A 106,473-nucleotide genomic window follows, 5' to 3' on the forward strand; every position below is an offset into this window, starting at 1 on the left:
CTCGGTAGCGCTTGCCACCCCGCTTCACGTCGTTAGCTGTAATCAGCTGAGCCTCAAATTATATACCGCTTTTTACACAGCACGAAAATTTGTTTAACTTGACTGCTTCGAAATCCGGCAACCGTCTTTTGAACAAGCCGCTTTGTCATCTGCAGAGCCTCAAATCATAGCACCGTCGCTCGCACTTTGCGAATCATCCACTACGAAAATTTTTATCTCCTCGCAGGATTTTTTGGACTGACAACGCCCCGACTGCTAGTCATGACTGCGCCACCCTTGATGTGCGCCATCTTCTCGCCGAGACTGAAAAAAAGGAAGGTCAATTGAAAATACATGCCTGCTTGCTCTACTGATCTCAGGAAATCGCGTGGTTACCCCCATGACGGGATAATCACTCTCTATATGGCACTCATTACTCTTTTAGACGCCCAACTCGCTTTTGGGCATGTCGCTCTGCTGAATCATGCAGATTTCTCTCTTGAAACCAACCAACGCATTGGCTTGATTGGTCGCAATGGCACGGGCAAGTCATCGTTGCTCAAAATCCTTGCGGGGCTGGAAAAACCCGATGACGGCACCTTGCAATTGCAGCAGAACCTGCGCATTGCCTATGTTCCGCAGGAACCCAGCCTGGACCCCCATGCGACGGTCTTCATTGCTGCCAGCGCAGGTCTGGCGCGCACTAAGCATGTAGTTGAGATGTATCTTGCAGCTGACGAGCATACAGATCTTGACGCACTGCAATCCGAAATCGAAGCGCTAGATGGCTGGACATGGGAGCAGCGAGTTGAAGAAACCCTGCACCGGTTGCATTTAGACAAAGACGCCATCGTGGGCTCGCTTTCAGGTGGCACCAAGAAGCGCGTGGCGCTGGCCCAAGCCTTGGTGGCCAAGCCCGATGTGCTGTTGCTCGACGAGCCAACCAACCACTTGGACCTTGACTCGATTGCCTGGCTAGAGGAACTGCTGGTCAATTTCAATGGCAGCATCATCACCATCACCCATGACCGGGCATTTCTGGACCAAGTGGCGAATGTCATTGTTGAACTGGATCGCGGCAAACTGCGCAGCTACCCCGGCAATTTTGCTCAGTACCTGATCCAGAAAGACGATCAGATGGCGCAGGAAGCCGTCATATTTGCCAAGGCGGACAAACTGCTGGCGCAAGAGGAAGTGTGGATACGCAAAGGGGTCGAGGCACGCCGTACACGCAGTACCGCCCGCATCGTGCGGCTTGACGCGTTGCGGGAAAACCGCGCAGCCCGGCGCGATGCGGTTGGCCGCGTCAACCTGGACGTGTCAAGCGGCGACAAAAGCGGCAAGATCGTGGCCGAACTCACCGACGTGTCTAAAAGCTTTGGCCATCCGGGTGCAGAAAAGATCATCGTCAACAAATTCAGCGGCACGCTATTGCGCGGCGACAAGGTCGGCCTGCTCGGCCCGAATGGCGCGGGCAAGACCACGTTACTCAAGCTCATCCTGGGAGAACTGCAGCCGGATGTAACCACCCCGCCCGGCAAGATCCGCCAAGGCGCAAATCTGCAGGTGGCCTATTTTGACCAGATGCGCGATGCGCTGGACCTGGACGCCACACTGGAAGACTTCATCAGCCCAGGCAGCGAATGGGTCGAGATCAATGGCCAGAAAAAGCACGTCAAGAGCTACCTGACGGACTTTTTGTTCTCGCCTTCGCGCGCCAACTCGCCAGTGCGCACGCTGTCAGGAGGCGAGCGTAACCGCCTGCTGCTGGCGCGCCTGTTTGCGCGGCCCGCCAACGTGCTGGTGCTCGACGAGCCGACCAACGACTTGGACATCGACACGCTGGAACTGCTGGAAGACCTGCTGCAAAACTACGAAGGCACGGTCTTTCTGGTCAGCCATGACAGGCGCTTCCTCGACAACGTGGTGACCAGCACCATCGCCTACGAAGGCACGCCTGAGAACCCGGGTTTCTGGCGCGAATACGAAGGCGGCGTGACCGACTGGATCACCCAGTCGAAACGCGCGGCGCAAATCACCGGCAGCAATAAACCGGCACCCACAGCCTCCAGCGCCAAAAGCAAGGAGAAAAACAGTTCCGAGCTGAATAAGGATGAGCGCGAGCAGCTATCAAAAAAGAAACTAAGCTACAAGGAGCAGCGTGAGCTCGACGGCTTGCCGGCGTTGATCCAGCAACTCGAGTCGCAGCAAAAGGCGATCGAGCAGGAGCTCTATGACGGCACGCTTTACACCAGCAATGCCAAGAGGGCAGCCGAACTCACGGCGCGCAACAGCAAAATCGAGGAAGAGCTCATGGACGCTCTGCAACGCTGGGAAGCCTTATCGTCCTGAGAACTTTTCAACGTGGCTGGCCACCTTGCGATCTTTATGCGGGCGGTGGTATCGCACCGATGTGGCCGACGCTGACATCAGGCTCGTTAACTGCAAAAAGTAGCGGCAGAAATGTGCCCTGCTGGGTGTTTGAACGGACCGGCCTTACGCTAAAGTGGCCAGCATCATGCAAACCACTGTTGCGCTCGGCCTCAGCCCTTTTACCGTTTTTCAGGCAAGCCGGCGTGGCGACATTCGTCAATGGCTGGCCCTGGTACTTTTCAGCGTCTGCATGACTGGATGCGCCTCGCTGCCAGGGCAGGTGGAACGCCCAGTGTCAACGGCGCTGGCCAACCCGATGGAAACCCGGCTGGGCCAGCTGGTGCAGGCGCGCGCCGCCCGCGCAAGCACACGCAACGACTCCGGCTTCGCACTTGTCGGCAATGCCGAACTGGCCTTCACCAGCCGGATGACGCTGATCAAGGCAGCGCAAAAAACGCTGGATATCCAGTACTACGCCATCTTTGCCGACGACACCACCGAACGCATGTTTGAGGCCCTGCGCGAAGCGGCCGGGCGCGGTGTTCGCATCCGTATCCTGCTGGACGACTTCAACACCTCAGGCAAGAATGCGCAGGTGCTGAAGATGGCGTTTGAAAAGAACATTGAGCTGCGCCTGTTCAACCCGCTACCCGGCGGGCGCGGATCGATGCTGTTGCGGATTCTGAGCAACCTCAAGGATGTGGCGCGCATGCAGCGACGCATGCACAACAAGATTTTTGTCGCAGACAACGCCGTCGCCATTACGGGCGGGCGCAATCTGGGCGAAACCTATTTTGGTCAGGGCGAAGGCACCAATTTCGTTGACATCGATGTGCTGGCGGCAGGCCGTATCGCGCGCGACCTGTCGCGCAGCTTTGACCAGTACTGGAACAATACGCTGGCCTATCCGGTGCAGTCGTTGATGAGCGAGGAAGAAATCAAGGTGCTCAAGCCCAGTCCCGTGGCAGCCGGCCCGGGCGTAGTTACCAGCACCACGCAGCCAGCGGCAGACGCGGCTGGGGAATCGCCCGTCAAGCCTCTGGCCAGAGCCACCGAGGCCCCCAGCGCTTTGCCCGACTCGACCGACCTGAGTTTATTGACCTGGACCTGGGCACCATCGGTGCTGCTGGTCGACCACCCGTCAAAGATTGCCGCCGATGCCGACGACGTGGCAGAGGCGCAGGAAACGGCGGTCGATGGCCTGCTGCAACTCATGTCGCAGGCCAAAACCGACCTGCTGATCGTCTCGCCCTACTTTGTTCCGGGCCAACTCATGATGCGCCAGTTTGCCGAGATGCGCCGCCGCGGCGTGCGGGTCCGAGTGCTGACCAATTCCCTGGCGTCCAACGATGCGCCTGCCGCCCATGCAGGCTATGCCCGCTACCGGGAAGCGCTGCTGGCCATAGGCGTTGAGCTCTATGAAATGCGCGCCGAACAGGAAGGAACGGTCAAAAGCTTCGGTTCGGGCGTTGGTTCTACCGGGGGGTCGAAAAGCGGCTCACGCGCAAGCTTGCATGCCAAGGTGGTGGTGATGGACGGCCGGCTGCTGGTGGTGGGTTCGATGAACCTGGACTTACGCTCGAAACTACAAAACAGCGAAGTCGCCATCGTCATCCGAAACCGCCTGCTGTCACAGGAAACCACGAGAATGATCGAGCCCGCACTGGCCAACGGTGCCTACCGTGTGTCGCTGGTGGGCGGGAAACTGATGTGGCGCGCGCCGCAGGGCTCAGGGCTTAAGGATTCGACGATTGAGCCCGATGCCAGCCTGACCCTGAAGCTGCTGCTCAAACTGTTCGGACCGCTGGCACCGGACGAGATGCTGTAATTTGGTTCAGGCTGTGCCTGGCCCATGTCGAGTTGAGGCAGCGCTGCATCTTCGCGCGTCACCCAACCTACTTGACGCGCACCCGGAACTTCAGTTCGAAATATGAGTTGCCGGCGGCGCTCGCAGCGGCCATGACCCCTTTGGGGTTCAAGCGTATGCAGTTGACAGTCGAGTCGTAGTTCAGTGTCGGCGTTGGCGTGACGAAGTTTGCGCAGTTGTCTTTTGAGAAACTGACATCATCACTCGTGCTGGCCAGCGAGTCAAAGGTCCAGGTCAACGTGCTGGTGCCCTGGACAAAAGCGATCGGACCGGAGTTGGCAACACCCAGATCACCTAAAAACAATTCAGTGTTGGCGGGTATCGGGTCGGTGATGACAGTAGCGCCGGTGTCTACCGTGCCGGTACCTGTATTGGTTACCCGCAGCGTGTAAAGAACCTCGGCTCCGGGAATATTTTTCGGATTGGTGGTGTTGTTGAACGGGTCTCTGAATACAGACACGGTTTTCATGAAGACCAAGCGGGGGCTGCATTCGCTCCCGGAACTCACACCCGGGATTTGTCCGCTGTTCAGCGTCGCGTTCGTACCGCTGTTTCCTGCAGTCGCACCAAAGTTGTCGGTGTTGACAACAGTGGTCCCTGCCGCACCTCCGTCGAAATTAATCGACGCTGAAACCGTAGCAGAAGTAACGACAAAACCGCCGCTACCGCCGCCGCCCGGCCCGTGCGCGGGTGCCGCAGAGCTGCCCGCGTTGGTGCCGCCCGCGTTGGTGCCGCCATTACCGCCCTTGACCTGAACGCTGAGCAAGCCAGCGCTGACGGCATTTACGTACACGAGTACCGATCCGCCTGCGCCGCCACCGCCAGAGCCGTCGTTTCGTGCGCTGTTGTTGGCATTGGCGCCATTGGCGCTGATCGTGCCGTTACCAGTGATGCTGCCAGCGCGAATCATCACCAGGCCGCCCCCTGCCGCGCCGCTGGAAGCGAAACCGGCTCCGATGTCGCCGGTGCCGTTGTTGTTGGTGCCCGAGCCTCCGCCGCCGCCCAGGAACAACCGTCCCGGGTTTAAAGAAGGGGCGTAATCAAAGCCACCAAAGCCGCCGGTAGGAGACGCGCTGCGCCAACCATTGCCGCCCTTGCCACCGCCACCTGCATTCGAACCGCCACCGCCTCCTGTGTTCTCTTTGTTGTCAACAGGGTTGCCGTCGGTGCCACCGCCCCCTGCATTGCCTGGCGCGCCCCGTGCGTGGCTGCCATTGGGGTAGCCTTCACTACCGGTGTTCAAAAGCACGCCCAGGTTATTGACATAACGTGGTGTTCCGGCAATACCTTCGCCTTTGGAGCCATTGTTGTCATTGGCAGCGTTGGTGCGGTAATCGGTATTGGCGCCAGGGCCTCCCGTCAGCTCCCGTGCGGCGCCGCCGCGAAATCCAAGGCCATTGACGCTCACCGTCGCGCCGCCAAGCGTCAACTGCCCGGCCACATCGAACACCAAAACGCCGCCCGTGCTGCCATTCCAGGCCATCGCGGTTAGCCCTGAACCGAGGGTCGCGGTGGTGTACTGCGGGACACGCACGACCTGAAAACGGCGCTGCCCTTGCGTACTGCTGGCAGCCGCATCGGTATAAGTGTTGAGCAAGCCAGCGCCGCTGCCGCCCACAACAGTCACTGTTCCACCGCCAATGGCTGCGGCGTTGGTGGCGCGTACATATTCATACAGCCCGGCACTGTTCAATGCAGTCGAGCCGGAGCCCCGATTAAGACCGTTGCCGCTGCCATAAGTGTTGTCATTGCTGCGATCTATCGCGGCATCTTGCACCTGGATCACCAGCAGCAAGTCACCCACGGCTATGGCGGCGCCCGAGCCAATCGAGGAGCCCAGGACAATGCTGGTGGCACCAGCACTGGCACTGGCCGTTCCTGGCCAATAGCGATTGATCACGCCGTTGAGCGTACCGCCGGCACCGTCTTTTCCAGGTGTGGCGCAATTGAGGGCCGCCGCTGAAAAAGACAGCATCGCCACCAGCAAGCCGGCAAGCAACCTCAGCCACGAAGCCGCCAGCAAACGCATTGCGCTGTAGCTGCTGACAGCAGCCTGGGGAATTTTTATAGTAGACATGGCAGGGCGCATGGATTCAACGGTCAGGGCTGGCGAGCCAGTTGTACCTTGTTCCGGTCATTGAGGTTGATGGAGTCCTGGTCAAACTTGACGCGCAGATTCAGGTAAAGGCCACGGGCGCGGTATTGGGCGCCAGCAAAATCGGCATCAAGAAAGCCGCGCTGGTTGTAGCCCACGCTCAGCCAGGCATTGTCAGCCAGCTTGAAGCCCAGCGAAACGCCCAGCTGGTAGTCGCGTGTGCCCGCCTGCCAGGAGTGCAGCATGCCACCATGCAGGCCGATGTCCCAGTGCTCGTCCAGGTCTTGCCGCGCCTCGATGCCGACCAAATCAGTGAACCCCTTGTAGGCAGTGCTGTCGATGCTGTCGCGCACATACTTGAGGCCGTACTGCAAGGCAATCTGCGTTTGGCGGTTCGGCATCCAGTTGACGTTCAGGTTGTTGATGAGCTTGCGGGTCAGCAAACGGCCTGCCAGGTCCTGGCTGGATTCATGGATGTACTGGAGCCGGTCGAGCCAGATCCACTCACTGTTCAGGGGCCGGTGCGCATAACTCAAACGGGTGTCCACCCGGGTGGTGTCGACGGTGCCTTTGCCCCGGTTGTAGATCAGGCCGGCGGCCAGGGTGCGGCCCTCGTCCAGGTTGCGCTGCGCGCCCAGCAGCAGGTTGACCTTGGTGTCCATATCGCTGCCGCGCCATTCGAGCCGGGCATTGCTGCTCCAGTCGCGTGTTTTGTAGGCGCCGCCGACAAGCAAGGCAGTGTAGTCACCCGTGACCAGGCTGTTCGTGACACCGGGCGTGGTATTTGACGTGGCACCGGAAAAACCGCTGGTGCCAAGGGTGCCGGACGCCAGCGGCTGCGCCGCATTGAACGGGCTGACGGCTGAGCCGCGCAGCGTTTGCGAGCGGTCCACGCCAAAATCGGCAGCCCATTGCTCGCTGATTTGCACCTTCTGCACCAGCCCGAGGTTACCGTACATACGGCCACCGTCAAGTCCGGCCTGGTTGCCCAGTGACGTGACCACCTCGCCGCCGGTCCAGGGCTGGGTGCGCAGGCCCACACGCGTCGTGTCGGCCTTGAGTTCCCCGCTGCGCGCCAGTTCATGCTGGGCAAACAGGGTCGTTTGCGGGTTGAGCTTGTAATCGAAGCCCAGGATCAGCCGGTTCGGGAAGCTGACGCTTGCGCCATCGGCACGGCTGCCCAGGTCCAGCTCGTTGCTGGCGCGCAGGAGCAGCTGCTTGTCCAGCAATTCGTAGCCTATGCCGGTGATGAGCTGGCGCACGCTGGCGTCTTTGCCCTTGCCGTCGGTTTCACTGGCTGCGCGCAGGCCAGCGCTGGTGGTGAATCCTTCGTTTTTCCATTGGCCGCGCGCCTCCAGCACCTCTCGCTGGGCGGTGGTGACCAGGTTCGTCTGGCGGTAAGTCTCGGCCTGGAGCTGCACCGAGTCCGACAGCTGGAGCCGTGCGTCGGCGCCCATCTTGCGCGTTCCGGCTTCGGAGCCGGCCTGCTGGCCCAGGCCGAAACCGGCGTCTTGCTGGCGCGCATAGGCGCGCGCAGCGGTGTTGCCCTCGATGTGGCTTAGCTCGACCAGATAGGCACTGCCGTTTTCCTTGCCCAGCACCGAATTGCGCTGGCTGGTGGCAATTTCGGCGCGCAGCTTGGTGGTGTCGCCAAAACGCACGGTGCTGTCGGCAGCCGTCAGCGTCGCTTCCCGGCCGACGTTGCCTTCATGGATGCGGCTGAAGCCCACCTCGCTTTTCTGGCCCAGGTTGTCGCCAACCTTCATGGCAACGCGGCCGCCGTAGGTCAGTTTGGCGTCGGCCTGGCCGCCGGACTCGTATTCGGCCACGATGAACACCGGGTTGAAGTCGGCATCGCGCGAGGCAATCGGCTCACGAAAGAACAGCGTGCCCAGCGCATGGTCGATCTGGTAGTCGAGGTAGCGGGTGAACGTTCGGCTGCTGATGATGATTTCGGGCCGGAAGCGGTCACGCACCTCAATGCGCACCTTGTCGGAATTCACCACGATGTCGCGGCTGGCCAGGCGGTACAGGCCGGAGGTGCCGTCGCCCTGGATTTCGTCCTTGCGAAAGCTTTGCGCGGTCATGCTGGCAAAGGCGTTGTAGCCGAATCGCTCGCCTTTGAATTCTGACTTGAAGCCGTTCAGGGTACGGCTGTAGCGGCCCAGTTCGGTCCCCGACAAGCCGGTGTCGTGGTCACCGAACAGTGCATAGAACTGCGCTTTTTCAATTTTCAGGTAGAGCTTGCGCGCGCTGGCAGCGTCAAACTGCGGCTGGGTTGCGTCGGCATACAGCGTGTAGAACCGGTTCGGGTCAACCGCCTGGTTCAAGGCCTGGCTGAACGGCTGATTCAGTGCCATGCTGCCGGCGGCATTCTTTTCCTTGGCGCTGTCGTAGGCCAGGGTCATCAGGTATTCGCCCTTGATCTGGCCCTTGGCATAAAAGGCCACGCGGTTCCGGTCGAACAGCTGTTCGCTGGCGCCGGCCGCCTTCAGGCTGTCCATGTTGCCGCTCAGCGTCTTGAAGCCCTTGGTTCCTTCGGCAAAGCCGACCAGCACCCATTCGCGCAGTTCCGGCGTGAGCCAGGTCCGGACCTCTTGCGTGCGGTTGTTGCCGAAGTCGAAGTTGAGCACCACCTCGCCGGCCTGCGTGGTGGGTTGCAGCGAAATCAGCGCGACGCCGTCGGCGCTGATTTCGTAGCGTGCCTTGCCGCCAAGGTTGCCGGTCAAGGGCTCGCGCTGCATCGCGTCGGCCTGGTCTTGCGACAGATAGGGCGCTGCGATCTGGAACACCCCGCCGGCGCCGCGCCGTACCGGCTGGCCATCCTTGTCCAGCATGCGCACCGCAATGACCGCCGGTGTACGGCCATCGGCGACCAGTTGCGAGCGCTTGAGATCCAACACTGCAGAGACCGGGCCTGAAGCGTAGTGGATGGTACGGCTTTCGTGCAGAACGGTCTGGCCTTGCGGGTCGCGCACGGTCAACTCCATCAGGTTGGCGCCATCGCGCAGGTCCACGGCGCTCCAGTTGGACAGTACCAACGTGCCGGCCGGGTTCATCACGTTACCTTCGTAACGCAGGGGATTGACCAGCGCGCCGTTGATCTTCAACTCCACTTGATGCCGGGGCGCGTGCTTGACCGCCACCTTGATGACCGGCAGCGCCGGGACGAAGCCAGTCTGCGGATGCAGCCATTCGGTTCCGGGCGTGGCCGCAGCAATCCATTGGTCGTCGTAAGGCAACTTCTCGACCAGTTGCAATCCTGAAACAGCACCGCTGGCTTTGGATACCGGGGCAGGCCCTTTGGGCGCTGGGCCTACCGCAAGCTGCGCCGGCAAGGCCATCGGCGCACACTGTGCAGCCTGTGTCGCTGGCGCCTTGAGTTGCAGGGGCAACAGGCTTTGCGCCGGTTGATCGATGGGCTGGACCTGCACCAGCAAACCCAGGTTTCCCACAGGCGCTGACTCCAGTTCAAATTTCAGCAGCCGTTGCCAATTCCCGGTCTGCGCGCCCAGCCGCGCCACCAAGAACCCATCGGCCAGTTCGGCTTGCGCAAAAGGATTGGCGTCGAGCATGACGCTGCCTTGCACCACCTTGACGCCATCAGGCAGCATCACCGTGGCACTGAGCGCCTGGTTGGGAACGGGTGCGGCAAGGCGCAGGCTCACCACTTTGCCTTGGACCTGCAACTGCTCGTTCATGCAACTTGCGACCCGCTTGAGCCGGAAATCGGCGCGCCACAAGGTGCCGCCACGCAGGTTGACGAACTGCGAAAAATTACGGCCTCCGGTGCGACTGTTCTGTTCACAGGCTTGCAGCTCGAAACCTTTGGGCAGACTGGTTTCGTCTAGTTGCACCACCTGGGTGCCGGGACGCAGGTTGTAGGCATGCCAGCGGCCTTCCTGATCGGTCACGATATAGGTGCCATCCTGCAGCAGGACACGCACCCCCTTGAGCCCCAGGGGCGCGCTGGCTGCATCGCCCTTTTCTTCGCTCGGCCCGTCCTGCTTGCTGTCGCAGGTCCCAACCTGCGTGACGCGGCCCACCAGGATGGCGCGGCTGCGGTTGAGGTCTTCGCTCACCAGCACACGGGCCCGGGCGATGTTGGAGCTTGCGCCGCCAATCGCCTGCGCGGTGTTTTCGGCCTGACCGGCCCGAGCGCCCGCGTTGACGGCCGCCACATAACGCAGGCTCAGACTGGCGTTGCCGGGCAGCGTGCCGAGGCGAAATTCCAGGTCGCGTCCGTCGGCGCTGATGATGGGGTCTGCCAGCACGGCTTTGTCCAGCCGGGCCGAACCGGTCTGGTAGCGAAAGCCCAGGGGCAGCCGGTCGGCAATCCGCAGTGCGGCCACGGGATTTTTGTCGCCATTGCTGACGGTGACGGTGTAGGGAACAAATTCACCGATGGCGACGACAGCCTTGCCGGCATTTTTGGAAATTTGCACACCTGCCAGGGGACCCGGATCGAGCGGCACGTCGATTTCAATCGGTGGACCGGGGAGCACCTGGAAGACTTCTCCGCGTGAGCCGGTGACGATGAAGAAAGGCGCGCCGGGCAAAGTCTGCAACGCCGGAGTTGCTGCCAGAGAGGCAAAAACGTAGTTGGCTGGTGGCGTGACTGCCAGGCGGTAGCTGCCAGACGCAATGCGCGGGAACTGGTAGCGCCCCGGGCCAATGGCATACACCGTGCCACCACTGTCGGTCACGCTGGCGCCCGTGGTGACGGTGGACGGATAAAAGCTGGTGCCGTCGTTGCCCAGCACCGCAGCAGGCTGGCCGGTCGCCATGCTGATCAGCGTGATCTGCACGCCACTGACCGGCAGGCCTGTGGAGGCATCGAACACCACACCGAGCGGGTCCACCAAAGCGTCTGCCGTGATGGCCACGCTGTTGGCAGACTGGTCCATGTAGGTGGCCAGCAATTTGTAATTGCTGCCGACATTGAGGACACAGTTACCCGACCGGGCCGCGCCAGATGATGAGGCAATGGCGCCGATGAACACGCCAGTGGACGGACCGGTTTCGGTGAGCCGCAGTGATTCGGTGTCAACGCCGTTGCTGGACACGGTGACCACGACGGTTTCCGCCACCAGCGGGTCCAGGTTCCTGCCGTAGTCCGTGACGCGAACGAACACCGGGTCGCCGCTGGCATACAGGCTGGCTGGAGCCAGCAACAGCTCTCCCGGCACCGTCAGCGCAGGGCTACCCGGCAGCCTGGGCGCTGGCAAAGGCTTGAATCCGGCACCCGCGTTGCACTGCGCGACCGACACGTTTTGGGAAGCCGCACCGCCAGCCGGAATACCCGCCACGCTGGACACATACTGCAAAAATCCGATGGTCGCGGGTGTGCTGGCCATGGTGTTCACAGTCACCGAGCCGCTCACCGTGATCGGCGTGCCTGAAATACCGTAGCTGGCGCTGGCCGTGTTGGTGATGGGCGTGCTGGGCGGCGTGGCGGCCAGTACGGTGCAGGCGGTCAGACTGGCCAGGGCGGCCACGCCGTTGGCCAGAAGTCGGCGCGCAATCGAAGCACGCGCACTGAAACTAAAAGCATGACTGGCCTTTGCATGGGCACCTGGCGTACCCATGCAAAGGCCCGCGAAAGCGGACCCAGGCGAGAAAATGGCAGCCTTCGCAGCGCGTCGAGCCGCGCTGCGGGGCTGCAACACCCCGTTAAAAAGCATGCGTAAAGGCGCGAAGATCAGTTGATCTGCACGTTGAAAATCAGCGCGATGGACTCGCCCGTTTTCAATTCACCGGCGGTATAGCCGGTCTCGACAGGCAGTACCGTGCCCAAAGTGGCGGTGATCACGCTTCCGGCAAGGTCCACACCGTCGGCGGAACTTGTCGTGGTGTAGCTCTTGGGGAAACCCGTGCGGGTCCCCGCAGCCGTTCTGGTGACTTGAAAGCCTGATCCCGCTGCCGATGTAGGCGTTCCGGTCGTCAAAGAACAGGTGGTTGCGGGCGCAATGGTTCCCGTGCCCTGGACCAGATTGGGGTCGATGGTGACCGTCGAAACCAGCGTGTCGGTGATGGTGTTCAAAGTCGCCGAAGAAGCCCCCGAATTGGTGATGGTGATGGTGTAACGAACCAGTGCGCCTGGAATGTTCTTTTGATTTGCGCTGCCGTTGAACGGATCGCACAGTGGCGTCGCCGTCTTGGCAACGGTCAGGGTGGCTGTCACGACCTTGTAGGCATCACGCGCCGTGGCCTTGGCATCGCGCGCCGGGCTGGCGCCGACAAATTCCAGTTCGGTGGTGGCCGCATCGGCGAACACAATATCCACGCCTACCGTATTGGCGCCGGTAGTTTGCACCACTGCAGTGGCCGTGCCTGTTGTGGTGGTCGTGGCGGTCAGGCTCACATTGGCTTGCCGGCCATTGGTCGCGGTGGTCGGAATGTCTGCGACGATGTAAACCGTTTGTGTCGCGTCTGGCGCCAGCGTCAATATTGCCGTCGCCGTGTCTTCCAACGGCTGATAGCCGGGTGTTGTACCGCTTTCAACAAAGACGCGCAGGTTGGACACATCAATGGTGTCAGCGCTGCCGGCAATGGTGGCACCGGTCGTGTTGGCGCCAGCGAAGGTATAACCTTGCACCGTATTGCCCAGGTTGGTCAGGACAAATGTGGTCACCTGGTTGGTGTCACCGGGCACGACGCTGGCAACCAGACTGCCCGACTCGACCAGGCTGAGGTTGACCTTGTTGTCCACCTTGAACGTGGTGGGGGTGCCTGCGCCCACGGTATTGCCGCCTGCCGATGAACCAATGGCGGGCTGGGCCGTCGTGCCGACGGTGTAATTGAGCGTGGCCAGGTTGTTGATGTCGGTGCCTGACAAGATGCCCGCTGCATGGGCAGCGCCGCCGCCCAAAACGCCCGCCAACGCAAGGGTCAGGGCGGCTCCGGATTTAGCCCAGGGATTGCTGAAAAGTGAGTTCATGTTTTTTCTTGATAAATGGTGAAGCTTGAAAATAGGAATGTGCTGTGCTGTGCTGTGCTGTGCTGTGCTGTGGTGCGGTGGTGAGATTCAGTCCCTTCCTGAAGACAGGTCGAGTAGCCCCCGTCGCCCGCGGCTGCGCGGCGATCTGAACGTTGTCGGTGCTTCAATAAATTTTTTCGGATGGATGTGATGGCACTGCGGCAGGGTGCTGGAGCGGGCCCGTTCTGAGCAGGCATCCACTTTTCCATCATCAAACAGGCATCTTGCACAGACTGAGTCTGCGCAAGATGCTATTGATTAAGTAGCAAAAATACTAGGTTTCTTGCATGCCGTGATGGCCAGTCAAACAGGACCCGCCCAGGCATCAGTTCACGACGACGCGAAAACCCACCTCGTCGTGCTTGCCTGGCGCAAGCTCGCCACGGACGGTCCAGCGGATATGGGTGATTTCGGAAAGTGCAGCCGCGCGTTCCTTGCCGTCTGCGCCCTTGACCTTGAGCTTGTCAGCCGACGCCCAACTTTTGCCACCATCTGCCGAGTAACCGATGTCCATGTTCTCTCCGTACGCGCTGGCAGCCACCAACGTGGTGTTGGCGGGAATGGGGTTGTTGATGACGATATTGCCGGCCGGTTTGGCGCTGATGTTCCTGAACGTCGAGGTATAGAAGATCACCGTGCCAGGAATGGCCTTTTGCACCGGGCCGCGCTTTTTCTCGACCTTGCCGTCAGCGGCCTGGACCTCAACTTCAACCTCGGCGATGTTCTTTAGCTCGATGCTGCCCGCTGCAGGGCGGGCTTGTGCATAGGACTGGGGGGCGGCGATGGCGGCCAGGCTTAAAAAGAGCAGATTGATCAGGGTTTTTCGCATGGTGTTGCTTCAGGATTGAGGAGGTTAGTTAACGGTGACTTTGAATTCGATGACGTGCTGGGCGGGCACCGGGGTGTTGCCGAACAGCACGCTGACCGTGCCGGCCGCAAAACTGGCGTTGTCGGTGTCGGCGGCGTCGCTGCGCGCAGCGCCATCGACGGTGATGCTGCCGGGCAGGTAGGTGGTGCTGGCAGGCAGGGGATCGGCAAAAGAGAATTTCTCGGCAATGCCGGCGCCCGTCAGACTCAGCACGATGTGATAAGTCAGCACCGAGCCGGGCATGACCAGGGTGCCGCCGAGCGTATCGCGCACGGCCGCCACAGTTTTGATGAGATTGAGGGATATGCCCGAGACGATGTAGCTGCCCTGGGCGCTTGCCTGACCACGGCTGCCGCCGACCACCGCATCCACGCCGCGCTGACCCAGCCCTGCCAGCGTGGTACCGGGCGGAGCGCCCGGCGCACCGGCCGTGGCAGAGCTGGCAGCAAGGCGGACATGGCCCAACGCACCCGTGGCCAAAGCCGCCGGAATGCTGCTAAAAACGTAAACGGCCTGACTGGAATCAGCGGCCAGCATCGGGTCGTTGGTGCCCGGCAGGTACAGGATGTCGGCATTCGGTCCGCTGGCCTGAAAGCCAGCCTGCACGCCGCTTTCAAGGTAGATGGCGCCGGAGGCAGCATTCCCGGGATCGAACTGGTCCCCTGCGATCCCGTTGTTGCGCAACAGCCGGAAGGTTTCGGTGCCGTTGCCGGTATTGGTCAGCACAAAGCTCAGGGCCTTGCCGGAATCCGGGGAATTCACCCCCGCCGGGGTGCTGTCCTGCCAGGTCAGCACCAGATTGATCACTTCAGCCACGACAACCACCGGAGCGGCTCCTGTGATGGGCGCTGCAGGCCGACCTTCAACCGAGTAACTCAGCGTGGCCGAATTGGCTATTGGCGTGCCGGCCGCAGAACCAGCAGCAAGAGCAGCAGGGGCAGCGAGCCAAGCCATGGCAGCCATCAAGCACACCAAAATCTTGTTGCAACAACCCAAACCGGCACCTGAATTTATTTGCGTTTCAAGAGCGGAATGAGCCAGGACAACCTGACCAAAAGCCAGGCTGGCAACTAAAAATACAAAAAGCCAGAAGGAGTTTCATCGGGGTGGCATTCAGTCTTGACACATCAGACACAGCCCACTGAGATCAAACGCACCAAGCTGAATTTCAAATTGTTACTGGATTTTTTCAAAACAAAATTTATGTAACTTTATGTATAGTTATTTTAAAAAATCATCGAGAAACCGGCTCGTACCAAAAGAAATAAAGAAATTTGGATAAATTCCATGAAAATTCCCGAATTGACACTAAAAAACGATGCAAAATCGTTATTTTTCTAAAATTTTTACTTCTCGTTACCCTGAAATAATACCTGAATTTTCTACTAAATGTAACAAAACGAGTTATGACACGCAGAAAGGCGACGTGCTTCAGGGCGCCAACTGTGTCAAAACCTGTTGGCCATCTTTCTGGTCCGGGCACCGGGAAGGCATGGACAAGGGGCGTGACGTGTCAGCACGCAGCGCTTCAAACCGTGGGAATTCCTCGCGGGTGAAAATCAATGCGCGAGGGGATCAATCGGGCCGGACGTGCGCGAGGCCTGGCGCTGAATCGGCAGCATTGGCTGACAAACACCGTTCGGGCTGCTTGGCCCAAATTGGCGGGCGCAGTTCAGCGCATGCGGTCCCGCAGCCGCACAAACACGTTCCAGAACGCGGCATCCTGGGTGGTCGCGAAATTGATCCGCATCAGCGTGCCGGGCTTGCGCACCGCATGAAACAACGAACCGGGCGCGATCAGGTAGTCCTCGTCCAGCAGGCACTGGGCCAGCGCATCGGTGTCCACACCGGCTTCAACCCAGCCGAACAGGCCTGCGGGCTCGGCCGCAAAGGTGCAGCCATGGGCCAGCGCCAGCTTGACACTTCGTCCGCGTGCCTGGTCGAGCCGGCTTCGGATGCGTTCGGCGTGGCGGCGCAGCTGCCCCTGGTCAATGCACCAGGCCAAGGCCTTCTCCAGCAGCGCGGGTGTCGTCAGGGTGGCGAGCAGCTTGGTGTTGAGCAGACGCTCGACCAGGTCGGGCGGCGCGGCCATGAAGCCCACGCGCCAGCCGGGCGCCAGGATCTTGGAAAAGCCGCTGACGTAGATCGTGCGCTGCAGGCTGTCGAGCGCGCACAGCCGCGTGGCATGGTCGGGCGCCAGGTGGCTGTAGGTGTCGTCCTCGGCAATGTGGAAGTTGTGCTGGCTGGCCAGTTGCAGCAGGCGGTGGGCGCTGCCCGGCGCCAGGCAATGGCCGGTCGGGTTGTGGAACACGCTGACGCTGACAAACAGCTTGGGGGCATGCAGTTGGCAATACTGCGCCATCACGGCCAGGTCGGGTCCATCGGCCCGGCGCGGCACCGGCAAAATCCGCATGCCCAGGGCATCAAGCCGGGCAAACTCCACCGCCCAGCCGGGCTCCTCGACCATCACGCAGTCGCCGGCGCGCAGCAGGGTGCGGCTGATGATGTCCAGCGCATGGGTGGCGCCGACAGTGGTGATGATCTGTCCGGGCTCGGCCGGAATGTTGAGCACGCCCAGCCGCTGCGACAGCGCACGGCGCAGGCCGCTGTCGCCCATGGGCTCGCCGTAGTGAAGCGACAGGTCGCGCAGCGCACTGGCGCTGGTGACTTTTCGCACCGCTGCTGGCAGAAAGCTGGTGTCCAGCCATTCCGCCGGAAAAACGCCCATGCCTGGTTGCGGCTTGTGGCTGACCGAATGAAACATGCCGCGAATCAAGGCGGCGGCATCGACCGGCGCATGCGCTGAATCCGCTATATTTTTAATAGCAATGTGTGCATATCCATCCTGCGCAAACGGCATATTTGATGCCGAATCCCGGACAAAAAACCCCCGATTCTTGCGCGCGACCACCAGCCCTTGGGCCTGCAGCTGGTCATAGGCAGCCACCACGGTGGACACGCTGACGCCCTGCTGCTCGGCGCACAGGCGCACCGACGGCAGGCGCGCGCCCGGCGACAGCAAACGGGTGCGGATGCGTTCGGCGAACCGTGCGCAGAGCTGCTCGGCGAGGGACTGGGATGCGGTTTTCATCAACATGGCAGGGCCTTTTCTGGCAGGGCGCGCTGCCGTGTACTGTCAAAACGGGCAATACAGTTTTTTGATTTGTCGCTCAAACTGTATTGGCAGTGTGCTGCTGCAAACTATAAAGTCATCGCCATGAACTGGCAAGAATTTACCGCGCTGCTCGTCCTGGCCACGGCCATGAGTTTCACGCCTGGCCCCAACACCACGCTGTCCACCGCGCTCGCGGCCAACCATGGCTTGCGTCGCGCCATGCCTTTTGTGTGTGCCGTGCCGGTCGGCTGGGGCGTGTTGCTGGGCATCTGCGCGCTGGGGCTGGGTGCGCTGGTGCTGGCGGTGCCGCTGCTGGGCTGGGCCATCAAGCTCGTCGGCGTGGCCTACCTGCTGTGGCTGGCGTCAAAAATAGCGCGCTCGCGCCAGCTGAGCCCGGCCGATGCAGCACGGCTCAACGTCACCTTCTGGCAGGGTGCAGCGCTGCAGCTGGTCAACATCAAGGCCTGGATGCTGGCGCTGGCGATCGTCAGCGGCTGGGTTGCCGGGCGCGCCGACCCCGCCATGCGCATGGCCGTGGTGGTGCCGGTGATGCTTGCCTTTGCCTTTGCCAGCAACCTGACCTATGCGTTGGCAGGCTTGCTGCTGCGTGAATGGCTGGCCGGCCCCGAGGGGTCAGGTCACCGGCTGGTCATGTTCAACCGCGTCATGGCTGCCGTGCTGGTAGTCACCGCAATCTGGATGCTATTTTTATGAACCCGCCGCAGGATGATGCTCAGATTAACAGAGGGCTATGGCTTGGCTTGTTGGGCATCGCGATCTTTTCAGTCACGCTGCCCATGACCAAACTGGCAGTGGGGTCGATCGATGCGCCACAGCTGTCACCCTGGTTCACCACCTTTGGCCGGGCGGCCGTGGCGGGCGTGCTGTCGCTGTTTTATCTGGGTTTTGGCTTTTGGCGCGGCCACCGGCAAAAGCCCCAGGGCCGGCAATGGCGTCTGCTGGGCTTCACGGCGGTTTGCGTGGTGGTGGGGTTTCCGCTGTTTTTGTCGCTGGCCCTGCAATATGTTCCCAGCACGCATGGCGCGGTGGTCACCGGGCTGCTGCCATTGGCCACGGCAGGCATGGCGGCGCTGTGGTTCCGTCAGCGCCCGAGCCTGGCCTTCTGGGCCTGCGCTGTGACAGGAACACTGCTGGTACTGCTGTTCATGGCGCTGCACTCGGGCGATGGCAGCGGCCACGTTGCGATTCAGCTGGCCGATGTGTTCTTGCTGCTGGCCATGCTGAGCGCGGCACTGGGTTACATCGGCGGCGCGCGGCTGACGCCTTCGCTGGGCGCGGAACGGGTGATTTGCTGGGTGCTGGTGATCTCGCTGCCGGTTTCGCTGCCGCTGGCCTTCATCCACGCGCCAGCCGCCAGCCAGACCATCGGCTGGACGAGCTGGGCCGCTTTTGCCTATTTGGCGGTGTTTTCGATGTGGATCGGTTTTTTTGCCTGGTACCGCGGCCTGGCGCTGGGCGGCGTGGTGCGCGTCAGCCAGGTGCAGCTGGTGCAGCCCTTTTTGTCGATGCTGTTTGCCGTGCCGCTGCTGGGCGAACAGCTGGATGCGGCGACGCTGGGCTTTGGCCTGGGCGTGATGGCGACGGTGTTCATCGGCAAAAAAATGCCGGTGAACGGGACGCCATCCAAACCGCTGGCCAACAAAGGCTGATCCGGACTGCCGCCTATCTGTCTCACAATCAGGCCATCAACAGGAGATCGAAATGAAATGGACACAGGCGCGGCGCGCCGAAAAAATGAACCCCTCGGTGATCCGCGAGATCCTGAAGGTCACCGAAAAGCCCGGCATCATCAGTTTTGCCGGCGGCCTGCCCTCGCCCAAGACCTTTCCGGTCAACGCCTTCAGTGCCGCCTGCGAAAAGGTGCTGCGCGAAGACGGCCATGCGGCGCTGCAGTACGCCGCCAGCGAAGGCTTTGCGCCGCTGCGCGAGATGGTGGCGGCGATGCTGCCATGGAACGTCGATCCGGCGCTGGTGCTGATCACCACCGGCTCGCAGCAAGGGCTGGACCTGGTTGCCAAGGTACTGATTGACGAGGGCAGCCGCGTGCTGGTCGAAACGCCGACCTACCTCGGCGCGCTGCAGGCCTTCACGCCGATGGAGCCCGAGATCGTCAGCGTCGCCAGTGACGATGGCGGCGTGGACATGGCCGACCTGGCGGCCAAAGCCGAAGGCGCACGCTTTTTCTATGTGCTGCCCAATTTCCAGAACCCGACCGGCCGCACCATGCCCGAAGCGCGCCGCGCTGCGCTGAGCGCCGAGGCCGCCCGCCTCGGCCTGCCGCTGGTCGAGGACAACCCCTACGGCGACCTGTGGTTCGACACGCCGCCGCCGCTGCCGCTGTCCGCGCGCAACCCGGAAGGCTGCATTTACCTGGGATCGTTCTCCAAGGTGCTGGCGCCGGGACTGCGGCTGGGCTTCATGGTGGCGCCCGCGTCGATTTTTCCAAAACTGCTGCAGGCCAAGCAGGCGGCCGACCTGCACAGCCCCGGCTTCAACCAGCGCGTGGTGGCCGAGGTGATGAAAGACGGTTTCCTCGACCGCCACGTCCCCACCATCCGCGCCCTTTACAAATCGCAGCGCGACGCCATGCTGGCCGCCATGCAGCGCGAAATGCCCGCGGGTGTGGAATGGAATACGCCGGCTGGCGGCATGTTCCTGTGGGCGCGATTGCCCGAAGGCATGCAGGCAATCGAGTTGCTGCCCAAGGCGGTTGAGCGCAATGTGGCCTTTGTATCCGGCTGGGCTTTTTATGCCGGCCAGGCCGACGCCCGCACGCTGCGCCTGTCCTTCGTGACCGCGAGCGTGGCGCAGATCAACACTGGAATTGCCGCGCTGGCCGCCGCCATTCGGGACATGCGCGCCGGCTCCCGTGCTCAAGCGGCCGGCAGCATTCCGCCGCTTGAAGCACTTCCCCTCGCCTGAAACGCTGGCCGTCAACCCGGCAGGAAAGAAACCCATGACGCCTCGTCCGTTCCGGCAAGTTGACGTTTTCACGTCCGTGCCCTACCTGGGAAACCCGCTGGCAGTCGTGCTTGATGGCAGCGGGCTCGATGACGCAGCGATGCAGCGCTTTGCCCGCTGGACGCACCTGTCGGAAACCACTTTTTTGCTGCCATCCACCCAGGCAGCGGCCGATTACCGGGTGCGTATCTTCACGCCCGGTGGCGAGTTGCCCTTTGCCGGCCATCCGACGCTGGGCAGCTGCCACGCCTGGCTGCAGGCCGGCGGACAGCCAAAAGACAGCGGCATGATCGTGCAGGAATGCCAGGTGGGCCTGATCAACATCCGGCGTGAAACCACAACGCAGCGACTGGCCTTTGCCGCACCGCCGCTGCATCGCTCGGCGCCCGGTGCAGACCTGCTGGCACAGGTGGTCCAGGCACTCGGGCTGCAAGCCGGGCAGGTGCTTGCGGCACAACTGCTGGACAACGGACCGGTGTGGCTGGGCCTGCTGCTGGGCAGCGTGGAGTCCGTGCTGCAACTGGCACCCGACCATCTTGCGCTTGAAAAGCTCGGGGTGAAAGTCGGCATTGCAGGCATATATCCGCCCGAGGAAGTGCCTTTGCTGATCGGCCGGGCCAACCGGGAGGCGCGCGCGTTCGACATTGACGTCAGGAAAAAGCCCGGTATTTCGGCTGCGCCTGGTCTGGAAGTGCGCGCTTTCGCCGCCGCCATCGGCATTGCCGAAGACCCCGTGACCGGCAGCTTGAATGCCAGCCTGGCGCAGTGGCTGATGGCCGAGGACCACATGCCCGCACGCTACCTAGCGTCGCAAGGCGTTTGCCTGGGACATGCCGGCCAGGTCCATGTCGAGCGCGATGCCCAAGGCCAGGTTTGGGTCGGCGGCGAGTCGGTGACCTGCATTGAAGGCCAAGTCATGCTTGGCACCAGCCTGAGCTGACAACACCTCCGGTCAGGCCGGCGGCGGCCCTTGGGTAACCAGAATCGGCGCCGGCGTGTCTCTTGCCCCTGTACGCATCAAGGTGGCGGCCCCATGGCCGGGCTGTCAGCCTAGAATCCCGGAAAGCAACAAGTGCGCAATCAAGCCTTTGCCCCACTCACCGGAAGGTCCTTTGAACAAAACTTTCCCCGGCCAACGATGGATTCCCAGGATGAACCCGCAAACTTTGACGAGCCCCCTTCTGCCCGGAAATGAACCGCACGCCGAGTTATCGCTGCTTGAGGACGGCGCGCGGTATGCCTTGCTGCAGCGCCTGGCGCCGGTACTTCAGCACCAGATCATGGGTAACTTCCAGTCGATGGACATGATTGCCGTCATGATGGACCGGCGGCTTCAGTCGGCCAGTCCCGACCTGGACAGCATGCGCCAGGACTGCGCCTTGCTGGGCAGCGTGTCGGAGTCTGCCATCAAGTCAGTCATCAACCTGCTGACGTGGGTTCGTCCAAAACCCTCGGCCACCCAGCGCTTTGATGCGGGCGTGGAGGAATGCGCCACGCTGCTGCTCAACGAGTTCAAGCTCAAGGGTTTCATCATCGCCAATGAGGTGTCGCAGGTCGCTGCGGAACTCTCCAGCCGGGTGCTTCGCAGCGTCGTCAGCGCAGCGCTTGTCTGCCTGAGCGATGAGTCAACCGCGCCGGCCACGCTCACGCTGCGCGCCCAGGCGTTCCCTGACCGCATCGACCTGTCGATTGACCTGAGCGCCCAAGAATCGCAGCAGGCAAGAATTCTTCATGCCCAGGGCTACCGGCTGTTGAACTGGCGGGACTTGGAACTGCTGGCGGCCTCCGAATCCGTCGGGCTCGCGCGCAGCGACAGCGGTGTGCGGCTGGCGTTCAACCTGCCCTCTGAAAATCAGGGCTTGTCAGGCGATCCCGTCGCCGCTTGCTGAGTCAGCCCTGCTTGCAAACCGCGTGGTCCACCTTTGCTGGTCCTGTTTGAATGGTAAATTTCAATTTTAAATTGATAAATTTAATTACTTAAAGTAGAGTGAGCGATACACAAAGTATTGACATTTCGTAAATTTCATATTTAACCCGACACTTTTGTAATAAATTGGCCTCTGCACCCCACAGTGACAGGTGCACAGCGCCATTTCCAGAAAAAACATGTCGCGCCTTTCGCTTAAAGGAAAACAATGGCTCTACGAGTGTTTCTGGTTGAAGACAGTGCCGCCCAGTGCGCCTACGTGACGCAAATCCTGACAGCGGAAGCGAAGGTGGTGATTGTCGGCGTGGCCGCCACGGAACCCCTGGCGGTCGAATGGCTTGACCGCCATCCCGACCAGTGGGACATTGCCCTGGTCGACCTTTACCTGAGCGAAGGAACCGGTGTCGGCGTGATCAGGCATTGCCAGAACCGGCGCCCCGGGCAGAGCATTCTCGTGATGACCAACCATGCGCGCAATGACCACCTGCTGCATCATTGCGAACGGCTTGGCGTGGATGCCGTTTACCACAAGGCGACCGAGCTTGAGAGCCTGGTCGCTTACTGCAAGTCGATGGCCGCCAGAATGCCCCAGTGCGCAGCCTAGGAGCCTGGGCGGCAGAAAGGACGTGCGCTGCAAAGCGGGCGTGCCGGTCCATTTTTCACCAACTTTTAGTCCCGTCGCAGGCTATTGGCCTGCAAATTCGGCAAAACTTTTCTCGGCGGGGCCCCTTTTCGGCATGCACACCTTGTGACGCCCAGGCACCTGGTGCTGCCGTCCCCCGGGTGACAAGGGCGGATCGGCCTCCTGGTCAAAATTCCTGCCATGGGAACACTTTATTTGGTACGCCACGGCCAGGCTTCATTTGGTGCGGATGACTATGACGTGCTGAGCCCGTTGGGCCACCAGCAAAGCCTGCGCCTGGGCGAGTATTTCAAAGACAAGGGTGTGCGTTTTGACGCCGCCCTGACCGGCACCCTGAACCGCCAGGTTCAGACATTTGCCGGCATCTGCGAAGGCATGGGGCTTGCGTTTGAAACCAGCCACGCGTCATCCGCCGGTACGGACAGCGCAGCCGGCGTGGCGCCTGGCATGAAGGCAGCGCCATTGGCGCATCTTTTCTGGCCCGGCCTGAATGAATTCGACAGCGCCGCCGTGATTGCCGCAATTCATCCCTTCCCGCTGGACAAACCCGACACACCGGAGCTGTACAAGCACCACTTTCGCCTGCTGAAAGACGGTCTGGCGCAGTGGATGGCCGGCGTGGTCAGCCCCCGGGGCATGCCCAGCTACCACGAGTTTGTCGCCGGCATCACCGGGGCACTGGACCACGTTCGCTCCCACCATCAAGGCCATGTGCTGCTGGTCTCCAGCGGCGGGCCGATTGCCACGGCCGTCGGCCAGGTGCTGGGCACCAGCCCGGAAACGACGATTGAGCTGAACCTGGGCATCCGCAACTGCTCGGTCACCGAATTTTCCTTTACGCCCAAACGCCACCGGCTGGTGACCTTCAACACACTGCCGCACCTGGATGCGCCCGAGCATGCGGACTGGGTGACTTTCGCCTGACGGGGCGGATTTGTGCTGAAAACTATTAAATTGATAGCTGCTGGCGCCCGACTCTATTGCGCCAGCCACCATTTTCATCATAAACCGAGGCACTGCGCATCAAAAAATCGGCATCAGGTAAATCACGCCCATGCCGGCCAGCCCCTGCAGCGTCACGTAATGCCAGAGCAGGGCGGTGTTGTCCAGCGTTGCGCGTGCGTCGGGCTGCAGTTTGCCGCTCCAGCTCCGCGCGCAGGCATACAGGCCCATCACCACCAGCACCGCGACATGAAAAGCCTGCCAGGCCAGCAGCGCGGCTACGGTGGCGCTCCAGGCGTTGACGACCGGCTGCAGCCCGGCCAGGCGATGGCCCCAGCCGTCCAGGACGATGGCGGCCAGCAGGCACAGCAGGGCCAGCAGCAGCAGCGACCAGACACCGGCCTGGCGCGCCCGGTCCAGCATCTTGCGCGCCCCGGCCAGCGCGGCCGAGCCGGCCAGCAGCAGCGCCGCTGCCGCAACGGGCCAGGGCCACTGCGGCAGGCGGGCACCATCAGGCGGACACACCTCGGCTGCCATCGACACATGCACATGGGCAAACACCAGTGACGCAAACACCGTCGCATCCACGCACAGCAGGATGACCATGGCCCACCACGAATGCGAGGCGCTGCCGCGCGCGCCCACCGGCAAGAAGACGCCATCGGCCACCTCGGCCCTGGCGCTGTGCGGCGGATTGTCGGACTGCCACAGCCAGATGACGATGGCGGCAATGGCCGCGATGCCGCAGGCAAAAGCCAGCGCGGTCAGCTCGACCGTCAGCAGCAGGAAAAACCCTGCTGTTCCGGCCGCTGCCACAAACGGCCACCAGCTGTCGCCGGGCAGCACCAAGAGGTGCTGCGGAACGGCATGACGCCAGCTGGTGACCAGCGTTTCGCGCCCGCCCGAATGGGTGCCGGGCAAAAAGTAGCGGCCCGCCTCCACATCGCCGGGCAGCGACGGCTGGTCCCAGAGCGGCTCGCGCGCGGTAATCTGCGGGATGCTGCGCACGCCGTAGTCGCCCTGCGGCAGCCATTCCAGCGTCGGGGCGCGCCAAGGATTGCCGTGCTCTTTTTTCTGCTTGAACACGACCCGCGCCGCATCGGCAAAAAACAGCAGCACGCCCAGCGCCAGGACCAACGCCCCCACGCTGGACAACAGGTTCAGCGTGTTCCAGCCCATGTCGCCTGCATAGGTGTAAACGCGGCGCGGCATGCCCAGCAGGCCGCTGATGTGCATCGGGAAAAACGCCAGGTTGAAACCGCCGAACATCAACCCAAAGACCCAGCGCGCCAGCCGCTCCGACAGCCGGTGGCCATTGAGCAGCGGCATCCAGTAATACAGGCCCGCGAACACCGGAAACACCATGCCACCGATCAGCACATAGTGCAGGTGGGCGACGATGAAATAGGTGTCATGCACCTGCCAGTTGAACGGCAGCACCGCCACCATCACGCCGGTCAGGCCGCCCAGCACAAAGATAAAGTGAAAACCCAGCAGGAACAAGGTGGGCGACTGCAGGCGCACCCGGCCCTTGAGGAAGGTAGCGATCCACGCAAACACCTGCACCGCGCTGGGAATGGCGACGGCAAAACTGGCCGCCGAGGCCAGGCGCATGGCGTTGCTGCCCAGCCCGGCGGTGAACATGTGGTGCATCCACAGCGCAAAGCTGAGGGCGCCCACGGCCACCAGCGCCACGACGATGGCGCGATGACCCAGCAGCGGCGTTCCGGCCATGGCCGGCACCATCATGGAGACCATGCCGGCGGCTGGCAAGAAGATGATGTAGACCTCGGGGTGGCCAAAAAACCAGAACAGGTGCTGCCACAACAGCGGGTCGCCGCCGCGCGCTGCAATGAAGAACGGCCAGTCAAAAGCCCGTTCCAGCTCCAGCAGCAGCGTGCCGGCAATGATGGCCGGAAACGCAAACACGATCATGAAGGCGGTCACCAGCATGGCCCAGGCATACACCGGCATGCGTCCCAGCGTCATGCCCGGCGCGCGGGTCATCAAGATACCGATGATCAGCTCGATGGCCCCGGCAATCGCCGAGATTTCGATGAAACCGATGCCCAGCAGCCAGAAGTCGGCGCCCACCCCGGGCGAATGCTCCTTGCTGGAAAGCGGCGGGTACATGAACCAGCCGCTGTCGGGCGACACGCCAAAAAAAATCGTGCAAAAAAAGGCCAGGCCGCCGATGGCGTAGGCCCAGAACGCATAGGCCGAGAGGCGCGGAAACGGCAAATCGCGCGCGCCCAGCATGCCGGGCAGCAGGTACACGGCAATCGCCTCGACCACCGGCACGGCAAACAAAAACATCATCACCGTGCCATGCATGGTGAACACCTGGTTGTAGGTCTGCGCGCTCATCAACTGGCTGTCGGGCAATGCCAGCTGGGCGCGGATCATCAGCCCCAGCACCCCGGCCAGCACAAAAAACAGCAGCGAGATGGCGATGTAAAAAATGCCGACATGGCTGTTGTTGACAGCGGAAAAATAGCGCCAGCCGGTCGGCGCCTTCCAGGCGCGCTCCAGCGCCGTCAGTTCACCGGGCGGGCGCGGCAGGCCGGAGGGCAGTTTTTGGGCGTCCATCGTCATTGCAATTGCTCCAGCCAGGCGGCCAGCGCCTGCAGCGTGGCCGCGTCCATGTCGGACGACGACGGCATGCGCGCACCGGGCTTGACGGCCTGGGTATGGGCCACCCACTGCGCCATGGCGCCTTCCTGGTTGCGCAGCGTGCCCGCGCCCAGGTAGAGCCGGCTGCCGACATGGGTGAGGTCGGGCCCCAGCCGCCCTTCCCCGGCAACGCCGCGCACCGTGTGGCAGGCATTGCAGCGCTGCGCCACAAAAGCCTGCCGCCCAAGCGCCAGCAGCGGCGCATCAGGTCCGGCTGGCGCGGCGGCAGGCCGGGCCTGGGCCGCCAGCCAGGCGTCGAATTCGGCCGGCGGCCTGGCCACCACATGCAGGGCCATGCGCGCATGCTGCTCGCCGCAGAATTCGGCGCACTGACCGCGGTACACGCCGGCTTCGCTGGCCTCCACCAGCAGGTGGTTGACGCGCCCCGGCACCATGTCCACCTTGCCGGCCAGCGCCGGCACCCAGAAGCTGTGGATCACGTCCGGGCTGTTCAGGCCCAGCCACACCGGCCGGCCGAGGGGCAGGTGCAGTTCGTTGGCCAGCGTGATGTCCTGGCCGCTGGCCGGATCGCGGTAACGCACCTCCCACCACCACATGTGGGCGGTGATGCCGACGATCAGCGCCCCGGGTGGCGGCTGCACCAGCCAGCCGGGCGTGCGCCAGTGGCTGTAGACAAAAAGGGTGGCCAGCACGGCCAGCGGAAACACCACCCCGCCGCCCAGTATCCAGCGCATCGGCTGCACCGGCCGGGCACTGCGGCGCGCCACGGCCCAGGCCAGCAGCCCCATCACGCCGGCAAAGATGATGGCCGCCCCGACAAACAGCATCCAGCTCACGCTGGCGATGCCGGCGGCGGCGGGACCGGCGGGCGACAGCACCGATTGCAGCGGCGCCAGTGACGGCGCCGTCAAGGCATTCATTCCAGGCCTCCCAGATATGCCGCCATGTCGCGCGCATCCACCAGCGACACGCCCATGCCGGGCATGGCGGTATCGGGCACGAGCGCCGACGGCGCCACGATCCAGCGGGCCAGGGTGTCCGGCTGGTTGGGAAGGTGGCCGGCAATGTAGCTGCGCCTGCCGAAAGCCTGCAGCGTGGGCCCCTGTTCACCGCGCGCCGCCGCCACGCCGGGAATCGCATGGCAGCTGCCGCACTGGTACTGCGCCAGCAGGCGCTGGCCGCGCAGGGGGTCGGCTGCCGGGAATTCGCTGGCGGGCGAACGGCTCGCTGACGGTCCGGCATCGCAGCCGGCACCGCCCAGCCCGATCAGCAAGCCTATCGTCATCATCACAAACCGCCCGGCTGCGGAAGACCGCGCCGGTCGCCCTGTGCGGGAAGTTGCAGGCTGCAAGGAAGTGCGCATTGCTTGATTCTTGTGTACGCGGGCGCAATTTCATGTCAGAGAACACCGCCAGCTGCCGGCACAGCCGCCGCATGGCGGCAAAATAACTGCGCATGAAACCGCTTCCCGCCCTGGCTTTGGCCGCTGCCGTGCTGGCCGCGCTGACGGCCTGTGCGGGCGCGCTGGTGGTGTACGGCGGTCTTTACAACGTCGCGGCCACCACGCAACATGTCCAGCCGGTGTATTCACTGCTGGAAACCGCCATGAAGCAGTCGGTGCGCCTGCGCGCGCGCAACATTGAAGCACCCGACCTGCAGGACCCTGAACGCATCCAGCGCGGCGCGGCGCTGTTTCATGGCAAATGCGTGCAATGCCACGGCGCGCCGGGTGTGGCGCAGAACGACATCGGCAAAAGCATGCAGCCCCTGCCCGGCCCGCTGGTGGACGCCCTGCAACGCTGGCGTCCGCGTGAAATTTACTGGATCACGCGCCACGGCATCAAGATGAGCGGCATGCCGGCCTGGGAGTTCAGGCTGGAGGATGCGCAATTGTGGGATGTGGTCGCCTTTGTCCAGCGCCTGCCCGAACTGACGCCGCAAGCCTATGCCAGGGCGGTTCAAGCAGCGCCACTGCCCGCCAGTCTGTCCATGGGCCGGGCAGATGGAGTCAACCGGCCAAGCCATGCGGAGCGCGGCCGCCTGGCGCTGGTCCACCATGCCTGCAGCGCCTGCCACACCATACCCGGCATCACCGGCTCATCGCCCAATGTCGGGCCGCCGCTCGCGGGACTGGCCAGCCGCAGCCTGATTGCCGGCAAGCTGGCCAACACGCCGGACAACCTGGTGGCCTGGCTGCGCCACCCCCAAGCCATCAAGCCGCTGACGGCCATGCCCGACATGGGCGTGAACGAGGCCGATGCGCGGGACATGGCAGCCTATCTGGCCACCCTGCATTAGGCCGGAGCGTAACTGTCCAAGCGCCGGACCACGCTACTAAAAGCATAGCTGAATACGCATATCCATCATGCGCCGTAAACGTTTTTGGCCATGAATCAGCGCTGTACAGCCGAGGCTTCTAGCGGGCTGGCGTTCCGGCCACACGCCAGACCGCATTGCCCACATCATCGGCCACCAGCAGCGCGCCGCGCTTGTCCATTGCCACGCCGACCGGCCGGCCGTAGGCATCACCCTCGGGGCTTAAAAAGCCGGTCAGCACATCCACTGGCAAACCTGTGGGCCGGCCACTGGCGAAGGGCACGAACACCACCTTGTAGCCGCTCAGCGGCTTGCGGTTCCACGACCCATGCTCGCCGACGAACACGCCGCTGGCCAGCGAAGCCGGCAAGGCGCTGCCTTCGGAAAACGCCATGCCCAGCGGCGCGACATGCGAGCCCAGCGCGTAATCGGGCGCAATGGCCTGGGCCACCATGTCGGGCCGGGGCGGCTTCATGCGCACATCGACGTTCTGGCCGTAGTAGCTGTAGGGCCAGCCATAGAAGGCGCCGTCCTTCACTGAGGTGAGGTAGTCCGGGACCAGGTCACTGCCGATTTCATCGCGCTCGTTCACCACCGTCCAGAGCGCGCCGGTTTCGGGCGCCCAGCCCATGCCGTTCGGGTTGCGCAGGCCGGATGCGAAGACCCGGTGGCTGCCGGTTTTCGGCTCCACTTCCCAGATGGCGGCGCGGCCTTCCTCGGCCTCCATGCCGCGTTCCCCGACGTTGCTGTTCGAGCCGACGGTGACATACAGCTTGCTGCCGTCCGGGCTGGCGATGACGTTTTTCGTCCAGTGGTGGTTGATGGGGCCGCCGGGCAAGTCCAGCACCTTGACCGGCGCTTCGCTGATGCTGGTCTGGCCGGTCTGGTACGTGACCTTCACCACCGCATCGGCATTGGCGATGTACAGGTCGCTGCCAACCAGCGCCATGCCAAAGGGCGAATTCAGGTTCTGCATAAAAATCGTCCGGGTTTCAGCCTTGCCGTCACCGTCCAGGTCACGCAGCAGCGTGATGCGGTTGGCCGACGGCACGCCGGCGCCGGCCTTGGCCATCACCTTTTTCATGACCCAGCCCTTGATGCCCTTGCCGTCTTCGGGCTTGGGCGGCGCATTGCTTTCGGCGACCAGCACGTCGCCGTTGGGCAGGACATGGACCCAGCGCGGGTGGTCCAGCCCGGTGGCCAGCGGCGTCACGCTCAGGCCGGCCATGGCGGTTGGCATGGCGCCGTCGGGCCAGCCGGTGGCGGGTGCAATCTTGACAGTCGGAATCAGGCTGCTTTTGGGCAAGGGCAGGACCGGCGTGGCACCCATGCCGTCAGTTGGGTCTAGCGAAGCCATGTCTCCGCAGGCAGTCAGGCCACCCAGCAAGGCAAAGCCTGCAACGGCGGCGACGCAAGGCCTGAATGCAAAGGTGCACAAGGGCGTTGATGACATAAAAAATCTCCTGAAAACCGTTGTTCGGATACTGCTCGGACGCAGCGCAACCCCTCAATCACTCTGCCCGCAGCCTGCGACAGCTACCGTCAGTGGCACGCGCAGGATTTTGTCAGCCATGCACCTGTCAGCATGTCAAATGCATCAGCCCGGCAGCAAAGGCAAATCGGCCTTTTTCAGCGTACGCAGCACAAAGCTCGACTGGCTGTGGCGTATGCCCTTGATCTTGTAGAGCCGCTCGCGCAGCAGGCGTTCGTAATCCTTCGTGTCTTTCACCGCGATGCGCAGCAGGTAGTCGTATTCGCCGGAGACCAGCCAGGCCTCAATCACTTCGGGAATCGCCGCCAGGGTTTCGCCAAACTTTTCCAGCGTGTTGTCGGAATGGCTGTCAAGCGTGACCTGCACCAGCACGGTTTCGCCCAGCCCCAGCGCCTGCGCATTGAGCCGCACGGTGTAGCCCTCGATGACGCCGGCGTCCTCCATTTTCTTGATGCGGCCCCAGCATGGCGACGGGCTCAGCCCCACCGCCTGGCCGATGTCCTGCAGGCTGGTGCGCGAGTCAGCCTGCAAAACCTGAAGAATTTTTCGGTCTAAAGTATCCATTCAGGTAATTTAGCTGAAATTATCAGAATGACAGAATATTTATCCGTATTTATAAATTACAGCAGCAAATCAGGTAAATCCTTCGGCAGTGGGTGGCGGATACTTGTTTCACACCGCAGCCCGCTTACCGGCCAGGCCTGCGGTACAAACCCCCAAGCGACTTACCCGTTGCCTGGGGGTTTGCCTTTTGCGGCGGTCCCGGTCAGTTCGCCGTCGCGTCGCGCAGCGTATCGGGCGGCAACTGGTCGATCTCAAGCAGCAGTTGCGCCAGGCTACGGCCCATGGCGGACAGCAGCGCCTGGCCTTTTTCAGCCGTGGCTGCCAGCGCATTGCCGACCGCGCCGTGCGGGTTGTAGTCCTGCATCTGCCAGCCCAGCTTGGCGCTGCGGCCGTCACCCAGAATGCTGAAGCGCTCGGAGCGGTCCTGCGAAGTGGAATGGAAATTCTGCGCTTTCCCCATATCGACCTGCCCGGGCTGGAGCGCCAGCATCATCGAGGTTTCGATCTCGCCGGCATGGATGCCAAAGCGGTGCTCATGCGCACTGAACTGCGCCGCCACCGAGTCGCCGCGTTCATCGACCAGCGGCAGGTTGAAGGAATTCACGCTGTACACCAGCATGTCCAGCCGCGTGCGCAGGTCGCGCGCCACCACATCGAGCAGCCCGACATTGCCGCCGTGCGAATTGAGCAGCACCAGTTTCCTGACACCGGTGGCGGCCACTGACTCGGCCACCTCGGTCCACAGCCGGATGACGGTTTCGGCCTTCAGCGTGAGCGTGCCGGCAAAGCGCGTGTGCTCGGGGCTGAAACCAATCGACTGCGTCGGTAAAAACAGCACCGGCAGGCTGGCGGACAAATGCGTCAGCGCACTGGCGACCACGCCCTCGACCAGCGTGGCGTCGACATTGAGCGGCAGGTGCGGGCCGTGCTGCTCGATGGCAGCCACCGGCAGCACGGCGATGCAGCGGTCCAGGTCAAGGCGCGAAAAATCGGTCGTTTTCAGGTCGGCCCAGTAGCGCGGCAGATCAGCAAAGGGGGGCATTGCAGTGTTCATGGCTGCATTTTCAGCGACGCCGGCACCTTCGGTGCAAGGCAAGGCCGAAATAGCCGGACTCGCTGGAATAGGCAGATGCGGTGCTTTTTGACCGGTGTCATCGGGCCCGCGTTCAAAACGCCCGATCAGGCCGCCGCAGCCGCTTTCTGGATGGCGTCGCGGTGCGTTTGCTGGCTGACATGCCGGCTCTGCCGCTCGGACCGGGGCTTGGCAGCGCCCGCCGGCAAGGTGCTGCGTTCGGCAGCCAACAAGTCGGCCAGGCATTGCGGTCGGCCGCGCGCACCGCTGGCGCGGTAGTCCAGCAGCAGCGCCGCCTGCACCTCCCCAACGGCCAGCGCGCGAACGACGGTGAGATGTTCAAACAGCACATCCACCAGCTTTTCCAGCGCAAATTCATGCGTCTTGGCGGTGGTGCGCCAGAGCCAGTCGCTGAAGGCCAGAAAATGCCCGAATGCCGAGCCCGCCGAATCCGTATCATCGCGCAGCAGCAAACGCAGCGCCGCAGAAAAGCGGCCCGAATTGGCGACCATTTCCCAGTAGCGCGCAAAGCGCTGGATGCGCTGCATCGTCGCAAAGTCAATCGTCGAGGTTTGCAAAATGGTATAGGGCGTCTGCGGGTCGTAAGCCATTGCAAAGTCCGCCGTGTGGCGGGTGATCGGCGTGCCGCGCAGGCGCTTCAAGATGCCGAACTGGATTTCGTGCGGCGCCAGTTCATGCAGCCGGTCAAAGCCATCGGCAAAGCTCTGCAGCGTTTCGCCCGGCAGGCCGAAAATCAAATCCGCATGCACATGCGCCTGGCTTTCGCCCACCAGCCAGCGCAGGTTGTCGGCGGTCTTGGCGTTGTCCTGTTTGCGCGAAATGCGCTGCTGAACCTCGGGGTTGAAGCTTTGAATGCCGACTTCAAACTGCAGCGAGCCGGCCGGAAACTGCATGATCAGCGCCTTCAGCCGGTCCGGCAGGCTGTCGGGAACGACTTCAAAATGCACGAACAAATCGGGCGCCATCCGGTCCAGGAAGAACTGCAAAATCCGAACCGAAAAATCGACCTTCAAGTTGAAGGTACGGTCCACGAACTTGAAGTTGCGCGCGCCGCGCTGAAACAGCGTGTCCATCTCGGCCATGAAGCGGTCCAGTTCAAACGCCCAGGCCGTCTTGTCGAGCGAACTCAGGCAAAACTCGCACTTGAACGGACAGCCGCGCGAGGCTTCGACATACAGCAGGCGCTTGGCCAGGTCTTCTGCCGTGTACTCGCTGTAGGGCAAGGCCAGTTCTTCCAGCGCCGGCTGCTCGCCGATCACGACTTTCATCAACGGCTTCGGGCCCTCCAGCAGCGCGCGGCACAGCTTGGGAAAACTCACGTCGCCCCAGCCGGTCACCACATGGTCGGCCAGCCGGCAAATTTCCTGCTCGCCGGTTTCAAAACTGACCTCCGGCCCGCCCAGCACGATCTTGATGTCGGGCCGCAGGGTTTTGAGCAGGCGCACGACCTGCGTGGTTTCAACCACGTTCCAGATGTAGATGCCCAGTCCAATGATTTGGGGATTGAGTGCCAGCAGGCTTTCCACGATCTGCACCGGCCGCTGCGCAATGGTGAATTCGCGCACTTGCGTGCGGGCGCGCAGGCCCGCGCCGCCATGCCGGTCCATGTTGGCCGCCAGGCAGCGCAGGCCGAGCGAGGCGTGGATGTACTTGGCGTTGAGCGTGGTCAGGACGATGGCGGGCGAGTCGGCGGCTTGAGGGGAAGGCATGGCAGCATTATCGAGTTTAGGAGCGGGAACGGCTTTTACGGAGCGCTTCACCAGCATCAAAACTGGTGACGTATTCCATTGCGAGCGCGGCTTGACGTGTGTCAAGGGTGGCCGGTGCAGCGGAAGGTTGTCTGACAGTGTCGCAGTCTGTTAGACCACGAGAACAGCGTGATGTGGGATTTATAACGGTGTTGCAGTGCGCGTTCTGCTCGTTTACGCGTTAACTTTCCCAGGAGCGCATATGAACTCATCCCCTACTCAGCCGACAGACGCAAAGCCTGTTGATGCAGACCTTGTCGAGCAGGCAGCTCCCGGGCATGGCGTTCCGTCCCAAGACCCGAATCTTGCGGCGCAGATTGCCCTCAGCCCTGAAGAAGCCGAACGGGAGTCAAAGTCTACCCTGGTAGGCGGCGGCCTGGTGGCCGGTTCGGCAGCGGGTGCAGCCGTTGGGGCAGTGGTTGCAGGGCCGGTCGGTGTATTGGTCGGTGGCATGGTGGGCGCTGTTGCCGGTGCGATGGGCGGCGCTGGGGTTGGCTCCATGGGCGGTGCTGGCGCTGGTGAAATGGAAGAGTCAGAAGAAAGCACAACCAACGCCGAAGACGCGATAAAAGACGCTGAAAACACCCATCACAACATCCGCCCACGCTGATGCACCTGCGGATTTAGAAGCCTGTCGAACATCAGCATGCCCTGCAATTCTTCATTGCGTCGGGTTTGCCATAGACGCTAACCGGATGGGCTGACACAGCCAACGCCTGCTTTTAACCCCTGAGAATCTATAAAAGTGCTAACATTGTGCTTATTTTTAGGAGAAATTCATGCAGGTTTCTATCCGTAAAATGGGCAACTCCCAGGGTATCTTGATTCCCAAGCCTATCTTGAAGCAACTCGGCCTGGTCGATGCGGCCGACTTGCAAGTGAACAATGGCGTGATTGAGATTCGCCCGCCCCAGTGCAGCCCGCGTGAAGGCTGGGCACAAGACAGCCAGCGCCTGGCGGCAACGGACGACGATGCGCTGGTGTGGCCCGCGCTGGGCAACGAAGGGGATGCGGAGCTGGTGTGGTGAGCCGTCCGGCGGTGGCGACAGGAGAGGTCTGGCTGGCCAATCTCGATCCCACGTTGGGCAGTGAAATTCAAAAAACGCGGCCTTGCGTGGTGATCTCGCCGCCTGAGATGCACGACTACCTGCGCACCGTGATCGTCGCGCCCATGACCACCGGCTCGCAGCCTGCCGCCTTTCGGATTGATTTGACGTTTCGTGGCAAATCGGGGCTGGTGCTGCTCGACCAGGTGCGCACGCTGGACAAGGTGCGGCTGGTCAAGCGCCTGGGCGTGGTACATCCGGAAACGCTGCAAAAACTGCTGATGACGCTGCAGGCGGTGTTTTCGCCGGGTTGAGACGGCGCAGGGTAGTTTTTTAAGTCGAATTGGCTTTTAGCGCATGCTGTGTATGCGCAAGCAGCTATTTTATTAATAGCGAGTTGGTCCGATTTTCAAACAAATAGTGCAGCCGAAACTCAAGCTTGATGCACCCGCATCCTCCGGGTCAACGCCTCAATCGGTGGCGACCCCCGTCACGCGGGCGAGTGGTCCTTCAGCCAGTCCTTGAGCGCCGCGTCAATGCGCGTCTGCCAGCCCTGGCCCGTGGCGCGAAAGGCTGCCGACACCTCGGGCGACAGCCGGATGGTCGTGGGCACCTTGACCGCGTCCTGGGTGCTGCCCACGGGATGGCCACGGCGCACCGCCTTGGCGTGCGGCGCGGGGGACGCCGGCCTGTCGTCAATCAAAGGCGTGGCGTTGCGAAAGAACGTCTCGTCCGGTTCGGGGGCATCGTCGGGGTCAACCCAGGCTTTCGGCGTGTTTGGCAATTTCGCGTTCATTCGCTTACCTCATGGAAATAATGCGGCGATCCGCGCCGTGCAGTGTCCAGACCCGCACCACAAAGCGCGCGTCCAGCAGGCCAAACGTGATCCATCGCGTCTTGTCATAGATTAAGGTTTTTTTCTTTCTTCTCTCAGCCCGCCCGCGCCACCAGCCGCACCCCCAGCGCGCGGCACACCCGGCTGATGGTGTCAAAGCGCGGGCTGGCATTGGGGCGCAGCGCCTTGTACAGCGCCTCCCGGCTCAGGCCCGACGCCTTGGCAATCTCCGTCATGCCGCGCGCACGGGCGGCAACGCCCAAGGCGTGCGACAGCGCCGAGACATCGCCTTCTTCAATGACCAGCGTCAGGTAGGTGGCAATGTCCTGTTCGGTCTTGAGCATTTCCGCCAGATCGAACTCGGGCAGATCAGCGGCGTTAATTTTTCGGGTCATCTTCAGGCTCCTTCAACAGGGTTTTGGACAGGTCAATGGCTGAGTCAATGTCTGATGGCTGGCTGGATTTGTCGCCTCCGCCCAGCATCACGATCAACACGCCGTTCTGCAAGACGTAGTACATGCGCCAGCCAGGGCCAAAGAACTCGCGCATCTCAAACACGCCGTCGCCTACAGGCTTGACATCGCCCAGCAATCCGCGCTGCGCCTTGTCCAGCCGCATACCCAGCCGAATGCGGGTCATGGCATCTTTGATGCCGCCCAGCCAGCCGGTGAACTCGGGCATTTGTTTGACGGTGTACAGGGGCAGATAGTAATCGAACGGCTACAAATTTGTCAATTCCAGTCCGGTTTGGCCTGCCGCAGCATGCCTGGCGCTTTCTGTTCCCGCGCCTGTGGCCGGAAGCTGAGGCTGACGCCGCCGACAGATGGTGAATGCCAGGCAATTGGACTGCAGCGGATCGCCGCATGCAGGCGGCCTCTAGCAGATACCCGTTTGGCCAGCCCCTATCATCGGCAAACCATGCCAGACCGTCCCTTGAATTTCCCGCACCACGCAGCCATGCAGCGCCTGCAACCCGCCGCATGAGCCGGGGCCCAATCCGCAACGCCACCGGCGACGCCTTCTTTGCCTGGGACGGCGACGTGCTGGTGGTCAACATCCTGGGCAAGCCCAGCGCCGGCAAGGACGCGATCGGCAAGCCCAAGGGCACGCAGCTCAAGGTCAGCGTGACCGCCACGCCCAGGGGCGGCAAGGCGACCGACCACATGCTGCACTTTCTGGCGCCGCTGTTCGGCGTGGCGGTGGCCGACATCGAGGTGGTGTTCGGCCGGGAAAACGTCAACAAGCAGTTGCGCATCCGGGCGCCGACAAAGCTGCCGGCGGTGTTTGCCCAGCCGCTGGCATAGCCGGGCACGCCACGAGGCAACGGGGCGGCTGACGCACAATCAGACCTGCCGGGCCTGTCGGGCCTGTCGGGCGTGCACCCGGAACTAATGACGACGCCGCCTCTCAGACCCTCACCATGAATTTTAACCGTTTCCTCTCCGCTATTTTTTTAATAGCTGCTTGCGCAATACCAGCAGGCGCAAATGCCCAATATGGCTTGATAAAACCGGCACCGGGCGGCCCGGTGGTCAGCACCGAACAGGTGCGCGCCGAACTGCTGGCCTGGGCCCCCGAGGGCGTTGAAGCCGGCAAGCCGGTCTGGCTGGGCCTGAAGCTGGCGCACCAGCCCGAGTGGCACACCTACTGGAAAAATTCCGGCGACTCGGGCCTGCCGACGATGCTCGAATGGCAACTGCCGGCGGGCATCACGGCGGGCGAGATCGCCTGGCCGACGCCGAAAAAAATCCCCATCGGCACGCTGGTGAACTACGGCTACGAGCACACCGTGCTGCTGCCCGTGCCGCTGACCGTCGTGCCCGGCTTCAATGCGCCGCAGCTCGACGTGAAGCTCAAAGCCAGCTGGCTGGTCTGCCGCAAGGAATGCATTCCGCAAGAGGGCGAATTCACGCTGACCCTGCCGACCAGGGGCTCGACAGCGGCCAGCGGCACGCTGTTCCAGGCGGCGTTTGTCGCCACGCCCCAACCGCTGCCCACAGGCATCAGCCAGATCGAAGTCAGCGGCAAGGCGCTGAAGGTCTCGCTGGCCGGCCTGCCCGCTTCGATGCAAGGGCAAACGCTGGCGCTGCTTCCGGAAACCGGCGGCGTGATCGAGCCGGCCGGTGATTGGGAACAGGCCTGGCAGGGCGCGCTCTGGACGGCGCAACTCCCGCTCTCTAACCAGCGCACCGAAAGCCCGCTGAACCTGCCGCTGGTCGTGGCCTACAAGGACGCGGCGTACCGCATCGAGGCCCCGGTGACCGGCGAATGGCCTGCGGTGGCGGCCCCGGTGGGGTTGTCGCCGGCCCTGCAGGCGGCGCTCAGGGCCAATGCGGCAGCCCCGGCTGCGGCGCCTGGCGCATCGGCCAAGGTTTTGCCCGGCCTGCTGGCGGCCTTGCTGGGCGCGCTGCTCGGCGGGTTGATCCTGAACCTGATGCCCTGCGTGTTTCCGGTGCTGGCCATCAAGGTGGTCGGCTTTGTAAACGAAAAAAACCAGTCCCGGCGCTTGGGCTCGGGACTGGCCTACACCGCCGGCGTGGTCCTGTCATTCCTGGCGCTGGGCGCGCTGCTGCTGGGCCTGCGGGCGGCAGGCGAGCAGTTGGGCTGGGGCTTTCAACTGCAAAGCCCGGCGGTGGTCGCGGGTCTGGCGGCGCTGTTCACCTTGCTGGGACTGAACCTGGCGGGCCTGTTTGACTTTGGCAGCATGTTGCCCAGCCGCGTCGTCAACCTGCAGGCGAAAAACCCCAGCGTGAATGCCTTCCTGTCGGGCGTGCTGGCCACGGCCATTGCCTCGCCCTGCACCGCGCCGTTCATGGGCGCGTCGCTGGGGTATGCCGTCGGCCTGCCGGCGGCGCAGGCGCTGGCGGTATTTGGCGCGATTGGCGTCGGCATGGCACTGCCCTATCTGGCGGCCAGTGCGGTGCCCGCCGTGGCGCGGCTGCTGCCCCGCCCTGGCGCGTGGATGGTGACGTTCAAGCAGCTGATGGCGTTTCCGATGTTTGCCACGGTGGCCTGGCTGGTCTGGGTGCTGGGCCAGCAAAGCGGCATCGACGGCGCGGGTGCGCTGCTGGCGCTGCTGGTGCTGCTGGCGCTGGCGGTCTGGTCGTTCAGCCTGCGCGGCGGGGCACGCCGCGGCATCGCTGCGTTTTCAGTCGCGCTGGGCGCGGTCGGCCTCTGGGCCATCGGCCCGAACATCGTCAAGCCGGTCAGCACGCCTGTGGCCGCCGCTTCGGCGCGCTGGCAGGACTGGCAGCCGGGCCGCGTCGAGCAGCTGACGGCGCAGGGCCAGAGCGTGTTTGTCGATTTCACGGCCGCCTGGTGCGTGACCTGCCAGTACAACAAGCAAACCACGCTGGGCAATGCCGAGGTGCTGGCCGACATGGACGCCAAAAATGTCGCCTTGCTGCGCGCCGACTGGACGCGTCGGGACCCCGCCGTGACGAAGGCGCTGGCCGAACTGGGCCGCAGTGGCGTGCCGGTTTACGTGTTTTACAAGCCCGGCCGCGCGCCGGTGGTATTGTCCGAAATCTTGTCCGTGAGCGATGTGAGGGCCGAGCTGGCCAGGCTGTGATGAATTCCTGCCTGACCCGCCCTTCCCTCGAAAGCCCTGCTCTCCACAGCCACCAGGAGCCCTACCATGAAGTCCCATGCCACCCCCGAACGGATTGCCCGCTTCCTCAACGACTGCCGCACCATTGCCGTCGTCGGCCTGTCGCCCAAGCCGCACCGGGCCAGCTTTGACGTGTCGCGCTACATGCAGGCCGCCGGCTACCGCATCATTCCGGTCAACCCGAACGCCACCGAAGTGCTGGGCGAAAAGGCCTATGCCACGCTGCAGGAGGCGGCGCAGCACGAAAAAATTGACCTGGTGAACTGCTTTCGCAACAGCGAAGACATTCCGCCGATCGTTGATGAGGCCATCGCCATCGGTGCCCGCGCGGTGTGGATGCAGCTCGGCGTGGCGCATGCCCAGGCCGCCGCCACGGCCGAAGCCGCCGGCCTGCTGGTGGTGCAGGACCATTGCCTCAAGATCGACCACCGGGTGCTGCTGTCCAGCGGCCTGCTTGACCCCCGGGCGCGGCCTGAAAGGCCGTTGCCCTGAACCCGGATGACCGGGCGCGCAGGGGCGCGCCGCGCCGCGCTGCGCGTTTCCTGGCCTGGCTGCCGGCCACGCTGATGGTGTCGCTGGCGGGCTGCGCCGGTCCGGCGCCCACCGAGCGCGGCGAGACGCTGGTGGCGCCCATGCGGCCGACGGAACTGGCCCAATCAGACGTGAACCGCATGGCGACGCTGGCCATGCGCGACAACCTGGACAGCCTGCTGCGCATTGCCGACAAGCTGTACCGGCGCAACCCGGCCGAATGGCGAAAAACCGGCGTGGCCAGCCGCGACGCCGCCCTGGCGCAGCTTCGCCTGTCGCTGGAAAGCCCGGTGCCGTGGCCCGAACTGCAGGGCAAGCGCGACATTGCCGCGCTGTCGCTGGCGCTGCACCCTGACTTCGCCGGCGACCGGGTCGCCGCCTTCGTGGCGGCCAGCGCCGACATGCTGGTAACGGCGCATGGCGGCAGAACCCGCGTGTACCTGGTGGACAGCCTGGACAACCAGCATGTCTACAACGCGGCGCGCAACGTCGAGATTGCGGTCTGGCTGCTGTCGAGCCGGCGCAATGCCGCAGGCCAGCCGCTGCTGCTGGCCGACGACATCTCCGGCCTGGAGCGCAACCTGAGCTTCGAGCGCGAATTCGGCAAGATCATTGGCCGGCTCGACCTGCTGGCCGAGGTGGCGACCGAGAAATACCGCCGCGCCGTGATCAGCTATGTGCAGAACTTTGTCGGCGGGACATTTTTGCAGTTTTTGCCGGTGCGCTGAGCCTGCCCGGCTGCGGTACGCCACGCGGCTGGCTGACAATAAGGGCTTTGTCGCCCGTTTTTTTCCTGATTGATTCGAGACACCCATGCCCCAAAACCACCTGCCCAAGGTCAAGAGCCAGTACGAAGCCATGCCCTATCCGCCCTGCAATCCGCAGGACGAGCACCAGCGCCTGGCGATGACGTGGCTGGAAGACCTGCCGATGATCAACCACTACTGCTTTGCCGGAAAACAGTCCTTCAGCCAGGGCTTCAGGGCGCTGGTGGCCGGCGGTGGCACCGGCGACGCAACGATCTTCCTGGCCGAGCAGCTGCGCGGCACGGATGCCGAGATCGTGCACCTCGACATGAGCCACGCCAGCATCGTGCTGGCGCAGGAGCGGGCAAAAATTCGCGGCCTGACCAACATCACCTGGTGCCATTACTCGCTGCTGAGCCTGCCGGCGCTGGGCCTGGGCAAGTTCGACTACATCAACTGCAGCGGTGTGCTGCACCACCTGGCCGATCCCGACCTGGGCTTGCGGGTGCTGCTGAGTGCGCTCAAACCGGGCGGCGCCATCGGCTTGATGGTCTACGGCAGCACCGGCCGCACGGGCGTCTACCAGATGCAGGCGCTGATGCGCATGGTCAACCGCAATGGCACTGGCCAGGAAGCCGACGACCCGCGCAAGATTGCCAACACCCGCGACCTGCTCGGCAGCCTGCCAGCCAGCAACTGGTTCAAGGCCAGCGAATCGCTGTTCAACGACCACAAGGCCGGCGACGCCGGCATCTACGACCTGTTGCTGCATTCACAGGACCGCGCCTACAGCGTGGGCGAACTGTTTGACTGGCTAAACGTGCAGCACGGCAGGCACCTGAGCTTCAGCGATGTGCAGCGCGGCCGCTCGCCTTACCTGCCGCACATGGTGCTGGGCAGCAAGCCGCCCGCCATGGCCGCCGAACTGCGCCGCCTGCCCCGGCGCCAGCAGTACGAGATGGCCGAGCTGATGATCGGCAACCTCATCACCCATTCGCTTTACCTGACGCAGGATGCGGCCTGCACCGCACCCTACGGCGATGCAGCCTACGTTCCGTTTTTCTACCATGAGCCGCTGACCGGCGAGGTCGCGGCGCAGGTCTTTGGCAGCAACAAGGGCCAGCCCTTCAGGCTCACGCACCAGCATTCAGGCGTCTCGGTCACCGTCAACCCCGGCAAGTACGGTGCAAAAATCCTGCGGCTCATCGACGGGCGGAAAAGCTTCGGCGAGATGTTTGACCAGTTTCGCGCCGGCTGGCAGGGCCAGGCGGCCGCACCCGACAATGCGGGTCTGTTTGCCGACTTTGCCGAGTCCTATGACACGCTCAACGCGCTGGAGCGGCTGCTGCTCAGGCATCCTGACGCTACCGCAAGCGTTTAAGCATCCTGGCGCAATGACAGCGGGCGCCTACAGCTATCGATAAGATAGCAAAACGAATCAGGCGGCCAGCAGCGGTTTGGCGAGCTTGCCATGCTCCAGCAGGAAGATCAGCTCCTTCACAACGCCGTACATCACCGCCCGGTCCCGCGTCGGGTGGTCGGCCAAATGAACCGTGGTGCTGCCGATGCGCGCCAGGCCGCCCGGCCCCGGCCCGTGCTCGTAGCTGACGCCAATGCCGTGCTCGGTCATCAGCGGGCCGCAGGCGCGCCAGTCGCGCGTCCACTGCGGCAGGGCCTGGTTGCCCGCCCAGAGCGTGCCGGCGCTTTCGTAGCATTCCTCGATATGCTGGTGGCCGAGCAGCTGCGCCAGATGGCGTTCCCTGGCAATGCAGCTGCGAAAATAGTCCTGGTCACTGATGTGCATGACGGTTCCTTTCCCGGTCGAATTCGCGTTCCCATGAGAACGATGGCCCCATGGTAAATCCGATGTGACCGGGCGGCCAGCACAATCCATTCCCCACACCTGAGACAATCCCTTGATGTTTGCACCCCTTCAAAACGACACCTTTCTGCGTGCCTGCCTGCGTCAGGCGACTCCCCACACCCCCGTCTGGCTGATGCGCCAGGCCGGCCGCTACCTGCCCGAATACAAGGCCACGCGCGCCCAGGCCGGCAGCTTCATGGGGCTGGCGACCAACACCGACTACGCCACCGAAGTCACGCTGCAGCCGCTGGAGCGCTTTGCGCTGGACGCCGCCATTTTGTTCAGCGACATCCTGACCGTGCCCGACGCGATGGGCCTGGGGCTGTCGTTCCAGCTCGGCGAAGGCCCGAAGTTCGCCACGCCGGTGCGCGACGAAGCCGCCGTCAACAAGCTTGAAGTGCCCGACATGAACAAGCTGCGCTATGTATTCGACGCGGTCACGTCGATCCGCAAGGCGCTCAATGGCCGCGTGCCGCTGATCGGCTTTTCGGGCAGCCCCTGGACGCTGGCCTGCTACATGGTCGAGGGTGCCGGATCAAGTGACTACCGGCTGGTCAAGACCATGCTGTACCAGCGCCCCGACCTGTTGCACAAGATGCTGGCGATCAACGCCGACGCGGTGGCGCTGTACCTGAACGCGCAGATCGAAGCCGGCGCGCAGGCGGTGATGATTTTCGACAGCTGGGGCGGCGTGCTGGCCGATGCGGCCTTTCACACCTTCAGCCTGGCCTACACCGCGCGCGTGCTGAGCCAGCTCAAGCGCGAGCACAACGGCGTCATCATTCCGCGCCTGGTGTTCACCAAGGGCGGCGGCCAGTGGCTGGAGGCCATGAAGCAGCTCGACTGCGAAGTGCTGGGCCTGGACTGGACCGTGAACCTGGCCAGAGCGCGGGCGCTGGTCGGCGAAAACGGCCCGAACGCCAAGGCGCTGCAGGGCAACCTCGACCCGAACGTGCTGTTTGCCAACCCGGCGCAGATCGAGGCCGAAGTGGCTGCCGTGCTGGGCAGCTTCGGCGCGCCGCACACCGACCTGACCCAGACCGGACCGACCCAGATTTTCAACCTGGGCCACGGCATCAGCCAGTTCACGCCGCCGGAAAACGTCGACGTGCTGGTTCACGCGGTGCATGCGCAATCGCGCAGGCTGCGCGCCAGCAAGGCCTGAAAACCTTCCGGCCACTTGCGGATGGGCTGAAAACTGGCATCCTCAACGCCCTTTACCACAAAAAAATAGCCTCGTTCGACAGACTTATGCACAAATCCTGTGGTACAGCTTTTTAAGGTCCAGCTTCGGTCAGGCTTTGTACTATCAAACCCATAGCAGACGTAAGTTGTTGATTTATATGGAAACTTTAAATTGCCTTTTTGCCGGGCAGTTTAAGGAAAGCCTTGATTTACAAGGCTCTGCGGCCGCTTGCAACAAGCTATCAACAAAGTTATCCACAGAAAATCTGGACAACTCCAAAACAGTGAAAAATCAAGGACTTAGCGACTGCCGTGGTCGGGCTGTTGCCGCCGGGCGCCCTTCAGGATACCGGCTATGAGCCACTGGCTGCTGATAGTCGTGGCCACGCCGGCGCACAGCGCCATCGCCGGGCCGCTGACCTACCGCAGCGCCGTTCCGCTTGCCGCAGGCACGCTGGTGCGCGTTCCCTTTGGCCGGCGCGAGGTGCTGGGCGTGGTATGGGACGCGCTGCCAGACTGCGGCGACATGGCAGAGAAAAGCATCCGCGACATTGCCGGCGCGCTCGATGGGCTTGACCCGCTGCCGGCCACCTGGCGCCAGCTGGTGACTTTCACCGCCGGCTATTACCAGCGCTCACTCGGCGAGGTGGCACTGGCGGCCCTGCCGCCGCAATTGCGCGACCTCACGGGCCTGCAACTGGCACGCCGGCTCAAGCGGCCGGCAAGCACCACCGAGGGCACGCCCGACATTACCAAATTAATAGCACTCAGCATCCAGCAGGCATGCGCAATAGCCCAATTTGATGCAGAAACCAGTGAAAAGCAGCGGCCCGCCTTGCTGTTTGGCGCCACCGGCAGCGGCAAGACCGAGGTCTACCTGCGCGCCGCCGCCAAGGTGCTGGCAGAACACCCCGAGGCGCAGGTGCTGGTGATGGTGCCCGAGATCAACCTCACGCCGCAGCTGCAGGCCCGGTTTGAAGCGCGCTTTGCCCACCTGGGCCGCGCGCGCGTCGTGCCGATGCACAGCGGCCTCACGCCGGCCCAGCGGCTCAAGGGCTGGCTGGCCGCGCATTCGGGCCAGGCGCGGCTGGTGCTGGGCACGCGCATGGCGGTGTTTGCCTCGATGCCGAACCTGCGCCTGATCGTCGTCGACGAAGAACACGACCCCAGCTACAAGCAGCAAGAAGGCGCGCGCTACTCGGCGCGCGACCTGGCGGTGTACCGCGCCCGGCTGGAAACTACGGCGGCATGCGAAACGACCCGCGTGGAGGCCAAGATTTGCCGGGTGTTGCTAGGCTCGGCTACGCCTTCGCTGGAAAGCTGGCAGGGGACGATCACCGGCCGTTACCAGCGCCTGGACATGGAAGAACGAATTGGCGCCCCCACGCTCCCCACTGCGGGTGGTTCGCTGCCCCCCGAAGGGGCCGCTGCGCCTGCAGCCCGGCAAAGCCGGTTCTGCGGCCCTGGCTTGAACAGTCCTGATACGGGCATGGCTGTAGTCCCCGCCACGCAAATACTGGCTGCGGCGGGTCAGTTGCCCACGGTCCGGCGCGTGGACATGAACCATCAGCCCCGGCACTGCGTCATCGCGCCGCCGCTGCTGGCGGCCATTGGGCAGCGCGTGGCGCGTGGCGAGCAGTCGATGATTTTCTTGAACCGGCGCGGCTATGCGCCGGTGCTGGCCTGCCTGGACTGCGACTGGAAAAGCGACTGTCCGCACTGCAGTGCCTACCGCGTGTTCCACAAGATCGACCGCACGCTGCGCTGCCACCACTGCGGCTTCACCGAGCGCGTGCCGCGCGCCTGCCCGAGCTGCGGCAACGTGGACATCGCGCCGGTCGGACGCGGCACCGAACGGCTGGAAGAACACCTGGCCGAATTGCTGGCGGATGTGCGGCGGCCCGACGGTGAGCCGGTGCGCATTGCCCGCATCGACGCCGACAGCACGCGGCTCAAGGGCTCGCTTGAATCGCAACTGGCCCGCGTGCATGCCGGCGAGGTCGATGTGCTGGTCGGCACGCAGATGATTGCCAAGGGCCACGACTTCCGGCACATCACGCTGGTGGCGGCCGTCAATCCCGACGGCGCGCTGTTTTCCAGCGACTTTCGCGCGCCCGAGCGCTTGTTCAGCCTGTTGATGCAGGCGGCGGGCCGCGCCGGCCGCGATGCCCGCCACAGTGCCGCCAGCGAGATGTGGGTGCAGACCTTTCACCCCGACCACCCGCTGTTTGAAGCCCTGAAGCGCCACGACTATCCAGCCTTTGCCAACCGGGAACTGGCCGAACGGCAGGCCGCCGGTCTGGCGCCTTTCGGCTTTTCAGCGCTCATCCGGGCCGATGCCAAGACCCAGGACGTTGCCCAGGGCTTCCTGAACGCTGCCGCCCATGCCGCCCAGCTGCAGCAGTTGCCCGGCCATGAACACGTCACGCCCTACCCGGCCGTGCCCATGACCATCCAGCGCGTCGCCGATGTCGAGCGCGCCCAGATGCTGGTCGAAAGCCCGTCGCGCAAGGCGCTGCAGGGTTTTCTGGCCGCCTGGCAACCGGTGCTGTTCGAAACGCGCCGGCAAGCCGACTTCAAAAGCCTGGTGCGCTGGGCGATTGATGTCGATCCGCTGGCGATTTGAGGCAAGCCCACTGCGCTTGGCAGCCCGGATGCCTGCGCGGCGCTAGTCGCTGGTCTGCCGATACAGCCCGGTTTTGACGGCACTGTCCAGGAACTGCTTTTCATAGTGGCGGTTGCGACGCCCGGCCTTGGCCTCTGCGCGCTTGCCGTTGCGCTTGTCAACCACGATTTCCGACAGCCGGCTCAAGTCTTCGGCCACCTTGAAGTCGTTGGGCGAGTTTCTTCGGGTCATGCCAATGCACGCGTCCAGGTCAGACCCTGCGCGCCAGCGTCACGGCCAGCGCAGAGCCCCGGCCGACCGCCGTGCACCAGCCGGCCAGAAATGCGCCCGGGGGATGCGCGAGATGCGCCTGGGCTTCGATGCGGTGGGCCGCTTCATCGCGCTGACAGTCGACCAGGACCTGCCGCAGGGCGGCCTGCCCGGCCTGCGCCGTGAGAGCCTCGATTTGATGCGCGTAGTGCTGCACGACAAATGTCTCCACGGCGGCAACGGTGGCAAATACCGCCCGGCGCCCAAAGACCGCTGGCAGGGCGCCCGTGGCAAAACCGGCCACGCGCCAGGCCACCAGCAACCAGCTGCGGCGCAGCGGCGGCAACAGGGCTGACATTGTCTGCAGGTGCTGCAACTCGGTGTCCAGGTGCTGCCTGGCAAACTTGCGCACGGTTTCATCGCGCGTCACGCAAAGCATGCCCCGGTAGATCCAGACGGCGCCGGTTTCGCCAGCATGGTCGGAGCGCAGGTCGGCCACCAGGCCAGCCGGCAGATGCGAGGTGTCGCATGCCCGTGCCAGCCGCTGGATACCGGGCCGAACCCGGAGGAATCCACGGTACAGCCGCTCAAGCACCGGCGTGGCGCCGGGCAGCATGGCCAGACGCGCCAGCCAGCGCCACCCCGGCATCACCCGCCAAAGCGCCACAAACGCGGCCGCCCCGCTCAACAGCGACCCGTCCTCCCGGCGCACATGAAAGCGCGCCAGGTAACGGGCACGGTCCTCAAGCGTGAGCGGGACCGATGCCTTGCTGACGTCCAGCCAGGCCACCGGCTGCGCTGGTTTGAGCGCCTGGTAGACGCCGACCTCGCGCCGGCACAGGGGGCAAGCGCCGTCGAACAGCACCGTGAGCGCCTCGCAAGACATCTGGGCGCCATTGGTCGTAGTGGACAAGGTCATGCCGTGCCCAGGCTTTTGACCAGAATCCAGACCAGCACGGCCAGTTGCAGCATATTGAGCGCTACGCTCAGAGTGTGCAGCTGTTTGAAAAGCTGGACTTGTTGGTTGTCGCGCGCCCGGTTCACCAGCGGCGTCAGCCAGAAACGGCTCAGGAAAAAGACCAGCGCCACCGCCACCAGGCTGGCCTGCACCAGCGCCACGCCCGCCAGCGCCGCAGCGCCTGCCGTGCTCAAGCCGAGAAACAAATAGTATTTAGGGAAAAACGAGCGCACATAGGCGCTTGCCCATTCCTGGGGCAGCACGACAAAAATGGTGGGTGCCACGGCCACGGTGAAAAACAGCATGATACCTACATTGGCGGCGACGATCAGGTCGCTGAGGTGCGTCAGCATGGGCCGGGTCCTTTGAAAAAAGAGCAATCAATGCGGGGTTGAACCGGACCAACCGGCTGGGTGCCAGCGGGTGACCGGGGTGGCCAGGATTTCGCGGCACCTGGTCCTCATCGTCATCAAGACTCACATGCCATTGCCATGCCTGCCCGCAAGGTATCCTGCGGTCCAGGTCAAGCCTGTTTTCTGGCATCGGGACGCCCCCTCAGGCAGCGCTCTTGCGCAGCACCGAATCACAGGCATGCAGCTGGAACACAGAGTTCGGCCCGCGCGGGAAGACCGGCGACGGCAGCGGCCGGAGACCAAAGCGCGGCTTGGCTGCGGGAAGCGCAAGGTCGCTACAGGCTGCGGCGCTCACCAGGTCATGTAGGTTTTCCGAATTGAACGCTCTCTTGCAGGCCTCGTGGAAGTCAACGGCAAAATCGTCGCACGCAGACCCGCTGCGCGTCTTGGGCGGAGAAGCCTCGAAAAACTTCACCACATCCAGGACGGTGAATTTTTTCAGGTCACCCTCCACCTGGTAACCGCCTCCGGGCCCCTTGAAGGAGCAGACGAGGTGGTGCTCGCGCAGCACCCGCAAAATGCTTTCCAGTCCGGCAAGCGACACGCTCAGGGCCTGTGCCACTTCCCGGGCAGGAATCGGCTGGCGAGCGCCTTTGGCAGCGATATAGACCAGTGATTCAACGGCAACCCGCGTTCTTTTGGGAATCAACATGATTGACCTTCCGGTTTTGAGTAGATATTAATGCGTAGCTTAACGCTAAAACTACACAATTAAAACAAATTCAACGAAAAAAAGTCGAAACAAATCGAATTTTTAAGTTATAAACAGTGAAATCTACGCAAATAGCCATGCAAAAAACTACTCAAAATGACCCTGTGTTGACCAACACCCCTTTTCGCATCGGTGCGCTGGCAAAAATGACGGGGATTCCTGTCTCCACCCTTCGCATCTGGGAAGTCAGGCACCACGCCTTTTCCCCGTCAAAAACCACGGGAAAGCACCGGCTCTACAGCCAGGAGGATGTGCACAAGGCCGGTTTGCTCAAGGAGCTCAGCCGGCAGGGGCATGCCATCAGCACGATTGCACTCCTGGAGGCGGCGGCACTGGAAAGGCTGCAGCAGCCACAAAAGGTGCTGTCCAGACCGCCTGAAGCGCCAAAGCAGCCAGCCGGCACGGTGTCACTGGCGGTGATTGGCGCCGGAATTGCCGACCGTGTGGCGTCGGGAAAGTTCATCCGGCAGTTCCTGGGCAGCAGCCTGCGGGTGACCGACAGTTTTGCTGATTTGGCGCAGGCGGACGCCGCCGGTTTTCGGGAACCGCCCCAGATCCTGCTGGTCAAGGTCAACACCCTGCACGACAGCATCCGCAAACAAATCCAGGCACTGGCATTGAAGCAGGGCGTGGCGCATACGGTGGTGGTTTATGGCTTTGCCCAGGAAGCAGTGGTGCAAGCCATGCGGATGGCCGGCACCCTGGTGCGGCGCGGGCCGGTCTCGGACTACGAGTTGTCCGACCTGATCAGTTCGGTGCTGCTGGTCGACACGGCCAAAAGCCTGGGCGGAATTCACGCCGACTCACTGATTCCACCGCGCAAATATTCTGACGACACGCTGTCGCGGGTGGCAGGCATTTCAAGCAACATGCTGTGCGAATGCCCCAGGCATGTCGCCGAACTGATCGCGCAGTTGGCAAGCTTTGAACAATACAGCCAGGAGTGCCTGAACAAAAACGAGGAAGATGCGCACCTGCATGCCCACCTGCATGCCATTTCAGGCTCGGCACGCGCGCTTTTCGAGCGTGCGCTGGAAATGGTGGCCCAGCACGAAAATATCCCCCTGATGGCCGACTTCGAACCGACTGGCGGGCGGATCGGTTAGATCGCCAGGCGTACAGGACGATGCATCGCCCCCCTCGAGGCCCACGCGGCCAGCAGGCTGGGCAATGTCGCAGGGCAGTGGCACACGGACCCCGTCACGGCAGCGCCTCTCGCGTGCGTCCCAGCGTAAAAAAGAACGCCGCCCCTTCGTTTGGCGTGCTTTCGGCCCACACGCGGCCTCCGTGGCGTTCAATGATGCGCTTGACAGTGGCCAGACCGATGCCGGTTCCCGAGAATTCCTCGGGCGAATGCAGGCGCTCGAAGGTGCCGAACAGCTTGGGGGCAAAAGCCATGTCGAATCCCGCGCCGTTGTCCCTGACAAAAAAGACGGTGTTGCCGTCGAAATCCGGCTCGCCGCCAACCTGAATGCGCGCCAGTGGCTCCCGGGACGTGAACTTCCAGGCATTGCCCAGCAGGTTTTGAAAAACAACCGACAGCAGGCGGGCGTCGCCCTGCGCACTCAGGCCGTCCTGGATCTGCAGCACTGCCTGGCGCCCCGGCTCCTGCGCATGGTGGTTGCGCCCAATGCGCCGGGCGATGTCCGAAAGATCGACAGGCTTTGATTCGATCTGTTTGCGCGAGACATCGGCCAGGGTCAGCAGGCCTTCAATCAGATCGCCCATGTGCTTGACGCCCACCCCGATGCGCTCCAGGTAATGCTGGCCTTTCGCGCTCACCTGGCCGCCATCGACTTTCACCACCAGCTGGCTGAAGGCATGGATGCTGCTCAAGGGCGTGCGCAGGTCATGCGAGACCGAATAGGCAAAGGACTCCAGTTCCCGGTTCGCCCGCTCCAGCTCGAAGGTACGCAGCAGCACCCGCGCCTCGAGTCCGTTGTTCAGGCTGAGGATTTCCTGCTGCTGCTGCCTGCGCTCGGTGATGTCACGCCCGACCGCCACCCAATGGGTGAACTTGCCGGATTTGCCGGCGATGGGCGCGATGTCGGTTTCCAGCCAGCGTTCGCTGGCGTCCTTGGCGTAGATCACAATTTCCGCGCGCACCGCTTCCCGCCCGGCCATGGCGGCGCAAATCCGGTCCAGCTCGGAGCGCTGGGTGTTCGGCCCGCACAGCAGCCGTGAGGTCTGGCCCAGCACGTCCTCGCGGCTGTAGCCGGTCTGGCGCTCAAAGGCCTCATTCACAAAAACAATGCGCCGGCCGCCTTCATCCAGCGCGACGGCTTCGGTGATGATGACGATGTCGTTCAGGCGTGACACCGCCGTCTGCAGCAGCTGCAGTTGCGACTGTTCTGCGCGCTGCCGGGTGATGTCCTGAAAGTAAATCGCCAGCCCGTCTTGCGTGGGGTAGACATGAAAATGAATGCACAGGTTCAACGGCGGGTAAAAGGCTTCAAAGCGCGTCGTGCGCTGCTCCCGCAGGGCCAGGCGGCATTCGCGCTCCATGCGGGTGCCCCGGGTCTCGGGAAACTCCTGCCACAGGGTTTTTCCCAGAACCTCTTCGCGCCGGCGCTGAAGCATGCGCTCGGCCTGGCCGTTGAAAAAGGTGATCTTCCAGTCCTGGTCGATCAGGCAAAAGCCGTCGGTGATGCTTTCCAGCGTGGCGGTGAGCTGCGCCTCCAGGGAAAGCGCGCGCGCCTCGGCCTCCTTTTGCTGCGAAATGTCCTGGAACGCACCCTGGATGCGAACGATTTTTCCGCTGGCATCGCGCACCGCTTCACCCATCGAACGCACCCAGATTCGCCGCCCCGTCGCCGTGCACTTGGGCAGCACAAATTCATAGGGAACGCCGTTTTCGGCACAATTTTGCACATGGCTGGTCACCAGCGGCTGATGCTCGGGGGAAAAGTAGCCGATGCCCTCGTCCAGCGTGGGCGTGTAGCCCGGTGCGACATCGTGGATCAGGCAATTCTCGTCCGACCAGGTCAGCGTGCGCTCCGGAAGGTCGATCGTCCATCCGCCCAGGCGCGCCACCCTGCCGGCAATCCGGCTCATGTAGAGATTTTTGTCCAGCAGCTCGGTACGTTGCCTGAGTTCGTCAATATCGGTCAGTGTGCCCACCCAGCCGACGGGACGGCCGGCTGCGTCGCGCTGTGGAACCGCGCGGCCGAGCATCCAGCGGTAGACGCCGTCAACGCGGCGCAGCCGGCACTCCACCTCGCAGGCTTCGTGGCTGGCGCGCGCCTGGGTCCATAGCGCGGTGACCTGCGCGCAATCATCGGGATGGATGGACCGACTCCAGCCGTGGACCAGGCTGTCTTGCAGGGAAGCGCCGGAATAGTCCAGCCAGCGCTGGTTGAAGTAGGTGTGCAGGCCATCGGGTTGCATCGTCCAGACGATCTGGGGCATGGCATCTGCCAGCAGGCGAAACGCTGCGTCGCCTGGATGTGAAGCATCCCGCACAGGCCGATCACCGGCGGGCTCCCGGGCCGGGCCTGACAGAGGAGTCAGTTCGCTGCCTGCAATGCTCACGCGGTTTCCTTGGTTGCGTTGTCGCGAAATCTCCGGATGTGCCGGCATGGCTTGCATGGCCTGCGGGCGTGCATCGGACCTGGCATGCAGTATTGTGGCCCATCGCGCAACGCGCACACCCCTTTGCCTCAAACGTGCACGAACCCGGAAAAAGCATCCCGGATTCTGGCAAGCCCCTTGGCTGGCCAGACCGGGCGCAGGCGGGTAAATTACGCGTTTGGCCACCAAAGGGAGACCGTCATGCCCAGCCCCCTCGACGCGCGTCATGCCTGTACGCCAGGCAAGCGCCGAACATTGCTCGTCACTGGCGCAGCCGTTCTGGCCGCGACGATGGCGCCGATTGGCTTCGGACAGGCGCAGGCCCGCCCGCTCCAGCCGACGCCCAGCCAGACCGAAGGGCCGTTCTACCCGGTGGCCCTGCCCGCCGACAGCGACTTTGACCTGCTGCGCAACGGCAACGCCCCCTACCCGCGCGGCCAGCCGGCCTGGGTGGAAGGCACGGTGCGGGACACGGCGGGCAGGCCGGTGTCGGGCGCGGTGGTGGAAATCTGGCAGTGCGACCAGGCGGGCCACTACCACCACCCCGGCGACGGTGGCCGGGCCGACCCGGCGTTCCAGGGCTTTGGCCGCGTGACCGTGGGCCGCGACGGGGGCTACCGCTTTCGCACGCTGCGGCCGGCGCCGTACAGCGGGCGCACACCACACATCCATGTCAAGGTGCGGCTGGAGCGCCGGGAACTGCTGACCACCCAGCTTTACGTGGCAGGTGATCCGGGCAATGAACGTGACTTTCTGTGGCGGCAGTTGAACGCGCAAGGCCGTGCCGCGTTGACCGTGCCGTTCGCGCCGGATACGGACAGTCTGCGGGCGCGCTTTGCGATCATCGTGCAGGCCTGAAGCCGCGCCCCATCGCCGGCCCATCCTGCGGGCCACCCGGCTGGACGGGTGCCGTGCGCTAAGCTGCCCGCCATGGATTCACTCACCCAAATCGCCCTCGGCTCGGCCTTGAGCGTGGCCGTCATGGGCCGTCGCACCGCCGTCTGGAAGGCCGCACTCTGGGGCGCCGTGGCCGGCACCCTGCCCGACCTGGACGCCTTCATCGACCATGGCAACGCCATCTTGAACATGACGCGCCACCGCGCCGAAAGCCATTCGCTGCTGTTTCTCACCCTCGCGGCGCCGCTGCTGGCCTGGGGGGTCAGCCGGCTGCACGGCGAGCCAGCGCTGTTGCGGCGCTGGTGGCTGGCGCTGTGGCTGGCCTTGTTCACGCATCCGCTGCTCGATACCCTGACGGTGTATGGCACGCAGTTGCTCCAGCCCTTCAGCGACTACCCGTTTGCGGTGGGCAGCATCTTCATCATCGACCCGCTCTACACCGTACCGCTGCTTGTCGGCGTGGTGGCGGCGCTGCGCCTGAAAAGCCGGCGCGGCGTGCGCTGGAATGCGGCCGGCCTGGTGCTGAGCACGCTGTACCTGGGCTGGAGCGTCGGGGCGCAGCAGCAGGCGACGCAGATAGCGCGCGCCTCGCTTCAGGCCGAAGGCATCGCCACCAGCGGGCTGCTGGTCACACCCGCGCCGTTCAACACGCTGCTCTGGCGGCTGGTGGCGACCACGCCCACGCAGTATTTCGAAGGCCATTATTCGCTGCTGGACGACTCCCCGCGCATCCGCTGGCGTGCGCACGATCGGGGCGCAGCGCTCATGGACCGGCACGGCCAGGCACCGTCGGTCGCCCGCATCGCGGACTTCAGCCAAGGGTTTTACCGTCTTTCGGAATCCAGCGGCCGCTTGTTTGTGACGGACCTGCGCATGGGGCAGGAACCGGCCTACACCTTCAACTTCAACCTGGGCAAGCCTGCTGATCTGGCAGCGGGCGGCACAGCGCCGACGCTGGAAAGCCAGCGGCCGGACCTGGCCACGGCGCTGCCCTGGCTGTGGCGCCGCATGTGGGGCAAGGCGCCGGCGCCACACTTGCAGCGGGGGGTTGCAGCCAGCCAGCCCCTTCCCGGCCAGCCGGCCCCGAGTGTTGTAAATGCCTTGAGGTGAAAAAAGCAAAGATGTGTTTGAATGAAGTTCACGCAGCTCAACCACAAGGAGTGCTCGATGGAATCCATTCAAGTCGTTCCCCAGGCGCTTACCTTCACACTACCCGTGGCCAAGGTGCGCAGCGTCTACCAGATCGCCGATGTCGAACGCAAGCTGGGCAAGCTGCAGAGCAGCGAATCCCGCGAACACGACAGCCTGCGCGCTACCTATGAGCGCATGCTGGAGCGCGGCCCGGAGCGCTTCCAGATGAAGCCCAGCGGCATTCCTGAAATGGCGCCACTGTATGACGCGCTGCCCAACTTCACCGACGTGCTCGACGACGTGCGGCGCCATGTCGCCCTGAGCCATGACAGCAGCGACGGCCTGGAGGTCACGCCGATGCTGCTGCTGGGCCAGCCGGGCATCGGCAAGACGCATTTCGCCCGGCAGGTGGCCGACCTGATCGGCACCGGCATGAACCTGGTGTCGATGGGTTCGCTCACTGCCGGCTGGCTGCTGTCGGGCTCCGCGTCGCAGTGGAAGGGCGCCAAGCCGGGCAAGGTGTTCGAGTCGCTGGTCGATGGCCGCTATGCCAACCCGGTCATCGTGATCGACGAGATCGACAAGGCCGCCAGCGACGCGCAGTACGACCCGCTTGGCTCGCTGTACAGCCTGCTGGAACACGACACGGCTTCGTCCTTCGTCGACGAGTTCGCCGAAGTGCCGATCGACGCCAGCCAGGTGCTGTGGATCACCACCGCCAACGACGAGCGCGGCATTCCCAAACCGATTTTGAACCGCATGAATGTGTTCGAGATCCAGCCGCTCACGCCGGCCCAGGCGCGGCACATCGCGCTGCGCCTGTACTTGGCAATCCGTGCCGGCCACGACTGGGGCTCGCGCTTTGATGACGCGCCATCCGACGACCTGCTCGACATGCTGTCCGGCCTGGTTCCCCGGGAAATGCGCCGGGCGCTGATGGCCGCTTTCGGCAATGCGCGGCTGGCCTGCCGGGGCCAGTTGCAGGTCGATGACCTGCCACGCAGCGCAGCCGGCAAGTCCCGGATCGGCTTCATGCAGTAGCGCAGCCAGGGTAGCGCCTCAGCCCCGGCGAATCGCTCAGGCGTTTCCTGGCAGCGCCGGCGCCATCTGCTTGCGCCGGTATTCGCCCTGGCGCTCCAGCATCCAGCCGGGGTATTCGGCCGCCAGCGCGCTGGCGTCGCCTATCTGGCGCAACTCGTCCGGGCTGAGCACGACGCCGGTGGCGGCGAGGTTGTCGGCCAGCTGCTCGGGCCGCTTGGCGCCGACAATGACGCTGGTGACCTGCGGCTGGTGCAGCAGCCAGGCCAGCGCCACTCTGGCCACCGACACGCCCTTGGCTTCGGCGATCGGGCGCATGGCGTCGATGCAGTCCCAGGCCTTGTCCTTGTTGACCGGCGGAAAGTCGAAGGCGATGCGGCGGCTGCCTTCCTCGGCCTGGCCCTGCGAATCGCGGCTGTACTTGCCGCTTAAAAAGCCGCCAGCCAGCGGGCTCCAGACCATCAGCCCGACGCCTTCGCTTTTGAGCATCGGGACGAGTTCGCGCTCCAGGTCGCGCCCGGCCACGCTGTAGTAGGCCTGCAGCGATTCAAAGCGTGCCAGCCCCAGGCGTTCGGACATGCCCAGCGCCTTCATGATCTGCCAGGCGGCCCAGTTGGACACGCCGATGTAGCGCACATGGCCGTGCCGCACCAGCTGGTCCAGGGCGCGCAGGGTTTCATCCATCGGCGTCGCGGGGTCGAAACCGTGGACCTGGTAGAGGTCGATGTGGTCGAGCTGCAGGCGCTTGAGGCTGGCCTTGACGCCGTCGAGGATGTGGCTGCGGGTGAGACCCCGGCCATTCGGTCCTTCGCCGGTCTGGCCAAACACCTTGGTCGCCACGACCACCTGTTCACGCGGAATCTTGAGGTTTTTCAGCGCCTGGCCGGTGATTTCTTCGGATACGCCTTCCGAATACACATCGGCGGTGTCGATGAAATTGATGCCGGCATCGACTGCCTGGCCGATCAGTGCTTCAGCGTCGTTTTGTTGCAGCGCGCCGATCTGACGCCACATGCCGTCGGCGCCGCCAAACGTCATGGTGCCCAGGCACAGCTCGGATACGAAAAGGCCGGTGCGGCCAAGAGGGTGGTAACGCATGTCGTTGAAACTCCGGTACGTTGGATGGCCGGGCGCCCGGCCCGGTACAGGCCTGCCAGCATAAGCGCCCCCGGCCGATGCCGCAGGCGCCGGGAAAAGGCTGACCAGGGGCTGTGGCTTTGCCTCGCCAGCGGCCCCAACCGGATCACGACAATTTTTTTAATGAAAAATGACCTTTGCGCATGATTGTATTGCGTTTGCAGCTATCAATTCATGAGTAAAACGTCAACCTGCGTCGCCACCCTCCCCCAAGGCTCAAGCCGCCTGCTGGCCGATTTCGAAATGGGCCATCATCTCCAGCGCCCTGACCATGGCCGAATGGTCCCAGGCCTTGCCGCCGTGGGCGACGCAGGAATTGAACAGCTCCTGCGCCATGGCGGTGTTGGGCAAGGCCACCCCGAGCGCGCGGGCGCTGGACAGCGCCAGGTTCAGATCCTTCTGGTGCAGCGCGATGCGAAAGCCCGGCGCGAAGGTGCGCCTGACCATGCGCTCGCCATGCACTTCGAGGATTTTCGACGCGGCAAACCCGCCCATCAGCGCCTGGCGCACCCGCGCCGGGTCGGCCCCGGCCTTGGCCGCAAACAGCAATGCCTCGGCCACGGCCTCGATGTTCAGCGCGACGATGATCTGGTTGGCGACCTTGGCGGTCTGGCCGTCGCCATTGCCGCCGACCAGCGTGATGTTCTTGCCCATCAGCGCGAACAGCGGCTTGACGCGCTCGAAGGTTGCCTCCGGGCCGCCGACCATGATCGACAGCGTGGCATTTTTGGCGCCGACCTCGCCGCCGGACACCGGCGCATCCAGGTAGTCGCAGCCCAGCGCGTTGATTTTTTGGGCAAACGCCTTGGTGGCGATCGGCGAGATCGAGCTCATGTCGATCACCACCTTGCCGGCGCTCAGCCCGGCGGCAATGCCTTTGTCGGAAAACAGCGCCGCCTCCACATCCGGTGTGTCAGGCACCATCAGGATCATGAAATCGGCCCGCTCGGCCACGCCGCGCGCGCTCACGCACTGGGTGGCGCTGCTGCCGGCAATCGCAGCAGGCATCTTGCCGCGCGTGTGGACGAACAGCTGGTGGCCGGCCTTGATGAGCTGACCGGCCATGGGCGCGCCCATGACGCCCAGGCCGACGAAACCGATGTTCAGGGGTTGTGAAGTCATGAGGTGTTCTCCTTGTTGTGGTGAGGGATCAATCCGCAAGCCGCTGCCGCCAGCCCAGGCCGGCTTCGGTCGTGGTGGCGGGCTTGTATTCGCAGCCGATCCAGCCGCCGTAGCCGATGCGGTCCAGGTGCGCGAACAGGAAGGCGTAGTTGATCTCGCCGGTGCCCGGCTCGTGGCGGCCCGGGTTGTCGGCCTGCTGGACATGGCCGATGCGCGGCAAGTACTTCTGCAGCGTCGCGGCCAGCTCGCCCTCCATGCGCTGGGCATGGTAGAGGTCGTACTGCACGAAAGCGTTGTCGGCGCCCACCACGTCCAGGATCGCCACCGCCTGCGCCGTGCGGTTCAGGTAGAAGCCCGGGATGTCGAAGGTGTTGATGGGCTCGATCAACAAGCGCAAACCGGCCTTCTTCAGCTCGGCAGCGGCAAAGCGCAGGTTGTCGACGAAGGTCTGGCGCAGCACTTCATCGGACACGCCGGCTGGGGCCTTGCCGGCCAGGCAGTTGAGCTGCTGCACGCCCAATGCGTGGGCGTAAACAATGGCTTTAGCCACGCCTTCGCGGAATTCCGACACCCGCTCAGGCAGGCAGGCGATGCCGCGCTCGCCGGCATCCCAGTCGCCGGCCGGCAGGTTGTGCAGCACCAGCGTCAAATGATTGGCGTCCAGGCGCTGGCGGATTTCTTCGGCCGGCCAGGCATACGGAAACAAAAATTCCACGGCTTTGAAGCCTGCTTTGGCGGCTTTGTCAAAGCGTTCCAGAAACGGCACTTCCGTGAAGAGCATGGTGAGGTTGGCAGCGAAACGCGGCATGTCAATGTCCTTGGGGTTATTGGTTTACGGGGTGGCACCGCGACTATTCAAGCAAGCCGGCCAGCGCCAGGCCCTTGAGCCCTTCGGGATGGCGGCAGTCGATGTCCTCGAACTCGTTGACCTTGTCGATCTCCACGCCCATGGCGATGTTGGTGACTTTTTCCAGGATGATCTCGACCACCACCGGCACCCGGTGCTCGGCCGCCATGACCCGCGCCTGGCGCAGCGCCGCCTCGATGTCGGCCGGGTCCTTGACGCGCAGCGCCTTGCAGCCCAGCCCTTCGACCACGGCCACATGGTCCACGCCATAGCTGCGCAGCTTGTCGTCCGAGTCCGGCACATTGATGTTGTCAAACGCCAGCTGCACGCAAAAGTCCATGTCAAAGCCGCGCTGGCTCTGGCGAATCAAGCCCAGGTAGGCGTTGTTGACCAGCACATGCACATAGGGCAGCTTGAACTGCGCGCCGACGGCGAGCTCTTCCAGCAAAAACTGAAAGTCGTAGTCGCCGGTGATGGCCACCACCGTGCGGGTCGGGTCGGCCGCCACCACGCCGAGCGCTGCCGGCATCGACCAGCCCAGCGGGCCGGCCTGGCCGCAGTTGATCCACTGGCGCGGGCCGTAGATGTTCAGGAACTGGCCCGCCGCAATCTGGCTCAGGCCGATGTTGCTCACATACACCGTGTCACGCGGAAACACCTTGTTCATTTCCTCGTAGACGCGCTGCGGCTTGATCGGAATGTTGTCGTAATGCGTCTTGCGGTGCATCAGGCGCTTGCGCTCGGCGCAGCGGCCGGCCCAGTCGGCGCGGCTGGGCAGGTTGCCGGCCGCCTGGCGCTCCCGGGCGATATCGACGAACAGCTGCAGGGCCGCTTTGGCGTCCGACACAATGCCCAGGTCGGGTGTGAAGACGCGGCCGATCTGCGTCGGCTCGATGTCCACATGCACGAAGGTGCGGCCCTTGCAGTACACCTCGGTCGAGCCGGTGTGGCGATTCGCCCAGCGGTTGCCGATGCCCAGCACAAAGTCGCTGGCCAGCAGGGTCGCATTGCCGTAGCGGTGGCTGGTCTGCAGGCCGACCATGCCGGCCATCAGCGGATGGTCGTCGGGAATCGTGCCCCAACCCATCAGCGTCGGGATCACCGGCACGCCGGTCAGCTCGGCAAACTCGACCAGCAAGTCAGACGCATCGGCATTGATGATGCCGCCGCCAGCGACGATCAGCGGCCGCTCGGCCTGGGCCAGCATATCCAGCGCCTTCTCGATCTGCTTGCGCGAGGCAAACGGCTTGTACACCGGCAGCGGCTCGTAGGTGTCGATGTCGAACTCGATTTCGGTCATTTGCACATCGAAGGGCAAGTCGAGCAGCACCGGGCCGGGCCGGCCCGAGCGCATCAGGTGAAAGGCCTGCTGAAAGGCGCGCGGCAGCTGGCCGGGTTCGCGCACGAGGTAAGACCATTTGGTCAGCGGCTTGGAAATGCTTTCAATGTCGACCGCCTGGAAGTCTTCCTTGTACAGCCGGGCGCGCGGCGCCTGGCCGGTGATGCACAGGATCGGGCTGCTGTCGGCGCTGGCCGAGTACAGGCCGGTGACCATGTCGGTGCCGCCGGGGCCGGAGGTGCCGATGCACACGCCGATGTTGCCCGCCTTGGCGCGGGTATAGCCCTCGGCCATGTGCGAGGCGCCCTCGACATGGCGCGCCAGGATGTGGGCGATCGACTGGCGCTCGCGCATCGCCGCATACAGCGGATTGATGGCCGCGCCCGGCACGCCGAAGGCCTGCGTCACGCCTTCTTTTTCCATCACCAGAACGGCGGCCATTGCGGCCTTCATTTTTGCCATTGCTTGTCTCCTTGTGTAAATGTGAATGGCTCCATCATTCGCCCGATGCACCGGCTTGAGAACCCTGTTCAGCCGATAAGACCTATTCCGTGGCGGCATAAAGAAAGCAGGCCAGCGCGCCGGGCGATTAAAGTCAGGCCCATGGACAGAGTCACCGGCATAGCGCTTTTCATTCGCGTCGTTGAAACCGGCAGCTTCAGCAAGGCTGCCCAGGAAACCGGCATCACCCAACCCACCGCCACCAAGGCGGTGGCCGCGATGGAGCAGCGCCTGGGCGCACGGCTGCTGCACCGCTCGACCCGCGGCGTGACGCTGACCGAGGTGGGCGCGCTCTACTATGAAAAATGCAAGCTGATCGCCCGCGAGATTGAGGAGGCCGACAACCTGGCCACGCTGCAGCAAAGCAAGGTCGGCGGCAACCTGCGCATCAGCACTTCAGTAGCGTTCGGGCGGCGCGTGGTGGTGCCGCTGGTGCTGCGCTACATGCAGCAGCACCCGGACATCACGCTGGACCTGAGCTTTGACGACCGCTACGTGAACCTGGTCGAGCAAGGCGTTGACCTGGCCATCCGCATGGGGCCGATGGCCGACTCGACGCTGGGCGCGCGCTACCTGGGCACCAACCCGTGGCTGATGGTCGCGGCGCCGTCATATCTGCAGGCGCGCGGCACGCCGGGCAGCGCGGCCGATTTGGCGGCGCATGCTTGCCTGGTGTACAGCAGCGTGCAGGGCGACGACCGCTGGAGCCTGGTCAGCCCGGCGGGCCAGAAGCAGTCGGTGCCGGTCAGGGGGCCGCTGCGCTCGAACAACCTGTCGGCGGTGCTGGCGGCCGCGCGCGCGGGCATGGGGCTGGCGGTGCTGCCCTGGTACGTCGCGCGCGAGTCGCTGGCCGATGGCGCCGTCGTGCCGGTGCTGGCCGACCACGGACTGCCCGGGCAGGAAGTGCATGCCGTGTTTCCCTCGCCCAGGCTGGTGCCGCTGAAGGTCACCAGCTTCAGCGGCTTTTTGCAGCAGGCGCTGGCGGGCGACTGGTGGCGTCAGGCGATGTGAAACCCACCGCCTGCGATCCCGCAGGCACAGGATTTCCTGGAGTGCATAGGTTCCAGCCGGCAAACCACTTTTTCAGCATCAAATACGCTGCTTGCGCATATCCAGCATGCGACAGCAGCTATTGATTAAGTAGCAAAAAGCTTTTCCAAACTCAATGCGCCTCGGCCAGTTTGGCCGCCTCGATGGAACGGCCCACGTCGGCCTTGGCGCCGTTGAAGAACAGGTTGAGCAGCACCGCCGACACGGCGGTCAGCAAGATGCCCGATTCGAGCAGCGGGTGCAGGCTGTGCGCCATCTGCTGCATCCAGCGCGGCGCCACCAGCGGGACCAGGCCGAAGCCGATGGCCAGCGCGACGATGTAGAGGTTGTTGCGGTTGCCCTTGTAATCCACCGTGGACAGGATGCGGATGCCGGTGGCCGCGACCATGCCAAACATCACCAGCCCGGCGCCGCCCAGCACGAAGATCGGAATCGACTCGACGAAGGCCGCCATCTTGGGCAGCATGCCCAGGATGACCATGATGACGCCGCCCGCCACGCAGACCCAGCGGCTCTTCACGCCGGTCACGCCGACCAGGCCGACGTTTTGCGAAAAACTGGTGTAGGGAAAGGTGTTGAAGATGCCGCCGATCAGCGTGCCCAGGCCGTCGGTGCGCAGGCCGGCCGACATCTCGGCCTGGCTGACCTTCTTGCCCGTCAGGTCCGACAGCGCCAGGAACATGCCGACCGACTCGATCATCACCACGACCATCACCAGCGTCATGGTCAGGATCATCACGAGGTCAAACGTCGGCGGGCCAAAGGCAAACGGCGTCACCACATCGAACCAGTGCGCCTTGCCGACCTTGTCGAAGTTCATCTTGCCCAGCGAGAGGGCCAGCACGCAGCCGGCGGCCATGCCCAGCAGCACCGAAATGTTGGCCACGAAGCCGCGCATGTACTTGACCAGCAGCAAGATGACCCCCAGCACGAAGGCGGCAATCGCCAGGTTGTCGAGCGCGCCATAGGCCAGGTTGTCAAGCATCGGGATCGGCCCGGGCAGCTTGAGCGCCGGCGCCGCTGCGCCCGCTGGCGCCGAGGCGGCAGCCGTGGCGGCCGCCGCCTTGGCGCTGTCCACCATGGCCACCAGTTGGGGCACATCGACCGTTTGCGCCAGTTGCGCCGGCCCGCCCACGGCCCAGCCCACGCCGACCCGCATCAGGCTGATGCCGATGATGGCAATGATGGTGCCGGTGACCACCGGCGGAAAAAAGCGCAGCAGCCGGCTGACCATGGGCGCGATCAGCATCGACAGCACGCCCGCCCCGATGATGGCGCCAAAGATGGCGCGCGCGCCCTCGACGCCGGGCATGGCATTGGCAAAGGCCACCATCGGCCCGACGGCGGCAAACGTCACGCCCATCATCACCGGCAGCCGGATGCCGAAGTAGCGGCCACAGCCGAGCGACTGGATCAGCGTGACGATGCCGCAGGCAAACAGGTCGGCCGAGATCAAGAGGGCAACCTGGTCGGGCGAGAGCTTCAGCGCGCGGCCGACGATCAGCGGCACGGCGATGGCGCCGGCATACATCACCATCACATGCTGCAGGCCCAGCGCGGTGAGTTTTCCGATGGGCAGCTTTTCATCTACCGGATGCACGGTGTCAGGGGTCATGCTTGTCTCCTTGGGGGTCGTTTTGGGGTAGGCTGGAAAAAAGCCCGTTCACACCACGGGCCGGGGGCGGTGTCCGCCTGGAATGCGGTGCCGGATGCGGTGGTGCGCCAGCCGGTCTAGTTGACCGGGGCGCCAGCCTCGAACCAGTGCTTGAGCACGGCGCGTTCGTCGTCGGTGATCTGCGTGGCATTGTTCATGGGCATGATCTTCAGCACGACCGCCTGCTGGTACAGCGCCTGGGCATGCTGCTTGACCAATTCGGGGGTGTGCAGGGCCACGCCCTTGCTTTGCAGCTGCGCGTTGTGGCACAGGACGCAGCGCTGGTCGATGACGGTCTTGACTTCAGCAAAATTGACCGGCTTGCCCGCCGCCGCAACGGCAGCGGCCGATGGCGGCGGCGGCGCCATCCACACCACCAGCGCGACCAGCATGGCCGCGCCCAGACCGGCATATTCCCAGGGCGCGCGCCTGCCCTGAACCCCGGCCTTGTGCCGGGCCACGAAGCTGTGGCGGATCAAGGCGCCGGCCAGCATCAGGGCCACCAGCACCAGCCAGTTGCCCTTGGCCGAATACAGCCAGCCGTAATGGTTGGACAGCATGGCAATCAGCACCGGCAGCGTGAAATAGGTGTTGTGCACGCTGCGCTGCTTGGCGCGCCAGCCATGGACCGGGTCGACCGGCAGGCCGGCCTTGAGCTGGGCCACCACCTTGCGCTGGCCGGGAATGATCCAGACAAACACGTTGGCGCTCATGGTGGTGGCCAGCATGGCGCCCACCAGCAAGAAGGCCGCCCGGCCGGCGAACAGCTGGCAAGCCAGCCAGGCGGCAAACACCACGAAGACCAGCAGGCAGCTGCCGACGATCAGCTCGCCGTTCTTGCGCCGGCCAAAGGTGCGGCAGATGGTGTCGTACACCACCCAGCCCGCCACCAGGAAGCCCAGCGCAGCGCCAATGGCCGCACCGGCCGACCAGTCATACACACTTTTATCGACCAGGAAAGTGGCCGCATTGAACAGGTAGAGCACCGTGAACAGCGCAAAGCCGGTCAGCCAGGTGGAGTAGCTTTCCCAGTAGAACCAGTGCAGGTTCTCGGGCATCTGCCTGGGCGCGACCAGGTACTTTTGCGGGTGGTAGAAGCCCCCGCCGTGCACCGCCCAGAGTTCACCGTCCACGCCTTTTTTGACCAGTTCCGGGTCTTCGGGTGGGGTCAGGCTGCTGTCCAGGAAGACGAAATAGAACGACGAGCCGATCCACGCAATCGCCGTGATGACATGGGCCCAGCGCAGCAGCAGGTTGGCCCAGTCGAGAAGGTATGCGGTATCCATTTGCGCGCTCACAGTCAAGGAATGCACAGCCGCCATGCGCTGCGCTTTCCCCTTACCACTGCGGGCTCTCTAAGGAGTGGACATCGCAACCGGGTAGACCAGCCCCCAAAGGGCCAGCGGACGCGGGCTCCGCGGCGACGTGGAATTAATGTATACAGTTTTCAAGACGCGAATTCACAGGGTTTTCCCGGCATCGTGTAAAAAATTCTACATTGCCGCTAATCATGCAAGAACCCGGCCAACCAGCCGACGCTCAGGAGCCCCGGTAGGTCGCGTAGGTCCAGGGCGTCACCAGCAAGGGCACGTGGTAATGGCCCTGCGCGTCGGCGATGCCAAAATCAATCGGCACGACATCGACAAAGGCCGGCTCGGGCAGCACGACGCCACGGGCACGGAAGTAGGCCGCAACGTCGAATAGCAGCCGATAACGCCCGGCAGCCATGGCGCTGGCGTCCAGCAGCGGCCCGCCCGCGTTGCGGCCATCGGCATTCAGGGTGAGGGTTTTGAGGGTCTCGAAGCTTTCGCCTTTGACGCGCTGCAGTGTCACCGTCATGCCGGCAGCAGGGCAACCGTTCATGGTGTCAAGCACATGGGTACTGAGATGGCCCATAAAAATTCTCCTTTTTTTAAAACACAACGAAACTGACACGCTTCCCGAACATCAGGGCCGTGGAAGTGATAAAAACTTGTTTCACTGAAATAAATTGTATACACTTTGAAAACACCAACGAACAGCCAAGCACACACATTTATGAAACGTCTTCACCATCTTCAGGTCGTCGGGGCCAAGGAACAGGCGGCGCGGCCCGGCTCGACGCAACGCATTGTGGAGTCGATCACGGCCGCCATCGTGGAGCGCCGGTTGATGCCCGGCACCAAGCTCACCGAACAAAAGATCGCTGACATTTTTGACGTCTCGCGCACCATCGTGCGCCAGGCCTTGAATCAGCTCAGCCGGGAGCACCTGGTCGTTCTTGAGCCGGCACGGGGCGCGTCCGTCGCCATGCCCAGTATTGAGGAGGCCCGCCAGGTGTTTGAAGTCCGCGCCATGGTCGAATCCGCGATGGTGCGCCAGCTCTGCGCGCAAATCACCGATGCGCACATCGTGCAACTGCGCGCCCACCTGCGTGACGAGAAGGACGCCATCCACCGCACCGATGTGCCGGGCCGCACACGGTTGCTGGCCGACTTTCACGTGCTGCTCGCGCGCCTGCTGGGCAATGAGGTGCTGGCCCGGTTGCTGGCCGATCTGCTCAGCCGCTCGTCGCTGATTTCGCTGATGTACCAGTCAGCCCATTCCGCCGTGCACTCCCAGGACGAGCACCTGCACATCGTGGACGCGCTCGAAAAGCGCGATGCCCGCACGGCGATCCGGCTGATGGAGCACCACATAGCCAATGTCGAACGCAACCTGCGGCTCAACCCCAATTCCACGGACCTTGCCGATGCGCTTCGGCCTCTTTGATGGACCCTCACATGAATGTTGACACCCCTATTCATCGCGCCTACCCGCGTGATCTGAAAGGCTATGGCCGCAACCCGCCGCATGCCGCCTGGCCCGGCCGCGCCCGCATTGCGGTGCAGTTCGTGCTGAACTATGAGGAAGGCGGCGAGAACTCGGTGCTGCACGGCGACGCCGGCAGCGAGCAGTTTTTGTCCGAGATGGCCAGCCCGCCGGCCTACCCCGAGCGCCACCTGAGCATGGAAGGCATCTACGAATACGGCGCGCGCGCCGGCGTGTGGCGCTTGCTGCGCGAGTTTGAAAAGCGCGGCCTGCCCCTGACCGTGTTTGGCGTCGGCATGGCGCTGGAGCGCTGCCCCGAGGTGACGGCGGCTTTTTGCGAACTCGGCCATGAAATCGCCTGCCACGGCTGGCGCTGGATCAATTACCAGGGCATTGACGAAGCAACCGAGCGCGAACACATGGCGCGCGGCATGGCGGCCATTGAGCGCCTGACCGGCCAGCGCCCGCTGGGCTGGTACACCGGGCGCGACAGCCCGCGCACGCGCCGGCTGGTGGCCGACGATGGCGGCTTTGAATACGACAGCGACTACTACGGCGATGACCTGCCCTTTTGGCTGAATGTCGAAAAAACCGACGGCTCACTGGCGCCGCAGCTCGTCGTGCCCTACACGCTGGACACCAACGACATGCGCTTTGCGCTGCCGCAGGGTTTTTCGCAGGGCGATGATTTCTTCACCTACCTGCGCGACAGCTTTGACGTGCTGTATGCCGAAGGCGACGAGCGGCCCGCCATGCTGAGCATCGGCATGCACTGCCGCATCCTGGGCCGCCCGGGCCGGATGCGCGCGCTGCAGCGCTTTCTCGACCACATCGAACAACACGACCGCGTCTGGGTGACGCGGCGCATCGACATCGCGCGCCACTGGAAACAGGCGCATCCCTTCAACCCTGACACGGCCTTTGTCTGGCCCGCCCAATGATCACCTTGACCCAACTCAACGCCGCCTCGCAGGCCGAATTTGTCCAACTGCTCGACGGCACTTACGAGCACTCGCCCTGGATCGCAGAGCAAGCCTGGGCCGAGCGCCCTTTTCTCAGCCTGGAGCCGCTCAAGCTGGCGCTGGTCCAGGTGGTGCGGCATGCCGCACGCGCGTCCCAGCTTGCATTGGTTCGCGCCCACCCCGACTTGGCCGGCAAGGCCATGGTCAGCCAAACGCTGACGGCCGAGTCGACGAACGAGCAGGGCAAGGCCGGCCTGACCGACTGCACGCCGGAAGAATTCGCGCAAATCCAGCAGCTCAATGCCGACTACAACGCCCGGTTCGGCTTTCCCTTCATCCTGGCGGTGCGTGGTCCGCGCGGCCTGGGCCTGCCCAAGGCCGAGATCATCGCGACCTTGGCGCGCCGGCTGGACAACCCCCCCGAGTTCGAGCTCGCCGAGTGCCTGCGCAACATCCACCGCATCGCCGAAATCCGCCTGAACGACAAGTTCGGCCACTCGCCAGACATTGGCAACCTGGTGTGGGACTGGCACGAGCGCCTGAGCACCCACAGCGACCCCGGCTACGCCGAGCGCGGCGAGCTGACCGTGACCTACCTGACCGATGCGCACCGCGCCTGCGCCCAGCGCCTGGCCAAGGGGATGCGCGAGGACTGCGGCTTTGACGACGTGTTGATCGATGCGGTTGGCAACGTGGTCGGCGTCTACCACGGCAGCGACCCCAAGGCCCGGCGGCTGCTGACCGGCTCGCACTACGACACGGTGCGCAATGGCGGCAAGTACGACGGTCGCCTGGGCATTTTTGTGCCGATGGCCTGCGTGCGCGAGTTGCACCGCCAGGGGCGCCGCCTGCCGTTCGGCATCGAGGTCGTCGGTTTTGCCGAAGAGGAAGGCCAGCGCTACAAGGCGGTGTTTCTGGGCTCGGGCGCACTGACCGGCCACTTTGACATGCGCTGGCTGGAGCAAAAAGACGCCGATGGCATCACCATGCGCGAAGCGATGGCGCATGCCGGCCTGTGCGTTGACGACATTGCCAGGCTGCAGCGCGATCCGGCCGATTACCTCGGCTTTGTCGAGGTGCACATCGAGCAGGGCCCCGTCCTGAACGAAATCGACCTGCCCCTGGGCATCGTCACCTCGATCAACGGCAGCGTGCGCTATCTTGGCGAGGTCATCGGCATGGCCAGCCACGCCGGCACCACGCCCATGGACCGCCGCCGCGATGCGGCCACCGCCACCGCCGAGCTGGCGCTGTATGTCGAAAAGCGTGGCGCCAGCGTGGCGCACCTGGTGGCGACCATCGGCATGCTCGAGGTGCCCAATGGCTCGATCAACGTCGTGCCGGGCCGCTGCAAATTCAGCCTGGACATCCGCGCGACCACCAATGAAGTGCGCGACGCCTGCGCTGCCGACGTTCGCCACGAACTGCAAGCCATTTGCCAGCGTCGCGGCCTGCACTACAAGCTGGAAGAAACCATGCGCGCCGCCGCCGCGCCCAGCGCGCCCGAATGGCAGCAGCGCTGGGAGCGCGCCGTCGAGACGCTGGGCCTGCCGGTGTTCCGCATGCCCAGCGGCGCCGGCCACGACGCCATGAAGCTGCACGAAATCATGCCGCAGGCGATGCTGTTTGTGCGCGGCCTGAATGCCGGCATCAGCCACAACCCGCTGGAATCCATCACCAACGACGACACCGAGCTGTGCGTGCGTGCCTTCCAAGCCCTGCTAGACCAACTTGCCACGGAACAACCATGACCAACAACCACCACGACCCCGCGCTTGACGCCTGGGTCGATGCGCACTTTGACGAAGAAGTCCAGTTCCTGCAAGCGCTGGTGCGCGTGCCCACCGACACGCCGCCCGGCAACAACGCGCCGCACGCCGAGCGCACCGCCGAGCTGCTTCAGGGTTTCGGATTTGAAGTGGAAAAGCATCCGGTGCCGGCCCAGGAAGTCAAGGACTACGGCATGGAGTCGATCACCAACCTGGTGGTTCGGCGCCACTACGGCGAAGGCCGCACCATCGCGCTGAATGCCCATGGCGACGTGGTGCCGCCGGGCGACGGCTGGACGCACGACCCCTACGGCGCCGAGGTCGTTGATGGAAAGCTTTACGGCCGCGCCTCGGCCGTCAGCAAGTCCGACTTTGCCTCCTACACCTTTGCTGTTCGCGCCCTGGAAGCGCTCGGCCTGCCACTGAAGGGTGGTATCGAACTGCTGTTCACCTACGACGAGGAATTTGGCGGCGAACTCGGCCCCGGCTGGCTGCTGCGCCACAAGCTGACCCAGCCCGACTTCCTGATTGCCGCCGGCTTTGCCTACGAGGTCATCACGGCCCACAACGGCTGCCTGCAAATGGAAGTGACCGTGCACGGCAAGATGGCGCATGCGGCCATTCCCCACACTGGCATCGACGCGCTGCAAGGCGCCAACGCCATCCTCACGGCGCTGTACCAGCAAAACCAGCTTTACCAATCCATCACCTCGCAGGTCGAAGGCATCACGCATCCCTACCTCAATGTGGGCCGCATCGAAGGCGGCACCAACACCAATGTCGTGCCCGGCAAGGTCGTGTTCAAGCTGGACCGCCGCATGATTCCCGAGGAGAACCCGGCCGAGGTCGAGGCCACGGTGCGCCGCGTCATTGCCGAGGCGGCCGCCACCCTGCCCGGCCTCACGGTCGAGATCAAGCGCCTGCTGATGGCCCAGGCGTGGAAGCCGGACAACCGCAATGCGGAGTTGGTGCAGGCCTTGCAAAAGCATGGCGAGCAGGTGTCGGGCGAGCCGGTTCCCACGTCGGGCACGCCGCTGTACACCGATGTGCGGCTGTTTGGCGCGGCCGGCATTCCCGCCGCCATCTACGGCGCCGGCCCGCGCACCGTGTTTGAAAGCAATGCCAAGCGCGCCGACGAGCATTTGGTGCTGCAAGACCTGCGCCGCGCCACCAAGGTGGTCGCGCGCACGCTGCTGGAGTTGCTGCAGTAAGCCGGCTCACACCAGCAAGGTCACCGCCGCCGAAAAACTGAAGAACGCCAGCACCGTTGACAGCAAAATGATGCGCGCAATGCGCCCGTTGTCCGCGCCAAAGCGTTCGGCCAGCATGGACACATTGCTGGCGCTGGGCAGGGCCGCCACCAGCACCAGCACGGTCAGGCCAAAGCGCTCCAGCGGCAGGCCCAGTGCGATGGCGCCCATTCCCACGCCGCCGACCAGCAACGGGTGAAGCACCAGCTTTATAAGCACCACAGGCACATAGCGCACGGCAGGTATGCGTAGTTTGCTATTTATTTGGGAGCGCGCCAGGACCGCGCCAATCGTAAACAGCGCCACCGGCGAGGCGGCATCGGCGAGCAGGCCGACGGTTCCCATGATCGGCCCGGGCAGCGCAAGGCCCATGGCGGAAGCCAGCGCGCCCAGGGCAATCGCCCACGGCAAGGGATTGACCACCACGCCCCTGAGCGCCAGCTTGGCGGCCCGTGCCGCGCCAAGCTCGTCAGCGCCATCGAGCCGCGACAGCGCGATGCACAGCGACGACGTGACCAGCATGTCGATGACGATGGTGACAATCGTCGGCCCGGCAGCCTGTGCGCCCAGCAGCGCCACCAGCAGCGGCACGCCCATGAAGCCGGTATTGGGGAAAGCGGCGACCAGCGCGCCGAACGCGGCATCGTTCCAGCCGATCGGTCCTTTGCGCGTCAGCGCGATCGTCAGCCCCACCATCAGCAGCGCGCACAGCAGATAGACCGCACCCAGGCTGAAATCCAGCAGCTGCGCAATCGGCGTGCTGGCGCCAAAACGGTACAACATGCACGGCAGCGCGAAATACAGCACAAAGCTGTTGAGCCCCGGAATGGCGGCTTGCGGCAACAGCGCCCGCCGGGTGGCGACATAGCCGCACAGCACCAGCGCAAAGAAGGGAAAGGTGACGGCAAGGATGTTGAGCACAGCGCGTATTGTCTCCGGCCGTGCCGGCATTCAGGCGACTGGCTATGATGGCCGCTGCTTCGGGCTTGTTTGCCCGCCTTGTCTCCGGTCTTTATTCCCGTGCGCTTGTTTGCACCCTCCAGATTCCTTGCCCGCATGTCTTCAGCCCCCCCCGCATCGCCCATCGCCCACGGCTTGAACCTGGCCCAGCAGGAAGCCGTCAACTACCTGCACGGCCCCTGCCTGGTGCTGGCCGGCGCCGGATCGGGCAAAACGCGGGTCATCACGCACAAGATCGGCCGGCTGATCCAGACCGGCATGCGGCCCGAGCAGATTGCCGCCATCACCTTCACCAACAAGGCCGCCGCCGAAATGCGCGAGCGCGCCAAGAGCCTGATCGGCAAGCCGGCCAAGGGCGTGCTGATCTGCACCTTTCACGCGCTGGGCGTGCGCATGCTGCGGCAAGACGGCGCCGCGCTGGGGTTGAAACCGCAGTTTTCCATCCTCGACAGCGACGACGTGACCAGCATCCTGAAAGACGCGGGCGGCAGCACCGACGTGGCCACGGCGCGCCAGTGGCAGTGGACCATCAGCGCCTGGAAAAGCCAGGGGCTGAACGCCGCGCAGGCCGAAGCGCAGGCCAGCGGCGACGAGGAACGGCTGGTGGCGCGGGTCATGGCCAACTACGAAGAGCGGCTGAGCGCCTACCAGAGCGTCGATTTCGACGACCTGATCGGCCTGCCGCTGAAACTGCTGCAAGAGCATGAGGCGGTGCGAAGCAAGTGGCAGGCGGCGCTCGGCCATGTGCTGGTCGATGAGTACCAGGACACCAACGCCACCCAGTACGAGGTGCTCAAACTGCTGGTCGGCGCGCGCGGCCGCTTCACGGCAGTGGGCGACGACGACCAGTCGATCTACGGCTGGCGCGGCGCGACGCTGGACAACCTGAAAAAACTGCCGCAGGACTTTCCGACGCTGAAAGTCGTCAAGCTGGAGCAGAACTACCGCTCGACCAGCGCGATATTGCGCGCCGCCAACAACGTCATCGGCCCGAACCCCAAGCTGTTCCCCAAAACCCTTTTCAGCGAACTGGGGGAAGGCGAGCCGGTGCGGGTCGTCGATTGCGACAGCGAAGAGCACGAGGCCGAGCGCGTGGTGGCGCGCATCCAGAGCCTGCGCGCCGAAGGCAGCCTGCAGACCGAAGGCCAGCAATACCGCGAATGGAAAGACTTTTGCGTGCTCTACCGCGCCAACCACATGGCCAAGCCGTTTGAAAAAGCCTTTCGCAAGGCGAACATTCCGTACAAGGTGTCGGGCGGGCAAAGCTTTTTTGACCGCGCCGAAATCAAGGACCTGTGCAGCTGGATGGTGCTGATGGTCAACAACGACAACAACGCGGCCTTCATCCGCGCCATCAAGACGCCCAAGCGCGGTATTGGCCACACCACGCTGGGCGCGCTCAACACCTTTGGCGAGACCTACAAGCTCAGCCTGTTCGAGTCGCTGTTCAGCCATTCGCTGGACTCGGTGTTGCCGGCCAAGGCAGTCGGTTCGCTGCAGGAGTTCGGCCGCTACCTGAACGACCTCGAATACCGCGCCAAACGCACCGTGGGCGCCGAGGACGCGCGGGTTTTCCTGACCGACTGGCTGAAGGAAATCGACTACGAAAAGCACCTCTACGACGGCGAGGACAGCGAAAAGGTGGCAGCGGCGCGTTGGAGCAATGTGATGGATTTTTGCGACTGGATGGCGCAGCGCTGCGGCGGGCAGATTGACGACGCATCCGGTGCCACGGTCGAAAAACCCACCAAGACCATGCTGGAGGTGGTGCAGACGATTGCCCTGCTCTCGACCATCAGCGAACGTGAAGGCGACCAGAACGTCGTGACGCTGTCAACACTGCACGCCTCCAAGGGGCTGGAGTGGCCGCATGTGGTGCTGGCCGGCGTCAACGAAGGCCTGCTGCCCTTCAAGCTCGATGACGACGACGGCATCAACACCGACAGCATCGCCCTGCGGCTGCAGGAAGAGCGCCGGCTGATGTATGTCGGCATCACCCGCGCCCAGCGCACGCTGGCGGTGAACTGGCTGCGCAAACGCAAGAAAGGCCGCGACTTGATAGCCGGCGTTCCCAGCCGCTTCATTGCCGAAATGGCGCTGGACAAGGCAACCATCAAGGAAGACCCGCGCGAAAAGCTCAAGGCCCTGCGCGCCGAATTCGCCAAGAAAGCCGCCGACGGTGTGGCAGCAGCAGCGGCCGCCAAGGCGGCTTACGACGCCCGGTAAACGGAAATAACAGGCAGACGCACCGGGGATGCCTGCGATTTTCAAACCGCGCGGCTGGCCAGCGGCGACGGGTTGGCAGCGGTCATGGCCGCGCGCGTTCAGCCGGGGCGACAACCGGAACTACGGTTTGGGCTAACATGATCCGCCCGTGATTTACAGCACCTGCAGCCAAACGGCGTCTTTTCCTATCGCCTGTCATTGCAAAACCGACCAGGGCATCCCCAGATTCATGCACTCCAGACTCTTCCGATTTGCTATTTTTTTAATAGCTACCAATACCCTTTCAGCATGCGCCAGCGCCCAAAACAGGTCTAAAACCGAATGCCCATCGGCGCTCGGCATGAAAGCCGAGCAGTTGCATGGCCGCTGGGCCGTCCGTTTCACCGATCCACCGGCCGGACTGCCCGAGCGGGCCACCATGCGGCTCCAGCGCCATGCCGAATTCTCGGAAAGCCTGGCCGGCACGGTCAGCCGCGACCTGGGACAGGCTGCCGGCACGCCGACCATGGCCGGGCACTCAGCCGAGGCTGCGCTGGCCGGCGACCTTGACGAAGGCATGCTGCTGCTCGACGAGTCGTCCGACAGGATCAGCATCACCGGCACCTGGAACGGTGAAATGCAACCAGGCTCGTGCGGCCGGGTCTACCAGGGCCGCTGGAAAGATACCAGCGCAAGCGCCGCACCCGATGCCGCTGATGTTCCCTTCACACTGACACGACTCCCCTCACCCTGAACTTGACCCCCAGGTTTTATTCAAATGCCGGCCCACTGAACCCCATGACCCTCCAACTTTCTCCCCTGAGCCAGCTTGTGCTGGCCTGCGGCTTGCTGGCAGGCAGCCTGACGCAAGCACAGACTGCCCTACCGGCCGTCAACATGCCGGCCAACCGGCCGGCCAGTCTGGGCTGGCAAGTCTGCCAGGCCATCAAAAACGACGCCCGCGCACAGCTGGCCTGTTACCAGCAATGGGCCGATGCGCAGTTGCCGCCGAATACGCCACCAGCGGCCCTGACCACCGCACCGGCCAATCTGGCGACCGGAACGCAAGCCACCGAAATCCTGCTGCTGCCGTCGCTCAATACCGAAGCGCCTGACGGCAAGCCCATCGGCTGCCGCAACACCCAGTATTCCGAGTTGTCCAGGTTCTGGGAACTGCAGCGCGGCACCGATTGCGACACTTTTGCGATTCGTGGCTACCGGCCGATTTCGGTGGCGTTTGTCATGTCTGGCGGCGTGACGCCCCCAGAGACCGGCTTTTCAGCACCCCCGGCCTACCGCCACGCCGAAACCAAGATCCAGCTGTCGGTGCGCACCAAGGTGGCCAAGGGACTGCTCAAAAGCGGCGAAGCCGACGAGGATGACCAGGATTCGCTCTGGTTTGGCTACACCCAGCAAAGCTACTGGCAACTGTTCAGCGCCAATATCTCGCGGCCATTTCGAACCACCGATCACGAGCCGGAGCTGGTCTATATTTACCCGCACCAGATCGCGCTGCCCGGCGGCTGGAATTACCGGCTCTCGGGCCTGGGGCTGGTGCACCAGTCCAACGGCCAGTCCGATCCGCTGTCGCGCAGCTGGAACCGCACCTACCTGATGGGCGCGGCGGAAAAGGAACTGGGTCCTGACTCCAGCCTCCGCCTGCAGGGCCGCATCTGGGACCGTATGCGCGAATCGTCAGGTGACGACAACAACCCGGGCATTGAAAACTACGTTGGACGCGCCGAACTCACCGGCAGCTGGCAGATCAACAAGGCCAACACCGTGGGCGTCACGCTGCGCCACTCGTTGCGCAGCCAAGCGCGCGGGTCAACCCGTGTGGACTGGTTGATGGCCCCCACGGCATCGCCGAACTACACCGGCCTGCGCTACCACATGCAGCTGTTCAGCGGTTACGGTGACAGCTTGCTGGACTACAACAAACGGCGCAATGTTCTGAGCGTGGGACTGAGCCTGGTTGACTGGTAAAACAAGGGCTGATGGCTCCATCACTGCTATGTTATTTATAGCTGTATATCCAATACTGGATGGCGTGCACGGCTTTTTTATCACAAAGAGCTCCTTGATCTGATGAACCGGCGCGCCCGGCGGCAGCGCAGGCGGCACTGGCGGGCGCCAGGCAGCGTGCATTAAGCTCGGAAGATGATTTCACTCTCTTCAGGGCGGCCAACCGGTTTGCAGCGATCCCTTCATGGTTGAAGCAAACGCCTTTGCACTGGGCGCCCTCCTCATCGGCCTGCTGCTGATTGCCATGACGATGAGCAGTTCCTACCTCTCCCGCTTACCTTTGAACGCGGCCATGCTCTACCTGGGCGTTGGTGTGGCGGTCAGCCCCATGGGGCTGGGATTGCTCCGGCTGGATGCACTGGAAAACAAGGTACTGCTGGAGCGCTTGACCGAAATCGCCGTACTCATCTCCTTGTTCACCGCGGGCATGAAGCTCGAACTGCCCCTGCGCGACCGGCGCTGGCGAATTCCGGTGCAACTCGCCACCGTTTCCATGGTCGTGACCGTGGTGGTCGTGACGGCACTGGGCGTGTATGGACTCGGTCTGTCGCTGGGTGCTGCGGTACTGCTGGGCGCCATCCTGGCGCCGACCGATCCGGTACTGGCTTCGGATGTCCAGGTCTCCAATCCCGGTGACCGTGACCGCCTGCGCTTCGGCTTGACCGGAGAAGGCGGACTGAACGACGGCACGGCGTTTCCCTTTGTGATGCTGGGCCTGGGATTGCTGGGCGTACATGAACTGGGCGAAGCCGGGTGGCGCTGGTGGACGGTGGACGTGATTTGGGCGATAGCGGGCGGCCTGGGGCTGGGCTACCTGCTGGGAACGCTGGTGGGCCGCGCCATCATCTACTTGCGCATGCGCCACCGGGAAGCCTTGCGGTCTGACGAATTTATCGCGCTTGGCCTGATTGCACTGACATATGGCGCTGCACTGCTTTGCCACACCTACGGTTTTCTGGCGGTATTTGCCGCCGGACTGGCATTGCGTCGTATCGACGAAGGCTCGTCGCTTGCGCAGGTCGCGCAAGCCGAAACGCAGGACTCCGACTTCGAATTGACCCCTGAAGAGCAGGCGGCCGCAGGGGCCGAAGCGCCTGCCAACATGATGAATGCCGTGCAGCGCTTTAACAGCCAACTGGAAAGTTTTGTCGAAGTCGCGATTGTGCTGGCCGTTGGCGTGTTGCTGGCGACGGTTGAATTTGAACGCGCTGTGCTGTGGTTTGTGCCCGTGCTGTTCCTGCTGGTGCGGCCGCTGGCGGTGTACGCCGGATTGATCGGCACACATGTCAGTGGATCACAACGCAATTTAATGAGCTGGTTTGGCATACGCGGCATTGGCTCGCTGTATTACCTGCTTTACGCCATCAACCACGATATCCAGCCGGCACTGGCCGAACGCCTGCTGTCGATCACCCTGGCGGTGATAGTCGCGTCCATCATCGTGCACGGCATTTCAGTGACGCCTCTGATGCAGCACTACGAAGCGCGCAAGGCCGTGAAAAAGAAACAGCAGAGGGCATCGAAGAAATAAAAGCTGCACAGCAAAAAGCCTGCTTGATGCAGGCTTTTTGTACTGGTTTTTATAGCCAGATATTGGTTGCGCGGGCAAGATTTGAACTTACGACCTTTGGGTTATGAGCCCAACGAGCTACCAGGCTGCTCCACCGCGCGATATGTGATTATTATAGCTTACTTTGCAGCTGCTTTGTCTTTAATTTCTTCGGAAGCATCAGGACGATCCACCAGTTCAACCAAAGCCATAGGCGCGTTGTCACCCACGCGGAAACCCATCTTCAAAATTCGGGTGTAGCCGCCGGGACGGGCCTGGTAGCGTGGGCCGAGTTCAGCGAACAGCTTGACGACCATGTCGCGATCGCGAAGACGGTCAAATGCCAGGCGCTTGTTCGCCAGGGTTGGCGTTTTGGCCAGGGTGATCATTGGCTCAACCACGCGGCGCAGTTCCTTAGCCTTCGGCAGTGTTGTCTTGATGGCTTCGTGCTGGAGCAGCGAATTCATCATGTTGCGCAGCATGGCAAGACGGTGCTCGCTGGTGCGGTTGAGTTTACGTAGTCCATGTCCGTGTCGCATAGTGCTTCCTTTATGTAATATCGAAGCAGCCGTGTCAGGTACTGCCCGTGCACTTTCTCATCGAAAGACGAGAATTCTAATCAAAATTAACGCTTGTCAAGCCCGGCGGGAGGCCAGCTTTCCAGACGCATTCCCAGTGTCAGACCGCGGGAGGCCAGCACTTCCTTGATCTCGTTCAGAGATTTCCGGCCCAGATTGGGCGTTTTCAACAGCTCATTTTCGGTGCGCTGGATCAGATCGCCAATATAGTAGATATTTTCGGCCTTCAGGCAGTTCGCCGAACGCACCGTAAGTTCCAGCTCATCGACCGGGCGCAGCAGAATCGGGTCAAACTGCTGCGAGCTGCGAGGTGCCGGATCATTGATGATGGCGCCAAGTTCATTGCCTTCCAGCTGCGCAAATACCGCCAGCTGTTCGACAAGAATCTTGGCCGATGCACGCACCGCGTCTTCGGCGGAAACGGCACCATTGGTTTCGATTTCCAGAACCAGCTTGTCCAGATCGGTACGCTGCTCGACGCGAGCGCTTTCCACGGTGTAGCTGACGCGCTTGACCGGAGAAAAGGAAGCATCAAGCACAATCCGGCCGATCGACTTTGGCGACTCGTCACCGTAGCGCCGAACATTTCCAGGTACATAGCCGCGGCCATTTTCGACCTTGATCTGCATGTCGATCTTGCCGCCATGCGACAAATTCATGATCACATGGTCAGGGTTGACGATTTCCACGTCATGCGGCGTTTGGATATCGGCGGCCGTGATCGGGCCTTCGCCATCCTTGCGCAAACTCAAGGTCACTTCGTCGCGGTTATGCAGCTTGAAGACCACGCCCTTGAGGTTCAGCAAGATGTTGACGACATCTTCCTGGACACCGTCAATGGAAGAGTATTCATGCAAGACACCTGCGATGGTCACTTCTGTAGCCGCATGGCCCACCATGGATGACAACAGCACACGACGCAGCGCATTGCCCAGCGTGTGGCCGTAGCCACGCTCAAAAGGCTCAAGAGTCACTTTGGCACGGTTGGTACCAAGTTGCTCAACATTGATAGTTTTTGGTTTTAACAAATTTGTCTGCATGCAGTCTTCCTCTCAATACCCTCGGCTCGTTACACCGATAAGGCTGGCGAAGCACACCTGGCGGCACGGCAAGCGTGTCGCCAGGAACGGAAAATTAACGTGAATACAGCTCTACGATCAACGATTCGTTGACATCGGCGGCAAATTCATCACGATCAGGAACTTTCTTGAAAGTACCTTCACCCTTGTCAGCATTGACATCAACCCATGCTGGCAGGCCGACCTGCTTGGCGAGTTCGAGCGCCTCGGCAATGCGGGTCTGCTTCTTGGACTTGTCGCGCACGGCAATCACGTCACCGGCCTTGACCATGTATGACGGAATGTTCACCGACTGGCCATTGACCGTCATGGCCTTGTGGGAAACCAGCTGACGCGCTTCGGCCCGGGTCGAACCGAAGCCCATGCGGTACACCACATTGTCCAGACGGGATTCCAGCACTGACAGCAGGTTCGCGCCCGTGTTGCCACGGCGGCGGTCAGCTTCTTCAAAGTAACGTCGGAACTGCTTTTCCAGCACACCGTACATGCGCTTGACCTTCTGCTTTTCACGCAGTTGCAGACCGTAGTCAGAAGTGCGAGTGCCCGAAGTGCGGCCGTGCTGACCTGGCTTGGAGTCAAATTTGGCCTTGTCACTGATTGAGCGGCGGGCGCTCTTCAGGAAGAGATCGGTGCCTTCACGGCGGGAAAGTTTGGCCTTGGGGCCGAGGTAACGTGCCACTTGAATATCCTTTTGTCATCTACTGCAATTTCTGCAGGAGCCGCAGGTCGAAACCTGATGGCGGTGGGCTTGGTGAAAATGCTGACGCCCGACCGATTGCTGAGCAAGCGGCCGGGCGAAACAGCACAGATTAAATGCGACGGCGCTTTTGCGGACGGCAGCCGTTGTGCGGGACCGGTGTCACATCAGCAATCGAATTGATTCGAATGCCAAGCGCGCCCAGGGCACGAACAGAAGATTCGCGTCCGGGGCCAGGTCCCTTGATTTCGACATCAAGGTTCTTGATACCTTGTTCGATGGCAGCGCGGCCAGCAACTTCCGAAGCAACCTGTGCAGCGAAAGGCGTCGACTTGCGCGAGCCCTTGAAACCCTGGCCACCTGACGAAGCCCATGACAAGGCATTGCCCTGGCGATCGGTGATCGTGATGATGGTGTTGTTGAAAGAAGCGTGAACGTGGGCGATGCCATCGGCCACGTTCTTGCGAACTTTCTTGCGGACGCGCTGTGAGGCGCTGTTATTGGGTGATTTTGCCATGACGACCTCTCAATTATTTCTTCAAAGACTGGGCGGCCTTGCGCGGACCCTTGCGAGTGCGGGCGTTCGTGCGGGTGCGCTGGCCACGCATAGGCAAGCCGCGACGATGGCGGAAACCACGGTAGCAGCCAATGTCCATCAGGCGTTTGATATTCATCGTGGTTTCACGACGCAAATCACCTTCGATGGTGAACTGAGCGATGTGGTCCCGGATTTTTTCCAGATCACCATCGGTCAGGTCTTTAATTTTCTTGGCGTAGTCAATCTCGCAGGCTTCGCAAATTTTGCGAGCGCGCGTGCGACCGATGCCAAAGATTGCAGTCAAACCGATTTCGGCGTGCTTCTGCGGCGGAATGTTGATACCAGCGATACGTGCCATGTGCGTCCTCTAAATCTCTTAAAAATCAGCCTTGGCGCTGTTTGTGACGCGGATCTGTGCAGATCACACGGACAACGCCCTTGCGACGGATGACCTTGCAGTTGCGGCAAATTTTCTTGACCGAAGCTGAAACTCTCATTTTCTTCTCCTAAACTTTTACTCTGTGCTTACTTGGAACGGAACACACCACGTGCTCGCGATAAATCGTCATGACAGTCCAGGACATCACGTCTTGAAATTCGCTTTTTTCAGCAACGACTCATACTGCTGCGACATCATATAGTTCTGGACCTGGGCCATGAAATCCATGGTGACCACAACGATAATCATCAACGACGTTCCACCGAAATAAAACGGGACGTTGTATTTCAAAATTAAAAATTCGGGCAGCAGGCAAACAAACGTGATGTAAACCGCGCCAGCCAATGTCAGCCGAACCAGAATCTTGTCAATGTAACGAGCAGTCTGGTCGCCAGGGCGGATGCCGGGAATGAAGGCACCGCTCTTTTTCAGGTTGTCCGCAGTTTCACGGCTATTAAATACCAGGGCCGTGTAAAAGAAGCAGAAAAAGATGATCGCACTGGCATACAGCAACACGTAGATTGGTTGACCTGGCGTCAGCGTGCTGGCAATGTCCTTCAACCAGCGCATGCTTTCCCCGGTGCTGAACCAGCCCACCACGGTTGCCGGCAACAAAATAATCGATGAAGCAAAAATCGGAGGTATCACGCCCGCCATATTCAGCTTCAACGGAAGATGCGACGACTGTCCACCATATACCTTATTGCCAACTTGCCTGCGGGCATAGTTCACAAGGATCTTGCGCTGCCCCCGTTCAACAAACACCACAAAATAAGTGACCGCCACCACAACCGCAACAATAACGATCGCAATCAGGATGCTCATGGCGCCTGTGCGAACCAGCTCAAGCAACCCACCCAAGGCGCTGGGCAAGCCAGCAGCGATACCTGCAAAAATCAGGATCGAGATGCCATTCCCCAAACCACGCTCGGTAATCTGCTCTCCGAGCCACATCAGGAACATGGTTCCAGCTGTCAGGCTGAACACCGCTGTCATCCGGAAACCGAAACCCGGATCGAGCACCAGACCCGGCGAGCTTTCCAGCGCCACGGCAATACCCATTGATTGGAACAGGGCGAGCCCAAGCGTTCCATAGCGCGTGTATTGCGTGATTTTTCGCCTGCCCGCCTCGCCTTCCTTTTTCATCTGCTCGAATGTGGGAACCACATAAGTGAGCAGCTGCATGATGATGGAAGCCGAGATGTACGGCATGATACCCAAGGCAAACACCGTGAATCTTGAAAGGGCGCCACCAGAGAACATGTTGAACAAGTTCAATATTCCACCCTGCTGGCCCTTGAACAATTCCTTCAATTGACCAGGGTCAATCCCGGGAACAGGAATATGCGCACCGACACGGTACACGACCAGCGCCAGCAACAAAAACACAAGCCTGTTGCGCAAGTCGCCGAACTTGCCGGTTTTTGCAATTTGAGCCGAGTTGGTTGCCACTGGTTGATTCCGTCAGGTATTAAGCGATGGAGCCGCCAGCGGCTTCAATCAGGATCTTGGCGCTTGCCGAGGCGGAAATGCCCGTGAGCTTCACAGCCAGCGACAACGAACCAGTGTTGATCACCTTGACGTTCTTGGCAATCTGGCCGACAAGACCCGACTGCTTCAACGTCAACAGATCAACTTCGGTCAAGCCGAGCTGCTCCAGTGCCGTAAGGGTGACCTCGGCATTGAATTTCAGCAAATGCGATTTGAAGCCGCGCTTGGGCAAGCGACGCTGCATAGGCATTTGGCCGCCTTCGAAGCCAACCTTGTGGTAGCCGCCCGAACGGGATTTTTGTCCCTTGTGGCCACGACCAGCTGTTTTGCCCAAGCCGGAGCCTATACCGCGACCTACACGCCGCTTGGCATGCTTGGCGCCCTGGCTAGGCTTGATTGTGTTCAATTCCATGATGAGTCCTTAAGCCGTTGAGGAAAAAGCTTGGCTGCTAGGCAACCAGGCCTGTCCCGCAAAGCCTCAAATAATTTTGACCAGATAACTGATCTTGTTGATCATGCCGCGCACTGCGGGCGTGTCCTGCAATTCGCTGACGCTGTTGACACCACGCAGACCCAGACCGCGCACAGTGGCGCGATGGGATTCCTGGGTGCCAATCGGGCTGCGAACCAGTTTGACTTTTACTTTGGTTTCTTGGGTCATTTCACTGTCCGCCTTAGCCGAAGATTTCTTCGACTGATTTGCCACGCTTGGCCGCGATATCGGAGGCCGTGGTGGAATTTTTCAGTGCGTCCATGGTGGCGCGCACCATGTTGTAAGGGTTGCTCGAACCATGGCTTTTGGCCACGATGTCGGTGATGCCCATGACTTCGAACACTGCGCGCATCGGGCCGCCAGCAATGATGCCGGTACCTTTGGGCGCTGGCGCCATCATGACGTTGGCTGCGCCGTGGTGACCGAAAACATTGTGGTGCAACGTGCCATTTTTCAATGACACCTTGGTCATGTTGCGGCGCGCTTCTTCCATCGCTTTTTGAACGGCGGCTGGCACTTCTTTCGACTTGCCCTTACCCATGCCCACGCGACCATCACCGTCACCAACCACCGTGAGTGCGGCAAAACCGAGAATACGGCCGCCCTTCACTACTTTGGTCACGCGGTTGATTGCGATCATTTTTTCCTTCAGACCATCGTCTGGAGCGTCGTTTTGCGATTTAGCTTGAAACTTAGCCATACTTGATTCCAGTCTGCTTAGAACTGCAAACCAGCTTCGCGAGCCGCATCAGCCAGCGCTTTGACGCGGCCATGGTACGCAAAACCGGCGCGATCGAACGCCACTTTTTCTACACCTGCTGCTTTTGCCTTTTCAGCAATACGCTTGCCAATGGCCTGCGCAGCAGCAACATTTCCACCCTTGCCCGAGCCGCCAATTTCATTGCGCACTTCCACTTCAGCCGTGGAAGCAGACGCCAGAACCTTGGTGCCATCGCCAGAAATAACACTGGCATAAATATGCAGATTGGTACGATTCACTGACAGACGGGCAACGCCTTGATTGGCAATGCGAATACGGGTCTGGCGTGAACGGCGAAGGCGCTGCTCTTTTTTGGTCAACATGGTGCAGCTCCTTATTTCTTCTTGGTTTCTTTGATCGTGATTTTTTCATCCGAATAACGGATGCCCTTGCCTTTGTAAGGCTCGGGAGGACGAACTGCGCGCACTTCAGCGGCAATCTGGCCTACACGTTGGCGATCGGAACCCTTGATGACTACTTCGGTGGGCGTCGGGGTGGCGACCGTGATGCCAGCAGGCATCGCCATGACCACAGGATGCGAATAGCCCACCGTGAGGTTCAGCTTGTCGCCCTGCGCCTGGGCCTTGAAGCCCACGCCGACCAGGTTCAGCTTTTTCTGGAACCCTGTCGTGACACCGACCACCATGTTGTTCACGAGCTGACGCATCGTGCCGCTCATGGCATTGGCTTGACGGGAATCGCTGGCCGGCACAAAAGTCAGCTTGCCGTCTTCGCTCTTGATAACGACATGGGCGTTTTGTGTCAGCGCCAGGACGCCGAGAGCGCCCTTGACATTGATCTGGTCTTCTTTGATTGCGATGTCCACACCTGGGGGGATGGAAACCGGCATTTTTGCTACACGAGACATTTCAGTTACTCCTCAATGCCGCCGTTAGGCCACGTAGCACAACACTTCGCCACCGATACCGGTAGCGCGTGCTTTGCGATCAGTCATGACACCTTGGGGCGTCGTGACAATTGCCACACCCAGGCCATTCATGACCTGGGGAATGGCGCCATGGCCTTTGTACACACGCAGGCCGGGGCGGCTGACGCGCTCGATGCGCTCAATCACGGGCTTGCCTGCGTAATACTTCAGGGCGATTTCCAACTGGGGCTTGCCATCGTTTGCCTTGACGGAGAAGCCATCAATGTAGCCCTCATCCTTCAAAACCTGCGCAATGGCGACTTTGACTTTTGACGAAGGCACCAGCACAACAGCTTTTTCAACCATTTGTGCATTGCGGATGCGTGTCAGCATGTCGGCGATAGGATCACTCATACTCATCTGGGGTTCTCCTATTGCTTACCAGCTTGCCTTGGTGATACCAGGGATATCACCAGCAAAAGCCAACTCGCGGATCTTGGCACGAGCCAGGCCGAATTGACGGAACGTACCACGCGGGCGACCGGTGATGGCGCAGCGGTTGCGCTGGCGCGTCGGGTTCGCGTTGCGGGGCAACTTTTGCAGTTCTTGACGGGCCAGATGGCGCTCGTCATCGGTACGCTTGAAATCATTGGCGATTGCCTTGAGTTCAGCGTGTTTCTTGGCGAACTTGGCGACGAGCTTGTCGCGCTTCAGTTCACGTTGCAGCAGGGCTTGTTTTGCCATCTTGCGCCTTCAGTTCTTGAACGGAAAACGGAAGGCGGTGAGGAGGGCTTTGCACTCTTCATCGGTCTTGGCCGTTGTGGTGATGCTGATATTGAGACCGCGCAAGGCATCAACCTTGTCGTACTCGATTTCAGGAAAAATGATCTGCTCTTTCACGCCGATGTTGTAATTGCCGCGGCCATCGAAGGCACGGCCGGAAATACCACGGAAGTCACGGACGCGGGGCAGGGCCACGGTCACGAAACGATCGAGGAATTCATACATCTGCACGCCGCGCAGCGTGACCATGCAGCCAATCGGCAGGTCTTCGCGGATCTTGAATCCGGCGATAGCCTTCTTGGCCTTGGTCACTACAGGCTTCTGACCTGCAATCTTGGCCATGTCGGCCACGGCATTGTCCATGACCTTCTTGTCGGCAACCGCCTCGCTCACACCCATGTTGAGCGTGATCTTGGTGATGCGCGGCACCTGCATGGGTGTCGTGTAGCCGAATTTTTCAATCAGGGCTGGCGCGATTTTCTCGCGGTATTGATCTTGCAAGCGTGCCATGTTTATGCAGCCTTAATTTCTTCGTCGCTGGACCTGAAGACGCGCGTTTTCTTGCCGTCAGCCAACAACTTGATACCAACACGATCCGCCTTGCCCGAAGCCGCATTGAAAATAGCGACATTGGACTGGTGAATCGGCATGCTTTTTTCAACAATGCCACCTGTGGTGCCCTTGAGCGGATTGGGCTTGGTGTGTTTTTTCACCAGGTTGATCCCGTCCACCAGCACATAGCTGTCATCGACGCGTTGCGTGATCGTGCCGCGCTTGCCCTTGTCGCGACCGGTGATCACGATGATCTCGTCGCCTTTGCGAATTTTGTTCATTGCCTTTGGTCCTTACAGAACTTCAGGAGCCAGGGACACGATCTTCATGAACTTTTCAGTGCGCAGCTCGCGCGTCACTGGTCCAAAGATACGGGTGCCGATAGGCTCCAGCTTGGCATTGAGCAGCACCGCTGCATTGCCGTCGAATTTGACGAGCGAGCCGTCACCGCGGCGGATGCCCTTGGCGGTGCGAACGACCACAGCACTGTAAACCTCGCCTTTTTTGACGCGGCCACGTGGAGCGGCTTCTTTGATGCTCACCTTGATGACATCACCAACGCTGGCGTACCGGCGCTTGGATCCGCCCAGCACCTTGATGCACATCACGGACTTGGCACCCGTGTTGTCAGCAACATCGAGTTTGGATTGCGTTTGAATCATTTAAATTGGTTCCCAACTTGCACCAGCATTGGCAGCTTGCTGTATGCAAACCACCTGCCAATCAGTCTTGGGCCCGTCGTCCACACTGCAAACCACTTGCAATGCTTCCCGCTGGGCAGAAGTTCCTCGCCTTTTAGAGCGAAGCCTACGATTATCACGAAAGTAAAAGCACGTGTCAACCTTGTTCGTAAAAATATTCGCTCCAATGGTCTTTAATGCTCAGCTGACCTCAGGCATCAGTCTTCTGCCGGGCAAAACAAACGGAGCCGTATCCGACTGAATAAGGAATTTCAGATTCAAATCAGCCATTGGCGCAATGCCAGATTGTTTAAACAGCTATTGAAAGCATAGCAACTAGACACGACCAGACAGCTCGACTTGCAGACCACGCTGTGTCATTCAACCCACGCGGGCCTACTCAAACGGAGCAGGCACCGTCAGGTACTGCTCGCACAGCTTCAAAAACGAAGGCAGTTGTGCGTCGATTCCGTTTTCCTGCTGGAGTAACGCGGCCACTGTCGGTGCCAGGGTACGCGCCAATGCCGCATCAAGGAACAGCAGACGGGAGCGCCGTGCCAGCACATCTTCCACGGTCCGTGCGTATTCGTAGCGCGCCGCAAAGCGCACCATGGCTTCACTCAGGCCGCCGCCCAGTTCCTTGTCAGCGCCGCGCATGGCCTGGACCGCGCCTGCCTCGCTGCCATACAGGTGCAGCCCGGGGGCGCTGCTGATCGGCACGCTGGACCCCTGCGCCCCGACCAGTCGCAAATGTTCGGTCTGCAGTCCAGTGCGGGCCGGCATCAGTCCAACGGCAAAGCATTTTTCGAGCACGTCGGCGGCCATGGCGCGGTAGGTCGTCCATTTGCCGCCGGTGACGGTGACGAGGCCGCTTTTGCTGACCAGCACGGTGTGCTCGCGCGACAAGGACTTGGTGCGCTCAGCGTCGTCATCGGCCGGTTTGACCAGCGGCCGCAGGCCGACCCAGATGCTCTTGATGTCGGCAAGGCCTGGCGCGCGGCTCAGGTAACGGGCCGACTCGCGCAGGATGAAGTCGATTTCTTCACGAAACGGCAGCGGCTCACGCGCCAGGTCACGGCGCGGCGTGTCGGTGGTGCCCAGGATGGTCTTGCCCAGCCAAGGCACGGCAAACAGCACCCGGCCATCGGCCGTCTTGGGAATGAGCAGGGCGTGGTCGGTTGGGAGGAACTCGCGGTCTACCACGATGTGCACGCCTTGGCTGGGGGCAACCATTGGCTTGGCGTCCCGGCCAGTTGCCTGACCATCCTGCAGGCGCAATCGGTCCACCCATACCCCGGTGGCATTGACCACGCAGCCTGCATGCAACTCATGGACATGGCCCGTTTCCCGGTCCTTCACCCACAAGCCGGTGACCCTGCCATCTTCGTGGATCAAACGGGTGACCACGCAGTAATTGACCAGCAGCGCGCCCTGACGGGCCGCCGTGCGGGCCAGCGCCAGCGCCAGCCGCGCGTCGTCAAACTGGCCGTCCCAGTACTGCACTCCGCCCTTCAGTCCCCGGGACTCAAGCGTCGGCAGGTTCTCAAGAGTTTTGCGCCGGCTTAAAAAGGCAGTCGGGCCCAGCCCTGCCTTGCCGGCCAGCGCGTCATAAATCTTCAATCCAATCCCGTAGAAGGGCGCTTCCCATACCTTGTAGGAAGGCATCACGAACGGCAGCGGCTGCGCCAGGTGGGGCGCATTGGCCAGCAGCGTGGTGCGCTCCCGCAAGGCTTCGCGCACCAGCGTGATATTGCCCTGCGCCAGATAGCGCACCCCGCCGTGCACCAGCTTGGTAGATCGCGAGGACGTGCCTTTAGCAAAATCATCGGACTCGACGAGCACCACACTGAAGCCCCTTGCCGCAGCATCCAGCGCCACACCCAGCCCCGTTGCACCGCCTCCCACGATGGCGATGTCGTAGTGATGTGGCTGTGCGAGCCGGGAAAGAAGCTCCCTCCGAACGGTCGGCAATGGTGGTGTATCAGTTGACATAGTGAGAAATATTCGATTTGAAGTTCAAAGAGCTACCCGCCAGAGCTGACATATGCACTCAGTCGCTGGTGAAAAAGGCCGTGAAAGTCACACCTGCACGGCCTTTTCGCTCGATATTTCGCCAAAAGGCGTGCTAGCGGACTTTGCCGTTTTTCCAGGCCGTTAACAGGGTGTCGTAGGCGATGGTTTCACCCTTTGGCTTCTCGTTGGCCAGCTTTTTCCATGGTGCACCTTTGTCGCTTAGCCATTTACTGGCGTCGCTCTTGGGATTCAACTTGGGTGGGCAGTTTGCCATGCCAGCCCGCTCAAGGCGCGCCATCACGGCGTCCATTTCCTCCGCAAGGTTATCCATCGCCGCCTGTGGGGTTTTTTCACCCGTCACTGCTACGGCAACGTTTTTCCACCACAGCTGAGCCAACTTTGGATAATCAGGAACGTTCGTGCCGGTAGGCGTCCACGCCACGCGGGCCGGGCTGCGGTAAAACTCGACCAAGCCGCCCAATTTCGGCGCCATGTCAGTCATCGCCTGCGACCGAATGTCGGACTCGCGAATTGGCGTCAGACCGACCACAGTTTTCTTCAATGACGTTGTTTTCGCCGTCACAAACTGCGCGTACAACCAAGCCGCAGCGACCTTATTAGCGTCATGGTTCTTGAAAAACGTCCACGAGCCGACGTCCTGGTACCCATTTTGCATGCCCTGCTTCCAGTAGGGACCATTCGGGCCAGGCGCCATGCGCCACTTCGGCGTGCCATCCGCATTGACCACCGGCAGACCAGGTTTGATCATGTCGGCCGTGAAGGCGGTGTACCAGAAAATTTGCTGCGCGATTTGGCCCTGGGCCGGTACCGGACCGGCTTCGCCGAATGTCATGCCAACGGCTTCTTTGGGTGAATACTGCTTCATCCAGTCGATGTACTTGGTGAGCGCATAGACCGCGGCTGGCGAGTTGGTTGCGCCACCACGAGAGACGGAAGCACCCTGCGGTGTACAGCCGTCTGCCGAAGCGCGGATGCCCCATTCATCAACCGGTTTTCCGTTCGGAATCCCGATGTCCGCTGAACCGGCCATGGACAACCAGGCATCGGTGAATCGCCACCCCAATGAGGGGTCTTTCTTGCCGTAATCCATGTGGCCATAAATGGCTTTGCCATCGATATTTTTCACGTCGTTGGTAAAGAATGCGGCGATGTCTTCGTAGGCACTCCAGTTCAATGGCACACCCAGGTCGTAGCCATACTTCGCTTTGAACTTGGCTTTTAACTCGGGTTTTTCAAACAAGTCGGCACGGAACCAGTACAAATTGGCGAACTGCTGATCAGGCAATTGGTATAACTTGCCATCAGGGCCTGTTGTGAAGCTGGTGCCGATGAAATCCTTCAGGTCCAGTCCCGGATTCGTCCACTCTTTGCCGCTGCCCGCCATGTAGTCGGTCAAATTCATGATTTTGCCGTAGCGGTAGTGTGTGCCGATCAAGTCAGAGTCCGTAATCCATCCGTCGTAAATCGATTTGCCCGATTGCATTGAGGTTTGCAGTTTCTCAACCACATCGCCCTCGCCGATCAGGTCATGAGTGACTTTGATACCGGTAATTTCTTCAAACGCCTTTGCGAGTGTTTTTGACTCATATTCATGCGTTGTCAGCGTTTCGGAAACAACAGAAATCTCCTTGATGCCTTTAGCCTGCAACTTTTTAGCAGCCTCAATGAACCACTTCATTTCGGCTGCTTGTTGCGTCTTGGAGAGGGTTGACGGTTGGAATTCACTGTCAATCCATTTTTTGGCCGCCGCTTCGTCAGCCCAACCCGGGCCCGATGCGGCGCATGCCATCGCTACAGCCAACACGGAATATTTCAATTTCATTGCCAGTCTCCTCAGATCAAAGAACCCCTGTTTAGAAGGCAGCAACGGCTCCAGGGGCTAAACAAACCGTCGCTTTACTTGTTGAGGTGCCCAGGGCTACCCCTTGCGCATGATGAGTGCCAGCAGGCCCATTGAAATAACAAAGCTGATCCAAATGGACGGATCAGCCTCCAAGCGCAACCACTCCGCCATCCAGCCGCTCAGACCGACAAAAGCCAGATTGGTATAGGCTGCGGCCAACAAACCGATGAACAAGCGGTCGCCGCGTGTGGTTTGGATGGGCAAAAAGCCCTTGCGCAATATCGTTGGGGATTTAATTTCCCAAACCGTCATGCCCACCAGCATCAGCCCGATGCAGGTAAAAAATACAGCCACTGGTGTGGTCCATGCCATCCATTGGTACATAGAGACCTCCTGTTAGACGCGGCCCATCGCGAAACCCTTCGCGATGTAATTCCGAACAAACCAAATCACAATCGCGCCCGGCACGATGGTGAGAACCCCGGCGGCAGCCAGGGTGGCCCAGTCCATGCCCGACGCCGAAATGGTTCGCGTCATCGTGGCGGCAATGGGTTTTGCATTGACACTGGTCAAGGTGCGCGCCAGCAGCAATTCCACCCAGCTGAACATGAAGCAGAAGAACGCAGCGACGCCCACACCGGCCTTGATCAAAGGCAGAAAAATCTGGACGAAAAAGCGGGGAAAGGAGTAACCGTCGATGTAGGCCGTTTCATCGATTTCTCTTGGAATGCCACTCATGAAGCCCTCAAGAATCCACACAGCCAGAGGCACGTTGAACAACAGGTGCGCCAGCGCGACAGCCAAATGGGTGTCCATCAGACCGACTGAACTGTAGAGTTGGAAAAATGGCAACAAAAACACGGCGGGCGGGGTCATGCGATTGGTCAGCAACCAGAAAAAAACGTGCTTGTCGCCCAGAAAACTGTATCGGGAAAACGCATAGGCCGCAGGCAGCGCCACAGTCAGCGAAATCACCGTGTTGATCGCCACGTAGATCATGCTGTTGATGTACCCCGAGTACCAGGCAGGATCGGTCAGGATGGTTTTGTAGTTATCCCATGTGAAATGACTTGGAAACAGGGAGAAGCCGGCGACGATCTCGTTGTTGGTCTTGAAAGACATGTTGACCATCCAGTAAATGGGCAGCAAGGCAAACACGAGATAGGCGATAAGGAACAACGTCCTTTTCTGAAACTTTGGCTTATTCATGACCGCCTTCCTTTTCCTGGGTGCCAACGCGTTGCATCCAGTTGTACAAAATAAAACACAGCAGCAAGATGATCAGGAAATAGATCAACGAAAAAGCAGCAGCGGGTCCAAGGTCAAACTGACCCACTGCTTTTTGCGTCAAAAATTGCGACAGGAAGGTCGTTGAGTTGCCAGGGCCCCCACCCGTCAGCACAAAGGGCTCGGTGTAGATCATGAAACTGTCCATGAAGCGCAGCAGCACTGCAATCATCAACACACCGCGCATTTTTGGCAGTTGCACATAGCGAAAGACATCCAGCTTGCTTGCACCGTCAATGCTGGCCGCCTGGTAATACGCGTCGGGAATTGAGCGCAAACCCGCATAGCCTAACAAAGCCACCAGCGGCGTCCAATGCCAGACATCCATCAACAGCACCGTGAGCCAGGCATGTGTGGCGTTGCCTGTGTAGCTGTAATCAATCCCCATGCCCTGCAAGGCGGCGCCCATGAGGCCAATATCGGTGCGACCAAAAATCTGCCAAATCGTGCCCACCACATTCCATGGAATCAGCAAGGACAGTGAAACGATGACCAGAACCGCAGAAGACTTCCAGCCCGTGGCAGGCATCGACAAAGCCAGCAAAATGCCCAATGGCAGCTCGACGGCCAAGACCGAGAACGAGTAAATCAACTGCCGCAACAGCGCGCCATGCAACTCTTTATCGCGCATGATCGCGGCAAACCACTCCGTGCCCACAAAAACCCGTCGGTCCAGTGAAATGATGTCTTGCACCGAGTAGTTGACGACGACCATCAACGGCAGGATGGCCGAAAAGGCAACGCAAATCAGGACGGGCAGAACCAGAAACCACGCTTTCTGGTTCACCGGCTTGATGGTGGTGCTCATTGCACAATCTCCTCATTCTTGTAAAAGCAAGTGTGTTCGTCCATCACCTTCAACCAGATGGGTGCCCCAATCGTCAATTGTTCGGTGTCTGACGACAGGCGCGCTTTGACGGTGCGGCCAGCGCAGGTGGCACTCAACATCACGTGTGTTCCGACGTCTTGCACATGAGCCACTTTCATTTCCAGCGCGCCTGTGGCGTGAGCAGGGGCCAATGACACGTATTCCGGCCGAATGCCGACCTTGATATCCCCTTCAGGCAGGGTCCGCCCTGGCGGAAACGCGAGCGTTTGACCCGCCAAATCAATACCCTTCGGGCCCGACACGCCCGGCAAAAAATTCATGCCCGGCGAGCCAATGAAATGGCCTACAAAAGTGTGACTCGGACGCTCGAACAGGTCCGCAGGCGATCCCACCTGAACCGCTTTGCCTCGCGTCATGACGACCACTTGGTCAGCGAAGGTCAGTGCCTCCACCTGATCGTGCGTGACGTAGATCAGCGTCAATTTCAGCTCATGGTGAATTTGCTTGAGTTTGCGACGCAGCTGCCACTTGAGGTGCGGGTCAATCACCGTCAGCGGCTCATCGAATAAAACCGCTGATACGTCAGGACGAACCAGTCCGCGTCCCAGCGAAATCTTCTGCTTGGCGTCGGCCGACAGGCCGGACGCTCGCTGGTTGAGTTGCCCACTCATTTCCAGCATCTCCGCAATTTCACCGACGCGCTTGCTAATTTGCTCTTTCGGCATTTTGCGGTTTCGCAAAGGAAAGGCCAGGTTTTCTGCGACCGTCATGGTGTCGTAGATCACCGGAAACTGGAACACCTGCGCGATGTTGCGCTGCTGAGGCGTGGCGCGGGTCACATCCCGGCCATCAAAGCTCACCTGCCCCTGGGAGGGGGTGACCAGTCCGGACATGATGTTGAGCAGTGTGGTCTTGCCGCACCCTGAAGGTCCGAGCAAGGCGTAGGCGCCACCATCTTCAAACGCCATCTTCAAGGGCAGCAGTGCGTAATCGCTGTCCTGCTGGGGACCGGGTTTGTAGGCGTGCGCCAGATCAAGTTCTATGCGAGCCATATCAGCGTCCTCCGCCCCGCACCGGAGACAGCAGCAGCATTCCCTGGGTGTCAAATACATAGACTTGTGCCGGGTTGAAATAAAGCGGCACTTGCACACCCCAATCAAAATAATGAACACCGGTGAGCTGCGCCACAAGCTCGCCCACCGATGTTTTCAGATAGACAAAGGTGTCCGAGCCCGATATTTCAGCCAGTTCCACCTTGCCCATGAGAGTGACATCACCTTCTCCCGCCTTTACCCGCAGGGAGCCGGCGCGCATGCCAACGGTCAACTGCCGCGATTGGGTTGCAGGCAGTGCCAATTGCAGCAGCGGCCCAGCGTCCAGTTGAACGCCGCCAGCGGCCGCTGCGTTGGCCGATATCAAGTTCATCGGTGGATCACTGAAGGCCCGCGCCACGCGAAGTGACTTGGGTTGGTGGAACACCTCGGACGTCGGGCCGTACTGCAACAACTCACCCGCATCCAATACAGCGGTATAGCCTCCCAGCAACAGCGCCTCGCCAGGCTCGGTGGTGGCATAAACCACAGTGGAGTCGCCTGCCGAGAAAAGGTCCGTCAACTCGTCGCGCAACTCCTCCCGCAATTTGTAGTCCAGGTTCACCAGGGGTTCATCGAGCAGCATCAGCGGCGCGCCCTTTGCCAACGCACGCGCCAGGGCGACGCGCTGCTGCTGTCCCCCGGACAACTCGGCTGGCAGGCGATCAAGAAACATTTCAATATGGAGTTTTTCCGCCAGTTCGCGCACCCGCTGGTCGATGTTGTTGTCCCCGCGCAGTTTCAGGGGCGACGCGATGTTGTCGCGCACTTTCATCGACGGGTAATTGATGAACTGCTGGTAGACCATGGCGATATTGCGGTCACGCACTGGCACGCCCACCACACTCTTCCCGTCTACCTTCACTTGGCCGCTGGAAGGCACATCGAGTCCCGCCATGATGCGCATCAGGCTGGTCTTGCCGGATTGCGTTGCCCCCAGCAGCACTGTGACCGCCCCGCTCAAGGGCGCCAGGCTCATCTCGTACAACCACGTTTGAGGCCCGACCTTTTTGCTGATGCTCTCAAGAGTCAATTGCATCGCGCCACCTTTACTGAAGAGAATGAAAAATCCGAATTGAATATTCGCTTGAACAAATTATTATTCGTTTTGATTCGTTTTTACTCAGTAATTACCCCATACAAATTCCTTTTGTTTCGTTTTAAAGTGGATTCACTGCTCATGGATCCCTCTTTGACATAAAACACAAGAATGAACCCCAACCCCAGACAACTCAAACTGCTTGCCGTGGTTCAGGCCCACGGCTCTGTCAAGGTGGAGTTTTTGGCTGACACCCTTGGCGTGACGCTGCAAACCGTACGCCGCGACATTCAGCGCATGGCTGACGAGGGTTTGCTGACGCGCTTTCACGGCGGGGTTCGTATTCCAAGCTCCACGATCGAGAACATCGCCCATCCGCAACGCGAAAGTATGAATTTGCAAGGCAAGAAACGCATTGCCAAAGCGGTCGCATCAGCGGTGCCCAACGACTGCTCGCTCATTTTGAACATTGGCACCACCACGGAAGCCGTGGCGCGTGCCCTTCTCCACCACACCGGGCTGCGGGTGATCACCAACAACCTCAAGGTGGCCATCATCCTGAGCGCCAATCCTCAATGCGAAGTCATTGTGGTGGGTGGCGTGGTTCGGGGCCGCGATCAGGGCATCGTTGGCGAAGCCGCTGCAGATTTCATTTCCCAGTTCAAGGTGGATATCGCCATCATTGGCATTTCCGGCATTGAGGACGACGGCTCGCTGCGCGACTTCGACTACCGGGAGGTCAAGGTGTCACAAACCATCATCGCCCACGCACGCGAGGTCTGGCTGGCTGCTGACTTCAGCAAGTTCAACCGACCGGCCATGGTCGCCGTCGGGCATTTGTCGCAGATTGACAGGCTGTTCACCGACGCGCTTCCACCCGAGCCTTTTCCCGCCTTGCTGGACGAGGCGCAAGTGCGTTGCGACTTTGCCGCCTCCTGAAACACGTCGCCTTGTTGGCCCCTTTACTGATTGATCACCATGACTTATCTACTTGCACTGGACCAGGGCACCTCCAGTTCGCGCAGCATCGTATTTGACGCCGCTGGCCACATCGTGGCCCAGGCCCAACGCGAGCTGAACCAGATCTATCCCCAGCCTGGCTGGGTTGAACACGACCCGCAGGAAATCTGGCGTACCCAACTCGCCACCGCCCGTGAAGTGCTGCTCAAAGCCGGCATTCAAGCGAAAGACGTGCGCGCCGTTGGCATCACCAACCAGCGGGAGACCACGGTGGTGTGGAATCGTCGCACGGGGCAGCCCATCCACCACGCCATCGTCTGGCAAGACCGCCGCGCAGAACCAACCTGCATTGCACTGCGTGAAAGCGGCCTGGCGCACACCATCCTGCAAAAAACAGGCCTGCTGGTGGATGCCTATTTTTCAGGCACCAAACTCAAATGGCTGCTGGACAACGTACGCGGCGCACGACAACTGGCCGAAAACGGAGAACTGGCGTTTGGCACGGTGGACAGTTGGTTGATCTGGTGCCTGACCAAGGGCACGGTGCATGCCACCGATGTGAGCAACGCAGCGCGCACCATGCTGTTCAATATCCACACCAATCAGTGGGACCCGGAATTGCTCAAAGCCCTGGACATTCCGGCCGCCATGATGCCCGTCGTTCATCCTTCCAGTGCGCACTTTGGCGAGGTCAGCCCCGACCTGTTGGGCCATGCCATCCCCATCGGCGGCGTCGCCGGGGACCAGCAAAGTGCCTCGTTCGGCCAGGCCTGCTTCAAGGCCGGCATGGCCAAGAACACCTACGGCACCGGCTGCTTTTTGCTGATGCACACCGGCACCCAGTTCCAGCTGTCGGACAACGGCCTGCTGACCACCAGCGCGGCGCAAATCAGCGCGCAAACCGAATTCGCCATGGAAGGCAGCGTGTTTGTCGGCGGCGCGGTGGTGCAGTGGCTGCGCGACGGCATCAACGCCATCAAGAGCAGCGCCGAAGTCGAGACATTGGCGCAAAGCGTTCCCGATTCGGGCGGCGTGATGATGGTGCCGGCCTTCACCGGCCTGGGGGCGCCCTACTGGAAGCCCGAGGCCCGTGGCATCATCACCGGCCTGACACGCGGCACCACGGCGGCGCACATTGCACGCGCCGCGCTGGAGAGCATTGCCTATCAAAGCGCGGCGCTGCTGCAGGCGATGGGGCGCGATGCGGTCAGCGCCGGGGCGGCGCCGGTGTCCGAGCTGCGCGTGGACGGCGGGGCCTGCATCAACGACCTGCTGATGCAGTTCCAGGCCGACCTGCTGGGCATTCCGGTGGTGCGCCCCGTCGTGACGGAAACCACCGCCCTGGGCGCCGCCTGGCTGGCGGGGCTGTCCAGCGGCGTTTACCGCAACACCGACGAGCTGGCCAGCCTGTGGCGTGCCGAGCGCACCTTCTGGCCCACGCTCAGCAGCACGCGCGCGGCCGAGCTGATGGCCCAGTGGGAGCATGCGGTGCGGCAGACGGTGCTGCAGTAAGGCGGCGCTGCACGACAATCAAGGACCCGGCCCGGCCCTGGCAGTGCCGCCCTCATTTTTTAGCGAGACCATGCGCATGCAGACCCACACCGCCGACAGCAGCACCGACCACATCGCCTTCATTGGCGGCGGCAACATGGCCAGCGCCATCATCGGCGGACTCCTAAAGTGCGGCCTGCCGGCCCGCCAGATCCACGTGGTCGAGCCCTTCGCCGAACAACGGGCCAAACTGGTCCAGCAGTTTCAGATTGAAGCCAGCGAAGCCCCGGGGGCTTCGCTGGGCCGCGCCAGCCTGGTGGTCTGGGCTGTCAAGCCCCAAACCTTCCGCGAAGCGGCCACGCAAACCCGCGTCCATGCCTCGGGCGCCCTGCACCTGAGCGTGGCCGCCGGCATCCGTTCCGACACCATTGCCAGCTGGCTGGGCAGCGAACGCGTGGTGCGCGCCATGCCCAATACCCCGGCGCTGATCGGCCAGGGCATGACCGCCCTCTTCGCCCGCCCCGCCGCAAGCGCCGATGACCGGCTGGACGTGGAGCGCGTGGTGCAGACCATGGGCGAGTTTTTGTGGCTGGACCAGGAAACGCAACTCGATGCTGTGACGGCCCTGTCCGGCTCCGGCCCGGCCTATGTTTTTTACTTCATCGAGGCCATGATCCAGGCCGGCACCGACATGGGCCTGAGCCGCGCGCAGGCGCACCAACTGGCGGTCGGCACCTTTGTCGGCGCTTCGGCATTGGCGCATGAAGCCACCGAGCCGCCTGACGTGCTGCGCGCGCGCGTGACCTCCAAAGGCGGCACGACCTACGCGGCGCTCAGTGCCATGGATCAAGGCGGCATCAAGGAGAAGTTCATGCAGGCCATGCAGGCGGCACGGCAACGCGCCATCGAGATGGGCGATGAATTCGGCGCAGCCTGAAGCAGGTCAAGCATGTAAAAAGGCGTTTGCGCAATAGCCACCCTTACATACAGCTATATTTTTCATAGCATTTTGCGCTGCTGGCCCGTGGCGCCAGGCGCCTCAAAAACAAATGCAAAACTCGTAAAAATCCCGTCAACCGGCCGACGCAAGGCTACGTTAAGCATTCACGAACGTGCAGCTTGTCGCCAGCCCGCCAGAAAGGCGACCCGGCCCTACGAACGTAATGACTTTACAAACACCCCGGAGCACCCCATGAAAAAATTCCTGTCCCTCCTTGCCAGCGCCGCTGTCCTTGCCATGCCTTTGGCTTTGATTTCCACGCCGGCCGCAGCCCAGACGGCCGCAGCGCCTGCGGCCCCCGTGGCTGCGCCTGCCGCCAAGGCCAAGCACACCAAGGCCGTGGTCAAGCACAAGGCCAAGCATGCCAAGGTCAAGGCAAAAGCCAAAATGGCCCCGAAAGCCGCCTGACCTGCAAACGGACGCATGGCTGGCTGCACCGGCCAGTTGAGGTCTTGCAAAAGCCCGCGATGCGCGGGCTTTTTTACGGGCGCACTTGGCGCAACAGGCAGGCCAGTCCCACCGCCTCATTGGCCCCAGTACGACAGCACAATGCCGGCAAACACCGTGAACCCCAGCCAGTGGTTCAGGCGAAAAGCCTTGAAGCAGCCATCGCGCTCACGCTTGCGGATCAGCCAGCCGTGCCACAGCGCCTGCAGCAGCGCCAGGCCAATCGCTATGCTAAAAATAGCTGACTGCGCCCGTCCATCAAGCGCAAAAGCCCAAATCGATATAAAAATCAGGTAGCTGAGCATGACGCCGGCCACGTCGAAACGGCCCAGCGTGATGGCCGAGGTTTTCATGCCGATCAACAGGTCATCGTCCCGATCGACCATGGCGTATTCGGTGTCATAGGCAATCACCCAGAACAGGTTGCCGAGCAGCAGCACCCAGGCCACAGGCGGCACGCGCGACTGCACGGCGGCAAACGCCATCGGAATGCCGAAGCTGAAGGCCACGCCCAGCACCGCCTGCGGCATTGATACATAGCGCTTGGCATACGGGTAGGCCAGCGTGACGGCCAGCGCGGCAAACGACCAGGCAATGGCGGCCGCATTGGTCGTCAGCACCAGGCCGAACGCCAGCAGCACCAGCACCGCGCCCAGCGCCAGCGCTTGCTTCACCGACAGCGCGCCGGTGGTCACCGGCCGCTGCGCCGTGCGCTTGACATGCCGGTCGAACTCCCGATCCGCCACGTCATTGACGCAGCAGCCCGCGCTGCGCATCAAAAACGTTCCCAGCGTGAAGACGCTGATCAGGTGCCAGCCCGGAAAGCCGTGCGACGCCACCCACAGCGCCGACAGGGTCGGCCACAGCAGCAGCAGCCAGCCGGCCGGGCGGTTCCAGCGGATCAACTGCAAATAAAGAGCCCCCACGCTTTTCACTTCGTGTAATGCGCTGCCCCCCGAGGGGGCTGCTGCGCCTGCGGTCCGGCAAAGCCGGTCCCGCGGCCCCTGCTGGTCTGGGGAAGGAGCCCCAGCGCCCGCTACTGGGCCTGTGCTGGCTTGGGACGGCCCGTCACCGCGCCGATCAGATCCCATCTTTTTGGTTACTCTTCCAGCAGCGAACGCAGCATCCACGCGGTTTGCTCGTGCACCGTCATGCGCTGGGTCAGCAGGTCGGCGGTCGGCTCGTCGCTGGCCTTGTCGGCCATGGGGAATAACTCGCGCGCGGTGCGTGCCACGGCTTCGTGGCCCTGCACCAGAATGCGCACCATTTCCATCGCCTTGGGCGGCACGACCGGCACGTCCGGCACGGTGGCCAGCTTGGTGAACTGCGCATACGAGCCCGGCGCCGGATGGCCCAGCGAGCGAATGCGTTCGGCCACCGGGTCCACCGCGTTCCACAATTCGGTGTACTGCGTCATGAACATCGTATGCAGCGTGTTGAACATCGGCCCGGTCACGTTCCAGTGGAAATTGTGGGTCGTCAGGTACAGCGTGTAGGTGTCGGCCAGCAGGCGGCTCAGACCCTGCGCGATGGCCGCTCGGTCTTTTTCACTGATGCCGATGTTGATCGCCGGAGCGCCTCGAACGGCTGCGCTGGCAATGGTTTTAACAGGAGTTTTGGCCATGGTGTTTTCCTTTAGAAGTCAATGGGGGGGATCGATAACCATACGCAATCGACATCAACCGTGCAAAAGTCAAGGTCTAGGCGCGCAATAGGTTGTGCGCAGGCGCGCCTTTCAGGACAGCCGGATGACGCCCGGCAGTTCGCAGGCATAAATTGCATTGCGCAGCGCGGCAATGGCTTCGTAGCGGGTAAAACTGCGGCGCCAGGCGAGCACCACGCGCCGCGTCGGCACATGGCCTTCGAACGGCAGGTAGCGAATGTAGGAAGGCTGGTCCGGGGACGTGTCCTGGCCGCTGAGCGACAGCGCCGCCTTGGGCACGCCCAGGCGCGGCACCAGGGTGATGCCCATGCCGGCGGCCACCATGTGCTTGATGGTTTCCAGCGACGAGCCTTCAAAGCTCTTGTTGATGCCCTCGGCGCTGCTCGAAAACCGGGCAAATTCGGGGCACACCTCCAGCACATGGTCGCGAAAGCAGTGGCCGGTGCCCAGCAGCAGCAGGGTTTCCTTTTTCAGCTCCTCGGCCGTCACGCTGCTGCGCGCGGCCAGCGCATGGCTGCTGGGCACGGCGGCCATGAAAGGCTCGTCGTACAGCGGCGCAATCGCCAGGTTGGTGTCGGGAAACGGTTCGGCCAAAATCGCGCAGTCAATCTCGCCGGTGCGCAGTTCTTCGAGCAACTTGACCGTGAAGTTTTCTTGCAGCATCAACGGCATCTGCGGCGTTTTTTCGATGATCTGGCGCACCAGATCGGGCAGCAGGTAGGGGCCAATCGTGTAGATCACGCCCAGCCGCAGGCTGCCGGCCAGCGGGTCCTTGCCGCGCCGGGCGATCTCGCGGATGCTGTCGGCCTGCTCCAGCACGCTTTGCGCCTGGCGCACGATTTCCTCGCCCAGCGGCGTCACGGTGATTTCGTTGGCGTTGCGCTCGAACAGCTTGACCTGGAGTTCTTCTTCCAGCTTCTTGATGGCCACGCTGAGCGTCGGCTGCGACACATGGCAGGCTTCGGCGCCCCGGCCGAAGTGCCTTTCTCTCGCCACGGCGACGATGTATTTGAGTTCGGTCAGCGTCATGGGGCTATTGTGCGGCTTTCATCGTCAGGCCTTCGCACAAAAGAGAAACCGGGTGCAGCCCGTCCGGCGCCACAAAAGCGTCGGATTGCCTGATTTTTAAGCCAAATCGCCCTCCAGCGCAGGCGGATCTTGCGCAAGCAGCTATCTTAAATATAGCGCCTGCCCGCCATTTGGTGGCAGCTTTCGGCGCCAGCAGCAAGGCCTTTTGCGCCATGCCCAGGGCGCAAGGATTACTCGAGCTTTTTGTCCTCGCTTTTGGCTTCCTGCATCGCCTCCGGTTCCAGTTCTTCGGCGGAACGGTTGAGCCGGATGAACACCCCCCACCCGGCCAGCAAGAGCGCCACTGAAATCAGGATGCTTGCCGCATAGGGAAGTTGCGACAGATCATCATGCAAGGCCTTGAAGGTCGCCACCAGCCCTTCGACCGCCAGCGCAATCACGATGACCACGAGAAACCGCGACAAATAGCGCCGCACCCGCGTCGGCGCACTGATCTGCGCGTCGCGAATGACTTCTTCCTCGACGATGGTCTGGGCAATCTGCAGCGCCACGACAGCCACGGCAATCAGCCCAATGGCCTCAATGATGCCCTGCGCCGCCGCGACGTCCAGGCCGCTGGCCAACGCATGCCAGCCGGAATTTGTAGCAATGGCAATCAGCACCAGTGACGCGCACATGAACAACATGGCAATCAGGGCGTGCAGCGAGGCGAACAGGCGCAGAAGGGCTTTCATGCTGGCATGGTAGCGGTGGCTGGCAGCATGTTCAATGCCTGTCAATTTATGACACAACCTTTTGCAGGGGCTCTCAAGAATCGAGTCAAACAGGTTTGGACCGGCTGCCGGGCCTGGACACAGCAGGGTGAAAAAGGGTGGTTGGTTTGCTGCCCTTGCACGGATGCTCGAAGAAAAATCACGCGTTGAATGCAAAAAATCGAAACTTGTGCCGCTTGTCCCGCTGCGCGAACATGGGTTTAAACGCAGTGCTCATGCCTTCAAAAATTCCGCCTTGCCGCCCAGCCAGCGGAGCACATGGCGCTCTGCCAGCTCAGGATGCTGATTTAGCATCAGCGGCGCCACTTCCCGCGCCCAGGCCAGCAGCCCGGCATCGGTTTCCAGATCCGCAAACCGCAGCATCGCCGCCCCCGACTGGCGCGATCCCAGAAATTCGCCCGGTCCGCGAATCTCCAGGTCGCGCCGGGCAATTTCAAAGCCGTCACCGGTTTCGACCATCGCTTTGAGCCGCGCCCGCGCCACCTCGCCCAGCCGGGGCGCGTCGCCGGTCGAATACAGCAGCACGCAGGCCGACGCCGCCGCGCCGCGCCCGACCCGGCCGCGCAACTGGTGCAACTGGGAAAGGCCAAAGCGCTCGGCATGCTCGATCACCATCAGCGAGGCGTTCGGCACATCGACGCCGACCTCGATCACTGTGGTGCTGACCAGCACCGCCATCACGCCGTCAGTGAACAGGCTCATCACGGCTTTTTTCTCGGCTGGCGGCATGCGCGAGTGCAGCAGGCCGACCAGCACGTCGGGCAGCGCCTCGCTGAGCGCCGCATGCGTCTGGGTGGCGTTGACCAGGTCCATGGACTCACTTTCCTCGATCAGCGGGCAGACCCAGTAGATCTGCCGCCCTTCGGCAATCTGCGCCTGGATGCGGGCCACGACCTCGTCGCGCCGGGCGTCGTTCACAACCTTGGTGACGATGGGGGTGCGGCCGGGCGGCAGCTCATCCAAAGTGGACACGTCCAGGTCGGCGTAGTAGCTCATGGCCAGCGTGCGCGGAATCGGCGTGGCGGTCATCATCAGGAGGTGCGGCTCCTGGCCGCCGCCCGTCATCTTGCTGCGCAGGGCCAGGCGCTGGGCCACACCGAAGCGGTGCTGCTCGTCGATGATGGCCAGCGCCAGGTTCTTGAACACCACCTTATCCTGGATCACCGCATGGGTGCCGATGACCAGGCCCGCCTGGCCGCTTTCGATCAGCGCCAGCATCTGCCGGCGCTCCTTGGGTTTCTGGCTGCCGCTGAGCCGGGCAGTGGTAATGCCCAGGGGTTCGAGCCAGCTGATGAGCTTGCTGAAATGCTGCTCGGCCAGGATTTCGGTCGGCGCCATCAGGGCGCACTGCCAGCCGGCGTCGATGCAACGGGCGGCCGCCAATGCGGCCACCACGGTCTTGCCCGACCCCACGTCGCCCTGCAGCAGGCGGTGCATGGGAATGCTCTTTTTCAGGTCTGCTTCAATTTCAAGGCCGACTCTCTGCTGCGCGCCGGTCAGGCGAAACGGCAGGCGTTCGAGCAATTGCGACTGCAGCGTGCAGTGCGTGCCGCGCATCACCGGGCCATTCAAGGCCGGCGCGCGCATGGCGGCGCGCACGCGCCGGGCCTGCAGCTGGGAGATTTGCTGGGCCAGCAGCTCCTCGGCCTTCAGACGCTGCCAGGCCGGATGGCTGCGGTCTTCGAGCGTTTGCAGCGCCGCATCGGGCGTGGGATGATGCAAAAACTGTAGCGCCTCTCGCAGGCTGGACAAGCGGAGCGGCAGGTTTTGGGTCAAAAACTGCGCTGGAATCGTCTCCCGCAGGTCGGCGCGCGCCAGGCCGCTGAGTACCGCCTTGCGCAAATACACCTGCGGCAGGCCAGCCGAGGTCGGGTACACCGGTGTCAGCGCGCCGGGCAACTCGCCGCCGGCCAGCTTGAAGTGCGGATGCATCATTTCCCGGCCCAGGAAACCGCCGCGCAATTCGCCCCGCACCCGTACCCGGGCGCCCACGCTCAGGGTCTTCTGGTGTGACGGGTAAAAATTCAGGAAGCGCAACAGGCAGGTGTCGCTGCCATCATCGACCGTGACCAGCAACTGCCGTCGCGAGCGGATCAGCACTTCGCTGTGCGTGACCTCGCCTTCGATCTGCACCACATCGCCATCGCGCGCACCGGCCAGCTGCACGATGCGGGTTTCGTCCTCGTAGCGCAGCGGCAGGTGCAGCGCCAGGTCGATGTCGCGGCGCAGGCCGAGTTTTTGCATGGCTTTCTCGGGAAAACTCAAGGGCTTGGCGGGCGGAAGTGCGGGCAAAGAGGTCATGCAGGGATTTTGCCCGCTACACCCGGCATCGGACACCAGGGCGGCGGCATCGCTCACTCTTTGAGGTCGGTTACTGACGGACTTTGACATTTGCCGCCACAGCCAGCGCGATCACCACATCGCACACCGTCTTGCGGTCTTCCATCGGCAGCGTCATGTAACGCGCCAGCATGTCGCGGTCTTGCATGGTCAGCACCGACATATCAGTCCCTGAGTCCTGCGCCTTGAAGGTTGGCGCCAAGGTTCCATAACGCAACTCGTCCGGACTCACATGCAGCCAGTCGGCCAGCACGCGCAGTTTGTCTTGCGTGGGAATGGATTTGCCCAGTAGCCAGTTGCGTGCGGGGTTGGGCGCGATGCGCTTGCCTCAAAAACGCAAGCTGAAATCGTTAGCCACGAGTGAAGGTGACAGCCTTGTGTAAACACTTTGAAAGTTATGTTTTTTATAGTTACAGGTTACATTCGTTGACGAATCGTCCACAGCCAGTAAGAGCGTTTGATGGCGGTCGTTGGAAAAACCTGCTTTGGATGGCGAGCAGGTCAAAAGCAGGCAAGACCATCACAACACGGATTTCAAGGAAGTTTCATGAGAATTAGTCAATCTATCAAGAGTTTTGTTGCGTCTATGACGGCGATTTCGATCCTGGCTGGATGCGCTACTGCTGGTAAAGATGTGGTCGGAACCTATGTCTCACCTACGCAATTTTCCAGCTACGACTGCGAACAAGTTAGGCAAGAGATGATGCGTGTCTCTAGTCGCGTCAATCAGTTGTCGGGTCGCCTTGATGAAGCCGCAAGCAATGACAAGGCAATTGGCGTAGTGGGCGCGCTTTTGTTTTGGCCAGCGCTTTTTGCGCTGGGGGGCACCAAAGGGCAGGAAGCTGAGTTGGGTCGGCTAAAAGGTGAGTACGACGCCCTGCAAGGTGTCAGCACTCAGAAAAAATGTATTTGATCGTCAAAGATCCTCAACCCGCTCGACATGTACGGAGTCGCAAATAAAAATCAACGAAAACGGAAATGAAAAATATTTATAAATTTATAAGCATTGCCCTCGCGTTCCTAATTGCAGGTTGTGCAACTCCTGCGCGCGTCGATCAAATGACGGCTTCGGGGGGATTGTCTCGAACCGTTCCAAAAGACTCTCCGCTTAGAGGCAGTATCGGCATCAAGGATGTGACCGGCGGCAGGGAGACCAATCCAATGTGGGTTTCGAATGTTTCAAGTGCTGATTTTGAAAGAGCTTTGGAAGACTCACTTCGAACTGCCGGCCTCCTAAACACTGTACCCAGTTCAGGGCGCTTTCAATTGATCGCCGACTTGGTACGACTTGACCAACCTATACTTGGTTTCGACATGACGGTAACCGCCGCTGTTCACTATTCAGTCGTGGAGCGCAGTACAGGTAAGGAAATCTATACCCGCGTCATTCCCACCCCGTTCACCGCCACGGTAAGTGATGCTTTCGTAGGCGCGACGCGTTTGAAAATAGCCACAGAGGGAACCATCAAAAAGAATATCGAAGCTTTGATTGATGAACTGATCAAATTACAGATTCAAGTTTCGATGAACTAATTACAGATTCACAAAGTCAATAAGTAATCGTAAGGGTCGGGTTAATGAGGTTCAGATTCAGATTCAGATTCAGATTTATCGGAGTCTGAGCCGCAAACCCAAACCAGCAGCCACAGACACCGCCAGCACCACTCCCGATTAATTTATGAAAAACAAGGCTGCGGCCCTTGTTAAATATGCATAACAAGCTATCGAAAAAGTAGCAAGGTGCCGCGACAACGGTGCCTCACCCTTGAGTTGCCAACTGATGACTCAAATCGGACTCTTCACGGTTTGCGCGGCGAAGTACAGCGTATCGAGGGAAATATTGATTTTATCGTTTCACGCCACAGGGCCAATGGCGACATGCGCTAACGTGAATTTTTAAGGCACAGTCAAGACCTGAAAAGCCGAACCATTTTGTACGAAATCTCGCCAACTACGTACTCAAGCAGACACCATTTCCACGGATGCCAGATCGTTGTTCACGAGCGCTTCGGCGATCGCATCCCTGTTCTCATTCAGCACTTTCAGAGTAGCGACCAAGACTGATTCAAGGTCATGAGGCGGATAACCTTGGGGGGCTGACCCCAAACAAGTAACAGCTCCTGGAAATCTGCATCCGGGGTGGCGATGACGTAACCGTCAGCTCTGGCCCTTTGCCACACCTCTTTGTCTGATGCGGACTCCATACCAAGCAAAACCACCTGGTTACTGCCGGGGTAGTCATGCTGCAAAAACGGCACCAGTCGCCGCGACAAATTCTCGCCTGGCAGCAACTTCATTGCGCCCTCAGGGAAACCACCTGATGCTCCCTCTCGGCCGCATACGCCAGTACGGCAAGAATGTCTTCAGCGGCCAGTTCCGGAAAATCGTCCTGTATTTCCTGCTGGGTCATGCCGCTCGACAACATCGACAGAACGTCATAAACAGTGATGCGCAAGCCGCGAATACAGGGCCTGCCACCGCGTTTGCCCGGTTCCAGCGTGATTCTGTTCATATCAAACTCCATATCTGATTTGCGAAAAATTGATTTTGCATCACGGCTCCAGAAGGATGCTGGGCATCTGAAGGTGAATCAGTCCGTAGCCTTTGCCATCCGGGCGCAAGCAGCTATGAAATCATGAGCAACTTGCGCTATTCAAAAACCGTCATTGACCGGCCAAGCCTCACTGCACCAAGGTCATCGCACAATGCTTGACGGCACCCCGGTCAAACGTCATCGTTCGCGAGCAACCAGAAGCTGCGGCGGATCGCTCAATCAAACAGTCAGCAAAGTCCGCTGCACTGGCGCGGTACAGGCGAAGTGCGCGCCACACCACCTCCGCGTTTTCCACTTGAATTTCTTTGGTCAGCAGCAGCGTCTCCAGTGCCTGCACGACTTGGCTGCGCACCAGATCAAAGGCCGAAGACAGTACCCACACCAGTTCAATCAATGCGACCAGCGGCACAAATCCAGGCTCATCAACCGTCAAGGACTCTATCAGCGCTGTGGCAAGTTCGGCCTGTGGGGCATCGTCCTGCATGATGTAGCGCACCAGCACATTGGTGTCGAGCCCGATCATCGCGCAGCGGCCCCGCGTGCGGCAATCACCGCGTTCATCTCCTCAATGGAGACACTTTTAACGGGCTTGCCAAACATTCCCTTGAGATCGGTCACAGAACGCGTCGCGGCGATAAATTCATAGCGGCCCTCTTGCACTTGTACGAACTCGATGCGATCACCTGCGCTGACCTTCAAGGCTTCCCGGATGCGGGCCGGAATGGTGATTTGTCCTTTGCTTGTCACGGTTGCGCTTGTCATTGATGGGCTCCTTTAGTGCCTTACTATAAAGTAAGGATTACGGAACCACAACCGCTTGGCCAGTTGCACAACATGGAACCGGCCCACATCACCGGTGGCTGTCAAGGAAGTTGTCGCCTGAAGTGAAGTGAGTCAGGCTACTTTTTGCGTGTTTCGAAGCTCCTTGATTTGTGGGGTTTCTGGGT

103 protein-coding genes and 1 tRNA gene are annotated in these 106,473 nt (G+C 61.9%); 39 read left to right on the forward strand and 65 right to left on the reverse strand.

Annotation, left to right across the window (positions count from 1 at the left end):
• Positions 1 to 402 precede the first annotated feature (402 nt).
• Positions 403 to 2,331 carry an ATP-binding cassette domain-containing protein gene (locus tag IWX85_RS15275; RefSeq protein ID WP_196870301.1) on the forward strand — a complete coding sequence of 643 codons (1,929 nt, stop codon included), beginning with the start codon at positions 403 to 405 and terminating at the stop codon, positions 2,329 to 2,331.
• Between the two features lie 166 nt (positions 2,332 to 2,497).
• Positions 2,498 to 4,180, forward strand: coding sequence for a phospholipase D family protein (locus IWX85_RS15280; RefSeq protein ID WP_196870302.1), 1,683 nt, complete (start codon positions 2,498 to 2,500; stop codon positions 4,178 to 4,180).
• Between the two features lie 67 nt (positions 4,181 to 4,247).
• Here the strand turns inward: IWX85_RS15280 and IWX85_RS15285 are convergent, their stop codons facing one another.
• The 6 genes from IWX85_RS15285 to IWX85_RS15310 form a co-directional block, all read right to left on the reverse strand.
• Positions 4,248 to 6,296: a hypothetical protein gene (locus IWX85_RS15285; protein WP_196870303.1), complete on the reverse strand. Its 2,049-nt coding sequence runs from the start codon at positions 6,294 to 6,296 to the stop codon at positions 4,248 to 4,250.
• Positions 6,297 to 6,319: 23 nt separating this feature from the next.
• Positions 6,320 to 11,812, reverse strand: a complete 5,493-nt coding sequence (locus IWX85_RS15290; RefSeq protein WP_370584306.1) for a hypothetical protein — start codon at positions 11,810 to 11,812, stop codon at positions 6,320 to 6,322.
• Between the two features lie 203 nt (positions 11,813 to 12,015).
• Complete coding sequence (locus tag IWX85_RS15295) at positions 12,016 to 13,254, reverse strand: hypothetical protein (RefSeq protein WP_196870305.1); 1,239 nt, start codon at positions 13,252 to 13,254, stop codon at positions 12,016 to 12,018.
• Positions 13,255 to 13,618: 364 nt separating this feature from the next.
• Entirely contained in the window at positions 13,619 to 14,122 is a 504-nt protein-coding gene (locus IWX85_RS15300) for a DUF11 domain-containing protein (RefSeq protein ID WP_196870306.1), read from the reverse strand.
• Positions 14,123 to 14,146: 24 nt separating this feature from the next.
• On the reverse strand, positions 14,147 to 15,115 hold the full coding sequence (locus IWX85_RS15305) for a hypothetical protein (RefSeq protein WP_196870307.1): 969 nt from the start codon (positions 15,113 to 15,115) through the stop codon (positions 14,147 to 14,149).
• Positions 15,116 to 15,833: 718 nt separating this feature from the next.
• Entirely contained in the window at positions 15,834 to 17,258 is a 1,425-nt protein-coding gene (locus IWX85_RS15310; protein WP_196870308.1) for a PLP-dependent aminotransferase family protein, read from the reverse strand.
• Positions 17,259 to 17,378: 120 nt separating this feature from the next.
• Between IWX85_RS15310 and IWX85_RS15315 the strand changes: the two genes are divergently transcribed.
• The 7 genes from IWX85_RS15315 to IWX85_RS15345 all read left to right on the forward strand — a co-directional run bounded on the left by IWX85_RS15315 (position 17,379) and on the right by IWX85_RS15345 (position 23,752).
• A complete protein-coding gene (locus tag IWX85_RS15315) occupies positions 17,379 to 17,990 on the forward strand; it encodes a LysE family translocator (RefSeq protein WP_196870309.1) in 612 nt (203 codons plus the stop codon).
• The gene (locus IWX85_RS15320) at positions 17,987 to 18,946 is read left to right on the forward strand and encodes a DMT family transporter (protein ID WP_036806572.1); all 960 of its coding nucleotides are present in this window, start codon (positions 17,987 to 17,989) and stop codon (positions 18,944 to 18,946) included. Before IWX85_RS15315 ends, IWX85_RS15320 begins: the two co-directional genes overlap by 4 nt.
• Positions 18,947 to 18,998: 52 nt before the next feature.
• Positions 18,999 to 20,219: a PLP-dependent aminotransferase family protein gene (locus IWX85_RS15325; RefSeq protein WP_196870310.1), complete on the forward strand. Its 1,221-nt coding sequence runs from the start codon at positions 18,999 to 19,001 to the stop codon at positions 20,217 to 20,219.
• 34 nt (positions 20,220 to 20,253) lie between these two features.
• Entirely contained in the window at positions 20,254 to 21,198 is a 945-nt protein-coding gene (locus IWX85_RS15330; RefSeq protein WP_196870311.1) for a PhzF family phenazine biosynthesis protein, read from the forward strand.
• Between the two features lie 226 nt (positions 21,199 to 21,424).
• Positions 21,425 to 22,147: a hypothetical protein gene (locus tag IWX85_RS15335; protein ID WP_196870312.1), complete on the forward strand. Its 723-nt coding sequence runs from the start codon at positions 21,425 to 21,427 to the stop codon at positions 22,145 to 22,147.
• 246 nt (positions 22,148 to 22,393) lie between these two features.
• On the forward strand, positions 22,394 to 22,789 hold the full coding sequence (locus tag IWX85_RS15340; RefSeq protein ID WP_196870313.1) for a response regulator: 396 nt from the start codon (positions 22,394 to 22,396) through the stop codon (positions 22,787 to 22,789).
• 219 nt (positions 22,790 to 23,008) lie between these two features.
• The gene (locus tag IWX85_RS15345) at positions 23,009 to 23,752 is read left to right on the forward strand and encodes a histidine phosphatase family protein (RefSeq protein ID WP_196870314.1); all 744 of its coding nucleotides are present in this window, start codon (positions 23,009 to 23,011) and stop codon (positions 23,750 to 23,752) included.
• A gap of 99 nt (positions 23,753 to 23,851) precedes the next feature.
• Here IWX85_RS15345 and IWX85_RS15350 read toward each other — a convergent pair whose 3' ends face one another.
• From IWX85_RS15350 to IWX85_RS15360, 3 genes are read right to left on the reverse strand one after another with little or no spacing between them, the layout of a single operon-like run.
• Complete coding sequence (locus IWX85_RS15350; protein WP_196870315.1) at positions 23,852 to 26,365, reverse strand: cbb3-type cytochrome c oxidase subunit I; 2,514 nt, start codon at positions 26,363 to 26,365, stop codon at positions 23,852 to 23,854.
• Positions 26,362 to 27,324, reverse strand: a complete 963-nt coding sequence (locus IWX85_RS15355; protein WP_051984123.1) for a c-type cytochrome — start codon at positions 27,322 to 27,324, stop codon at positions 26,362 to 26,364. Before IWX85_RS15355 ends, IWX85_RS15350 begins: the two co-directional genes overlap by 4 nt.
• Entirely contained in the window at positions 27,321 to 27,692 is a 372-nt protein-coding gene (locus IWX85_RS15360; RefSeq protein ID WP_196870316.1) for a cytochrome c family protein, read from the reverse strand. Before IWX85_RS15360 ends, IWX85_RS15355 begins: the two co-directional genes overlap by 4 nt.
• A gap of 167 nt (positions 27,693 to 27,859) precedes the next feature.
• On the opposite strand from IWX85_RS15360, the gene IWX85_RS15365 reads away from it, so the two are divergent.
• Positions 27,860 to 28,702 (forward strand): c-type cytochrome, encoded by an 843-nt coding sequence (locus IWX85_RS15365; protein WP_196870317.1) that lies wholly within the window; start codon positions 27,860 to 27,862, stop codon positions 28,700 to 28,702.
• A gap of 118 nt (positions 28,703 to 28,820) precedes the next feature.
• Here IWX85_RS15365 and IWX85_RS15370 read toward each other — a convergent pair whose 3' ends face one another.
• The 4 genes from IWX85_RS15370 to IWX85_RS15385 form a co-directional block, all read right to left on the reverse strand.
• Positions 28,821 to 30,173, reverse strand: coding sequence for a sorbosone dehydrogenase family protein (locus IWX85_RS15370; protein WP_196870318.1), 1,353 nt, complete (start codon positions 30,171 to 30,173; stop codon positions 28,821 to 28,823).
• Positions 30,174 to 30,317: 144 nt separating this feature from the next.
• Positions 30,318 to 30,776, reverse strand: a complete 459-nt coding sequence (locus tag IWX85_RS15375; protein ID WP_036806596.1) for an Lrp/AsnC family transcriptional regulator — start codon at positions 30,774 to 30,776, stop codon at positions 30,318 to 30,320.
• Positions 30,777 to 30,978: 202 nt separating this feature from the next.
• Positions 30,979 to 31,830 carry a creatininase family protein gene (locus tag IWX85_RS15380; protein WP_231379821.1) on the reverse strand — a complete coding sequence of 284 codons (852 nt, stop codon included), beginning with the start codon at positions 31,828 to 31,830 and terminating at the stop codon, positions 30,979 to 30,981.
• A gap of 125 nt (positions 31,831 to 31,955) precedes the next feature.
• Positions 31,956 to 33,578 (reverse strand): B12-binding domain-containing radical SAM protein, encoded by a 1,623-nt coding sequence (locus IWX85_RS15385; RefSeq protein ID WP_196870319.1) that lies wholly within the window; start codon positions 33,576 to 33,578, stop codon positions 31,956 to 31,958.
• A gap of 241 nt (positions 33,579 to 33,819) precedes the next feature.
• Between IWX85_RS15385 and IWX85_RS15390 the strand changes: the two genes are divergently transcribed.
• The 3 genes from IWX85_RS15390 (at position 33,820) to IWX85_RS15400 (ending at position 34,977) form a co-directional block, all read left to right on the forward strand.
• Positions 33,820 to 34,227 carry a hypothetical protein gene (locus IWX85_RS15390; RefSeq protein ID WP_196870320.1) on the forward strand — a complete coding sequence of 136 codons (408 nt, stop codon included), beginning with the start codon at positions 33,820 to 33,822 and terminating at the stop codon, positions 34,225 to 34,227.
• A 169-nt stretch (positions 34,228 to 34,396) separates the two neighbouring features.
• The gene (locus tag IWX85_RS15395) at positions 34,397 to 34,645 is read left to right on the forward strand and encodes an antitoxin (protein WP_036806605.1); all 249 of its coding nucleotides are present in this window, start codon (positions 34,397 to 34,399) and stop codon (positions 34,643 to 34,645) included.
• A complete protein-coding gene (locus IWX85_RS15400; RefSeq protein ID WP_370584307.1) occupies positions 34,642 to 34,977 on the forward strand; it encodes a type II toxin-antitoxin system PemK/MazF family toxin in 336 nt (111 codons plus the stop codon). Before IWX85_RS15395 ends, IWX85_RS15400 begins: the two co-directional genes overlap by 4 nt.
• Positions 34,978 to 35,153: 176 nt before the next feature.
• Here IWX85_RS15400 and IWX85_RS15405 read toward each other — a convergent pair whose 3' ends face one another.
• From IWX85_RS15405 to IWX85_RS15415, 3 genes are all read right to left on the reverse strand, one after another.
• The gene (locus IWX85_RS15405) at positions 35,154 to 35,459 is read right to left on the reverse strand and encodes a BrnA antitoxin family protein (RefSeq protein WP_196870321.1); all 306 of its coding nucleotides are present in this window, start codon (positions 35,457 to 35,459) and stop codon (positions 35,154 to 35,156) included.
• 134 nt (positions 35,460 to 35,593) lie between these two features.
• A complete protein-coding gene (locus tag IWX85_RS15410; RefSeq protein WP_036806610.1) occupies positions 35,594 to 35,893 on the reverse strand; it encodes an addiction module antidote protein in 300 nt (99 codons plus the stop codon).
• The gene (locus tag IWX85_RS15415) at positions 35,877 to 36,197 is read right to left on the reverse strand and encodes a type II toxin-antitoxin system RelE/ParE family toxin (RefSeq protein WP_196870359.1); all 321 of its coding nucleotides are present in this window, start codon (positions 36,195 to 36,197) and stop codon (positions 35,877 to 35,879) included. The genes IWX85_RS15410 and IWX85_RS15415 overlap by 17 nt, the downstream gene beginning before the upstream one ends.
• Positions 36,198 to 36,478: 281 nt before the next feature.
• Between IWX85_RS15415 and IWX85_RS15420 the strand changes: the two genes are divergently transcribed.
• The 5 genes from IWX85_RS15420 (at position 36,479) to IWX85_RS15440 (ending at position 41,766) form a co-directional block, all read left to right on the forward strand.
• Positions 36,479 to 36,802, forward strand: a complete 324-nt coding sequence (locus IWX85_RS15420) for a DUF167 family protein (protein ID WP_196870322.1) — start codon at positions 36,479 to 36,481, stop codon at positions 36,800 to 36,802.
• A gap of 116 nt (positions 36,803 to 36,918) precedes the next feature.
• A complete protein-coding gene (locus tag IWX85_RS15425; RefSeq protein WP_196870323.1) occupies positions 36,919 to 39,069 on the forward strand; it encodes a protein-disulfide reductase DsbD in 2,151 nt (716 codons plus the stop codon).
• A gap of 66 nt (positions 39,070 to 39,135) precedes the next feature.
• Positions 39,136 to 39,600, forward strand: coding sequence for a CoA-binding protein (locus tag IWX85_RS15430; RefSeq protein ID WP_196870324.1), 465 nt, complete (start codon positions 39,136 to 39,138; stop codon positions 39,598 to 39,600).
• Between the two features lie 74 nt (positions 39,601 to 39,674).
• Complete coding sequence (locus IWX85_RS15435) at positions 39,675 to 40,367, forward strand: hypothetical protein (RefSeq protein ID WP_051984125.1); 693 nt, start codon at positions 39,675 to 39,677, stop codon at positions 40,365 to 40,367.
• 85 nt (positions 40,368 to 40,452) lie between these two features.
• Positions 40,453 to 41,766, forward strand: coding sequence for a class I SAM-dependent methyltransferase (locus IWX85_RS15440; protein ID WP_036806629.1), 1,314 nt, complete (start codon positions 40,453 to 40,455; stop codon positions 41,764 to 41,766).
• A gap of 57 nt (positions 41,767 to 41,823) precedes the next feature.
• On the opposite strand, the gene IWX85_RS15445 is transcribed toward IWX85_RS15440, so the two are convergent.
• Positions 41,824 to 42,189, reverse strand: coding sequence for a hypothetical protein (locus tag IWX85_RS15445; RefSeq protein ID WP_036806632.1), 366 nt, complete (start codon positions 42,187 to 42,189; stop codon positions 41,824 to 41,826).
• 115 nt (positions 42,190 to 42,304) lie between these two features.
• On the opposite strand from IWX85_RS15445, the gene hemE reads away from it, so the two are divergent.
• Both hemE and priA read left to right on the forward strand, forming a co-directional pair.
• Positions 42,305 to 43,414 carry a uroporphyrinogen decarboxylase gene (gene hemE, locus IWX85_RS15450; protein ID WP_196870325.1) on the forward strand — a complete coding sequence of 370 codons (1,110 nt, stop codon included), beginning with the start codon at positions 42,305 to 42,307 and terminating at the stop codon, positions 43,412 to 43,414.
• 375 nt (positions 43,415 to 43,789) lie between these two features.
• A complete protein-coding gene (priA, locus tag IWX85_RS15455) occupies positions 43,790 to 46,060 on the forward strand; it encodes a primosomal protein N' (protein WP_196870326.1) in 2,271 nt (756 codons plus the stop codon).
• A gap of 42 nt (positions 46,061 to 46,102) precedes the next feature.
• On the opposite strand, the gene IWX85_RS15460 is transcribed toward priA, so the two are convergent.
• The 4 genes from IWX85_RS15460 to IWX85_RS15480 form a co-directional block, all read right to left on the reverse strand.
• Positions 46,103 to 46,291, reverse strand: coding sequence for a hypothetical protein (locus tag IWX85_RS15460; protein WP_036806639.1), 189 nt, complete (start codon positions 46,289 to 46,291; stop codon positions 46,103 to 46,105).
• A gap of 19 nt (positions 46,292 to 46,310) precedes the next feature.
• The gene (locus IWX85_RS20500) at positions 46,311 to 47,228 is read right to left on the reverse strand and encodes a demethoxyubiquinone hydroxylase family protein (RefSeq protein WP_081932469.1); all 918 of its coding nucleotides are present in this window, start codon (positions 47,226 to 47,228) and stop codon (positions 46,311 to 46,313) included.
• On the reverse strand, positions 47,225 to 47,620 hold the full coding sequence (locus IWX85_RS15475) for a DUF4149 domain-containing protein (RefSeq protein WP_196870327.1): 396 nt from the start codon (positions 47,618 to 47,620) through the stop codon (positions 47,225 to 47,227). The genes IWX85_RS20500 and IWX85_RS15475 overlap by 4 nt, the downstream gene beginning before the upstream one ends.
• A gap of 202 nt (positions 47,621 to 47,822) precedes the next feature.
• On the reverse strand, positions 47,823 to 48,332 hold the full coding sequence (locus tag IWX85_RS15480; protein ID WP_036806645.1) for an Rrf2 family transcriptional regulator: 510 nt from the start codon (positions 48,330 to 48,332) through the stop codon (positions 47,823 to 47,825).
• Between the two features lie 167 nt (positions 48,333 to 48,499).
• Between IWX85_RS15480 and IWX85_RS15485 the strand changes: the two genes are divergently transcribed.
• Positions 48,500 to 49,498 (forward strand): MerR family transcriptional regulator, encoded by a 999-nt coding sequence (locus IWX85_RS15485; protein WP_231379823.1) that lies wholly within the window; start codon positions 48,500 to 48,502, stop codon positions 49,496 to 49,498.
• 94 nt (positions 49,499 to 49,592) lie between these two features.
• Here the strand turns inward: IWX85_RS15485 and IWX85_RS15490 are convergent, their stop codons facing one another.
• Complete coding sequence (locus IWX85_RS15490; RefSeq protein ID WP_370584308.1) at positions 49,593 to 51,923, reverse strand: PAS domain S-box protein; 2,331 nt, start codon at positions 51,921 to 51,923, stop codon at positions 49,593 to 49,595.
• Between the two features lie 330 nt (positions 51,924 to 52,253).
• On the opposite strand from IWX85_RS15490, the gene IWX85_RS15495 reads away from it, so the two are divergent.
• The 3 genes from IWX85_RS15495 (at position 52,254) to IWX85_RS15505 (ending at position 55,031) form a co-directional block, all read left to right on the forward strand.
• On the forward strand, positions 52,254 to 52,820 hold the full coding sequence (locus IWX85_RS15495; protein WP_036806650.1) for a protocatechuate 3,4-dioxygenase: 567 nt from the start codon (positions 52,254 to 52,256) through the stop codon (positions 52,818 to 52,820).
• Between the two features lie 72 nt (positions 52,821 to 52,892).
• Positions 52,893 to 53,969: a metal-dependent hydrolase gene (locus IWX85_RS15500; protein ID WP_196870330.1), complete on the forward strand. Its 1,077-nt coding sequence runs from the start codon at positions 52,893 to 52,895 to the stop codon at positions 53,967 to 53,969.
• Positions 53,970 to 54,026: 57 nt separating this feature from the next.
• On the forward strand, positions 54,027 to 55,031 hold the full coding sequence (locus IWX85_RS15505) for an AAA family ATPase (RefSeq protein ID WP_036812637.1): 1,005 nt from the start codon (positions 54,027 to 54,029) through the stop codon (positions 55,029 to 55,031).
• A gap of 36 nt (positions 55,032 to 55,067) precedes the next feature.
• Here IWX85_RS15505 and IWX85_RS15510 read toward each other — a convergent pair whose 3' ends face one another.
• From IWX85_RS15510 to gcl, 4 genes are all read right to left on the reverse strand, one after another.
• Positions 55,068 to 56,126, reverse strand: a complete 1,059-nt coding sequence (locus IWX85_RS15510) for an aldo/keto reductase (protein ID WP_196870331.1) — start codon at positions 56,124 to 56,126, stop codon at positions 55,068 to 55,070.
• A gap of 255 nt (positions 56,127 to 56,381) precedes the next feature.
• Positions 56,382 to 57,287 carry a 2-hydroxy-3-oxopropionate reductase gene (gene glxR / locus IWX85_RS15515; protein WP_196870332.1) on the reverse strand — a complete coding sequence of 302 codons (906 nt, stop codon included), beginning with the start codon at positions 57,285 to 57,287 and terminating at the stop codon, positions 56,382 to 56,384.
• Positions 57,288 to 57,315: 28 nt separating this feature from the next.
• On the reverse strand, positions 57,316 to 58,095 hold the full coding sequence (gene hyi / locus IWX85_RS15520; RefSeq protein WP_196870333.1) for a hydroxypyruvate isomerase: 780 nt from the start codon (positions 58,093 to 58,095) through the stop codon (positions 57,316 to 57,318).
• A gap of 43 nt (positions 58,096 to 58,138) precedes the next feature.
• On the reverse strand, positions 58,139 to 59,935 hold the full coding sequence (gcl, locus tag IWX85_RS15525; RefSeq protein WP_196870334.1) for a glyoxylate carboligase: 1,797 nt from the start codon (positions 59,933 to 59,935) through the stop codon (positions 58,139 to 58,141).
• Positions 59,936 to 60,076: 141 nt separating this feature from the next.
• Between gcl and IWX85_RS15530 the strand changes: the two genes are divergently transcribed.
• Positions 60,077 to 60,985, forward strand: a complete 909-nt coding sequence (locus tag IWX85_RS15530) for a LysR family transcriptional regulator (RefSeq protein ID WP_196870335.1) — start codon at positions 60,077 to 60,079, stop codon at positions 60,983 to 60,985.
• Between the two features lie 151 nt (positions 60,986 to 61,136).
• On the opposite strand, the gene IWX85_RS15535 is transcribed toward IWX85_RS15530, so the two are convergent.
• The 3 genes from IWX85_RS15535 to uraH form a co-directional block, all read right to left on the reverse strand.
• Positions 61,137 to 62,639, reverse strand: coding sequence for a nucleobase:cation symporter-2 family protein (locus IWX85_RS15535; RefSeq protein WP_196870336.1), 1,503 nt, complete (start codon positions 62,637 to 62,639; stop codon positions 61,137 to 61,139).
• A gap of 116 nt (positions 62,640 to 62,755) precedes the next feature.
• Positions 62,756 to 63,964, reverse strand: coding sequence for a urate hydroxylase PuuD (locus tag IWX85_RS15540; RefSeq protein WP_196870337.1), 1,209 nt, complete (start codon positions 63,962 to 63,964; stop codon positions 62,756 to 62,758).
• Positions 63,965 to 64,217: 253 nt separating this feature from the next.
• Positions 64,218 to 64,574 (reverse strand): hydroxyisourate hydrolase, encoded by a 357-nt coding sequence (gene uraH / locus IWX85_RS15545; protein WP_196870338.1) that lies wholly within the window; start codon positions 64,572 to 64,574, stop codon positions 64,218 to 64,220.
• A 141-nt stretch (positions 64,575 to 64,715) separates the two neighbouring features.
• On the opposite strand from uraH, the gene IWX85_RS15550 reads away from it, so the two are divergent.
• The 4 genes from IWX85_RS15550 to IWX85_RS15565 are packed head-to-tail and all read left to right on the forward strand — an operon-like array spanning position 64,716 to position 69,410.
• Positions 64,716 to 65,429: a GntR family transcriptional regulator gene (locus IWX85_RS15550; RefSeq protein ID WP_036806672.1), complete on the forward strand. Its 714-nt coding sequence runs from the start codon at positions 64,716 to 64,718 to the stop codon at positions 65,427 to 65,429.
• An 11-nt stretch (positions 65,430 to 65,440) separates the two neighbouring features.
• Positions 65,441 to 66,409, forward strand: a complete 969-nt coding sequence (gene puuE / locus IWX85_RS15555) for an allantoinase PuuE (protein WP_196870339.1) — start codon at positions 65,441 to 65,443, stop codon at positions 66,407 to 66,409.
• Positions 66,406 to 68,181, forward strand: coding sequence for a 2-oxo-4-hydroxy-4-carboxy-5-ureidoimidazoline decarboxylase (gene uraD, locus IWX85_RS15560; protein ID WP_036806679.1), 1,776 nt, complete (start codon positions 66,406 to 66,408; stop codon positions 68,179 to 68,181). Before puuE ends, uraD begins: the two co-directional genes overlap by 4 nt.
• Positions 68,178 to 69,410 (forward strand): ArgE/DapE family deacylase, encoded by a 1,233-nt coding sequence (locus IWX85_RS15565; RefSeq protein WP_196870340.1) that lies wholly within the window; start codon positions 68,178 to 68,180, stop codon positions 69,408 to 69,410. The genes uraD and IWX85_RS15565 overlap by 4 nt, the downstream gene beginning before the upstream one ends.
• A gap of 6 nt (positions 69,411 to 69,416) precedes the next feature.
• Here the strand turns inward: IWX85_RS15565 and IWX85_RS15570 are convergent, their stop codons facing one another.
• Positions 69,417 to 70,370, reverse strand: coding sequence for an AEC family transporter (locus IWX85_RS15570; protein ID WP_036806683.1), 954 nt, complete (start codon positions 70,368 to 70,370; stop codon positions 69,417 to 69,419).
• A 135-nt stretch (positions 70,371 to 70,505) separates the two neighbouring features.
• On the opposite strand from IWX85_RS15570, the gene IWX85_RS15575 reads away from it, so the two are divergent.
• From IWX85_RS15575 to IWX85_RS15590, 4 genes are all read left to right on the forward strand, one after another.
• Positions 70,506 to 72,635, forward strand: coding sequence for an ATP-dependent helicase (locus IWX85_RS15575; RefSeq protein WP_231379827.1), 2,130 nt, complete (start codon positions 70,506 to 70,508; stop codon positions 72,633 to 72,635).
• Positions 72,636 to 72,975: 340 nt separating this feature from the next.
• The gene (locus IWX85_RS15580) at positions 72,976 to 73,368 is read left to right on the forward strand and encodes a hypothetical protein (protein WP_231379830.1); all 393 of its coding nucleotides are present in this window, start codon (positions 72,976 to 72,978) and stop codon (positions 73,366 to 73,368) included.
• A 44-nt stretch (positions 73,369 to 73,412) separates the two neighbouring features.
• Positions 73,413 to 74,600, forward strand: coding sequence for a phospholipase A (locus IWX85_RS15585; RefSeq protein ID WP_196870341.1), 1,188 nt, complete (start codon positions 73,413 to 73,415; stop codon positions 74,598 to 74,600).
• A 223-nt stretch (positions 74,601 to 74,823) separates the two neighbouring features.
• Positions 74,824 to 76,170: a sodium:proton antiporter gene (locus tag IWX85_RS15590; RefSeq protein ID WP_196870342.1), complete on the forward strand. Its 1,347-nt coding sequence runs from the start codon at positions 74,824 to 74,826 to the stop codon at positions 76,168 to 76,170.
• 63 nt (positions 76,171 to 76,233) lie between these two features.
• On the opposite strand, the gene IWX85_RS15595 is transcribed toward IWX85_RS15590, so the two are convergent.
• The 25 genes from IWX85_RS15595 to IWX85_RS15715 form a co-directional block, all read right to left on the reverse strand.
• Positions 76,234 to 76,310, reverse strand: a tRNA-Met gene (locus IWX85_RS15595).
• 18 nt (positions 76,311 to 76,328) lie between these two features.
• On the reverse strand, positions 76,329 to 76,727 hold the full coding sequence (gene rplQ / locus IWX85_RS15600) for a 50S ribosomal protein L17 (protein WP_036806689.1): 399 nt from the start codon (positions 76,725 to 76,727) through the stop codon (positions 76,329 to 76,331).
• 86 nt (positions 76,728 to 76,813) lie between these two features.
• Positions 76,814 to 77,806, reverse strand: coding sequence for a DNA-directed RNA polymerase subunit alpha (gene rpoA, locus IWX85_RS15605; protein WP_029526387.1), 993 nt, complete (start codon positions 77,804 to 77,806; stop codon positions 76,814 to 76,816).
• Positions 77,807 to 77,900: 94 nt separating this feature from the next.
• A complete protein-coding gene (gene rpsD, locus IWX85_RS15610; protein WP_036806691.1) occupies positions 77,901 to 78,524 on the reverse strand; it encodes a 30S ribosomal protein S4 in 624 nt (207 codons plus the stop codon).
• 130 nt (positions 78,525 to 78,654) lie between these two features.
• Complete coding sequence (gene rpsK / locus IWX85_RS15615; protein WP_036806693.1) at positions 78,655 to 79,059, reverse strand: 30S ribosomal protein S11; 405 nt, start codon at positions 79,057 to 79,059, stop codon at positions 78,655 to 78,657.
• Between the two features lie 13 nt (positions 79,060 to 79,072).
• Entirely contained in the window at positions 79,073 to 79,438 is a 366-nt protein-coding gene (gene rpsM, locus IWX85_RS15620; RefSeq protein WP_029526390.1) for a 30S ribosomal protein S13, read from the reverse strand.
• A gap of 25 nt (positions 79,439 to 79,463) precedes the next feature.
• The gene (rpmJ, locus tag IWX85_RS15625; protein ID WP_028820150.1) at positions 79,464 to 79,577 is read right to left on the reverse strand and encodes a 50S ribosomal protein L36; all 114 of its coding nucleotides are present in this window, start codon (positions 79,575 to 79,577) and stop codon (positions 79,464 to 79,466) included.
• 86 nt (positions 79,578 to 79,663) lie between these two features.
• Complete coding sequence (gene secY / locus IWX85_RS15630; RefSeq protein WP_036806695.1) at positions 79,664 to 80,971, reverse strand: preprotein translocase subunit SecY; 1,308 nt, start codon at positions 80,969 to 80,971, stop codon at positions 79,664 to 79,666.
• A 19-nt stretch (positions 80,972 to 80,990) separates the two neighbouring features.
• Positions 80,991 to 81,422: a 50S ribosomal protein L15 gene (rplO, locus tag IWX85_RS15635; protein ID WP_196870343.1), complete on the reverse strand. Its 432-nt coding sequence runs from the start codon at positions 81,420 to 81,422 to the stop codon at positions 80,991 to 80,993.
• A gap of 66 nt (positions 81,423 to 81,488) precedes the next feature.
• A complete protein-coding gene (rpmD, locus tag IWX85_RS15640; protein ID WP_029526393.1) occupies positions 81,489 to 81,671 on the reverse strand; it encodes a 50S ribosomal protein L30 in 183 nt (60 codons plus the stop codon).
• A 13-nt stretch (positions 81,672 to 81,684) separates the two neighbouring features.
• Positions 81,685 to 82,203 (reverse strand): 30S ribosomal protein S5, encoded by a 519-nt coding sequence (gene rpsE, locus IWX85_RS15645; RefSeq protein ID WP_011799766.1) that lies wholly within the window; start codon positions 82,201 to 82,203, stop codon positions 81,685 to 81,687.
• A 17-nt stretch (positions 82,204 to 82,220) separates the two neighbouring features.
• Positions 82,221 to 82,586 carry a 50S ribosomal protein L18 gene (gene rplR, locus IWX85_RS15650; RefSeq protein ID WP_011799765.1) on the reverse strand — a complete coding sequence of 122 codons (366 nt, stop codon included), beginning with the start codon at positions 82,584 to 82,586 and terminating at the stop codon, positions 82,221 to 82,223.
• 11 nt (positions 82,587 to 82,597) lie between these two features.
• Complete coding sequence (gene rplF / locus IWX85_RS15655; protein WP_036806699.1) at positions 82,598 to 83,131, reverse strand: 50S ribosomal protein L6; 534 nt, start codon at positions 83,129 to 83,131, stop codon at positions 82,598 to 82,600.
• Between the two features lie 24 nt (positions 83,132 to 83,155).
• Positions 83,156 to 83,551, reverse strand: a complete 396-nt coding sequence (rpsH, locus tag IWX85_RS15660) for a 30S ribosomal protein S8 (RefSeq protein ID WP_036806701.1) — start codon at positions 83,549 to 83,551, stop codon at positions 83,156 to 83,158.
• 18 nt (positions 83,552 to 83,569) lie between these two features.
• Positions 83,570 to 83,875 carry a 30S ribosomal protein S14 gene (rpsN, locus tag IWX85_RS15665; RefSeq protein WP_036806703.1) on the reverse strand — a complete coding sequence of 102 codons (306 nt, stop codon included), beginning with the start codon at positions 83,873 to 83,875 and terminating at the stop codon, positions 83,570 to 83,572.
• A 9-nt stretch (positions 83,876 to 83,884) separates the two neighbouring features.
• Positions 83,885 to 84,424, reverse strand: coding sequence for a 50S ribosomal protein L5 (gene rplE, locus IWX85_RS15670; RefSeq protein WP_011799761.1), 540 nt, complete (start codon positions 84,422 to 84,424; stop codon positions 83,885 to 83,887).
• Positions 84,425 to 84,426: 2 nt separating this feature from the next.
• Complete coding sequence (gene rplX, locus IWX85_RS15675; RefSeq protein ID WP_196870344.1) at positions 84,427 to 84,747, reverse strand: 50S ribosomal protein L24; 321 nt, start codon at positions 84,745 to 84,747, stop codon at positions 84,427 to 84,429.
• A gap of 12 nt (positions 84,748 to 84,759) precedes the next feature.
• The gene (gene rplN, locus IWX85_RS15680) at positions 84,760 to 85,128 is read right to left on the reverse strand and encodes a 50S ribosomal protein L14 (RefSeq protein WP_007869247.1); all 369 of its coding nucleotides are present in this window, start codon (positions 85,126 to 85,128) and stop codon (positions 84,760 to 84,762) included.
• Between the two features lie 414 nt (positions 85,129 to 85,542).
• Positions 85,543 to 87,138 carry a glycerol-3-phosphate dehydrogenase/oxidase gene (locus tag IWX85_RS15685; protein WP_036806708.1) on the reverse strand — a complete coding sequence of 532 codons (1,596 nt, stop codon included), beginning with the start codon at positions 87,136 to 87,138 and terminating at the stop codon, positions 85,543 to 85,545.
• Between the two features lie 133 nt (positions 87,139 to 87,271).
• Positions 87,272 to 89,002 (reverse strand): ABC transporter substrate-binding protein, encoded by a 1,731-nt coding sequence (locus IWX85_RS15690; protein WP_196870345.1) that lies wholly within the window; start codon positions 89,000 to 89,002, stop codon positions 87,272 to 87,274.
• 96 nt (positions 89,003 to 89,098) lie between these two features.
• Entirely contained in the window at positions 89,099 to 89,407 is a 309-nt protein-coding gene (locus IWX85_RS15695) for a DUF2160 domain-containing protein (RefSeq protein ID WP_196870346.1), read from the reverse strand.
• A 12-nt stretch (positions 89,408 to 89,419) separates the two neighbouring features.
• Positions 89,420 to 90,232 carry a carbohydrate ABC transporter permease gene (locus tag IWX85_RS15700; RefSeq protein WP_036806714.1) on the reverse strand — a complete coding sequence of 271 codons (813 nt, stop codon included), beginning with the start codon at positions 90,230 to 90,232 and terminating at the stop codon, positions 89,420 to 89,422.
• Complete coding sequence (locus IWX85_RS15705; protein ID WP_036806716.1) at positions 90,225 to 91,118, reverse strand: carbohydrate ABC transporter permease; 894 nt, start codon at positions 91,116 to 91,118, stop codon at positions 90,225 to 90,227. Before IWX85_RS15705 ends, IWX85_RS15700 begins: the two co-directional genes overlap by 8 nt.
• Entirely contained in the window at positions 91,115 to 92,191 is a 1,077-nt protein-coding gene (locus IWX85_RS15710; protein ID WP_196870347.1) for an ABC transporter ATP-binding protein, read from the reverse strand. The genes IWX85_RS15705 and IWX85_RS15710 overlap by 4 nt, the downstream gene beginning before the upstream one ends.
• A gap of 1 nt (position 92,192) precedes the next feature.
• Entirely contained in the window at positions 92,193 to 93,269 is a 1,077-nt protein-coding gene (locus IWX85_RS15715) for an ABC transporter ATP-binding protein (protein WP_196870348.1), read from the reverse strand.
• A 171-nt stretch (positions 93,270 to 93,440) separates the two neighbouring features.
• On the opposite strand from IWX85_RS15715, the gene IWX85_RS15720 reads away from it, so the two are divergent.
• The 4 genes from IWX85_RS15720 to IWX85_RS15735 all read left to right on the forward strand — a co-directional run bounded on the left by IWX85_RS15720 (position 93,441) and on the right by IWX85_RS15735 (position 97,128).
• A complete protein-coding gene (locus IWX85_RS15720) occupies positions 93,441 to 94,208 on the forward strand; it encodes a DeoR/GlpR family DNA-binding transcription regulator (RefSeq protein ID WP_036806722.1) in 768 nt (255 codons plus the stop codon).
• 39 nt (positions 94,209 to 94,247) lie between these two features.
• The gene (gene glpK / locus IWX85_RS15725; RefSeq protein ID WP_196870349.1) at positions 94,248 to 95,741 is read left to right on the forward strand and encodes a glycerol kinase GlpK; all 1,494 of its coding nucleotides are present in this window, start codon (positions 94,248 to 94,250) and stop codon (positions 95,739 to 95,741) included.
• A gap of 76 nt (positions 95,742 to 95,817) precedes the next feature.
• Positions 95,818 to 96,657 carry a pyrroline-5-carboxylate reductase gene (proC, locus tag IWX85_RS15730; protein WP_196870350.1) on the forward strand — a complete coding sequence of 280 codons (840 nt, stop codon included), beginning with the start codon at positions 95,818 to 95,820 and terminating at the stop codon, positions 96,655 to 96,657.
• Between the two features lie 255 nt (positions 96,658 to 96,912).
• A complete protein-coding gene (locus tag IWX85_RS15735; RefSeq protein ID WP_036806724.1) occupies positions 96,913 to 97,128 on the forward strand; it encodes a hypothetical protein in 216 nt (71 codons plus the stop codon).
• 116 nt (positions 97,129 to 97,244) lie between these two features.
• On the opposite strand, the gene ubiA is transcribed toward IWX85_RS15735, so the two are convergent.
• The 6 genes from ubiA to IWX85_RS15765 form a co-directional block, all read right to left on the reverse strand.
• Positions 97,245 to 98,102 carry a 4-hydroxybenzoate octaprenyltransferase gene (gene ubiA / locus IWX85_RS15740; RefSeq protein ID WP_036806726.1) on the reverse strand — a complete coding sequence of 286 codons (858 nt, stop codon included), beginning with the start codon at positions 98,100 to 98,102 and terminating at the stop codon, positions 97,245 to 97,247.
• A 164-nt stretch (positions 98,103 to 98,266) separates the two neighbouring features.
• Positions 98,267 to 98,791, reverse strand: a complete 525-nt coding sequence (locus tag IWX85_RS15745; protein ID WP_036806728.1) for a Dps family protein — start codon at positions 98,789 to 98,791, stop codon at positions 98,267 to 98,269.
• Between the two features lie 111 nt (positions 98,792 to 98,902).
• Entirely contained in the window at positions 98,903 to 99,859 is a 957-nt protein-coding gene (locus IWX85_RS15750; RefSeq protein WP_036806729.1) for a LysR substrate-binding domain-containing protein, read from the reverse strand.
• A gap of 230 nt (positions 99,860 to 100,089) precedes the next feature.
• Positions 100,090 to 100,593, reverse strand: a complete 504-nt coding sequence (locus IWX85_RS15755; RefSeq protein ID WP_036812651.1) for a hypothetical protein — start codon at positions 100,591 to 100,593, stop codon at positions 100,090 to 100,092.
• A gap of 252 nt (positions 100,594 to 100,845) precedes the next feature.
• A complete protein-coding gene (recG, locus tag IWX85_RS15760) occupies positions 100,846 to 102,933 on the reverse strand; it encodes an ATP-dependent DNA helicase RecG (protein ID WP_196870351.1) in 2,088 nt (695 codons plus the stop codon).
• Between the two features lie 70 nt (positions 102,934 to 103,003).
• Positions 103,004 to 103,225 carry a hypothetical protein gene (locus IWX85_RS15765; protein WP_304609504.1) on the reverse strand — a complete coding sequence of 74 codons (222 nt, stop codon included), beginning with the start codon at positions 103,223 to 103,225 and terminating at the stop codon, positions 103,004 to 103,006.
• 207 nt (positions 103,226 to 103,432) lie between these two features.
• On the opposite strand from IWX85_RS15765, the gene IWX85_RS15770 reads away from it, so the two are divergent.
• Positions 103,433 to 103,885 (forward strand): hypothetical protein, encoded by a 453-nt coding sequence (locus tag IWX85_RS15770; RefSeq protein WP_196870352.1) that lies wholly within the window; start codon positions 103,433 to 103,435, stop codon positions 103,883 to 103,885.
• Between the two features lie 65 nt (positions 103,886 to 103,950).
• On the forward strand, positions 103,951 to 104,505 hold the full coding sequence (locus IWX85_RS15775) for a hypothetical protein (protein ID WP_196870353.1): 555 nt from the start codon (positions 103,951 to 103,953) through the stop codon (positions 104,503 to 104,505).
• A gap of 509 nt (positions 104,506 to 105,014) precedes the next feature.
• Here IWX85_RS15775 and IWX85_RS15780 read toward each other — a convergent pair.
• The 4 genes from IWX85_RS15780 to IWX85_RS15795 form a co-directional block, all read right to left on the reverse strand.
• The gene (locus tag IWX85_RS15780; protein ID WP_196870354.1) at positions 105,015 to 105,269 is read right to left on the reverse strand and encodes a DUF5615 family PIN-like protein; all 255 of its coding nucleotides are present in this window, start codon (positions 105,267 to 105,269) and stop codon (positions 105,015 to 105,017) included.
• Positions 105,266 to 105,484 carry a DUF433 domain-containing protein gene (locus IWX85_RS15785; protein WP_196870355.1) on the reverse strand — a complete coding sequence of 73 codons (219 nt, stop codon included), beginning with the start codon at positions 105,482 to 105,484 and terminating at the stop codon, positions 105,266 to 105,268. The genes IWX85_RS15780 and IWX85_RS15785 overlap by 4 nt, the downstream gene beginning before the upstream one ends.
• A 169-nt stretch (positions 105,485 to 105,653) precedes the next feature.
• Positions 105,654 to 106,049, reverse strand: a complete 396-nt coding sequence (locus tag IWX85_RS15790; RefSeq protein WP_196870356.1) for a PIN domain-containing protein — start codon at positions 106,047 to 106,049, stop codon at positions 105,654 to 105,656.
• A complete protein-coding gene (locus IWX85_RS15795; RefSeq protein WP_196870357.1) occupies positions 106,046 to 106,288 on the reverse strand; it encodes an AbrB/MazE/SpoVT family DNA-binding domain-containing protein in 243 nt (80 codons plus the stop codon). The genes IWX85_RS15790 and IWX85_RS15795 overlap by 4 nt, the downstream gene beginning before the upstream one ends.
• Between the last annotated feature and the right edge of the window lie 185 nt (positions 106,289 to 106,473).

This window comes from Polaromonas sp. CG_9.11 (assembly GCF_015752225.1).
Taxonomy (GTDB): Bacteria; Pseudomonadota; Gammaproteobacteria; order Burkholderiales; family Burkholderiaceae_C; genus Polaromonas.

Excerpts from the sequence above, each read along its gene's own strand:
- IWX85_RS15500 (WP_196870330.1), top strand. The coding sequence starts at position 52,893 with ATGGATTCACTCACCCAAATCGCCCTCGGCTCGGCCTTGAGCGTGGCC.
- IWX85_RS15410 (WP_036806610.1), bottom strand. The coding sequence starts at position 35,893 with ATGACCCGAAAAATTAACGCCGCTGATCTGCCCGAGTTCGATCTGGCG.
- IWX85_RS15435 (WP_051984125.1), top strand. The coding sequence starts at position 39,675 with ATGGTGTCGCTGGCGGGCTGCGCCGGTCCGGCGCCCACCGAGCGCGGC.
- IWX85_RS15755 (WP_036812651.1), bottom strand. The coding sequence starts at position 100,593 with ATGAAAGCCCTTCTGCGCCTGTTCGCCTCGCTGCACGCCCTGATTGCC.
- IWX85_RS15420 (WP_196870322.1), top strand. The coding sequence starts at position 36,479 with ATGAGCCGGGGCCCAATCCGCAACGCCACCGGCGACGCCTTCTTTGCC.
- IWX85_RS15425 (WP_196870323.1), top strand. The coding sequence starts at position 36,919 with ATGAATTTTAACCGTTTCCTCTCCGCTATTTTTTTAATAGCTGCTTGC.
- IWX85_RS15585 (WP_196870341.1), top strand. The coding sequence starts at position 73,413 with ATGACCCTCCAACTTTCTCCCCTGAGCCAGCTTGTGCTGGCCTGCGGC.
- IWX85_RS15745 (WP_036806728.1), bottom strand. The coding sequence starts at position 98,791 with ATGGCCAAAACTCCTGTTAAAACCATTGCCAGCGCAGCCGTTCGAGGC.
- IWX85_RS15430 (WP_196870324.1), top strand. The coding sequence starts at position 39,136 with ATGAAGTCCCATGCCACCCCCGAACGGATTGCCCGCTTCCTCAACGAC.
- IWX85_RS15325 (WP_196870310.1), top strand. The coding sequence starts at position 18,999 with ATGAAATGGACACAGGCGCGGCGCGCCGAAAAAATGAACCCCTCGGTG.
- IWX85_RS15565 (WP_196870340.1), top strand. The coding sequence starts at position 68,178 with ATGACCAACAACCACCACGACCCCGCGCTTGACGCCTGGGTCGATGCG.
- IWX85_RS15590 (WP_196870342.1), top strand. The coding sequence starts at position 74,824 with ATGGTTGAAGCAAACGCCTTTGCACTGGGCGCCCTCCTCATCGGCCTG.
- IWX85_RS15320 (WP_036806572.1), top strand. The coding sequence starts at position 17,987 with ATGAACCCGCCGCAGGATGATGCTCAGATTAACAGAGGGCTATGGCTT.
- priA (WP_196870326.1), top strand. The coding sequence starts at position 43,790 with ATGAGCCACTGGCTGCTGATAGTCGTGGCCACGCCGGCGCACAGCGCC.
- IWX85_RS15300 (WP_196870306.1), bottom strand. The coding sequence starts at position 14,122 with ATGCGAAAAACCCTGATCAATCTGCTCTTTTTAAGCCTGGCCGCCATC.
- puuE (WP_196870339.1), top strand. The coding sequence starts at position 65,441 with ATGAATGTTGACACCCCTATTCATCGCGCCTACCCGCGTGATCTGAAA.
- IWX85_RS15735 (WP_036806724.1), top strand. The coding sequence starts at position 96,913 with ATGAAAAAATTCCTGTCCCTCCTTGCCAGCGCCGCTGTCCTTGCCATG.
- hemE (WP_196870325.1), top strand. The coding sequence starts at position 42,305 with ATGTTTGCACCCCTTCAAAACGACACCTTTCTGCGTGCCTGCCTGCGT.
- IWX85_RS15700 (WP_036806714.1), bottom strand. The coding sequence starts at position 90,232 with ATGAATAAGCCAAAGTTTCAGAAAAGGACGTTGTTCCTTATCGCCTAT.
- IWX85_RS15790 (WP_196870356.1), bottom strand. The coding sequence starts at position 106,049 with ATGATCGGGCTCGACACCAATGTGCTGGTGCGCTACATCATGCAGGAC.
- rpmD (WP_029526393.1), bottom strand. The coding sequence starts at position 81,671 with ATGACCCAAGAAACCAAAGTAAAAGTCAAACTGGTTCGCAGCCCGATT.
- IWX85_RS15580 (WP_231379830.1), top strand. The coding sequence starts at position 72,976 with ATGAAAGCCGAGCAGTTGCATGGCCGCTGGGCCGTCCGTTTCACCGAT.
- IWX85_RS15720 (WP_036806722.1), top strand. The coding sequence starts at position 93,441 with ATGAACCCCAACCCCAGACAACTCAAACTGCTTGCCGTGGTTCAGGCC.
- rplQ (WP_036806689.1), bottom strand. The coding sequence starts at position 76,727 with ATGCGACACGGACATGGACTACGTAAACTCAACCGCACCAGCGAGCAC.
- rpoA (WP_029526387.1), bottom strand. The coding sequence starts at position 77,806 with ATGCAGACAAATTTGTTAAAACCAAAAACTATCAATGTTGAGCAACTT.
- rplR (WP_011799765.1), bottom strand. The coding sequence starts at position 82,586 with ATGTTGACCAAAAAAGAGCAGCGCCTTCGCCGTTCACGCCAGACCCGT.
- rpsN (WP_036806703.1), bottom strand. The coding sequence starts at position 83,875 with ATGGCAAAACAAGCCCTGCTGCAACGTGAACTGAAGCGCGACAAGCTC.
- rplE (WP_011799761.1), bottom strand. The coding sequence starts at position 84,424 with ATGGCACGCTTGCAAGATCAATACCGCGAGAAAATCGCGCCAGCCCTG.
- IWX85_RS15370 (WP_196870318.1), bottom strand. The coding sequence starts at position 30,173 with ATGTCATCAACGCCCTTGTGCACCTTTGCATTCAGGCCTTGCGTCGCC.
- IWX85_RS15535 (WP_196870336.1), bottom strand. The coding sequence starts at position 62,639 with ATGACCCCTGACACCGTGCATCCGGTAGATGAAAAGCTGCCCATCGGA.
- IWX85_RS15785 (WP_196870355.1), bottom strand. The coding sequence starts at position 105,484 with ATGAACAGAATCACGCTGGAACCGGGCAAACGCGGTGGCAGGCCCTGT.
- rpsK (WP_036806693.1), bottom strand. The coding sequence starts at position 79,059 with ATGGCAAAATCACCCAATAACAGCGCCTCACAGCGCGTCCGCAAGAAA.
- IWX85_RS15380 (WP_231379821.1), bottom strand. The coding sequence starts at position 31,830 with ATGAACACTGCAATGCCCCCCTTTGCTGATCTGCCGCGCTACTGGGCC.
- proC (WP_196870350.1), top strand. The coding sequence starts at position 95,818 with ATGCAGACCCACACCGCCGACAGCAGCACCGACCACATCGCCTTCATT.
- glxR (WP_196870332.1), bottom strand. The coding sequence starts at position 57,287 with ATGACTTCACAACCCCTGAACATCGGTTTCGTCGGCCTGGGCGTCATG.
- IWX85_RS15460 (WP_036806639.1), bottom strand. The coding sequence starts at position 46,291 with ATGACCCGAAGAAACTCGCCCAACGACTTCAAGGTGGCCGAAGACTTG.
- IWX85_RS15355 (WP_051984123.1), bottom strand. The coding sequence starts at position 27,324 with ATGAATGCCTTGACGGCGCCGTCACTGGCGCCGCTGCAATCGGTGCTG.
- IWX85_RS15345 (WP_196870314.1), top strand. The coding sequence starts at position 23,009 with ATGGGAACACTTTATTTGGTACGCCACGGCCAGGCTTCATTTGGTGCG.
- IWX85_RS15495 (WP_036806650.1), top strand. The coding sequence starts at position 52,254 with ATGGCGCCGATTGGCTTCGGACAGGCGCAGGCCCGCCCGCTCCAGCCG.
- IWX85_RS15710 (WP_196870347.1), bottom strand. The coding sequence starts at position 92,191 with ATGGCTCGCATAGAACTTGATCTGGCGCACGCCTACAAACCCGGTCCC.
- IWX85_RS15285 (WP_196870303.1), bottom strand. The coding sequence starts at position 6,296 with ATGTCTACTATAAAAATTCCCCAGGCTGCTGTCAGCAGCTACAGCGCA.
- IWX85_RS15360 (WP_196870316.1), bottom strand. The coding sequence starts at position 27,692 with ATGATGACGATAGGCTTGCTGATCGGGCTGGGCGGTGCCGGCTGCGAT.
- IWX85_RS15390 (WP_196870320.1), top strand. The coding sequence starts at position 33,820 with ATGAACTCATCCCCTACTCAGCCGACAGACGCAAAGCCTGTTGATGCA.
- IWX85_RS15530 (WP_196870335.1), top strand. The coding sequence starts at position 60,077 with ATGGACAGAGTCACCGGCATAGCGCTTTTCATTCGCGTCGTTGAAACC.
- IWX85_RS15330 (WP_196870311.1), top strand. The coding sequence starts at position 20,254 with ATGACGCCTCGTCCGTTCCGGCAAGTTGACGTTTTCACGTCCGTGCCC.
- hyi (WP_196870333.1), bottom strand. The coding sequence starts at position 58,095 with ATGCCGCGTTTCGCTGCCAACCTCACCATGCTCTTCACGGAAGTGCCG.
- gcl (WP_196870334.1), bottom strand. The coding sequence starts at position 59,935 with ATGGCAAAAATGAAGGCCGCAATGGCCGCCGTTCTGGTGATGGAAAAA.
- IWX85_RS15690 (WP_196870345.1), bottom strand. The coding sequence starts at position 89,002 with ATGAAATTGAAATATTCCGTGTTGGCTGTAGCGATGGCATGCGCCGCA.
- IWX85_RS15540 (WP_196870337.1), bottom strand. The coding sequence starts at position 63,964 with ATGGATACCGCATACCTTCTCGACTGGGCCAACCTGCTGCTGCGCTGG.
- IWX85_RS15275 (WP_196870301.1), top strand. The coding sequence starts at position 403 with ATGGCACTCATTACTCTTTTAGACGCCCAACTCGCTTTTGGGCATGTC.
- IWX85_RS15405 (WP_196870321.1), bottom strand. The coding sequence starts at position 35,459 with ATGAACGCGAAATTGCCAAACACGCCGAAAGCCTGGGTTGACCCCGAC.
- rplO (WP_196870343.1), bottom strand. The coding sequence starts at position 81,422 with ATGGAATTGAACACAATCAAGCCTAGCCAGGGCGCCAAGCATGCCAAG.
- IWX85_RS15350 (WP_196870315.1), bottom strand. The coding sequence starts at position 26,365 with ATGACGATGGACGCCCAAAAACTGCCCTCCGGCCTGCCGCGCCCGCCC.
- IWX85_RS15685 (WP_036806708.1), bottom strand. The coding sequence starts at position 87,138 with ATGTCAACTGATACACCACCATTGCCGACCGTTCGGAGGGAGCTTCTT.
- IWX85_RS15695 (WP_196870346.1), bottom strand. The coding sequence starts at position 89,407 with ATGTACCAATGGATGGCATGGACCACACCAGTGGCTGTATTTTTTACC.
- rpmJ (WP_028820150.1), bottom strand. The coding sequence starts at position 79,577 with ATGAGAGTTTCAGCTTCGGTCAAGAAAATTTGCCGCAACTGCAAGGTC.
- glpK (WP_196870349.1), top strand. The coding sequence starts at position 94,248 with ATGACTTATCTACTTGCACTGGACCAGGGCACCTCCAGTTCGCGCAGC.
- uraD (WP_036806679.1), top strand. The coding sequence starts at position 66,406 with ATGATCACCTTGACCCAACTCAACGCCGCCTCGCAGGCCGAATTTGTC.
- IWX85_RS15280 (WP_196870302.1), top strand. The coding sequence starts at position 2,498 with ATGCAAACCACTGTTGCGCTCGGCCTCAGCCCTTTTACCGTTTTTCAG.
- IWX85_RS15715 (WP_196870348.1), bottom strand. The coding sequence starts at position 93,269 with ATGCAATTGACTCTTGAGAGCATCAGCAAAAAGGTCGGGCCTCAAACG.
- IWX85_RS15780 (WP_196870354.1), bottom strand. The coding sequence starts at position 105,269 with ATGAAGTTGCTGCCAGGCGAGAATTTGTCGCGGCGACTGGTGCCGTTT.
- IWX85_RS15750 (WP_036806729.1), bottom strand. The coding sequence starts at position 99,859 with ATGACGCTGACCGAACTCAAATACATCGTCGCCGTGGCGAGAGAAAGG.
- rpsE (WP_011799766.1), bottom strand. The coding sequence starts at position 82,203 with ATGGCTAAGTTTCAAGCTAAATCGCAAAACGACGCTCCAGACGATGGT.
- IWX85_RS15770 (WP_196870352.1), top strand. The coding sequence starts at position 103,433 with ATGGCGGTCGTTGGAAAAACCTGCTTTGGATGGCGAGCAGGTCAAAAG.
- IWX85_RS15445 (WP_036806632.1), bottom strand. The coding sequence starts at position 42,189 with ATGCACATCAGTGACCAGGACTATTTTCGCAGCTGCATTGCCAGGGAA.
- IWX85_RS15395 (WP_036806605.1), top strand. The coding sequence starts at position 34,397 with ATGCAGGTTTCTATCCGTAAAATGGGCAACTCCCAGGGTATCTTGATT.
- IWX85_RS15775 (WP_196870353.1), top strand. The coding sequence starts at position 103,951 with ATGAAAAATATTTATAAATTTATAAGCATTGCCCTCGCGTTCCTAATT.
- rpsM (WP_029526390.1), bottom strand. The coding sequence starts at position 79,438 with ATGGCACGTATCGCTGGTATCAACATTCCGCCGCAGAAGCACGCCGAA.
- rplN (WP_007869247.1), bottom strand. The coding sequence starts at position 85,128 with ATGATTCAAACGCAATCCAAACTCGATGTTGCTGACAACACGGGTGCC.
- IWX85_RS15295 (WP_196870305.1), bottom strand. The coding sequence starts at position 13,254 with ATGAACTCACTTTTCAGCAATCCCTGGGCTAAATCCGGAGCCGCCCTG.
- IWX85_RS15375 (WP_036806596.1), bottom strand. The coding sequence starts at position 30,776 with ATGGATACTTTAGACCGAAAAATTCTTCAGGTTTTGCAGGCTGACTCG.
- IWX85_RS15385 (WP_196870319.1), bottom strand. The coding sequence starts at position 33,578 with ATGCCTTCCCCTCAAGCCGCCGACTCGCCCGCCATCGTCCTGACCACG.
- IWX85_RS15305 (WP_196870307.1), bottom strand. The coding sequence starts at position 15,115 with ATGGCTTGGCTCGCTGCCCCTGCTGCTCTTGCTGCTGGTTCTGCGGCC.
- rpsH (WP_036806701.1), bottom strand. The coding sequence starts at position 83,551 with ATGAGTATGAGTGATCCTATCGCCGACATGCTGACACGCATCCGCAAT.
- IWX85_RS20500 (WP_081932469.1), bottom strand. The coding sequence starts at position 47,228 with ATGACCTTGTCCACTACGACCAATGGCGCCCAGATGTCTTGCGAGGCG.
- IWX85_RS15315 (WP_196870309.1), top strand. The coding sequence starts at position 17,379 with ATGAACTGGCAAGAATTTACCGCGCTGCTCGTCCTGGCCACGGCCATG.
- IWX85_RS15475 (WP_196870327.1), bottom strand. The coding sequence starts at position 47,620 with ATGCTGACGCACCTCAGCGACCTGATCGTCGCCGCCAATGTAGGTATC.
- IWX85_RS15575 (WP_231379827.1), top strand. The coding sequence starts at position 70,506 with ATGTCTTCAGCCCCCCCCGCATCGCCCATCGCCCACGGCTTGAACCTG.
- IWX85_RS15510 (WP_196870331.1), bottom strand. The coding sequence starts at position 56,126 with ATGCGTTACCACCCTCTTGGCCGCACCGGCCTTTTCGTATCCGAGCTG.
- IWX85_RS15550 (WP_036806672.1), top strand. The coding sequence starts at position 64,716 with ATGAAACGTCTTCACCATCTTCAGGTCGTCGGGGCCAAGGAACAGGCG.
- rplX (WP_196870344.1), bottom strand. The coding sequence starts at position 84,747 with ATGAACAAAATTCGCAAAGGCGACGAGATCATCGTGATCACCGGTCGC.
- recG (WP_196870351.1), bottom strand. The coding sequence starts at position 102,933 with ATGACCTCTTTGCCCGCACTTCCGCCCGCCAAGCCCTTGAGTTTTCCC.
- IWX85_RS15795 (WP_196870357.1), bottom strand. The coding sequence starts at position 106,288 with ATGACAAGCGCAACCGTGACAAGCAAAGGACAAATCACCATTCCGGCC.
- IWX85_RS15505 (WP_036812637.1), top strand. The coding sequence starts at position 54,027 with ATGGAATCCATTCAAGTCGTTCCCCAGGCGCTTACCTTCACACTACCC.
- IWX85_RS15365 (WP_196870317.1), top strand. The coding sequence starts at position 27,860 with ATGAAACCGCTTCCCGCCCTGGCTTTGGCCGCTGCCGTGCTGGCCGCG.
- IWX85_RS15705 (WP_036806716.1), bottom strand. The coding sequence starts at position 91,118 with ATGAGCACCACCATCAAGCCGGTGAACCAGAAAGCGTGGTTTCTGGTT.
- IWX85_RS15440 (WP_036806629.1), top strand. The coding sequence starts at position 40,453 with ATGCCCCAAAACCACCTGCCCAAGGTCAAGAGCCAGTACGAAGCCATG.
- rplF (WP_036806699.1), bottom strand. The coding sequence starts at position 83,131 with ATGTCTCGTGTAGCAAAAATGCCGGTTTCCATCCCCCCAGGTGTGGAC.
- IWX85_RS15340 (WP_196870313.1), top strand. The coding sequence starts at position 22,394 with ATGGCTCTACGAGTGTTTCTGGTTGAAGACAGTGCCGCCCAGTGCGCC.
- IWX85_RS15310 (WP_196870308.1), bottom strand. The coding sequence starts at position 17,258 with ATGTTGATGAAAACCGCATCCCAGTCCCTCGCCGAGCAGCTCTGCGCA.
- IWX85_RS15480 (WP_036806645.1), bottom strand. The coding sequence starts at position 48,332 with ATGTTGATTCCCAAAAGAACGCGGGTTGCCGTTGAATCACTGGTCTAT.
- uraH (WP_196870338.1), bottom strand. The coding sequence starts at position 64,574 with ATGGGCCATCTCAGTACCCATGTGCTTGACACCATGAACGGTTGCCCT.